At 68.5% G+C, this 112649-nt stretch carries 93 protein-coding genes and 17 pseudogenes (2 of these 110 running past the window's edge); 62 read left to right on the top strand and 48 right to left on the bottom strand.

All coding sequences use genetic code 11. The annotated features are described in order from the left end of the window. The 3 genes from ABFB10_RS05815 to ABFB10_RS05805 all read left to right on the top strand — a co-directional run. Positions 1-616, top strand: the 3' portion of a protein-coding gene (locus ABFB10_RS05815) for a GNAT family N-acetyltransferase (protein ID WP_347165786.1). The gene continues 191 nt to the left of window position 1, outside the view; 616 of the gene's 807 nt are visible here — the last part of the coding sequence; its start codon lies off the left edge, out of view; it ends in the stop codon at positions 614-616. 254 nt (positions 617-870) lie between these two features. Next, a complete protein-coding gene (locus ABFB10_RS05810) occupies positions 871-1185 on the top strand; it encodes a hypothetical protein (RefSeq protein ID WP_347165785.1) in 315 nt (104 codons plus the stop codon). Positions 1186-1250: 65 nt separating this feature from the next. After that, positions 1251-2621, top strand: a complete 1371-nt coding sequence (locus ABFB10_RS05805) for a glutamate--cysteine ligase (RefSeq protein WP_347165784.1) — start codon at positions 1251-1253, stop codon at positions 2619-2621. Positions 2622-2873: 252 nt separating this feature from the next. Here ABFB10_RS05805 and ABFB10_RS05800 read toward each other — a convergent pair. From ABFB10_RS05800 to ABFB10_RS05790, 3 genes and pseudogenes are all read right to left on the bottom strand, one after another. Beyond that, a pseudogene (locus ABFB10_RS05800) lies at positions 2874-4452 on the bottom strand (gamma-glutamyltransferase family protein). 703 nt (positions 4453-5155) lie between these two features. Next, positions 5156-5569, bottom strand: a complete 414-nt coding sequence (locus tag ABFB10_RS05795) for an ATP-binding protein (protein ID WP_347165783.1) — start codon at positions 5567-5569, stop codon at positions 5156-5158. Between the two features lie 72 nt (positions 5570-5641). Then, the gene (locus ABFB10_RS05790) at positions 5642-5977 is read right to left on the bottom strand and encodes an STAS domain-containing protein (protein WP_347165782.1); all 336 of its coding nucleotides are present in this window, start codon (positions 5975-5977) and stop codon (positions 5642-5644) included. A gap of 89 nt (positions 5978-6066) precedes the next feature. Between ABFB10_RS05790 and ABFB10_RS05785 the strand changes: the two genes are divergently transcribed. The 4 genes from ABFB10_RS05785 (at position 6067) to ABFB10_RS05770 (ending at position 9091) form a co-directional block, all read left to right on the top strand. Continuing rightward, positions 6067-7239, top strand: coding sequence for a thiolase family protein (locus tag ABFB10_RS05785; protein WP_347165781.1), 1173 nt, complete (start codon positions 6067-6069; stop codon positions 7237-7239). Between the two features lie 144 nt (positions 7240-7383). Next, positions 7384-7845: a GAF domain-containing protein gene (locus ABFB10_RS05780; protein WP_347165780.1), complete on the top strand. Its 462-nt coding sequence runs from the start codon at positions 7384-7386 to the stop codon at positions 7843-7845. Positions 7846-7950: 105 nt separating this feature from the next. Further along, a complete protein-coding gene (locus ABFB10_RS05775) occupies positions 7951-8334 on the top strand; it encodes a GFA family protein (RefSeq protein WP_347165779.1) in 384 nt (127 codons plus the stop codon). 64 nt (positions 8335-8398) lie between these two features. Then, positions 8399-9091, top strand: a complete 693-nt coding sequence (locus tag ABFB10_RS05770) for an RluA family pseudouridine synthase (RefSeq protein WP_430522992.1) — start codon at positions 8399-8401, stop codon at positions 9089-9091. A gap of 205 nt (positions 9092-9296) precedes the next feature. Here the strand turns inward: ABFB10_RS05770 and ABFB10_RS05765 are convergent, their stop codons facing one another. Continuing rightward, a complete protein-coding gene (locus tag ABFB10_RS05765; RefSeq protein ID WP_347165778.1) occupies positions 9297-10736 on the bottom strand; it encodes an aldehyde dehydrogenase family protein in 1440 nt (479 codons plus the stop codon). Positions 10737-10904: 168 nt separating this feature from the next. Between ABFB10_RS05765 and ABFB10_RS05760 the strand changes: the two genes are divergently transcribed. The 6 genes from ABFB10_RS05760 (at position 10905) to ABFB10_RS05735 (ending at position 16221) form a co-directional block, all read left to right on the top strand. Beyond that, positions 10905-11558, top strand: coding sequence for a peroxiredoxin (locus ABFB10_RS05760; protein WP_347165777.1), 654 nt, complete (start codon positions 10905-10907; stop codon positions 11556-11558). Positions 11559-11909: 351 nt separating this feature from the next. After that, entirely contained in the window at positions 11910-12941 is a 1032-nt protein-coding gene (locus tag ABFB10_RS05755) for a succinylglutamate desuccinylase/aspartoacylase family protein (RefSeq protein WP_347165776.1), read from the top strand. Positions 12942-13166: 225 nt separating this feature from the next. After that, entirely contained in the window at positions 13167-13955 is a 789-nt protein-coding gene (locus ABFB10_RS05750) for an exodeoxyribonuclease III (RefSeq protein WP_347165775.1), read from the top strand. A gap of 502 nt (positions 13956-14457) precedes the next feature. Beyond that, positions 14458-15372 (top strand): thioredoxin, encoded by a 915-nt coding sequence (trxA, locus tag ABFB10_RS05745; protein ID WP_347165774.1) that lies wholly within the window; start codon positions 14458-14460, stop codon positions 15370-15372. Between the two features lie 27 nt (positions 15373-15399). After that, positions 15400-16044: an LON peptidase substrate-binding domain-containing protein gene (locus ABFB10_RS05740; RefSeq protein ID WP_347165773.1), complete on the top strand. Its 645-nt coding sequence runs from the start codon at positions 15400-15402 to the stop codon at positions 16042-16044. 21 nt (positions 16045-16065) lie between these two features. Next, the gene (locus tag ABFB10_RS05735; RefSeq protein ID WP_347165772.1) at positions 16066-16221 is read left to right on the top strand and encodes a Trm112 family protein; all 156 of its coding nucleotides are present in this window, start codon (positions 16066-16068) and stop codon (positions 16219-16221) included. A gap of 107 nt (positions 16222-16328) precedes the next feature. On the opposite strand, the gene ABFB10_RS05730 is transcribed toward ABFB10_RS05735, so the two are convergent. Continuing rightward, positions 16329-17294: a threonine ammonia-lyase gene (locus tag ABFB10_RS05730; protein ID WP_347165771.1), complete on the bottom strand. Its 966-nt coding sequence runs from the start codon at positions 17292-17294 to the stop codon at positions 16329-16331. A gap of 291 nt (positions 17295-17585) precedes the next feature. On the opposite strand from ABFB10_RS05730, the gene ABFB10_RS05725 reads away from it, so the two are divergent. From ABFB10_RS05725 to ABFB10_RS05695, 7 genes are all read left to right on the top strand, one after another. Then, positions 17586-18110 (top strand): DUF1643 domain-containing protein, encoded by a 525-nt coding sequence (locus tag ABFB10_RS05725; RefSeq protein WP_347165770.1) that lies wholly within the window; start codon positions 17586-17588, stop codon positions 18108-18110. 109 nt (positions 18111-18219) lie between these two features. After that, the gene (locus ABFB10_RS05720) at positions 18220-18501 is read left to right on the top strand and encodes a DUF5665 domain-containing protein (protein WP_347165769.1); all 282 of its coding nucleotides are present in this window, start codon (positions 18220-18222) and stop codon (positions 18499-18501) included. A gap of 131 nt (positions 18502-18632) precedes the next feature. Then, a complete protein-coding gene (locus ABFB10_RS05715) occupies positions 18633-19637 on the top strand; it encodes a calcium-binding protein (RefSeq protein ID WP_347165768.1) in 1005 nt (334 codons plus the stop codon). Positions 19638-19798: 161 nt separating this feature from the next. Next, positions 19799-20068 (top strand): 30S ribosomal protein S15, encoded by a 270-nt coding sequence (gene rpsO, locus ABFB10_RS05710; protein ID WP_147099053.1) that lies wholly within the window; start codon positions 19799-19801, stop codon positions 20066-20068. Between the two features lie 511 nt (positions 20069-20579). After that, positions 20580-21056: an SsrA-binding protein SmpB gene (smpB, locus tag ABFB10_RS05705; protein ID WP_206565721.1), complete on the top strand. Its 477-nt coding sequence runs from the start codon at positions 20580-20582 to the stop codon at positions 21054-21056. Between the two features lie 136 nt (positions 21057-21192). Then, complete coding sequence (sseA, locus tag ABFB10_RS05700) at positions 21193-22053, top strand: 3-mercaptopyruvate sulfurtransferase (protein ID WP_347165767.1); 861 nt, start codon at positions 21193-21195, stop codon at positions 22051-22053. Then, positions 22053-23237 carry an amino acid aminotransferase gene (locus ABFB10_RS05695; protein WP_347165766.1) on the top strand — a complete coding sequence of 395 codons (1185 nt, stop codon included), beginning with the start codon at positions 22053-22055 and terminating at the stop codon, positions 23235-23237. Before sseA ends, ABFB10_RS05695 begins: the two co-directional genes overlap by 1 nt. A gap of 307 nt (positions 23238-23544) precedes the next feature. Here the strand turns inward: ABFB10_RS05695 and ABFB10_RS05690 are convergent, their stop codons facing one another. Both ABFB10_RS05690 and ABFB10_RS05685 read right to left on the bottom strand, forming a co-directional pair. Then, positions 23545-23892, bottom strand: a complete 348-nt coding sequence (locus ABFB10_RS05690; protein ID WP_347165765.1) for an antibiotic biosynthesis monooxygenase family protein — start codon at positions 23890-23892, stop codon at positions 23545-23547. Positions 23893-23985: 93 nt separating this feature from the next. Continuing rightward, positions 23986-27050 (bottom strand): annotated as a pseudogene (locus ABFB10_RS05685) (error-prone DNA polymerase). Positions 27051-27529: 479 nt separating this feature from the next. Here ABFB10_RS05685 and ABFB10_RS05680 point away from each other — a divergent pair. The 4 genes from ABFB10_RS05680 to rlmH all read left to right on the top strand — a co-directional run bounded on the left by ABFB10_RS05680 (position 27530) and on the right by rlmH (position 30204). Beyond that, entirely contained in the window at positions 27530-28624 is a 1095-nt protein-coding gene (locus tag ABFB10_RS05680) for a hypothetical protein (protein WP_347165764.1), read from the top strand. A 175-nt stretch (positions 28625-28799) separates the two neighbouring features. Next, entirely contained in the window at positions 28800-29099 is a 300-nt protein-coding gene (locus tag ABFB10_RS05675; RefSeq protein WP_347165763.1) for a hypothetical protein, read from the top strand. A 259-nt stretch (positions 29100-29358) separates the two neighbouring features. Then, on the top strand, positions 29359-29724 hold the full coding sequence (rsfS, locus tag ABFB10_RS05670) for a ribosome silencing factor (protein ID WP_347165762.1): 366 nt from the start codon (positions 29359-29361) through the stop codon (positions 29722-29724). 9 nt (positions 29725-29733) lie between these two features. Beyond that, on the top strand, positions 29734-30204 hold the full coding sequence (gene rlmH / locus ABFB10_RS05665; protein WP_347165761.1) for a 23S rRNA (pseudouridine(1915)-N(3))-methyltransferase RlmH: 471 nt from the start codon (positions 29734-29736) through the stop codon (positions 30202-30204). 80 nt (positions 30205-30284) lie between these two features. Here rlmH and ABFB10_RS05660 read toward each other — a convergent pair whose 3' ends face one another. Further along, positions 30285-31088 (bottom strand): undecaprenyl-diphosphate phosphatase, encoded by an 804-nt coding sequence (locus ABFB10_RS05660; protein WP_347165760.1) that lies wholly within the window; start codon positions 31086-31088, stop codon positions 30285-30287. A 233-nt stretch (positions 31089-31321) separates the two neighbouring features. On the opposite strand from ABFB10_RS05660, the pseudogene ABFB10_RS05655 reads away from it, so the two are divergent. The 6 genes and pseudogenes from ABFB10_RS05655 (at position 31322) to fzlA (ending at position 40594) form a co-directional block, all read left to right on the top strand. Further along, positions 31322-32771: pseudogene (locus ABFB10_RS05655) on the top strand (NAD(P)-dependent oxidoreductase). A 627-nt stretch (positions 32772-33398) separates the two neighbouring features. Next, complete coding sequence (locus ABFB10_RS05650) at positions 33399-33827, top strand: GFA family protein (protein WP_347165759.1); 429 nt, start codon at positions 33399-33401, stop codon at positions 33825-33827. A gap of 51 nt (positions 33828-33878) precedes the next feature. Continuing rightward, on the top strand, positions 33879-34079 hold the full coding sequence (locus ABFB10_RS05645) for a hypothetical protein (protein ID WP_347165758.1): 201 nt from the start codon (positions 33879-33881) through the stop codon (positions 34077-34079). 107 nt (positions 34080-34186) lie between these two features. After that, positions 34187-38731 (top strand): glutamate synthase large subunit, encoded by a 4545-nt coding sequence (gene gltB / locus ABFB10_RS05640; RefSeq protein WP_347165757.1) that lies wholly within the window; start codon positions 34187-34189, stop codon positions 38729-38731. Between the two features lie 374 nt (positions 38732-39105). Further along, positions 39106-39837 carry a monofunctional biosynthetic peptidoglycan transglycosylase gene (gene mtgA, locus ABFB10_RS05635; protein ID WP_347165756.1) on the top strand — a complete coding sequence of 244 codons (732 nt, stop codon included), beginning with the start codon at positions 39106-39108 and terminating at the stop codon, positions 39835-39837. Between the two features lie 91 nt (positions 39838-39928). Beyond that, complete coding sequence (gene fzlA, locus ABFB10_RS05630; RefSeq protein ID WP_023849825.1) at positions 39929-40594, top strand: FtsZ-binding protein FzlA; 666 nt, start codon at positions 39929-39931, stop codon at positions 40592-40594. A 92-nt stretch (positions 40595-40686) separates the two neighbouring features. Here the strand turns inward: fzlA and ABFB10_RS05625 are convergent, their stop codons facing one another. Next, positions 40687-41310, bottom strand: coding sequence for a DedA family protein (locus ABFB10_RS05625; RefSeq protein WP_347165755.1), 624 nt, complete (start codon positions 41308-41310; stop codon positions 40687-40689). Positions 41311-41826: 516 nt separating this feature from the next. Continuing rightward, positions 41827-43678 (bottom strand): annotated as a pseudogene (ilvD, locus tag ABFB10_RS05620) (dihydroxy-acid dehydratase). 97 nt (positions 43679-43775) lie between these two features. Between ilvD and ABFB10_RS05615 the strand changes: the two are divergent. From ABFB10_RS05615 to ABFB10_RS05585, 6 genes and pseudogenes are all read left to right on the top strand, one after another. Further along, complete coding sequence (locus ABFB10_RS05615) at positions 43776-44702, top strand: LysR family transcriptional regulator (RefSeq protein WP_347165754.1); 927 nt, start codon at positions 43776-43778, stop codon at positions 44700-44702. Positions 44703-44948: 246 nt separating this feature from the next. Next, positions 44949-46008, top strand: a pseudogene (gene queG, locus ABFB10_RS05610) (tRNA epoxyqueuosine(34) reductase QueG). Positions 46009-46241: 233 nt separating this feature from the next. Continuing rightward, positions 46242-46691: a peptide-methionine (R)-S-oxide reductase MsrB gene (gene msrB, locus ABFB10_RS05605; protein ID WP_347165753.1), complete on the top strand. Its 450-nt coding sequence runs from the start codon at positions 46242-46244 to the stop codon at positions 46689-46691. Beyond that, positions 46688-47194 carry a peptide-methionine (S)-S-oxide reductase MsrA gene (msrA, locus tag ABFB10_RS05600; protein ID WP_347165752.1) on the top strand — a complete coding sequence of 169 codons (507 nt, stop codon included), beginning with the start codon at positions 46688-46690 and terminating at the stop codon, positions 47192-47194. The genes msrB and msrA overlap by 4 nt, the downstream gene beginning before the upstream one ends. 421 nt (positions 47195-47615) lie before the next feature. Further along, a pseudogene (locus ABFB10_RS23990) lies at positions 47616-49641 on the top strand (oxidoreductase). A 203-nt stretch (positions 49642-49844) separates the two neighbouring features. Further along, positions 49845-50388 (top strand): annotated as a pseudogene (locus ABFB10_RS05585) (type 1 glutamine amidotransferase domain-containing protein). Positions 50389-50450: 62 nt separating this feature from the next. Here ABFB10_RS05585 and ABFB10_RS05580 read toward each other — a convergent pair. After that, entirely contained in the window at positions 50451-50900 is a 450-nt protein-coding gene (locus ABFB10_RS05580; RefSeq protein WP_347165750.1) for a DUF4399 domain-containing protein, read from the bottom strand. 180 nt (positions 50901-51080) lie between these two features. Here ABFB10_RS05580 and ABFB10_RS05575 point away from each other — a divergent pair. Further along, positions 51081-51990 (top strand): annotated as a pseudogene (locus ABFB10_RS05575) (LysR family transcriptional regulator). An 85-nt stretch (positions 51991-52075) separates the two neighbouring features. Here the strand turns inward: ABFB10_RS05575 and ABFB10_RS05570 are convergent. From ABFB10_RS05570 to ABFB10_RS05545, 6 genes are all read right to left on the bottom strand, one after another. Continuing rightward, on the bottom strand, positions 52076-52471 hold the full coding sequence (locus ABFB10_RS05570; protein ID WP_347165749.1) for a J domain-containing protein: 396 nt from the start codon (positions 52469-52471) through the stop codon (positions 52076-52078). A 220-nt stretch (positions 52472-52691) separates the two neighbouring features. After that, positions 52692-53030: an OmpA family protein gene (locus ABFB10_RS05565; protein WP_347165748.1), complete on the bottom strand. Its 339-nt coding sequence runs from the start codon at positions 53028-53030 to the stop codon at positions 52692-52694. Beyond that, the gene (locus tag ABFB10_RS05560) at positions 52937-53629 is read right to left on the bottom strand and encodes a hypothetical protein (protein WP_347165747.1); all 693 of its coding nucleotides are present in this window, start codon (positions 53627-53629) and stop codon (positions 52937-52939) included. The genes ABFB10_RS05565 and ABFB10_RS05560 overlap by 94 nt, the downstream gene beginning before the upstream one ends. After that, entirely contained in the window at positions 53601-54173 is a 573-nt protein-coding gene (locus tag ABFB10_RS05555; RefSeq protein WP_206565692.1) for a peroxidase-related enzyme, read from the bottom strand. Before ABFB10_RS05555 ends, ABFB10_RS05560 begins: the two co-directional genes overlap by 29 nt. Continuing rightward, entirely contained in the window at positions 54170-54910 is a 741-nt protein-coding gene (locus ABFB10_RS05550) for a GNAT family N-acetyltransferase (protein WP_347165746.1), read from the bottom strand. The genes ABFB10_RS05555 and ABFB10_RS05550 overlap by 4 nt, the downstream gene beginning before the upstream one ends. A 64-nt stretch (positions 54911-54974) precedes the next feature. Beyond that, on the bottom strand, positions 54975-55706 hold the full coding sequence (locus ABFB10_RS05545) for a competence/damage-inducible protein A (RefSeq protein WP_347165745.1): 732 nt from the start codon (positions 55704-55706) through the stop codon (positions 54975-54977). A gap of 45 nt (positions 55707-55751) precedes the next feature. On the opposite strand from ABFB10_RS05545, the gene sfsA reads away from it, so the two are divergent. Further along, positions 55752-56456, top strand: coding sequence for a DNA/RNA nuclease SfsA (sfsA, locus tag ABFB10_RS05540; RefSeq protein ID WP_347165744.1), 705 nt, complete (start codon positions 55752-55754; stop codon positions 56454-56456). Positions 56457-56613: 157 nt separating this feature from the next. On the opposite strand, the gene ABFB10_RS05535 is transcribed toward sfsA, so the two are convergent. The 3 genes from ABFB10_RS05535 to ABFB10_RS05525 all read right to left on the bottom strand — a co-directional run bounded on the left by ABFB10_RS05535 (position 56614) and on the right by ABFB10_RS05525 (position 59849). After that, positions 56614-57534: a manganese-dependent inorganic pyrophosphatase gene (locus tag ABFB10_RS05535; protein WP_347165743.1), complete on the bottom strand. Its 921-nt coding sequence runs from the start codon at positions 57532-57534 to the stop codon at positions 56614-56616. 153 nt (positions 57535-57687) lie between these two features. Continuing rightward, positions 57688-58821 carry an alkane 1-monooxygenase gene (locus ABFB10_RS05530; protein ID WP_347167941.1) on the bottom strand — a complete coding sequence of 378 codons (1134 nt, stop codon included), beginning with the start codon at positions 58819-58821 and terminating at the stop codon, positions 57688-57690. A gap of 11 nt (positions 58822-58832) precedes the next feature. Then, positions 58833-59849 (bottom strand): A/G-specific adenine glycosylase, encoded by a 1017-nt coding sequence (locus tag ABFB10_RS05525; protein WP_347167940.1) that lies wholly within the window; start codon positions 59847-59849, stop codon positions 58833-58835. A 144-nt stretch (positions 59850-59993) separates the two neighbouring features. Between ABFB10_RS05525 and ABFB10_RS05520 the strand changes: the two genes are divergently transcribed. The 3 genes and pseudogenes from ABFB10_RS05520 (at position 59994) to ABFB10_RS05510 (ending at position 62340) form a co-directional block, all read left to right on the top strand. After that, a complete protein-coding gene (locus ABFB10_RS05520) occupies positions 59994-60506 on the top strand; it encodes a DUF721 domain-containing protein (RefSeq protein WP_347165742.1) in 513 nt (170 codons plus the stop codon). A 36-nt stretch (positions 60507-60542) separates the two neighbouring features. Further along, positions 60543-61221: pseudogene (locus ABFB10_RS05515) on the top strand (DsbA family protein). Continuing rightward, positions 61218-62340: pseudogene (locus ABFB10_RS05510) on the top strand (CaiB/BaiF CoA transferase family protein). Before ABFB10_RS05515 ends, ABFB10_RS05510 begins: the two co-directional pseudogenes overlap by 4 nt. Positions 62341-62634: 294 nt before the next feature. Here ABFB10_RS05510 and ABFB10_RS05505 read toward each other — a convergent pair. The 4 genes and pseudogenes from ABFB10_RS05505 to ABFB10_RS05485 all read right to left on the bottom strand — a co-directional run bounded on the left by ABFB10_RS05505 (position 62635) and on the right by ABFB10_RS05485 (position 66621). Then, entirely contained in the window at positions 62635-63765 is a 1131-nt protein-coding gene (locus ABFB10_RS05505) for a saccharopine dehydrogenase family protein (RefSeq protein WP_347165741.1), read from the bottom strand. Beyond that, positions 63762-64819: pseudogene (locus ABFB10_RS05500) on the bottom strand (saccharopine dehydrogenase). Before ABFB10_RS05500 ends, ABFB10_RS05505 begins: the two are co-directional and overlap by 4 nt. 100 nt (positions 64820-64919) lie before the next feature. Beyond that, positions 64920-65581: pseudogene (locus ABFB10_RS05490) on the bottom strand (histidine phosphatase family protein). Between the two features lie 140 nt (positions 65582-65721). Beyond that, positions 65722-66621, bottom strand: coding sequence for a mechanosensitive ion channel family protein (locus ABFB10_RS05485; protein ID WP_347165738.1), 900 nt, complete (start codon positions 66619-66621; stop codon positions 65722-65724). A 138-nt stretch (positions 66622-66759) separates the two neighbouring features. Here ABFB10_RS05485 and map point away from each other — a divergent pair, with 138 nt between their 5' ends. Beyond that, on the top strand, positions 66760-67566 hold the full coding sequence (map, locus tag ABFB10_RS05480) for a type I methionyl aminopeptidase (RefSeq protein ID WP_347167939.1): 807 nt from the start codon (positions 66760-66762) through the stop codon (positions 67564-67566). Positions 67567-67712: 146 nt separating this feature from the next. Here the strand turns inward: map and ABFB10_RS05475 are convergent, their stop codons facing one another. From ABFB10_RS05475 to ABFB10_RS05465, 3 genes and pseudogenes are all read right to left on the bottom strand, one after another. Beyond that, entirely contained in the window at positions 67713-68681 is a 969-nt protein-coding gene (locus ABFB10_RS05475) for an MBL fold metallo-hydrolase (protein WP_347165737.1), read from the bottom strand. Positions 68682-68858: 177 nt separating this feature from the next. Then, on the bottom strand, positions 68859-69434 hold the full coding sequence (rsmD, locus tag ABFB10_RS05470) for a 16S rRNA (guanine(966)-N(2))-methyltransferase RsmD (protein WP_347165736.1): 576 nt from the start codon (positions 69432-69434) through the stop codon (positions 68859-68861). Then, positions 69431-70640 (bottom strand): annotated as a pseudogene (locus ABFB10_RS05465) (NAD(P)/FAD-dependent oxidoreductase). The gene rsmD and the pseudogene ABFB10_RS05465 overlap by 4 nt, the downstream one beginning before the upstream one ends. 81 nt (positions 70641-70721) lie before the next feature. Between ABFB10_RS05465 and ABFB10_RS05460 the strand changes: the two are divergent. After that, positions 70722-71210 (top strand): peroxiredoxin, encoded by a 489-nt coding sequence (locus ABFB10_RS05460; protein WP_347165735.1) that lies wholly within the window; start codon positions 70722-70724, stop codon positions 71208-71210. A gap of 179 nt (positions 71211-71389) precedes the next feature. On the opposite strand, the gene ABFB10_RS05455 is transcribed toward ABFB10_RS05460, so the two are convergent. The 6 genes and pseudogenes from ABFB10_RS05455 to ABFB10_RS05430 form a co-directional block, all read right to left on the bottom strand. After that, entirely contained in the window at positions 71390-71680 is a 291-nt protein-coding gene (locus tag ABFB10_RS05455) for a 4a-hydroxytetrahydrobiopterin dehydratase (RefSeq protein ID WP_347165734.1), read from the bottom strand. Next, positions 71677-72874: pseudogene (locus ABFB10_RS05450) on the bottom strand (GNAT family N-acetyltransferase). Before ABFB10_RS05450 ends, ABFB10_RS05455 begins: the two are co-directional and overlap by 4 nt. Positions 72875-72907: 33 nt before the next feature. Further along, positions 72908-73663, bottom strand: coding sequence for a glycerophosphodiester phosphodiesterase family protein (locus tag ABFB10_RS05445; RefSeq protein ID WP_347165733.1), 756 nt, complete (start codon positions 73661-73663; stop codon positions 72908-72910). Positions 73664-73690: 27 nt separating this feature from the next. Then, complete coding sequence (locus ABFB10_RS05440) at positions 73691-74155, bottom strand: RidA family protein (RefSeq protein ID WP_347165732.1); 465 nt, start codon at positions 74153-74155, stop codon at positions 73691-73693. 189 nt (positions 74156-74344) lie between these two features. Next, a complete protein-coding gene (locus ABFB10_RS05435) occupies positions 74345-75649 on the bottom strand; it encodes an HlyD family type I secretion periplasmic adaptor subunit (protein WP_347165731.1) in 1305 nt (434 codons plus the stop codon). Continuing rightward, positions 75646-77343, bottom strand: a complete 1698-nt coding sequence (locus ABFB10_RS05430) for a type I secretion system permease/ATPase (RefSeq protein ID WP_347165730.1) — start codon at positions 77341-77343, stop codon at positions 75646-75648. The genes ABFB10_RS05435 and ABFB10_RS05430 overlap by 4 nt, the downstream gene beginning before the upstream one ends. 268 nt (positions 77344-77611) lie before the next feature. Between ABFB10_RS05430 and ABFB10_RS05425 the strand changes: the two genes are divergently transcribed. Both ABFB10_RS05425 and ABFB10_RS05420 read left to right on the top strand, forming a co-directional pair. Continuing rightward, positions 77612-78328: an MlaA family lipoprotein gene (locus ABFB10_RS05425; RefSeq protein WP_347165729.1), complete on the top strand. Its 717-nt coding sequence runs from the start codon at positions 77612-77614 to the stop codon at positions 78326-78328. Positions 78329-78345: 17 nt separating this feature from the next. Continuing rightward, entirely contained in the window at positions 78346-78933 is a 588-nt protein-coding gene (locus tag ABFB10_RS05420; protein ID WP_347165728.1) for an MlaC/ttg2D family ABC transporter substrate-binding protein, read from the top strand. A gap of 640 nt (positions 78934-79573) precedes the next feature. Here the strand turns inward: ABFB10_RS05420 and ABFB10_RS05415 are convergent. Beyond that, positions 79574-81751 carry a transglycosylase domain-containing protein gene (locus tag ABFB10_RS05415; protein WP_347165727.1) on the bottom strand — a complete coding sequence of 726 codons (2178 nt, stop codon included), beginning with the start codon at positions 81749-81751 and terminating at the stop codon, positions 79574-79576. A gap of 252 nt (positions 81752-82003) precedes the next feature. Here ABFB10_RS05415 and ABFB10_RS05410 point away from each other — a divergent pair, with 252 nt between their 5' ends. Both ABFB10_RS05410 and ABFB10_RS05405 read left to right on the top strand, forming a co-directional pair. After that, on the top strand, positions 82004-82342 hold the full coding sequence (locus ABFB10_RS05410; RefSeq protein ID WP_347165726.1) for a P-II family nitrogen regulator: 339 nt from the start codon (positions 82004-82006) through the stop codon (positions 82340-82342). 30 nt (positions 82343-82372) lie between these two features. Further along, on the top strand, positions 82373-83758 hold the full coding sequence (locus ABFB10_RS05405; protein ID WP_347165725.1) for an ammonium transporter: 1386 nt from the start codon (positions 82373-82375) through the stop codon (positions 83756-83758). Between the two features lie 810 nt (positions 83759-84568). Here ABFB10_RS05405 and ABFB10_RS05400 read toward each other — a convergent pair. The 4 genes from ABFB10_RS05400 to pgsA form a co-directional block, all read right to left on the bottom strand. Then, a complete protein-coding gene (locus tag ABFB10_RS05400; protein WP_347165724.1) occupies positions 84569-85333 on the bottom strand; it encodes an FCD domain-containing protein in 765 nt (254 codons plus the stop codon). 79 nt (positions 85334-85412) lie between these two features. Beyond that, positions 85413-85856: a molybdenum cofactor biosynthesis protein MoaE gene (locus tag ABFB10_RS05395; protein ID WP_347165723.1), complete on the bottom strand. Its 444-nt coding sequence runs from the start codon at positions 85854-85856 to the stop codon at positions 85413-85415. 1 nt (position 85857) lies between these two features. Then, entirely contained in the window at positions 85858-86103 is a 246-nt protein-coding gene (gene moaD, locus ABFB10_RS05390) for a molybdopterin converting factor subunit 1 (RefSeq protein ID WP_347165722.1), read from the bottom strand. Beyond that, positions 86103-86768 carry a CDP-diacylglycerol--glycerol-3-phosphate 3-phosphatidyltransferase gene (gene pgsA, locus ABFB10_RS05385; protein WP_347165721.1) on the bottom strand — a complete coding sequence of 222 codons (666 nt, stop codon included), beginning with the start codon at positions 86766-86768 and terminating at the stop codon, positions 86103-86105. The genes moaD and pgsA overlap by 1 nt, the downstream gene beginning before the upstream one ends. 116 nt (positions 86769-86884) lie before the next feature. Here pgsA and ABFB10_RS05380 point away from each other — a divergent pair, with 116 nt between their 5' ends. Further along, positions 86885-87265 (top strand): META domain-containing protein, encoded by a 381-nt coding sequence (locus ABFB10_RS05380; RefSeq protein ID WP_347165720.1) that lies wholly within the window; start codon positions 86885-86887, stop codon positions 87263-87265. A gap of 77 nt (positions 87266-87342) precedes the next feature. Here the strand turns inward: ABFB10_RS05380 and recO are convergent, their stop codons facing one another. Together recO and ABFB10_RS05370 are read right to left on the bottom strand one after the other, a co-directional pair. Then, positions 87343-88074, bottom strand: coding sequence for a DNA repair protein RecO (recO, locus tag ABFB10_RS05375; RefSeq protein ID WP_347165719.1), 732 nt, complete (start codon positions 88072-88074; stop codon positions 87343-87345). Positions 88075-88439: 365 nt separating this feature from the next. Next, complete coding sequence (locus tag ABFB10_RS05370) at positions 88440-89534, bottom strand: phosphatase PAP2 family protein (protein WP_347165718.1); 1095 nt, start codon at positions 89532-89534, stop codon at positions 88440-88442. Positions 89535-89702: 168 nt separating this feature from the next. Here ABFB10_RS05370 and ABFB10_RS05365 point away from each other — a divergent pair, with 168 nt between their 5' ends. Then, positions 89703-91298, top strand: a complete 1596-nt coding sequence (locus ABFB10_RS05365) for an AfsR/SARP family transcriptional regulator (protein ID WP_347165717.1) — start codon at positions 89703-89705, stop codon at positions 91296-91298. A 181-nt stretch (positions 91299-91479) separates the two neighbouring features. Here ABFB10_RS05365 and ABFB10_RS05360 read toward each other — a convergent pair whose 3' ends face one another. Further along, a complete protein-coding gene (locus ABFB10_RS05360; RefSeq protein ID WP_347165716.1) occupies positions 91480-93486 on the bottom strand; it encodes a S8 family serine peptidase in 2007 nt (668 codons plus the stop codon). A 343-nt stretch (positions 93487-93829) separates the two neighbouring features. Here ABFB10_RS05360 and ABFB10_RS05355 point away from each other — a divergent pair, with 343 nt between their 5' ends. Further along, entirely contained in the window at positions 93830-94216 is a 387-nt protein-coding gene (locus ABFB10_RS05355) for a hypothetical protein (RefSeq protein WP_347165715.1), read from the top strand. A 130-nt stretch (positions 94217-94346) separates the two neighbouring features. Next, positions 94347-95303: a hypothetical protein gene (locus tag ABFB10_RS05350; protein WP_347165714.1), complete on the top strand. Its 957-nt coding sequence runs from the start codon at positions 94347-94349 to the stop codon at positions 95301-95303. A gap of 160 nt (positions 95304-95463) precedes the next feature. On the opposite strand, the gene ABFB10_RS05345 is transcribed toward ABFB10_RS05350, so the two are convergent. Beyond that, positions 95464-96171 carry a DUF1194 domain-containing protein gene (locus tag ABFB10_RS05345; protein WP_347165713.1) on the bottom strand — a complete coding sequence of 236 codons (708 nt, stop codon included), beginning with the start codon at positions 96169-96171 and terminating at the stop codon, positions 95464-95466. A gap of 182 nt (positions 96172-96353) precedes the next feature. Here ABFB10_RS05345 and ABFB10_RS05340 point away from each other — a divergent pair, with 182 nt between their 5' ends. Beyond that, the gene (locus tag ABFB10_RS05340) at positions 96354-96566 is read left to right on the top strand and encodes a CsbD family protein (RefSeq protein WP_347165712.1); all 213 of its coding nucleotides are present in this window, start codon (positions 96354-96356) and stop codon (positions 96564-96566) included. Positions 96567-96583: 17 nt separating this feature from the next. Here ABFB10_RS05340 and ABFB10_RS05335 read toward each other — a convergent pair whose 3' ends face one another. From ABFB10_RS05335 to ABFB10_RS05325, 4 genes and pseudogenes are all read right to left on the bottom strand, one after another. Continuing rightward, a complete protein-coding gene (locus ABFB10_RS05335) occupies positions 96584-97060 on the bottom strand; it encodes a hypothetical protein (protein ID WP_347165711.1) in 477 nt (158 codons plus the stop codon). 250 nt (positions 97061-97310) lie between these two features. Next, a pseudogene (gene parE / locus ABFB10_RS05330) lies at positions 97311-99270 on the bottom strand (DNA topoisomerase IV subunit B). Between the two features lie 480 nt (positions 99271-99750). After that, positions 99751-100749 carry a YaaC family protein gene (locus ABFB10_RS23985; RefSeq protein WP_430523037.1) on the bottom strand — a complete coding sequence of 333 codons (999 nt, stop codon included), beginning with the start codon at positions 100747-100749 and terminating at the stop codon, positions 99751-99753. An 89-nt stretch (positions 100750-100838) separates the two neighbouring features. Beyond that, the gene (locus ABFB10_RS05325) at positions 100839-101312 is read right to left on the bottom strand and encodes a dihydrofolate reductase (protein WP_347165710.1); all 474 of its coding nucleotides are present in this window, start codon (positions 101310-101312) and stop codon (positions 100839-100841) included. Positions 101313-101523: 211 nt separating this feature from the next. On the opposite strand from ABFB10_RS05325, the gene ABFB10_RS05320 reads away from it, so the two are divergent. From ABFB10_RS05320 to ABFB10_RS05290, 7 genes and pseudogenes are all read left to right on the top strand, one after another. Then, positions 101524-102480 (top strand): TAXI family TRAP transporter solute-binding subunit, encoded by a 957-nt coding sequence (locus ABFB10_RS05320; RefSeq protein WP_347165709.1) that lies wholly within the window; start codon positions 101524-101526, stop codon positions 102478-102480. 66 nt (positions 102481-102546) lie between these two features. Continuing rightward, positions 102547-104623: pseudogene (locus tag ABFB10_RS05315) on the top strand (TRAP transporter permease). Next, a complete protein-coding gene (locus ABFB10_RS05310) occupies positions 104620-105012 on the top strand; it encodes a DUF1850 domain-containing protein (RefSeq protein ID WP_206565645.1) in 393 nt (130 codons plus the stop codon). Before ABFB10_RS05315 ends, ABFB10_RS05310 begins: the two are co-directional and overlap by 4 nt. A gap of 4 nt (positions 105013-105016) precedes the next feature. Continuing rightward, a complete protein-coding gene (locus ABFB10_RS05305) occupies positions 105017-105901 on the top strand; it encodes a cache domain-containing protein (RefSeq protein WP_347165708.1) in 885 nt (294 codons plus the stop codon). Continuing rightward, positions 105895-106791 carry a sensor histidine kinase gene (locus ABFB10_RS05300; protein WP_347165707.1) on the top strand — a complete coding sequence of 299 codons (897 nt, stop codon included), beginning with the start codon at positions 105895-105897 and terminating at the stop codon, positions 106789-106791. Before ABFB10_RS05305 ends, ABFB10_RS05300 begins: the two co-directional genes overlap by 7 nt. A 122-nt stretch (positions 106792-106913) precedes the next feature. Then, positions 106914-107846 carry a sigma-54-dependent transcriptional regulator gene (locus ABFB10_RS05295; RefSeq protein ID WP_347165706.1) on the top strand — a complete coding sequence of 311 codons (933 nt, stop codon included), beginning with the start codon at positions 106914-106916 and terminating at the stop codon, positions 107844-107846. A 1-nt stretch (position 107847) separates the two neighbouring features. Then, a complete protein-coding gene (locus tag ABFB10_RS05290) occupies positions 107848-108225 on the top strand; it encodes a helix-turn-helix domain-containing protein (protein ID WP_347165705.1) in 378 nt (125 codons plus the stop codon). Between the two features lie 265 nt (positions 108226-108490). Here ABFB10_RS05290 and ABFB10_RS05285 read toward each other — a convergent pair whose 3' ends face one another. Then, positions 108491-109483, bottom strand: a complete 993-nt coding sequence (locus ABFB10_RS05285; protein ID WP_347165704.1) for a TraB/GumN family protein — start codon at positions 109481-109483, stop codon at positions 108491-108493. A gap of 82 nt (positions 109484-109565) precedes the next feature. On the opposite strand from ABFB10_RS05285, the gene ABFB10_RS05280 reads away from it, so the two are divergent. Beyond that, positions 109566-110237 carry a DUF2161 domain-containing phosphodiesterase gene (locus ABFB10_RS05280; RefSeq protein WP_347165703.1) on the top strand — a complete coding sequence of 224 codons (672 nt, stop codon included), beginning with the start codon at positions 109566-109568 and terminating at the stop codon, positions 110235-110237. 55 nt (positions 110238-110292) lie between these two features. Here the strand turns inward: ABFB10_RS05280 and ABFB10_RS05275 are convergent, their stop codons facing one another. Then, positions 110293-111207: a DMT family transporter gene (locus ABFB10_RS05275; RefSeq protein WP_347165702.1), complete on the bottom strand. Its 915-nt coding sequence runs from the start codon at positions 111205-111207 to the stop codon at positions 110293-110295. Between the two features lie 586 nt (positions 111208-111793). On the opposite strand from ABFB10_RS05275, the gene ABFB10_RS05270 reads away from it, so the two are divergent. After that, a complete protein-coding gene (locus tag ABFB10_RS05270) occupies positions 111794-112105 on the top strand; it encodes a co-chaperone GroES (RefSeq protein WP_347165701.1) in 312 nt (103 codons plus the stop codon). 81 nt (positions 112106-112186) lie between these two features. Beyond that, positions 112187-112649: pseudogene (gene groL, locus ABFB10_RS05265) on the top strand (chaperonin GroEL); it runs 1182 nt beyond the window's last position.

The raw sequence follows: 112649 nt of genomic DNA, 5'->3' as shown, positions 1-112649 counted from the left end.
TGGCGGCTTCCTGATGTGCCAGATGCCGCACCTCTCGGTTCAGCAGGCGCGGTCCTGCCTGCCGCTGCTCGATGGTCTCGACCTGCGCGGCATGACCGGCGAGGCGGATCAGGTCGCGCGGTTTCTAGAGGCGCTGCCGCTGGCCGCGGAGGACTGGTCCTTGAACAGAGTCGAGCCGCTATACCGTCTGGATCTGGCAACCCTGTCCTCTGCCGATACGGTTCGGATGCCCGGGGCGGCGGACCTGCCGCTTTTGCAGACATGGTTCGCGGGATACCTTGCCGACACCCGGACCGGCACCGCCGAAGACGCGGTGTCCCGGGCGGCAGGGGCCGTGGATGCGGAACACATCCGCCTGTTGCTGCAAGACGGCGAGCCGGTGGCGATGGCGGCCGTCAACGCGCGCGCCGGCGATACCGTGCAGATCGGCGGTGTCTACGTTCCGCCGCCGCTGCGGGGCAGAGGCCTCGCGGGGCGCGTCGTCGCGGCGCAGCTGTGCGCACTGAGGGGGCGGGGATTCGCACCGCCATCCTCTTCGCGGCCTCCGACGCCGCCGCCCGGGCCTACGAGAGGATCGGCTTTGCCCGGGTTGGCGCCTATCGCGTCGCCCTGCTGAACGGGATGGTGCGGCTGAACACCGCGCTGTCGGGCGTGCTGTCATGATCCGCGACGAGGCCGGGGCCGCGCTCAACCGCTGGCGCGATGCGCTGATCGGGGTGGGGCTGATCCTGCTGGGCCTCTACTGGGGGTTCTTCACCGGCGGCGGGCTGCTGCACTGGATCGGCTACGCCGTGGTGCTGGGCGGCGCGGTGATGGTCTACACCGGCATCCAGCGCGAGTCGCTTCCACCGGGAGGAAACCGCCCCCGGTGTGGTGCAGGTGGTGGAACGGCGGATCAGCTACTTCGGCCCGCTCTCGGGCGGCATCGTCGATCTCGAGGCGCTCGAGGCGCTGTCGCTCGATCCCACCGCGCGCCCGCCGCACTGGCTGCTGCAGGCGCCGGGCCAGCCCGCGCTGGCGATCCCGCTGGGGGCCCGGGGCGCCGACCAGCTCTTCGATGCCTTCGCGACCCTGCCCGGCATCCGCACCGAACGCATGTTGCAGCAGATGCAGGCGGGCGCCCGTCAGCCGGTCGTGATATGGCGCGCAGAGCATGTGCGCAATGCAGCAAGGCGTCTGCATTGACACCCCCGGCGTTTGCGACCATGGCTTGAACCCCTAGGCGCAGGACAAGACCCGGAGTATCCCCAATGTCGATCCCTCAATCCGGCGGCGGACCCGTCGAGTCCAAGGCGCAACTGGCCGAATATCTCGCCTCGGGCATCAAGCCCAAGGACGACTGGCGCATCGGCACCGAGCACGAGAAGTTCGGCTATTGCAAGGATTCCCTGAAACCGCTGCCCTATGACGGCACCCGCTCGATCCGCGCGGTGCTGGAAGGCCTGCGCGACCGCTTCGGCTGGGACCCGGTCGAAGAGGGCGGGCATATCATCGGCCTGACCAAGGACGGCGCCAACGTGTCGCTGGAACCGGGCGGCGCGCTGGAGCTTTCGGGCGCACCGCTGGAAACCATCCACCAGACCTGCGACGAGGTGAACGAACACCTGCGCGAGGTGAAGGGCGTCGCCGACGAGATCGGCGTGGGCTTCATCGGGCTGGGGGCGGCGCCGATCTGGACGCATGACGAGATGCCGCTGATGCCCAAGGGCCGTTACAAGCTCATGGACGCCTATATGCCCAAGGTCGGCACCACCGGGCGCGAGATGATGCGGCGCACCTGCACCGTTCAGGTCAACCTCGACTTCGGGTCAGAGGCGGACATGGTGCAGAAGCTGCGCGTGGCGCTGGCGCTGTCGCCGGTCGCCACCGCGCTCTTTGCCAACTCGCCCTTCTTCGAGGGCAAACCGCTGGGCGTGCAGTCCAAGCGCATGCAGATCTGGGAAACGCTCGACGACAGCCGGACAGGCATGCTGCCCTTCGTCTTCGACGAGGGCTTCGGCTTCGAGGCCTGGGTCGATTACGCGCTGGATGTGCCGATGTACTTCGTCTACCGCGACGGGGTCTATGTCGATGCACTGGGCCAGTCGTTCCGCGACTTCATGAAGGGTGAACTGCCGGCGCTGCCGGGCGAAATCCCGACCCTCTCGGATTGGGCCGACCACCTGACCACGGTCTTCCCCGATGCGCGGGTGAAGAAATTCATCGAGATGCGCGGTGCCGACGGCGGCCCCTGGCGCAGGCTCTGCGCGCTGCCCGCCTTCTGGGTCGGGCTGATGTACGACCAGGGCGCGCTCGACGCGGTCTGGGACATCGCGAAGGGCTGGGATGCCGAAACCCGCGAAGAGCTGCGCGCAGCCTCGATCCGCGACGGCCTGCGGGCGAAGGTCGGCAAGATCGACATGCTGGCGCTCTCGCGCGAGGTGCTGGACATCGCCGAGGCCGGGCTGAAGGCGCGCGCGCGCCCCGGTTCGGGCGGTCTGGTGCCGGATGAGACCCATTTCCTGAACGCGCTGAAGGAAAGCGTCGACAGCGGCAAGACCCCCTCCGACGAACTTCTGGAACACTACCACGGCGACTGGAACGGCGACCTGAAACGCATCTACGCCGCCTATTCCTACTGAGCGCCGCGGGTGGGTTGCAGACCCACCCCCAGACCCATCCCAGACCACCCCGGCGCTCCGCCGCGCCCGATGACGGCGGCAAGACGACCGGAAAGGCGACCCCGGCACCGCCCTGTCTTCTCTGGTCCGGCAAATACCTCGGGAGGGGTCCGGGGAGGGCAGAGCCCGCCCCGGGGCCTGCGCGGCCCGAGCGCACTCTGACCTGAGCGCCGCCAGGTGCCCCTTCGGATCACATCTGCCACAGGCCCTGTGTCAGTAGCCCACCGCGCAGCCGTCCTTGCGCGGGTCCGAAGCGCCCTCCAGCACGCCGTTCTCGTGGATCACGATCGCCTGCGCACCGCCGATCGGCTTGGCCGCCTCGCGCACCACATGGCCCCGCGCCGCCAGCTCTGTCGCAACGCCCGGCGCATAGCCGCGCTCGATCTGCAGCACGCCCCCATCGGCGAAGCAGCGGGGCGCATCCAGCGCCTGCTGCGGGTCCATGCCGTAGTCGATCATATTGGTCAGCACCCGGGCGTGGCCCTTGGGCTGGTACTGCCCGCCCATCACCCCGAAGGGCATGGTCACGCGGCCCGCCTTGCGCAGCATCGCCGGGATGATCGTATGCATGGGCCGCTTGCCGCCTGCCATCTCGTTGGCGTGCCCCGCGTCCAGCGAGAAGCCCGCGCCCCGGTTCTGGAACAGCACGCCGAAGCGGTCCGAGGCCAGCCCCGAACCGAAGCTGTGGAAGATCGAACAGATCAGCGAGACCGCCATGCGGTCGCGGTCCACCACGGTGATATAGACCGTGTCGCGATGCACCGCCTCGCTGAACCGGATGGCCGAGGTCATCGCCCGCCCGGGGTCGATCAGCGCCGCCAGCGCCCGCGCCGTCTCTGGTGCGCGCAGATGGTCGAGCCGGGTCATGTGGTCGGGGTCGGCGACAAACCGGTTGCGGGCGTCATAGGCCAGCTTCGCCGCCTCGGCCTCGATATGGGCGCGGTCGGCGCCGAGGGGGTCCATGGCGCCGAGGTCGAACTCGGACAGGATGTTCAGCAGCAGCTGCGCCGTCACGCCCTGTCCGTTGGGCGGATGCTCCAGCAACTCGTGCCCCTTGTAGATCCCGTCCAGCGGCGCGCCCACCGTGCAGGCGGTGGCGGCGAAATCCTCCAGCCTGTGGCAGCCCCCCAGCGCGCGCAGGCTGTTCACCATGTCCTCGGCCACCGCGCCCTCGTAGAAGGCGCTGCGGCCCTGCGCGGCGATCCGGCGCAGCACCTCGGCCTGACCGGGCAGGCGGAAGATCTGGCCTTTTGTCAGCGCCGCATCGCCGGACAGGAAATGCCGCCGCGCCGCGCCCTGCAGCCGGTGGCCCGAGGCGGCGTAGTCGTAGGCCACGCGCGGCGCGATGGGCACGCCCTCGTCCATGGCGCGAATCGCCGGGGCGAGGCTGTCGGCCAGACCCAGCCTGCCCCATCGCTCGGACATGGTGCAGAAGGCGTCGACGGCGCCGGGTACCGTCACCGCATGGGCACTGTCCAGCGGCACGGTGTCGTGGCCTTCCGCGCGCAGGGTCGCGGCGCTGGCCCCGGCGGGCGCGCGGCCCGATCCGTTGACGGCGATCACCTCGTCGCCGCCCGCCGGAGAGACCAGTGCGAAGCAGTCGCCACCGATCCCGGTCATCGCGGGCTCTGCCAGCCCCAGCAGCACGGCGCCTGCAATGGCCGCATCCATCGCGTTGCCGCCCCGCCGCAGGATCGAGATCGCCGCCTCTGCCGCAATCGGGTGCGAGGTGGCGCAGAGGCCGTTCATTGCCGAGGACGGGGGACCGTCCGGGAAGCTGGAAATCGCGCATGTCCGGGGTCTCCTCCCTCGTCGCGCCGAGCATAGGCGCCGCTTCGGGGGCGTCAATCGCGCGTCTGTAGGGGGGCGGCGCCGCGCGCCGGATTGGCCTGTCGGGGCAGGACACCGGGACAGGCCATATGCGGCAACCGGGCAGGGGAGCGCCGCCAATCCGGGCCGATCTGTGGCGAGGCGAGCTTGTGCGGGGACGGCGGAAAGGGGCAGCGGGCAGGCGCGGCCCCATGGGCGGCTCGTAAGGTGGGAGATTTTGGGGGGAAGACCTCGACGCCGCGCACTGGGTGGGGGCTGTGAACGCGCGACGCCGAGGGAAGCCATATGCAGCTACAGGACCGAGAGTGCCCGCCAAACCGGGCGGGATTTAGACCCCAGCGGGACCATTTCTGACGCTGAGGAGTCTTCGCGTAAGGCAATACACGTTTAGCGGGAATGTCTTAGCCTGGCGCTCACCACATCGCCGCCCGGCCCGACGGTCCGGGGCGGACAGGCCGGCACATCAGGCGTGACATCCGGCGTGGCGAGGCCGGGATCAAAGACGCAGAGGCGGCGGCGCCCCGGCCCTGCGTTCCACCCGCATGCCGGTGCTGGCGCGCAGGTCGCGCAGGCATCCCGGCGCGGCCCGGGTGCCGGGACGCATCCCCCGGGGAAGGCAGGGGCCGCCGCAGCCCGGGTCCGGCGAGGCCGGGGGCGTCCGGTCGTCAGCCGTCCAGCGACCGTGGCACCGTCAGGGACAGGTGGTTGGCCCCCTCCGCGCGGCGGTAGCGCAGGTCGGTGGTCAGCGAGCGGATCAGGAACCAGCCAAATCCGCCCTCGGGCAGGGTCTCGGGCGCGCGGTCCACAGCCACCGCCCGGCCTTCCGGCGGGCATTGGCCGGGCATCGCGCACCCGTCGTCGGTGAAATCGGCAAACAGGCCGGTGGCGCGGAACGCGAGGCAGACGATAATCCTGCCCGAGGGGCGGTCGCGACAGGCGTGCTCGACGATATTGTTCAGCACCTCGGCCACCACCAGTTCCCATGGCAGCCCCTGATCGACCCCGGGCGCCTGCTGTTCGATCTCGGCCCGGATCTTGCGCAGACAGTCAGAGACGCTGTCCGGCGTGGCGTCCAGCATGCAGCGGATCAGGATGCCGTCATCCGACCGTTCGGCTCGATGTGATCATCGTCGCCCTCCCCCGCGCGGCGGTCAGGCCGGGCCGGTGGTCGCCGCCTCGGCATCGGCATGGATGGCGAAGATGCTGTCCATGCGGGTCATGCGAAAGACCTTGTCCACGGCGGGCGTCAGCCCGGCCAGTTCCAGTTTCGCCCCGGGCGGCATCAGCTTCATCGCGGCCACGATCGCGCCAAGGCCGCTTGAATCGATGAAGGTGACCCTGTGCAGGTCCATCACAAGGCGGTCTTTCGCACCGGAGAGCGCCTCGCGCATGCGGTCCTTGAACTGGATCGCGACCGCCGCGTCGATGCGGTCGGCATTGACGGTCACGACGTCCACGCCGTGTTGCCGGGTTGTGGTAAGGTCCATCTTCGCCTCGTCGGGGTTGTCTTTCGGTCGAAACTAGGCGCCAATCCTTACCATTCGGTATGCATCGGACAGGCACAGGGGGGATCGTCATGCACAGGGTCGTCATCACCGGGGCCGCCCGGACGCCCATGGGGGGCTTTCAGGGGGCGCTTTCGGCGGAAACCGCCGCCGGTCTGGGCGGGGCCGCGATCCGGGCCGCCCGCGCGCAGGCGGGCGATCCGGACATCGACGAGCTGCTGATGGGCTGTGTCCTGCCCGCGGGACAGGGGCAGGCCCCGGCGCGTCAGGCGGGTTTTGCGGCGGGGCTGGACGAGGCGGTCCCGGCCACCACGCTCAACAAGATGTGCGGCTCTGGCATGAAGGCGGCGATGGTCGGCTTCGACCGGCTGGCGCTTGGCCATGCCGCGACCATCGTCGCGGGCGGCATGGAGTCGATGACCAATGCGCCCTACCTCTTGCCGAAGATGCGCGGCGGCGCCCGGCTGGGCCATGGCGCGGTGGTCGATCACATGTTCCTCGACGGGCTCGAGGATGCCTACGACAGGGGGCGCCTGATGGGCACCTTTGCCGAGGATTGTGCCGAGGCCTTCCAGTTCACCCGCGCTGCGCAGGACGATTATGCGCTGGCCTCGCTGTCGCGCGCGCTGGAGGCGCAGAAGACCGGGGCTTTCGGCGCCGAGATCGCGCCGGTCACACTGGCCACCCGCGGCGGCGAGACGACGGTGGCCGAGGATGAACAGCCCGGCAATGCAAGGCCCGACCGCATTCCGCATCTGAAGCCCGCCTTCCGCGAGGGCGGCACCGTGACGCCCGCCAATGCCTCGTCGATCTCGGACGGCGCGGCGGCGCTGATCCTTGCGACCGAAGAGGCGGCAGAGGCCTCCGGCTGCACGCCGCGCGCCTATGTGATGGGCCATGCCAGCCACGCGCAGGCGCCCGCGCTGTTTCCCACGGCGCCCGTCCCGGCGGCCCGCAAGCTGCTGGAGCGCCCGGGCTGGGACAAGGCTGATGTCGACCTCTGGGAGGTGAACGAGGCCTTTGCCGTGGTGCCGATGGCCTTCATGCGCGAAATGGCGCTCGACCGCGAGATCGTCAACGTCAACGGCGGGGCCTGCGCGCTGGGGCACCCGATCGGGGCCTCGGGCGCCCGCATCGTGGTGACGCTTCTGCATGCGCTCGAGGCGCGCGGCCTGAAACGGGGCGTCGCCGCGATCTGCATCGGCGGCGGCGAAGGCACCGCCATCGCCATCGAACGCCCCTGACGCGCCGGGCCTCCCGGCTGGCCCCGCTGTGCCGACCACGCTGTGCCGACCACACAGGGGGGGGCGATGCCGGGACGGGCGTGGTACAGGCACCCTCGCCCGGCCGGGGAGGCGGGCGCCGACCGAGACCGAAGAAGGACCGCAATGCCTGCCGATTACCAGACCCTGTCCAGAACCGTCGCCGCGCTGACAGAGGGCGAGACGGATATCGTCGCGCTGATGGCCACCGTCACCTGTGAGGTGCACCACGCCGACGACCGGTTCGACTGGACCGGCTTCTACCGCGTCACCGAACCGGGCCTTCTGAAGATCGGCCCCTATCAGGGCGGGCACGGGTGCCTCGTGATCCCCTTCGACAGGGGCGTCTGCGGCGCCTGCGCCCGCACGGGCCGGGCGCAGCTGGTCCCGGACGTCGGGGCCTTCCCCGGGCATATCGCCTGCGCCTCTTCGACCCGGTCGGAACTGGTGCTTCCGGTGCGCGACGGCTCTGGCGCGCTGATCGCCGTCTTCGATATCGACAGCGACCGGCCCTCGGCCTTCGGCGAGGCGGACGTGCGGGCCTTGCAGGCCATCCTGGACGCGGTCTTCGCCGGCGGTGGCGGATGAGCGCGCAGCCTCCGGGCGCCCCGGCCACGGGGCTGACGCGCCGCAGCGGCCCCCCTCCAGCCACGCGCCCGGGTGTCCGGCGCGATCATCAGGAAAGGACAGTCGATGACCGACCAGACCCTCCGGGGCCACTGCCTCTGCGGCGCCGTGACCTTCCGGACCGAGGCCGCGCCAGCGGGGCCAAGTGTCTGCCATTGCAGCCAGTGCCGGCGCATGTCGGGGCATCTCTGGGCCTCTGCCTACGTGCCCCGGACCGCCCTTGTCATCGAGGGGCCGGTGCGCTGGTTCGATTCCTCCCCGGAGGCGCGGCGCGGCTTCTGCCCGACCTGCGGGTCTTTCCTGTTCTGGGAGGCCCATGCCGAAGAAACGACCAGCTTTGCCCTTGGCGCGCTCGACCGGCCCACCGGGATCACGCTGGAAAAGCACATCTTTGCCGCCGACAAGGGTGACTATTACGACATCGCGGACGGCATCCCGATCCGGTCCTGAGCCGGGCAGGGCCGCTTCGCTCCACGGCCGCCGCGTCGGTCCGCCCCCGCATCGGCCCGTGCCCTTGCGCGGGCCCCTTGCTCTGGCCCGGCCCATCTGGCAGGAGCCGGTCCATGAGCGACTATTCTCCCCCACGGGCGAGATCCCGATCCTCTACGAGGATGCGGATCTTCTGCTCGCCGACAAACCCGCCGGGCTGCTCTCCGTCCCCGGCAAGGGAGAACATCTGGCGGATTGCCTGATCGCGCGCCTGCAGCGGGCCTTCCCGACGGTCCGGCTTGTGCACCGGCTCGACAGGGATACCTCCGGGGTCATGGTCTTCGCCCTGACCGAACACGCGCAGCGCCACCTCAACCAGCAGTTCGAGAACCGCAAGACCCGCAAGACCTACCTCGCCCGGGTGGCCGGACGGCTGGAGCCCAGGACCGGAGAGGTCGACCTGCCGTTGATTGTCGACTGGCCCAACCGGCCGCGCCAGAAAGTCTGCCACGAGACCGGAAAACCGGCGCTGACCGGCTGGAAGGTCATGAAGACATCGGACGGCGAGACCCGCCTGCGCCTGTTCCCCCAGACAGGTCGAACCCATCAGTTGCGCGTCCACATGCTGGCTCTGGGCCACCCGATCCTCGGCGATCCGTTCTACGCGCCGGAGACCGCGCAGGCCTACCCGCGCATGATGCTGCATGCCGAGGAACTGCGCTTCAATCATCCCGAAAGCGGCAAGGGTCTGACGATCCGCGCCCCGGCCCCCTTCTGACAGGCATCGCCCGCCCTTCTTCTGTCCGCAAGTATCCCGGGGGAGGCCCGCAGGGCCGGGGGCAGAGCCCCCAATGCGCCCGAAGGGCGCCCGGAACTCCGGCGGATCAGGCACATGCGTCCGGTCTGAGACACCGGCGCGCCCGAAGGGCGCGCCCCCCGCCCCGCAGGGAAACGCGGGCGGCGTCAGCCGCCCGCCGAAGGCATCATTCGGCGGCCCAGCCGGATACCGCCTTGACCTCGACAAAATCGTGGATGCCATAGGCGCCGCCCTCGCGGCCGTTGCCCGACATCTTCATGCCGCCGAAGGGAGAGCCCGCGCCGCGCGACTGGCCGTTCATCTCGACCATGCCCGACCGGAGCTGGCGGGCAAGGCGCTGGCGACGGGCGTCGTCTGCGCTCTGCACGTAGTTGGTCAGGCCGTAGGGCGTGTCGTTGGCCATCTCGACCGCCTGCTCCTCGCTGTCGAACTTCAGGATCGACAGCACCGGGCCAAAGATCTCCTCGCGCGCGATGGTCATGTCCTGCGTTACATCCGCAAAGACCGTGGGGCGCACGTAGAAGCCCTTGTTCAGCCCGTCGGGCCGCCCGGGGCCGCCCGCGACCAGCCGCGCGCCCTCGTCGATGCCCTTCTGGATCAGGTCCTGGATCTTCTCCCACTGCACCTTGTTCACGACGGGGCCGATGTGGCGCCCCTCTTCCGAGGCGGGGCCCACGGTGACCTTCTGCGCAACGGCAGCCGCCTCTTCGACGGCGGCGTCATAGCGTGCGGCCTCGACGATCATCCGCGAGGGCGCGTTGCAGGACTGGCCGGTGTTGTTCATCATGTGCAGCACGCCGCGCTTCACCGCCTTCTCGTCCGCATCGGCGAAGATCAGGTTGGCGCCCTTGCCGCCCAGCTCCAGATGGACGCGCTTGAGCGTATCGGCGGCGGCCTTTGAGATCAGACGCCCGGCGCGGGTCGATCCGGTGAAGCTGACCATGTCCACATCCGCGTGCGACGACAGCTGCGAGCCAACGCCCGCGCCATCCCCGTTCACCAGGTTGAAGACGCCCGGGGGCAGGTCCGCGGCATCCATGATCTCGGCGAAGATCATTGCATCCAGCGGGCTTTCCTCGGAGGGTTTCAGCACCATGGTATTGCCGGCCACCAGCGCCGCGCCGACCTTCAGCGTGATCTGGTTCATCGGCCAGTTCCACGGCGTGATCAGGGCGCAGACGCCCACCGCCTCCATGATCAGCCGGTCGTTCGGGGCGTGATCGCCCAGCGGACGCTCCCATTCGAAGGCCTTGGCGGCGGCGATGAAATTCTTGAGGTGGCCGATGCCCGCCCCGACCTGGCTGGCGCGCGCCATCTCGATGGGCGCGCCCATCTCGGTCGACATGGCCCGGGCCAGATCCTCGGTCCGGGTCTTGTAGGCGGCATAGACACGCTCCAGCGCCGCGATGCGGTCCTCGACCGGGGTCGCCATCCAGCCGGGCAGGGCGGCCTTGGCGGCGGCGACGGCGGCATCGGTGTCGGCCTGACCGCCCAGCGAGATCACCGCGCAGGGCTCTTCGGTCGAGGGGTCGATGACCGGGTGATCCCTGCCGTCAATGGGCTCGACCCATGCGCCGTTGATGTAGAACTGCTTCTTCTCGATCATCGTATCCTCCCCGATGAGGCTGAGTGGTTCCCGACCGTTCGGTCGGTCATTGGCGACACTCTGTCACCGGGGCGCCAGAGTCGCAAGAGAGGGGTTCCATTCCCCGCGCCAGCCTATACCTAGGCAGGGAACGCGACGCTTTCATCCTCTAAACGAAAGGACATTGTCATGGCATTGCGCATCAATGACGAAATCCCCAACCTGACCGTCACCACCGACCTCGGCGAGGTCTCGCTGCACGACTGGATCGGCGACAGCTGGGCGATCCTGTTCTCGCACCCCAAGGACTTCACCCCGGTCTGCACGACCGAGTTCGGCGCCGTGGCGCAATTGGCGGACGAGTGGGAGAAGCGCGGGACCAAGGTCATGGGCATCTCGGTCGACGGCGTCGAGGACCACAAGAAGTGGAAGGGCGACATCGAAAGCACCTCGGGCGCCAAGGCCGGTTTCCCGATCATCGCCGACGATGACCTGACCGTCGCCAAGGCCTTCGACATGCTGCCCGCCGACGCCTATCTGCCGGATGGCCGCACGCCCGCAGACAGCGCCACCGTGCGCGTGGTCTTCATCATCGGGCCGGACAAGAAGCTGAAGCTGTCGATGACCTACCCGATGACCGTGGGCCGCAACTTTGCCGAAGTGCTGCGGGCGCTGGACGCGCTGCAGACCTCGGCCAAGGAGAACGTGGCGCTGCCCGCCAACTGGACGCCCGGCGAGGACGTGATTGTGCCGGTCGCGGTCTCGGACGAGGACGCCATCGCCAAGTACGGCGCCATCGACACCGTGCTGCCCTACCTGCGCAAGGCCAAGCTGAAGGCATAAGCGCTTGCGGCAAGAATGACCGGACGCCCCTGCAGGACACTGCGGGGGCGTTTTTCCTTCGGGCCCGTTTCCCGGCCGCTGCCTGTTCGGTCGCCCGGCTGGCGCCGGGCGACCGGCAGGGGCTTTGCCCCCGGACCCCCAAGGTATTTTTGGACCAAAGAAGGCGAGGCGCCTTCCCTTGTATCTTCTGTCCGGACATCCCGGGGGGCGCGCGGGGTGCGGCAGCCTTGTGTCGGTCGCGTGGCTGTTGCGGGGGCCGTGGAGGTGCTTTACCGGTGGCTGTCCGACCGGGGGCAGTTGCCATGTCCGGCGCCTTTGCCTAACCCTTTCGGAACGAAAGGAAGCGCCCGCATGAAGCCCTTTGTCCTCGGTTCCCAGACCATCGCCGCCGGAGCGCGGCGGACCGTCGACCTGCCGGTCTCGGTCCTGTCGGATCATACGCCCGTCAATCTTTCGGCCCATGTCATCCACGGCAGGAAACCCGGCCCGGCGGTCTTCGTTTCGGCCGCCATCCACGGCGATGAGGTCATCGGCGTCGAGATCGTCCGCCGCCTGCTGCGCGCCGCGCCGCTGTCGCGGCTGTCCGGCACGCTGATCGCCGTGCCCATCGTCAACAGTTTCGGCTTTCTCAACCAGTCGCGCTACCTGCCGGACCGGCGCGATCTGAACCGGTCGTTCCCCGGCCATGGCGAGGGCTCTCTGGCCGCGCGTCTTGCCGATCTCTTCATGAAGGAGATCGTGCGGCGCTGCGACGTCGGCATCGACCTGCATTCCGCCGCCGTGGGCCGCGAGAACCTGCCGCAGATCCGCCTGACCCCGGGCAGCGCCCGCCTGAAGGATCTGGGAGAGGCCTTTGCCGCGCCCGTCACGCTGACCTCGAAGGTGCGCGAGGGCTCGCTGCGGCTGGAGGCGGGGGCGGCGGGCGTCGACGTGCTGCTTTACGAGGCCGGCGAGGGGCTGCGTTTTGACGAATTCGCGGCGCGGGCCGGGGTCTCTGGCATCCTGCGGGTTCTGGCGAAGCTGGGCATGATCGCGGGACGCGGCGTGCCGAAGCCGCGCGGTGCATCGGTGTTCTGCGAGCGGTCGTCCTGGGTGCGCGCGCCCTCGGGCGGGTTGCTGCGGACGCTGAAGGCCAGCGGCGAATACGTCACCCGCGGCACGGTGCTGGGCATCGTCACCGACCCCTTCGGAGAGGCCGAGGCCGAGGTGCTGGCCGAGGTCGCGGGCATCGTCATCGGGCGCACCAACCTGCCGGTGGTGAACGAGGGCGACGCGGTCTATCACATCGGCGAGCCTGCCGAGCACAAGCTGGCCCGCGCCGCCGACGGCTTCGAGGCGCATCAGGACGCGCCGCCGCTGTTCGACGAGGACGAGATCATCTGAAGCCGTCCCGCCTCCTCTGCCCCGGGGGTGGATGGGGGCATGTCTGAGCGGGACGAGGGGTCGCGCTGCGCGCTGCGCCTGTGTCTCGCCGCTGTCCCAGCCGCGAAGACCCGGCGGGCGCCGTAGGGTCGGGCGGCGAGCCTGTGCCCCGGTGCAAAGCAGGAACCGGGTTGCGCCCCGGCGCCCGTGGGTGCAGGTTCGCGGCCACAGCAGCCGGAGACCGCCATGCCCTTCACCCTTGCCACCTGGAACATCAATTCCGTGCGTCTTCGCAAGGATTTGGTGGAGAAACTCCTGACCGAGGAGACGCCGGACGTGCTGTGCCTGCAGGAATGCAAGTCGCCGGTGGACAAGATCCCGCTGGAGGGCTTTCAGGCGCTTGGCTACAACCACATCGTCGCGCGCGGCCAGAAGGGCTACAACGGCGTCGCGATCCTGTCGAAGCTGCCGATCGAGGATGTGGGCGACCGTGATTTCGCAGCCCTCGGCCATGCCCGCCACGTCGCGGCGCGGCTGGAGAACGGCGTCACGGTGCACAATTTCTATGTCCCGGCGGGCGGCGATGTGCCGGACCGCGCGGTCAACCTGAAGTTCGGGCAGAAGCTGGACTACCTGTCCGAGATGCGCGACTGGTTCCACGGCGAACGCCCGGAAAAGGCGGTTCTCGTGGGCGACCTGAACATCGCCCCGCGCGAGGACGACGTCTGGGACCACAAGAAGATGCTGAAGGTCGTCAGCCACACCCCGGTCGAGGTCGAGGCGCTGGGGGCCACGCAGGACGCGGGCGGCTGGGTCGACATCACCCGCAAGGACCTGCCCGAGGGGCAGCTTTATTCCTGGTGGTCCTACCGCGCCAAGGACTGGGATGCCGCCGACAAGGGCCGCCGCCTGGACCACGTCTGGGCCACGCCCGATATCGCCAACGCGGGCCACTCCAGCCGCATCCTGCGCGCCGCGCGCGGCTGGGAGAAGCCTTCGGATCACGCGCCGGTCTTCGCGACCTTCGACCTGTAGGGCGGTTGCGGGAGGCGCGCCTGCGCCATGCCCGCCCTCGGGAGGGCGGTGGCGCCTGGTGCGGCCCTGCCATGAAAGTCGCCGGTCGAACCGCGCGGGGCAGATGTTGCGGGTTTCCCTCCCGGAGGGAGGTCGGGCATGGTGCATGCGCGCCGGGTGCGGAGAAGTGCGGCGCGCGTGCTGATCCTGAAGCATCGATATGCGTGCAGCGCCCCTGGCGGATCGGTCGGGGGCTTTGACCGTTCGGTCCACAGGGGCAACTCCCGCAAAGCCTGCATCCTCCTGCGTCGCTTCGGTCGGGGCTGCGCCCGTTCGGACCTCGAAGGCTCCGCCGGAGCCTTCGTCCACCTGCGGCGGATCGGCTGGGCTTACGCCCGTTCGGTCCTGACAGGCTTCCCCGGAAGCCTGTCCCACCTGCGGCGGATCGGACCTCACCCTTGCAACTGACGGCGTCGTGAGCCATCTAGCCTGTCAAGGAAACCGCAACACGGCGGAGGCGAAGATGCTGGAACTGAATGCTGCGAAGGGCCCCGAGGCGGGCGATCTCGTGAAGGATATCACCGAGGCGGAGTTCATGGCCGAGGTCGTGGACGGGTCGAAAGAGATCCCGGTGATCGTCGATTTCTGGGCGCCCTGGTGCGGGCCGTGCAAGACGCTTGGGCCGCAGCTGGAAGAGGCCGTGAAGGCCGCCAAGGGCGCGGTGAAGATGGTCAAGGTCAATGTCGACGAGGCGCAGGCGATCGCCGGTCAGATGCGCATCCAGTCGATCCCCACGGTCTATGCCTTCTATCAGGGCCAGCCGCTCGACGGCTTTCAGGGCGCGCTGCCGCAGTCCGAGATCAAGGCCTTTGTCGAGCGCGTGGTGCAGGCCGCCGGTGGCGATGCCTCGGGCGGGCTGGACGATGCCGTTGTCGCTGCCGAGGAAATGCTGGAGCAGGGGGCGGCGGTGGACGCGGCCCAGACCTTCGCCGCAATCCTCGAGGAAGACCCCGCCAATGCCAAGGCCTATGGCGGACTGGTGCGGGCGCATGTGGTGCTGGGCGAGCTGGAGCAGGCCGAGGCGATCCTGAACGGCGCGCCGGTCGAGATCTCCAAGGCGCCCGAACTGGAGGCGGCGCATGCGCAGCTGGAACTGGCCGGGCAATCGGCGGGCGTCGGCCCGGTGGCCGAGCTGACCGCGACGGTTGAGGCCGAGCCCGACAACCATCAGGCGCGTTTCGACCTTGCGCAGGCGCTTTATGCCAATGGCGATGCAGAGGGCGCGGTGGCGCAGCTGCTGGACCTGTTCCGGCGTGACCGCGAGTGGAACGACGGCGCCGCGCGGGCGCAGCTTTTCACCATCTTCGAGGCGCTGAAGCCCAACGACCCGGTGGCCCTGAACGGACGCCGGAAATTGTCGTCGATGATATTTGCCTGAGCCCCGGCGCAGGCTACCTGAGACGGCATGACACGGCTGACAGACCTGCCGGGTATGATCCCGGTCTTTCCCCTGCCCGGGGCGCTCCTGCTGCCGCGGGCGCGTCTGCCCCTTCATATCTTCGAACCGCGTTATCTGGCGATGCTCGACGACGCGCTCAAGACGCCGGAGCGGCTGATCGGCATGGTCCAGCCCGCGCCGGTCCCGGGGCGGATGGAAAAGGGGCTGCACCGGATCGGCTGCGCCGGCCGTGTCACCCAGTTCTCGGAAACCGAGGACGGGCGCTACATGATCACCCTCACCGGGATCTCGCGGTTCCGCGTGTCGCAGGAGGTCGAGGGCTTCACCCCCTACCGGCGCTGCGAGGTCTCGTGGCAGGGCTTCGACCGCGACCGCTCTGCCGGGCCCGAGGCGGATGAGTGTTTCGACCGCGACCGGTTCCTGCGGCTGCTCGACCGCTACTTCACCGCCCGCGACCTTCAGGCGGACTGGCAGACGCTGAAGGACGCCGACGACGAGCTGCTGGTGAACTCTCTGTCCATGCTTCTGGACTTCGGTCCCGAGGACAAGCAGGCGCTGCTCGAGGCGCCCTCGCTGGGCACGCGGCGCGAAACGCTGGTGACCCTGATCGAATACCGCATGCGCGGCGGCGAAGGAGACGTGATGCAATGACCCCCCGAATTCGACCGCCGCATGCTGGAGGCGCTGATCTGCCCCCAGTCGCAAGGCACGCTGGACTATGACGCAGAGCGGCAGGAGCTGATCAGCAAGCAGGCCAATCTTGCCTATCCGATCCGCGACGGCATCCCGGTCATGCTGGTCGACGAGGCGCGACGGCTGGACCCCTAGCGCCGGGCGCGGCAGCGCTCGGGCCGGAGGGGCGGGACGCCGTGTCCCGGACGCGCACCGGCGATGCGCGGCCTTCGCGAAACGCCGAAGGCACCGGAACCGCGTCGCTAGCCCGCCAGCGCCCGCGCCAGCACCGCAGCATCGACATTCCCGCCCGAGACGGTGGCGATCACCGTGTCGGCCTCCAGCGCCTCTGACCGGAACAGCGCGGCGGCCAGCGCCACCGCGCCGCCCGGCTCTGCGACGATCTTCAGGTGCCGCAGCGCAAGGGCCATGGCCTGCAAGACCTCTGCATCCGAGACCGACAGGCCCGGACCGCAGAGGCGGGCGTTGATCGGAAAGGTGATTTCTCCGGGGGTGGGCGTCAGGATGGCGTCGCAGAGGCCGCCCGCCTCCTGCGTGTTGCTCTGCCGCGTGCCGCTGGCCAGCGATCGGGCGGTGTCGTCGAAGGCCTCGGGCTCGGCGGGGCGGACGCGCAGGCCCGGGGCGCGGGCCTCCAGCGCCAGCGCGATCCCGGCGGTCAGCCCGCCCCCGCCGCAGCAGACCAGCACCTCGGCCCGGTCGATGTCCCGTTCGGCGGCTTGTTCGGCGATCTCCAGCCCGCAGGTGCCCTGTCCGGCGATGACCTCGGGTTCGTCATAGGGCCTGATCAGGGTCAGCCCGCGCGTCTCGGCCAGCCTCGCGCCGATGGCCTCGCGGCTCTCGCCGCCGCGGGTGTAAAGCACCACCTCGCCCCCCAGCGCCTTGGTGCCCTCGATCTTCGCGGCGGGGGCATCCTGCGGCATGATAATCACCGCAGGCACCCCGAACAGCTGCGCCGCCCGCGCGATGCCCTGCGCATGGTTGCCCGAGGAATAGGCGAGGATGCCGCGCGCGCGGACCTCCGGGGGCAGGGCCGAAACCGCCGCATAGGCGCCGCGGAACTTGAAGCTGCCGGTGTGCTGCAGGCATTCCGGCTTCACGAAGACCCGCCGCCCGGCGATGGCATCCAGATGCGGCGAGGACAGCAGCGGCGTCCGGCGTGCAATGCCCTTCAGGCGGGTTGCGGCGGCCTCGATTTTCTCGATGTTCATGGCGGTCCTTTCCGGGGCGGTTCGCGGCGCCATGGGGAGGCGGGCCGCCCGGAAAAGTCAAGCACTTGCGCCGCGCAGGTCACCGGGGCAGGGTCCGGTGCATGATCCGGCTGAATGCCATTCCAAACCGGCCCGTTCGACAGCGGTCAGCCGTCCGCCAGGGGCAGGCCGTGAGGCTGACCCGTGCGGCAGGGGCCGCCTTTCTCAGGGCAAGGCGGCGGCCTTGCTGCGGCGGGGGATGACTGTGCGGCGCCGGACAACCGCCCCGAGCGGCGCGCCCCGGGGCCGCCCATGATCCGCCGCACGTCGGTTCGCGCGGACGGCCAGCGCAGCGAGGCCTTCTTCTCGACCTGCGGGGTCTATCGCTATGGGCTGCGGCGGGTCTGGCGCGAGGGCGCCGACGAGGTGCTCTTCGTGATGCTCAACCCCTCGACCGCCGACGAGACGCGCAACGACCCGACCATCGAACGCTGCCAGCGCCGCGCCGAGGCGATGGGCTTCGGCGGGCTTCGGATCGCCAATCTTTTCGCGTATCGCGCCACGCATCCGCGCGACCTGAAGGCCGCGCCGGCGCCGGTCGGCCCCGGGAACGATGCCCTGCTGCGCGACTGGGCCCGGGGCGCCGCGCTGACCGTCGCCGGCTGGGGTGTACATGGCGGCCTGCTGAACCGGGGGCCGGAGGTGGCGGGCTGGCTGGGCCCCGCAAGCCACCTTGGCCTGACCCGCGACGGCCACCCGCGCCACCCGCTTTACGTGGCCTATGCCACCACCCCGACGCCCCGGCCGGAGGCGCGGCGCTACCTCCGGCCCGCCTGAAGGGGCGTTGCCGATCCGCCGCGCCCGGGGCGCCCGGTCCCGCGGGGGGATTGCCTTGGCCTGCGGTTCTGGCCTCCTGCTAGCGAAAGGACCACCGGAGAACAGCGCGATGGATAGACCGCAGGAGGATCTGGACAGGCTGCACAGGGACCTGGGTCGCCCGGCCGACGAGGTCGGCGCCTTCAATGCGCACCGGCTGGTGCGGGTTCACAACAATGTCTGGCGCCTGATGTGGTGGCAATTCCTGCGCGGACTGGCCTTCGGCCTTGGCACGGTTGTCGGGGCGACGGCGCTGGTCTCGGTGGTGGCGCTGATCCTCGGACAGATCGAGTTCATCCCGATCATCGGAGAGATCGCCCGGGCCATCATCGAGGAAATCAACGGCCCGTGACGGCCCGGGTCCGTTAACCTTTCAGGCTGAAAGCGTTTGATCGGTCAATCTCTGTCTGGGATAGTCGTGGCGGCCTGTCATGAGGACGGGAATGGGGCGGAACCATGCTGTTTCTGACTGGATTGCTTGGAATGATGGCGCTGGGATCGATCGCGATCGTCAGCACCGGCCTGCCGGAAGACGATCCCGACGCCGCGCCCGAGCGGGATGCCGAAGGGGAGGCCGAGGGGGGCACCGACCAGCCGCAGGGCGATGGCCGGGCGTGGTTCGAGGCGGGGGACGACGGGGACGGTGAGGAGGCCGGGTCGCTGCTGGCCCGGCTTGGCGTCACCACCGAGGGTGACGCGGATGACGAAACCCTCTCTGGCACGGAATTCGACGACCGCATATCCGGCGGCGCGGGCAACGACAGCCTCGACGGGCTGGGCGGCGGCGACGACCTGCTGGGCGGAGCGGGCGACGATACGCTTCAGGGCGACTGGAGCGACGACACCATCCACGGCGAAGGCGGAAACGACAGCCTCGACGGCGGCGAGGACAACGACGAACTCTACGGCCATGACGGCGACGATATCCTGATGGGCGGCCCCGGCGTCGACAGCCTTGTCGGCGGTCTGGGCAACGACCTGATGCTGGGCGACGCGGGCGCCGATGCCCTCTTGGGCCGTGAGGGCGGTGATACGCTGGAGGGCGGGGCCGGGGTGGACACGCTCTTTGGCGGCTGGGGCGACGACGTTATCGTCGGCGCCATGCCGGACGAGACGGGGGCCGATACGGACGAGGGCGACTTCCTGAACGGCGGCGACGGGGCCGATACGCTGGTGGGCGGCAATGGCGACATGCTGCAGGGCGGCGCGGGTGCGGATCGGCTGCTGCTGGGGGACTGGATCACCTCCGCCGCATCCAGCCTGCTGGACTATGACGCGGCGGAGGACCAGATCATGGTGGTCTTCGACGACAGCGACGAGGCCGCCGACCCGCAGCTGTCGCTGCGCATCAGCGCGGAGGATCCCGAGACGACGGAGATCGTGCTGGACGGCGTCGTGATTTCGACCCTGCCGACGGCGGTTGCGCCGGGGCTGGACGCCATCGTGCTGGTCGGGGAAAGCGTGGCGGGCCAGATCGCCTTTGGCTGACCGGGCCCGTGACGCCTTGCCGGGGCCGGGGCGGCTGGCCCTTCCCATCCCGAAGGGAATCGCGTAGAGAGGCACATCCGCGCGATGCGGATACTCTCCACGGGCCTTGCTGGACGACATCCCGGCTTGCGCCATAACCCTCGATCCGAAAGGAGCCCCCGATGTCGATCACGGTCGAAGAAAAAAACCGCCTGATGAAAGAATATGCCACCAAGGAAGGCGACACCGGTTCGCCCGAAGTGCAGGTGGCCATCCTGACGTCGCGCATCAGCACGCTGACCGAACACTTCAAGACCCACAAGAAGGACAACCACTCGCGTCGTGGCCTTCTGAAGCTGGTGGCTCAGCGCCGCAAGCTGCTGGACTACCTGAAGGGCAAGGAAGAAGCGCGCTACCAGGATCTCATCAAGCGCCTCGGCATTCGCCGCTAAGCCGCGACGAGCCGGATCCGCTGGTGATCCGGTCTATCCCCCGCGGCCAACGAGAAGCGACTTACCTCGTACGAGGGACAGGGCGCCCGTCTTCGGAAACGGAGGCGGGCGTTTTCCGTGCCGGGGCCTGTGCGGAGGCCCGCGGCTAGGGTGTTTCGCCTGCCTTTGGCAGGCGACCGGCTGGGGAGGCTTCGCCTCCCCAGACCCCTCCAAGGTATTTGAAGACCAAAGAAGAGGGGGCGGGGCGTTTTTGGGACAGGCTCGGTACCGATTTGCGGGATGAGGGGGGCGGGTCTGCGGCGCCTTTTGGGGCGTGCGGCTGGTTTCCTGGGGGCGCGGGGGTGCGGGCCTGCCGGGGAAGGGCCGTGGGGCGCGCGGCCCTGTGGCCGGGGGCTGGCTGGCCTGTCAGAGGGGCCAGGACGCGGTCTGATGCTGTGCGGGCGCCTGCCCGGGCAGGATTTGCATCGCACCCCGTGGACAGAAGGGCCGCGAGACCCTATCTAGGCGTGCCATGGCCAAGAAACCCGACAGCAACCCGAACTACAAGGTGATCGCCGAGAACCGGCGCGCGCGCTTCGATTATGCCATCGAAGAGGATCTCGAATGCGGGATCATCCTGACCGGCTCCGAGGTGAAGTCGCTGCGCGAGAACACCTCGAATGTCGCCGAAAGCTACGCGGCGGTCGAGGATGGCGAGTTGTGGCTGGTGAATTCCTACATCGCCCCCTACGAGCGCGCCATGTTCGGCCATGAAGAGCGGCGGCGGCGCAAGCTGCTGTGCTCCAAGCGCGAGTTGTCGCGGCTGTGGAACGAGACCCAGCGCAAGGGCATGACGCTGGTGCCGCTGGTGCTGTATTTCAACCACAAGGGCATCGCGAAGCTGAAGATCGGCATCGCCAAGGGCAAGAAAAACCACGACAAGCGCGAGACCGAGGCCAAGCGCGACTGGAGCCGCCAGAAGCAGCGTCTGCTGAAAGAGCGCGGCTGAAACCGGCGCGGCGGCGCCGGGCTGTTGCGCGCTGCCCCTTGCCGGGGGTGCCGCGAATGGCGGGGCCGGAGGCTGATGCTTGCAACGGGCCGCGTCTGTGGCTAGGCAAGGCCAAGCTGACAAGACGGGGGGCGGCATGGCTGCTGTGGACGATCCCAAGACGCTGGTCTCGACCGGCTGGCTGGAGAAACACCTGAACGATCCCGACCTGCGCATCCTCGATGCCAGCTGGTACCTGCCCGACATGGGCCGGGACGGGCGCGCCGAATATGCCGCCGCGCATATTCCCGGCGCGCGGTTCTTCGATATCGACGACGTGTCGGACGCGCGCTCGGACCTGCCGCACATGGCCCCGGCACCGGAAAAGTTCATGAGCCGCATGCGCGCCCTGGGTGTCGGTGACGGCCATCAGGTGGTGATCTACGACGGCGCCGGCCTGTTTTCGGCGGCGCGCGTCTGGTGGCTGTTCCGCCTGATGGGGCAGGACAGCGTGGCCGTGCTGGACGGCGGTTTGCCGAAGTGGCAGGCCGAGGGCCGCCCGGTCGAGGACCTGCCGCCGATGATCCGCGACCGCCACATGACGGCGCGGCGCCAGGCCCATCTGGTGCGCGACGTCACGCAGGTCTCCGCCGCGGTGAAGCTGAAGGATACCGAGGTGGTGGATGCCCGCTCTGCCCCGCGCTTCCGTGGCGAGGCGCCGGAACCGCGCGAGGGCCTGCGGCCCGGCCATATCCCCGGCTCGAAGAATGTGCCCTACCGCGCCGTTCTGGCCGAGGACGGCACGATGAAGGATGCGGAGGCGCTGCGCGGCACCTTCGAGGCGGCCGGCGTGGACTTGTCGAAGCCGGTCATCACCACATGTGGGTCGGGCGTGACCGCCGCCGTGCTCAGCCTCGCGCTCGAGGTCATGGGCAAGGGTGACCACTCGCTTTATGACGGGTCCTGGGCGGAATGGGGTGCCTTCCCGACGCTGCCCGTCGCAACCGGAGAAGACTGATGTTCGAGACGCTCAAGGAGCAACCCGCCGACAAGATCCTGCAGCTGATGCAGCTGTACAAGGAGGATCCGCGCGAGAACAAGATCGACCTTGGCGTCGGCGTCTACAAGGATGCCAGCGGCAATACCCCGATCATGCGCGCGGTGAAGGCGGCGGAAAAGCAGCTGTGGGAAGCCGAGCAGACCAAGGCCTATACCGGGCTTGCGGGCGATCCGGCCTATGGCGATGCCATGGTGTCGCTGGTGCTGGGCGATGCGGTGCCGCGGAGCGAGGTCGCGGCGGCGGCGACGCCGGGCGGCACCGGCGCGGTGCGGCAGGCCTTCGACATGATCCGCATGGCGAATCCCGCCGCACGGGTCTTCGTCAGCGATCCGACCTGGCCGAACCACCTGTCGATCCTCAAGCACATGCAGATCGAGACCGTGCCCTACCGCTATTTCGACGACGAGACGCGCGGCGTCGACTTCGACGGCATGATGGCGGATCTCGACGCGGTGAAGGCCGGTGACGTGGTGCTGGTGCATGGCTGCTGCCACAACCCGACGGGGGCCAACCTGAACATGACCCAGTGGCAGGCGCTGGTCGACCTGCTGCTGGCCAAGGGCGCGGTGCCCATGGTCGATATCGCCTACCAGGGCTTTGGCGACGGGCTCGAGGAAGACGCGCAGGCGGTGCGGCTGGTTGCATCCTCGGTGCCCGAGTGCCTGATCGCGGCCTCCTGTTCCAAGAACTTCGGCATCTACCGCGAGCGCACGGGCCTTCTGATGGCCGTGGCGCAGGACCCGGCGAAGCAAAAGCTGAACCAGGGCACGCTGAACTACCTGAACCGGCAGAACTTCTCGTTCCCGCCGGACCACGGCGCTCGGCTGGTGACCATGGTGCTGACCGACGAGGCCCTGCGCGCCGACTGGGCGGCAGAGCTGGAAGAGGTCCGCAACAGCATGCTGGGCCTGCGCGCGCAGCTGGCGAGCGAGCTGCAGCGGCTGTCGGGCTCCGACCGCTTCGGCTTCATCGCGCAGCACCGGGGCATGTTCTCGCGCATCGGCGCCACGCCCGAACAGGTGCAGAAGATGCGCGACGATTTCGGCGTCTACATGGTGGGCGATTCGCGGATGAACATCGCCGGGCTGAACCAGAGCACCGTGCCGATCCTCGCCGAGGCCATCGTCAAGGCAGGCGTCTGACGCCACGGGGGCCGGGCAGGCAGGTCCTGCCCCACCCGCCCTCGGGATCCCGGTGCGGATGCCCTCAACGGGGTGCCTGACGGACGCCGGATGCCCCGGCCCCCCTCCTGTCCTCCCCCCGCGACGCCGGGGGAGGGACCGCCTTTCGGGCCGACCCCGAAACAGGGGCGTTTCCGCTTCCGTCAGCCCTGTGGCCCGCCTTGGGCGGTCCGGGCTGGGCGTCATCGGACCCGGTCTTTGCGCGGGGCCCATGGCTGCGCGGACTCTTTCCGAAAATACCGTCTTTCCCGGACAATCGGCATTCCCTTCAGCCGCCGTGCCGCGCGCGGCTGTCCTCGGGGGCCTGCGCCCGATCCTCCTTGCCGTAATCGCGCAGCACATGCGCCACCCGCAGCCGGTATCCGGCGAACAGCCCGCCGCGCCCGGCCTCCTGCGCCGCGCGGTGCTTTTCCAGCTGGCGCCAGCGGTCGACCGCCGCCTCGTCCTCGAAGAAGCTGATCGACAGCAGCTTGTCCGGGTTCGTCAGGCTCTGGAACCGCTCGACCGAGATGAAGCCCTCCACCTGTTCCACGAGGGGCCGCATGGTGGCGGCGATGTCGAGATAGGCCTGCTTGCGTCCCTCCGCCGGGGTCACTTCGAAGATGATGGCGATCATGGTTTCCTTCCTCCGATACGCCAGAGTGATCCACCGCCCGCTCCGGCACAAGCGGCACTCAACTCCGCAGGCGACCGCCCTTGTGAGTGCCCCTCATCCGCGGGACCGGCGCGGGCCAGTCGCGCGGATGCCGCCCGTGCCCGCTGGCAAGATCGGCCCGCGCCCCCGCCGGATCGGCACCGCCCCCCGTTTCTTCTGTCCGGAAATATCCCGGGGGCTGCGCAGCAGCGGGGGCATGTTGTCTGCATGCCTTTGGCATGACGCCCCCTCCGCCCCCTCAACCGGCGTCAGTAGATGCCGCAGCAGGGCCACCGGATGCGCGCGCAGGGACAGCCGCATGGCGACGTAATCCTCCACCACCTCCTCGCCGGGGGTCATCGCGGGCAGCGCGGCCAGCGCCTCGGCAATCGCCTCGCCGTCCATGTCGCGGGCAAACAGCGGCAGGTCCGGCCCCGGCGCCAGTGCCCCGGCCTCCCACAGGGCGGCGCGCCGGGTCAGCGCCAGCGTGGCAAAGACATCGGCTTCGGCCAGCCGCGACAGCACCGCAGGCCCCAGCCCGGCCCGCCGCCAGACGTCCCGCACCGACCGGTAGCCGTTGCCGCGCGCGGCGGTCAGCCACTGCATGTCTTCTTCTGTCAGCCCGCGCACCTGCCGGAACCCCAGCCGCAGCGCCAGCGCTCCGCAGCCGTCGCGTTCGATCGTATTGTCCCAGTAGCTGGCGTTCACGTCGACGGGCAGCACCGTCACCCCGTGCTCACGCGCGTCCCGCACGATTTGCGCGGGTGCGTAGAAGCCCATGGGCTGGGCGTTCAGCAGCGCGCAGGCGAAGATCGCCGGGTGGTGGCACTTGATCCAGGCCGAGGCATAGACCAGAAGCGCGAAGCTTGCCGCATGGCTCTCGGGGAAACCATAGGATCCGAAGCCCTCGATCTGGGAAAAACAGCGCTCGGCAAACTCTGCCTCGTAGCCGTTGCGCGCCATGCCGCGCAGGAACCGTCCGCGAAACTCTGACACGCTGCCGTGTTTCTTGAAGGTCGCCAGCGAGCGCCGCAGCCGGTCCGCCTCGTCCGGCGAGAACCCCGCCCCGGTGATGGCGATCTGCATCGCCTGCTCCTGGAACAGCGGCACGCCCAGCGTCTTGCCCAGAACCCGCCCCAGCGCGTCCGAGGGGAAGGACACCTGCTCCTCGCCGTTGCGCCGCCGGATATAGGGATGCACCATGTCGCCACTGGATGGGGCCGGGCCGGATGATCGCCACCTCGATCACCAGGTCGTAGAAGCAGCGTGGCCGCATCCGGGGCAGGAAATTCATCTGCGCCCGGCTTTCCACCTGGAAGACGCCGATGCTGTCGGCGCGGCACAGCATGTCGTAGACGCGCGGATCCTCGGGCGGCAGCGTGGCCAGCGTATGCCGCTCGTTGTGCTCGGATGCGATCAGCTCGAAGGCCTTGCGGATGCAGGTCAGCATGCCAAGGCTCAGCACGTCGACCTTCAGGATCCCCAGCGCGTCGATGTCGTCCTTGTCCCAGCAGATCACCGTGCGGTCTTCCATCGCGGCGTTCTCGATCGGCACAAGCTCGTCCAGCCGCCCCTCGGTCACGATGAAGCCGCCGACGTGCTGCGACAGGTGGCGCGGAAAGCCACTGGATCTCCTGCACCAGCTCCAGCGTCTGCGCCAGCCTGCGGTCGGTCGGGTCCAGCCCGATCTCGCGCATCCGCTCCGCCTCGACCCCATGGGTCGAGAAGAACCCCCAAAGCTGCGAGGAAAGCGCCCCGATGGTGTCGCGCGACAGGCCCATGGCCGCGCCGACCTCGCGGATCGCGCGCTTGCCGCGGTAGTGGATGACAGTGGCGCAGAGGCCGGCGCGATGCCGCCCGTAGGTCCGGTAGATATGCTGGATCACCTCTTCGCGGCGCTCGTGCTCGAAATCCACGTCGATGTCGGGCGGCTCGTCGCGGGCCTCGGACACGAAGCGCTCGAAGACCATGGTGCCGATCTCGGGGCTGACAGAGGTCACGCCCAGACAGTAGCACACCACGGAATTCGCCGCCGACCCGCGCCCTCGGCAGAGGATGTCGCGGCTGCGCGCAAAGGCCACGATATCGCGCACGGTCAGGAAATAGGGCTCGTAGCGCAGCTTGGCGATCAGGGTCAGCTCATGCTCCAGCAGGGTCCGCACGCTCTCGGGCGCGCCCTGCGGGTAGCGCCAGCCCAGCCCCTCCAGCGCCAGCCGCCGCAGCCGGTCCGTGGGTGTCTCGCCCTCGGCGATCTCCGAGGGGTACTCGTAGCGCAGCGACCCAAGGTCGAAACGGCAGTCCCGGGCCAGCGCCGCCGCCCGGTCGACGGCGCCCTCATGGGCCGCGAACAGCCGCCGCATCTCATCCTCCGACCGCATCCGCCGCTCGGCATTGGGCAGGGCGTCGCGGCCAAGGTGATCCACCCGCCGCCCGGTGCGGATCGCGGTCATGACATCCGCCAGCCGCCGCCGCCGCCCGTGGTGCATCAGCGGCTCGGCACTGGCCAGCGTCTCAAGCCCCAGCCGCTCCGCCAGTGCCGCCTGCCGGTCCAGCCGGGCCCCGTCGCGCCCGTCGTAGCGCGGCGCCATGGCCAGATGCGGGCGCACCCGCAGGCGCGCCAGCAAGGCCCGGACCTCGGTCAGCCAGCCCTGCCGCACCGCGCCCGGCGGGTGCAGGATCAGCCGCAGCCCCCCGGGATCGTCCGGCAGATCCGCCAGGTGCAGCAGGCATTCCCCCTTCGCCGCCCGCTGCCGCCCGGTGCTGATCATCCGGCACAACAGCGCCCAGCCCGCGCGCGAGGCGGCCAGGGCGGTCATCTCCACCCCCTCGGCAAAGACCAGCCGCGCGGCGGGGATCAGCCGCGGCACATGGCAAATGTCCAGCGAGGGCGCAGGCAGGGCGCCTTCGGGCGCCACCGGCCCCATGGGCCCGGTGCGCGCCTCTTCCCGCGCGCGCTCGGCCACCTGGTGGCGAATCTCCCTTGCCTGCGAAAAGGCCCGCACGATGCCGGCGACGGAATTGCGGTCGGCGATGGCAATGGCCCCGATTCCGCAGAAGGCGGCCCGTTCCATGAACTCCTCGGGATGCGAGGCCCCGGTGAGAAAGGTGAAATTCGAGGTGATGCAGAGCTCGGCGAACATGCCCGGAAGCATAGTTCACTTTTTGTTCTCTTTCGAGTCCCTCCGGAACAGGCCGACGCGGCGGGCGCTGCCGGTTCTGCCGTCTTCTTTGGTCCTCAAAATACCTCGGGGGAGGCCGCAGGCCGGGGGCAGGGCCCCCCGCGACCGCTCCGCCCCCGTCCCGGGTGAAGACGAAGCGCCACGCTCCAAACCGCGCCGCGCCGGTCGGGAGGCATCAGCGACCCGCAACCGCTCAGCCCGGCGGGCCTCGGGCCGGCCGCGCTGACCGCCCTCAGGCCGGGCGGAAGGCGTCTCTCTTCCGCTCCCCGCAGGACGCCGCGCCCTGTGGCATCCCCGGCCATCGATGCGCCTCTCGCGACCGGTGCGCGTGCGGGTTTCGCGAAGCCGCCCGGATCGCAGGCGCGGTGCCGTGAACCGGCGCTTTACCCGGTCGACCGGCTGCGTTACCCAGCAGGCAAGGGCACCGGGCAGGGACAGCCGTGGGCGATTTTGCGACCTTGAGCCTTGAGGGCAGCGGGCTGGCGCGGCAACCGCGGGTGCCTCCGGACAAGCGTGCCAAGGGCTACGCGGACCGCTTCGACGCCACGACGCTGTGGCTGGACGCGGTCTGGACCGGTCACGAGGTGGTCCTTGTCTGCCCCCGGCTCAACACCCTGCGGGCCCCGGTGTCACGCGCCGCCTTTGCGCTGGACGGCAGGCCCGTGCGCGCCCGCCTGCGCCGCTACTACCGTCATACGCTGATCGCGCTGAAGGCCCCGGTCCGACCGGACAGGGTTTCCGTCCGGATCGGCGACTGGGTCGGAGAGACCGGGGTTCACGGGCCGCAGACCGCCGGTTTCGCGGGCCTGAACGTGCTGATGACCCTGTCCAAGGACAACGATCCCGCGTGGATCGAGGATTGGGCGCGGTTCCATGTGCGCCACCACGGGGCTCAGGCCTGCCTTTTCGTCGACAACGGGTCGGCGGAATACGGACCCGAGGCAATCCGCCCGGCGCTGGAGCGCGCGGGCCTTTCGCGGTCGGTGATCCTGTCGACCCCGCTGCGGTACGGGCCGCGCGGCAAGCCGCCCTTCGTCAATGCCGAGCTGTTCCTGCAGACCGGGGTGATGAACGTGCTGCGCCTGCGCTTCCTGAAGCAGGCGCGGGCGGTGCTGAACTGCGACATCGACGAGCTGGTGATGACCCCGGGCCGGACGGTCTTCGACCTCGCCGCCGGCTCGTCGCGCGGTTTCGTGCAGTTCCCGGGCCGCTGGGTGCATCCGGCGCCGGGCTCGCAGGGCTGGTCATGGCATGCCCGCCACACCCATGCGGACAGCCCGGCGCGGCCCTGCCCGTCGAAATGGTGCATCGTGCCGGAGGGTCCGCTGGGGCGGCTGCAGTGGCGCCCGCATGAACTGGAAGGGCTGCCCCTTCCGTGGCGCTTTCGCGCCGACGGCGCATGGTTCTATCACTGCCGGGCCATCACCAACGGGTGGAAGTCGCAGAGCCGCACCGAGGTCAACGAGAACACGGTGCCCGACGAGGCTCTGACCGCCGCGCTCGACGCGGCGGAAATGCCGCATCGGGCGGGTTGAAAACGCGGGCCCCGGGCGCCAGATTCCCGGTTGTCCGCCCGATCCGGGCCTCATGATCCCTGCGCCCGGCATGCTGGCCGGGCGCCGCCGCCCGTCGTCCGCCGTTCGGCGGCAGGGCGGCGATCCGGGGCAGGGCGGGATCGGTGCCAAGATGCAACACAAGGAGAGCCCCTGAATGGCCAGTCCTGCAATGGTCCTGTTCGCCCCGTCGATCGCGCTGTGGATCGGCGCGCAGTCGTGGCGGCGCAAGCGTCTGAAGCGCGCGGTAGGGGATCTTCCGACGAAGCTGCGGCGCCTGCTGGGGCCAGAGCCGGATTACCTGCCGCCCGAGGGCGGCGCCGCATCGCCCGAGATGGCGGATTACGCGAAACTGCACCGCAAGACCGGGCGTGTGGCCAATGCGGTCGGGCTGCTGGCCTGTCTCTGGCTGCTGTTTGTCGCCTATCTCGCCCTGCAGGGCCATGCCCTGCCCTGACGGCAGGGGTGAATCCCCCGCGCAGATCGCGCGTCTGGAGGGCGCATGTGGCCCGTTTCGCCGCCGCCGTGACAGCTTGGCGCGGCAGGGAGTGGTTTCTGGATCGCGGGCTGCGCCCGCTGCGTTGAGAATCCGCAGCGCAGGTGTTATATCAGAGTCACACCCGGCGCCGGGGTGTGGCACGGCGCGAGCAATATAGGAGGACTATGTCCTGTCTGCGACGGCATATGCGGCGGAAGCCGCAGCACAAGGTGCGGCGATGGGTGCCGTGACCTCCAGCAAACCCGATGGCGAAGCCCTGCTTGCCGGGGTTCTTACCCTGCTCTCCGACAACAAGGCCGAGGATATCGTGCAGATCGACCTGCGCGGCAAATCCTCTGTCTGCGATCACATGGTGATCTGCTCCGGCCGCTCGTCGCGGCAGGTTAGCGCGCTGGCGGAGAAACTGGCCGATACGCTCAAGGCGGAATACGGCATCCTCAGCCAGACCGAGGGCCGCGACACCGGCGACTGGGTGCTGATCGACGCGGGCGACGTGGTCGTCCATGTCTTCCGCCCCGAAGTGCGCGAGTTCTACCAGTTGGAAAAGATGTGGCAGCCCGTGGGGGCCGCGACCGGGGCCTGACGACGGGCCATGCGGGTGCATCTTTGCGTTGTGGGCCGGCTGAAGGCCGGTCCCGAACACGCGCTTGTTTCAGACTACATCAAGCGATTCGACCGCAGCGGGCGGGCCATGGGGCTGGGCCCGGTGACGGTGCATGAAGTGGACGACCGCAAGGGCGGTGGCATGGCCGGGGAAGCCGTGCTGCTGCGCCGCGCCCTGCCCACGGGCGCGCGGCTTTGCGTGATGGACGAGCGCGGGCGGGTGATGGGCTCCCCGGCCTTTGCCGAAAGGCTGGCGGACTGGCGCGATACCGGGACGCAGGACCTGGCCTTCGTGATCGGCGGCGCGGACGGGATCGACCCCGCCCTGCGCGCCGAGGCGGATTTCGCGCTGAGCTTCGGAGAGATGGTCTGGCCGCATATGCTGGTGCGGGTGATGCTGACGGAACAGCTGTATCGTGCCGCGTCGATCCTTGCGGGGGCGCCTTACCACCGGGCGTGATGGCCGGTTGCGGCGGGGCTGGGGGCTCTGCCCCCGGCCTGCGGCCTCCCCGAGGTATTTTCGGACCAGAGAAGGGCGGGTCAGCTGTAGGCGATCCAGAGCAGGACCGCGCCCAGGATGACCCGGTAGATCACGTAGGGCGTGAAGCTGACGGACTGCAGCAGGCGCATCATCAGCGTCAGCGCGCCGAGGGCCGCGACAAAGGCAAAGGCGGCGGCGATCGCGCCGTCGCGGGCGGCGGCGGCATCGGCGGTGGATGCGACCTCGAGGCCCAGCAGGGTGCCGGAGGCGATGATCGTCGGGATCGACATCAGCATGGCCAGCTTGGCGCCGTCCTGGCGCGTGTAGCCCAGCCGCCGCGCCGCCGTGATGGTGATGCCCGACCGCGAGGCGCCCGGGATCAGCGCCACCGCCTGCCACAGGCCCATGGTGATCGCGTCCCGCAGGTTCCAGTCCGCGTCGGTCTTGACCGTGGGGCTGCGGCTGTCCGCCCACCACAGCACCAGCCCGAAGCCCAGCATCGCCCAGCCGATCACCGCGACGGAGCGCAGGGCGTCGTCCAGCCCGGTGAGTTTCAGCGCCAGCCCCGCGAGGATCACCGGGATGGTGGCCATCAGCAGCAGGAAGGCCAGTTCGGCGCCCGGCGTGTCGCGGCGCCCGGTCAGCAGGCGCAGCGTGCCCGAGGCGGCCAGTGCCACATCGCGGCGGAAGTAGAGAATCACCGCGAAAAGCGTGCCGAGGTGCACGGCGACGTCGATCACCTGCCCCTGATCCTGCATGCCGGTCAGCGAGGGCAGGAGAATCAGGTGCCCCGAGGAGGAGACCGGCAGGAATTCCGTAACGCCCTGGATGAGCGCGAGAATCAGGAGCTGGGTGAGGGGCATTGGGGCCATCCGGTTTGGGGTCACCTGCCGGGTATAACCCCATGTTCCGGATTGGAAAGAAACGAATTAGGTATATGATCGGACCTAATTTTGGGTGCCGGGCGTGGATCGGAGGTGGGCGGGGCCGTATTTTTCTGCATATAGGTCAATAGTTGTGACTTTTAATTCAGTTTCGGCTTCTGTATCAGGAGCGGGAGCTTTGACGCACCCAATTTCTGGAAAAGGCACGTACTATGGCAAAGCAGCCGATGCTTAAGTTTGTCACGACCCAGCGGGAGATGCCCGCAAAGCGCGAGGCTGATGTCCGGAATCGGGACTTTGCCGAAATTTACGCCGAATATGCCGACCAGAAGGCCAGGGAACAGGCATCGCGGTGTTCGCAATGCGGCGTGCCCTATTGCCAGAGCCACTGCCCGCTGCACAACAACATCCCCGACTGGCTGAACCTGACCGCCACGGGCCGTCTGAAGGAGGCCTATGAGATCAGCCAGGCCACCAATACCTTCCCCGAGATCTGCGGTACGCATCTGCCCGCAGGACCGCCTGTGCGAAGGCAATTGCGTGATCGAGCAGTCGGGCCATGGCACCGTGACCATCGGCTCTGTCGAGAAATACATCACCGATACGGCCTGGGAAGAGGGCTGGGTGACGCCCGCCGCCCCCGAGATCGAGCGCAAGGAAAGCGTCGGCATCATCGGTGCCGGGCCGGGCGGCCTGGCCGCCGCCGACATGCTGCGCCGGGCCGGGGTGCAGGTGACGGTCTACGACCGCCACGACCGCTCGGGCGGGCTGCTGACCTATGGCATTCCCGGCTTCAAGCTGGAGAAAGAGGTGGTCATGCGCCGCAACCAGCAGCTTGAGGCGGGCGGCGTGCGCTTCGTCCTGAACTGCCGGGTGGGCGAGGACATGTCCTTCGATGAGATCCGCGCGCAGCATGACGCGGTCATCATCGCCACCGGCGTCTACAAGAGCCGCGATCTGGGCGGACCGGGCGCGGGGGCCAAGGGCATCGTCAAGGCCATCGACTACCTGACCGCCTCGAACCGGGTCGCCAACTTCGGCGATACCGTGGCCGAGTACGACAGCGGCGAGCTGAACGCCAAGGGCAAGAAGGTCGTGGTGATCGGCGGCGGCGACACGGCGATGGACTGCGTGCGCACCGCGATCCGGCAGGGCGCCGAGAGCGTCAAATGCCTGTACCGCCGCGACCGGGCAAACATGCCGGGATCGCAGCGCGAGGTGCAGAATGCCGAGGAAGAAGGCGTGCAGTTCGAATGGCTGACCGCGCCGGCGGGCTTCAGGTCCGGCGAGACTGACGCCGTAGGTTCGGTGATCGTGCAGAAGATGCGCCTTGGCCTGCCCGATGCCAGCGGACGCCAGTCGCCCGAGGTGATCGAGGGGGCGGATTACGACGAGCCCGCCGACCTGGTGATCAAGGCGCTGGGGTTCGAGCCCGAAGAGCTGCCGACGCTCTGGGGCTGCCCCGAGCTGGAGGTCACGCGCTGGGGCACCGTGAAGGCGCAGTTCACCAGCGGGCGCACCGCGCTGGAAGGCGTCTACGCGGTGGGCGACATCGTGCGCGGCGCATCCCCGGTGGTCTGGGCGATCCGCGACGGGCGCGACTGCGCCGAGGCGATCCTGGGCGATCTGAACAGCCGCGCCGCCGCCATCGCGGCGGAGTGACGCGACAGCCGGTCCCGGCGCGGCGGTCTGCGTGCAGGCAATCGGCGCCGGGCCCGGCCGGTGGAACGGGCAACGCAACAGGGATCGACCGGGTCGGCGGTGCCGGCCCCTGGAGGGTTTAAGGGTGAGAACGGGGAATGCCATCGCGGGTCTGGCGGGCGGTCTGACGATCGCCGCGACGGCCTGTGGCGCGGCGGCACCCGCGCGGGCCGGGGCGCTTTTCGAGCCGCCCGCGGGCTGCGCGGTCTATCTGACCACGCAGAACCGCGACAGCTGCCCCACCGTGGACCCGGATCAGCGCAGGATTCAGGGCTCGGTTCCCGGCTCGGGCGCCGGGGGCGGCCGTATCGACGGCGATGCGCGGCGGGTCGAAAGCGGCCCCGTGGCAGAGCCGGACCGGAGGCGCAGTCTGCGGCCCGATGCGGAGACCCGCGGCCCGCGCGCCTTGAACGCGGTCAGGGGGAAGGTCTGCGCCGTCATCCCGCGCAGCGGCGGCGGGATCGCCGGGCTGCCGCGCGGTTGCGACGGGATGAGCGCCGGGTTTGCGGTCGAGTCGCGCGTTGCCGGTCTTGCAGAGGTATTTGGACCAAGAAGAAACACAGGGGTGTTTGCTGTCGGAGGCGGGGCATGACCGTGCGGCGGGGGCATTGTCTTTGCGGGGCGGTCTCTTTCGAGGCGGCGCAGACGGGTGGTTTCGGTGTCTGCCACTGCGCGCAGTGCCGGCGCTGGCTGGGCTCTGCCATGTTCGCCGTCACCGTGCCCGAGGCGGCGATGCGCGTCGCGGGGGCGGAGCACATCCGCAGCCTGCGATCGTCGGACTGGGCGTCGCGTAGCTTCTGCGGGAAATGCGGCTCGGCGCTGTGGTATCGCTATGACAGGGGTGTCGACGGCGCGGGCGATTACGAGGTGCCGGTCGGGCTGCTGGACGACGCCGGGGGGCTGGTGCTGGAGCGCGAGATCTTCGCGGATCAGAAGCCGGAGTGCTGGAGGCTTGCGGGCGACCACCCGAGGCTGAGCCGGGCCGAGACGCTGGCGCTTTACGGAGGCGCGACATGAGCGTGACGGCAGGCCGATGCCTCGGCGGCGCGCTGTGCAGGCGGTGTGCAGATGGGCCTCGGGGTGTCCGGGGCGCGGGCCCGGCTGTCGGGGCCGGTGACGCGGCGCCGCTCGTCGCCGGTTGCGGCGCGGGCGTGGTGCGACGCCTGCGGGGTGTCGGTGCTGTTGCAGGATCACGGGTCGGACATGGTGGAGCTGTGTCCGGGTCTTTTCGAGAATGCCGGGGGCGCAGGTTTGATGCGCGTGGTCTAGGCAGACCGTCACCCGGAGGGATTTTGGCTGGGGGCGCGCAGGTCAGGCGCGTGTCCCGGCGTGATTACGACGCGGACAATCCGCATCTGAACGAGGAGTGCTGAGCCATGACCAAGTACGATCAAGACTGGGTTCGCCGCGAGGAAGCCAAGCGCAAGTGGATGTCGGAGAACGGCATGTACCACGAGAGCGAAGAGCATTCGTCCTGCGGCGTGGGGCTTGTGGTGTCGCTGGACGGTTCGCCGTCGCGCCGTGTTGTCGAGGCGGGGATCACCGCGCTGAAGGCGATCTGGCACCGGGGCGCGGTCGATGCGGACGGCAAGACCGGTGACGGGGCGGGCATCCACGTGCAGATCCCGGTGCCCTTCTTCTACGACCAGATCCAGCGCACTGGCCACCACCCGCGCCAGGACGAGCTGATCGCCGTGGGGCAGGTCTTCCTGCCGCGCACGGATTTCGGCGCGCAGGAGGCCTGCCGGACCATCGTCGAGACCGAGGTCCTGCGCATGGGCTACTACATCTACGGCTGGCGCCACGTGCCGGTGGATGTCTCCTGCCTTGGCGAAAAGGCCAACTCGACGCGGCCCGAGATCGAGCAGATCCTGATCTCGAACGCCAAGGGCGTGGACGAAGAGACCTTCGAGCGCGAGCTTTACGTGATCCGGCGCCGGATCGAGAAGGCGGCGGCGGCGGCGGGCATCGCCGGGGCGGGGGGGCTGTATATCGCTTCGCTGTCCTGCCGGTCGATCATCTACAAGGGCATGATGCTGGCCGAGCAGGTGGCGGAGTTCTACCCCGACCTTCAGGACGACCGCTTCGAGAGCGCCTTCGCGATCTATCACCAGCGTTACAGCACCAACACCTTCCCGCAGTGGTGGCTGGCGCAGCCCTTCCGCATGCTGGCCCACAACGGCGAGATCAACACGCTGAAGGGCAACCTGAACTGGATGAAGAGCCACGAGATCCGCATGGCCTCCTCCGCCTTCGGCGAGATGGCCGAGGACATCAAGCCGATCATCGCCAACGGGGCGTCGGATTCGGCGGCCCTGGACGGGGTGTTCGAGGTGCTGGTGCGCGCCGGGCGCTCGGCGCCCATGGCCAAGACCATGCTGGTGCCCGAGTCGTGGTCGAAGCAGGCGGTGGAACTGCCCGAGTCGTGGCGCGACATGTATTCCTACTGCAACTCGGTGATGGAGCCCCGGGACGGCCCCGCCGCCCTTGCCATGACCGATGGCCGCTGGGTCTGCGGCGGGCTGGACCGCAACGGGCTGCGCCCGATGCGCTATGTCGTGACCGGTGACGGGCTGCTGATTGCCGGGTCCGAGGTGGGCATGGTCCCGACCGACGAGGCCACGGCGCGCGAGAAGGGCGCGCTTGGGCCGGGCCAGATGATTGCCGTCGACATGAAAGAGGGCAAGCTTTACCGCGACGTCGAGATCAAGGACAAGCTGGCCGCGGCACAGCCCTTTGGCGAATGGGTCGGCAAGATCACGGAGCTGGACGAGACGCTGAACGCGGTCACCGAGAGCGCCAAGTTCGAGGGCGCGGAACTGCGCCGCCGCCAGATCGCCGCAGGCTACACCATCGAGGAACTGGAACAGACGCTGTCGCCCATGGCCGAGGACGGCAAGGAGGCGCTGGCCTCGATGGGGGATGACACGCCCTCTGCGGTGCTTTCGAAGAAATATCGCCCGTTGTCGCATTTCTTCCGGCAGAACTTCAGCCAGGTGACGAACCCGCCCATCGACAGCCTGCGCGAATTCCGGGTGATGTCGCTGAAGACGCGTTTCGGCAACCTCAAGAACGTGCTGGATGAATCGAGCGCCCAGACCGAGATCCTCGTGCTGGACACGCCCTTCGTGGGCAATGCCCAGTTCGAGGCGCTGAAGGGGCAGTTCAACGCGCCCTGCGTCGAGATCGACTGTACCTTCACCGCCGGCAAGGACGCGCTGCGCGAGGGTCTGGCCCGCATCCGGGCCGAGGCCGAGGATGCCGTGCGTTCGGGCGCCGGGCACCTGATCCTGACCGATGAGCATTGCGATGCCGACAAGATCGCGATGCCGATGATCCTCGCGACCAGCGCGGTGCACAGCTACCTGACCCGCAAGGGCCTGCGGACCTTCTGCTCGATCAACGTGCGCTCGGCAGAATGCATCGACCCGCATTACTTCGCCGTCCTGATCGCGGCGGGGGCGACCGTCGTGAACCCCTATCTTGCCGAGGACAGCCTTGCGGACCGCATCAAGCGCGGCCTCTTGGACATGACCCTGACCGAGGCGGTCTCTGCCTACCGCGAGGCCATCGACGCGGGCATGCTGAAGATCATGTCGAAGATGGGCATCTCGGTCATCTCGTCCTATCGCGGCGGGCTGAACTTCGAGGCCGTCGGGCTGTCGCGCGCCATGGTGGCGGAATACTTCCCCGGCATGATCTCCCGCATCTCGGGGATCGGCGTGAAGGGCATCCAGAAGAAGGCCGAGGAAATCCACGCCCTTGGCTTCCGGGGTGGCCGTGACGTGCTGCCCATCGGCGGCTTCTACAAGGCGCGCAAGTCGGGAGAGACCCACGCCTGGGGTGCGCAGACCATGCACCTGATGCAGGCCGCCTGCGACCGCGCCTCTTACGAGATGTGGAAGCAGTATTCCAACGCCATGCAGGCCAACCCGCCGATCCATCTGCGCGACCTTCTGGACGTGAAGCCGCTGGGCAAGCCGGTGCCGCTGGAAGAGGTCGAGAGCATCACCGCGATCCGCAAGCGTTTCGTGACGCCGGGCATGTCGCTGGGCGCGCTCTCGCCCGAGGCGCACAAGACGCTGAACGTCGCCATGAACCGGATCGGGGCCAAGTCCGACTCCGGCGAAGGTGGCGAGGATCCGGCGCACTTCGTGCCCGAACCCAACGGCGACAACCCCTCGGCCAAGATCAAGCAGGTCGCTTCGGGCCGCTTCGGTGTCACTGCCGAGTACCTGAACCACTGCGAAGAGCTTGAGATCAAGGTGGCCCAGGGCGCCAAGCCCGGCGAGGGTGGCCAGCTGCCCGGCATGAAGGTGACCGACCTGATCGCGCGGCTGCGGCATTCGACCAAGGGCGTGACGCTGATCTCGCCGCCGCCGCACCACGACATCTACTCGATCGAGGATCTGGCGCAGCTGATCTACGACCTCAAGCAGATCAACCCGCGCTGCAAGGTGACGGTGAAGCTGGTGGCCTCTTCGGGCGTCGGCACCATCGCGGCGGGCGTGGCCAAGGCCGAGGCCGACGTGATCCTGATCTCGGGTCACAACGGCGGCACCGGGGCTTCCCCGGGCACCTCGATCAAGTTCGCGGGTCTGCCGTGGGAGATGGGCCTGACCGAGGCGCATCAGGTTCTGGCGATGAACAACCTGCGCTCGCGCGTGACGCTGCGCACGGACGGCGGTCTGCGGACCGGTCGCGACATCGTCATGGCCGCCATGATGGGTGCCGAGGAATACGGCATCGGCACCGCCGCGCTGATCGCCATGGGCTGCATCATGGTGCGTCAGTGCCAGTCGAACACCTGCCCGGTGGGCGTGTGTACGCAGGACGAGGCGCTGCGCGGCAAGTTCACCGGCAACGCCGACAAGGTGGTGAACCTGATCACCTTCTACGCGCAGGAAGTCCGCGAAATCCTCGCCTCGATCGGGGCGCGCAGCCTTGACGAGGTGATCGGTCGCGCCGACCTGCTGAGCCAGGTCAGCCGGGGTGCCGAGCATCTCGACGACCTCGACCTGAACCCGCTGCTGATCCGCGTCGACGGCTCGGACGACATCGTCTACGACCGGGGCAAGCCGCGGAACCCGGTGCGCGACACGCTGGATGCCGAGATCGTGCGCGATGCCGCGCGCTTCCTAGAGGACGGCGAGAAGATGCAGCTGTCCTACGCGGTGATGAACACGCATCGCACCGTGGGCACGCGGGTCTCGTCGCATATCGTGTCGAAGTTCGGGATGCGCAACGCGCTGCAGCCCGATCACCTGCACATCAAGCTGTCGGGTTCCGCCGGTCAGTCGCTGGGCGCCTTCGCGGCTCCGGGGCTGAAGCTGGAGGTCTCGGGCGATGCCAACGACTACGTCGGCAAGGGCCTGTCGGGCGGCACCGTCGTGGTGCATCCGCCGCTGGTGTCGCCGCTGGTGGCCTCGGAGAACACCATCATCGGCAACACCGTGCTTTACGGCGCGACGGATGGCTACCTCTTCGCAGCGGGCCGCGCGGGCGAGCGTTTCGCGGTGCGGAACTCGGGTGCCGTGGTGGTGGTCGAGGGCTGCGGCTCGAACGGCTGCGAGTACATGACCGGCGGCGTGGCGGTGATCCTTGGCGGGATCGGCGCGAACTTCGGCGCGGGCATGACCGGCGGCATGGCCTATCTTTATGACCCCGAGGGCCGGGCGCAGGACATGATGAACATGGAAAGCCTCGTGACCTGCCCGGTGTCCGTCTCCGAATGGGAAGACGAGCTGAAGGGCCTGATCGAGCGGCACGTCGAAGAGACCCGCAGCCGCAAGGCGCAGGATATCCTGCAGCACTGGGACCTCGAGAAGGGCAACTTCGTGCAGGTCTGCCCGAAGGAGATGCTGAACAAGATCCCGCATCCGCTGGGCATCGAGGATCAGGTCGCGGTGCCGGCAGAGTAAGACAAGGGGGCGGCCTTCGGGCCGCCCTTTTTCATGACTCATGGGCGCGGGCCCGGCTGGCGGAAGCCGTCCTGTGGGGCGCTCCCGGCGGGGCGTGGGTGACGTTGCAAGCCGGGGCTGGCGCCGGTGATTGCGGTGGTTGCTTCGCGCAGGGCCGGAACGCCTAAGGGGGCGTCTGCCTTGGGCGAAAAGGTCCGATCTTGCCACACTCTGCACCAAGTCAGGCCCGATTGCGCCCTCAGGATGTGACTCTCTAAGGGGCAGGGCGCGATCCCGGCATGGGGGTAGCTTGGCTTTCAGTTGCGCGGGGTGCCGGTCAATGCTCGGCGCGCCCTGTCTTTCCGGGGCCGGGTGACCGGTGTAGAACGGGCGATATGGCAGGCAAGAAACAGAAGTCCACGGGCAAGACGCGGGAGAAGCCGCAGGTACGCCGGTTCCGCCCCGGTCGATGGCTGATGCGCTGGACATTGCGGTTGGGAGTGATCATGGGCGCGCTGGTGATCGGGGCGGTGGTGCTGTTCAGCGTGGTGAACCCGCCGACGACGCATACCATCTGGGCGGAACGGCAGCGTCTGGGCGCGGTGGAACACCAATGGGTCGATCTCGACGCGGTGGCGCCGGTCATGGCCCGGGCGGTGGTCGCCGCCGAGGATGCCAACTTCTGCAGGCACTGGGGCTTCGACATGGATGCGATCCGCGCGGCCATCGCCTCTGGCGCGGACCGTGGCGGCTCGACGATCAGTCAGCAGGTGGTGAAGAACGTCTACCTCTGGCAGGAAAGAAGCTATATCCGCAAGGCGCTGGAGGCGGTGCTGACACCGGCGGTGGAAACCCTCTGGTCGAAGCGCCGGATCGTCGAGGTCTACCTGAACATCGCAGAATTCGGCGAGGGCGTCTTCGGCATCGATGCGGCGGCGCGCCACTATTTCGGCGTGGCACCGGCGGATCTGTCCGCGCAGCAGGCGGCGCTTCTGGCCGCGGTGCTGCCCAGCCCCAAGACACGCAGCGCCTCGAACCCCTCGAACGCGGTCAGCCGCCGCGCGCGCGCGATCCGGGACGGGGCGGCGACGATCCGGGCGGACGGGCGGGCGGCCTGCTTCGAGTAGGCGCCGATTGGCCCATTACCGCCTCGCAGGCATTGAAACCGGGGGCCGATGACGACTAAGAGGGGCTGTTCCCGCCATCAACAGGACCATCATGGCCAAGCTGTACCACGTGCCTCTTTCCCCCTTTTGCCGCAAGGTTCGCCTGAGCCTCGCCGAGAAGAAGATCGAATGCGAGTTGGTGGAAGAACGCTACTGGGAGCAGGACCCCGACTTCCTGCGGCGCAACCCGGCGGCCAAGGTCCCGGTTCTGCGCATGGACGGCAAGACCATGGCCGAAAGCGCGGCGATCTGCGAATGGATCGAAGAGAAGTACCCCGAACCCGCGCTGATGCCGCGTGGCGCCGATGCGCGCTATGAGGTGCGGCGCATCGTCGGCTGGTTCGACGACAAGTTCCACAACGAGGTGACGTCGAAGCTGCTGTACGAGCGGGTGAACAAGAAGGTCATGAAGGCCGGGTTCCCCGACAGCGGCAACGTCAAATCGGGCGCCAAGGCGATCAAGTACCACCTCGATTACCTCGCGTGGCTGCTGGATCACCGGCGCTGGCTGGCCGGGGATTCGATGACGCTGGCGGATTTCGCCGCCGCCGCGCATCTGTCGTCGCTGGATTATATCTCGGACGTCGACTGGAACCGCTCGGCGGTGGTCAAGGACTGGTACGCCAAGATCAAGTCGCGCCCCGCCTTCCGCTCGATCCTTGCCGATCAGGTGCCCGGCTTCCCGCAGCCCGCGCATTACTCGGACCTCGATTTCTGAGACATCCCGCCTGCGGGCAGGGGCCTTCAAGGGGGCGCCGATGCCCGGCCCCGTGGGGCTGTCGAAGCAGGCCGTGTGCCCCCGTCCGGATGCTAGCCGCTGCGCGCATCCTCTTTGCGCAGGCGCCGCTTGTAGGTGGCGACACGGTAGAGGTAGAGGGCGACGATGCCCGTGACCACGGCGGTCGAGACCGGGTTCAGCCATTGCGCGACCAGATCGTATTGCGACTGTAACGCGTAGCCCGCGAAGGCCAGAAGCGCGGTCCAGAGGAGCGTGCCCAGCGTCGTATAGGCCAGGAAACGACCCATCGGCATCTTCGCGACCCCGGCGGGGACGGAGATGAAGGTGCGGACGGTGGGGATCAGGCGCCCGAGGAAGACCGCCGCGCCGCCGTGCCGCTGGAACCAGCCATTGGCCCGGTCGAGCTCATCGGGTGTGATGGTCAGCCAGCGCCCGTGCCGGTCGGCAAGGCGGCGCAGGCGCTCCATGCCGATCTTCGCGCCGATCCAGTACCACAGCAGCGCCCCCGCGATGGACCCCAGAGAGCCGAAGAGGATCACCAGCCAGAGGTTCTGTGCGCCCGTCGCGGCGTTGAACCCCGCAAGCGGCATGATGAGCTCCGAGGGGATCGGCGGAAAGACGTTCTCGATGAACATCAACAGCCCGACCCCGAAGGCGCCGATGGCGTCGATAATGCCGGTGATCCAGTCGAACATGTCTGTGGGGCCTTTGCTGGTGCGGGGGATAAACCCGTGGCGGCGGGAAAGGTTCAGGGGGCGGGAAGGGGGGCCTGCCGCCGCCTCGTCGTGCGCGATGAGCGGTCCTGTTGATATGCACAGACGCAGCCTCCTGTACCCAACTTTTGCGGACAGTGAACTTTCTACGAGAGTCTATGTGGGTGATTGCGCTCTTACGATCCACCACCGGGCGCGGAATCCAGTGCCGCAGGCCGCCGCGCCATCGCCGGGCCGTCCGGGGGCCCGGCGATTTGGCTGATGCTTGCGCGACCTGACGTGGTCGTACGGACTTTGCAGGGATAAAATGCCTTCCAGAGACTGCGGTTCGCCGAGCCACGGCCCGGCGATGGCACGGCTTGTCGTGGTGGCAGGCGTCACGGACCGCAACCTCCGAGCGCGTGGGCTGGCACGCGCATTGGTTGGCTGGCCGCGCAAACCCAACGAAAAAGCCCCCGCAGTCGCCTGCGGGGGCCTTGTCTTGCGTTCCGGCGGTGCTCAGCCCTTGGTCAGCTGGCTGACGTCGCGCACCGCGCCCTTGGCGGCGGAGGTGGTCAGCGCGGCATAGGCCTGCAGGGCCGTCGTGACCTTGCGCTTGCGCGGCTCGGCGGGCTTCCAGCCCTTCTCGTCCTGCGCGGCGCGGCGCGCGGCCAGCGTCGCGTCGTCCACCATCAGGTTGATGCTCCGGTTGGGGATGTCGATTTCGATCTTGTCGCCCTTTTCGACCAGTCCGATGGCGCCACCCTCGACCGCCTCGGGAGAGACGTGGCCGATGCTGAGGCCCGAGGTGCCGCCCGAGAAACGCCCGTCGGTCAGAAGCGCACAGGCTTTGCCGAGGCCCTTCGATTTCAGGTAGGAGGTCGGGTAGAGCATTTCCTGCATGCCCGGCCCGCCCTTCGGCCCCTCGTAGCGGATCACGACCACGTCGCCTTCCTTCACCTTGCCGGTGAGGATGTCCGAGACGGCGGCGTCCTGCGACTCGCAGACATGCGCGGTGCCGGTGAACTTCAGGATAGAGGCATCGACCCCGGCGGTCTTCACGATGCAGCCTTCCAGCGCGATGTTCCCGAACAGAACCGCCAGCCCGCCGTCCTGCGAAAAGGCGTGTTCCTTCGAGCGGATGACGCCGTTCTCGCGGTCCTTGTCGAGCTCCTTGAAGCGGTTCTCGGTGGAAAACGCCTTGGTCGTGCGCACGCCGCCCGGGGCCGCCTTGAACAGGCTTTCGGCCTCGGGGTTGTTGGCGACCTTGATGTCCCAGTGCCCGATGGCCTCGCCCATGGTGGTCGAATGCACGGTCGCGCATTCCTCATGCAGCAGCCCGGCGCGGCTGAGTTCACCGAGGATCGAGAAGATGCCGCCGGCGCGGTGCACGTCCTCCATGTGGACGTTCTCGATATTGGGCGCGACCTTGCACAGACAGGGCACCTTGCGCGACAGCCGGTCGATGTCGTCCATGGTGAACTGGACCTCGCCTTCCAGCGCGATGGCCAGAAGGTGCAGCACGGTGTTCGTGGACCCGCCCATGGCAATGTCCAGCGACATGGCGTTCTCGAAGGCCTCGAAGGTGGCGATTTCGCGCGGCAGCAGGCCGGTCTCTTCCAGCTCGTAGTGGCGACGGGTGATCTCGACGATCTTGCGGCCCGCTTCCGAGGAAGAGGTGCTTGCGGTCGGCGTGGGTGGCCAGCGTCGAGCCGTTGCCCGGCAGCGCCAGACCCAGCGCCTCGGCCAGACAGTTCATCGAGTTCGCGGTGAACATGCCCGAGCAGGACCCGCAGGTCGGGCAGGCGTTCTCCTCGATGTGCTGGACTTCCTCGTCGGTGTAGGATTCCGACGCGGCGGCGACCATGGCGTCCACGAGGTCCACCTTCTTGACGTCGAGCGAGGCGAGGTCGATCTTGCCCGCCTCCATCGGTCCGCCCGAGACGAAGATCGCCGGGATGTTCAGGCGCATGGCGGCCATCAGCATGCCGGGGGTGATCTTGTCGCAGTTCGAGATGCAGACCATGGCGTCGGCGCAATGGGCGTTGACCATGTATTCGACCGAGTCCGCGATGATCTCGCGGCTGGGAAGCGAGTAGAGCATCCCGTCGTGGCCCATGGCGATGCCGTCGTCGACCGCGATGGTGTTGAATTCCTTGGCGACGCCGCCGGCTTTCTCGACCTCGCGGGCAACCATCTGGCCAAGGTCCTGCAGGTGGACGTGGCCGGGCACGAACTGGGTGAAGCTGTTGACGATGGCGATGATCGGCTTGCCGAAATCCTCGTCGCCCATGCCGGTTGCGCGCCAGAGGCCGCGGGCCCCTGCCATGTTGCGGCCGTGGGTACTGGTTCTCGATCTGTAACGGGGCATCGGACCCTCCCTCTTTGCAGTGTCGACCGGGTATACCGCCCTGTTCCCTGCTTGTGAAATATATTATTCTGCGCCAACTAAGTCGTGAGGCATATCAATGGACACCCGGCAACTGAGACATTTCGTGGCGGTGGCCGAGGTGCTGCACTTCGGCCGCGCCGCCGCGCGTCTGGGCATGACGCAGCCGCCGCTTTCTCAGTCGATCCGCGCGCTCGAGGCCGCGCTGGGCGAGGCGCTGTTTGTCCGCACGCGGCGCTCTGTGGCGCTGTCGCCCTTCGGCGAAGCCTTCCTGCCGCATGTGCGGGCGGCGCTGGCGGCGGTCGAGGGGCTGCGCGACACGGCCGAAGCCCTGCGCGGCGGCGCGGCGGGGCGGCTGGCGCTGTCCTTCGTGTCGACGGCGGATTACTCGGTGCTGCCCGCGCTGGTACAGGGCTTCCGCGCGCGTTATCCGGGGGTCGACCTCGCCCTGACCGAGATGACCAGCGACATGCAGATCGCCGCGCTGGTCGAGGGGCAGGGCCACGCGGGCATCGTCCTGCCGCATGGCGACGACCCGCTGCCCGCATCCCTCGCCTACCGCCGCCTTCTGGCCGAGCCGCTGGTCGCGGCGGTCCCCGAAAGCTGGGTGGCTGAAGGCCGCCTGCCCGAGGGGCCGCGGCTGTCGCCGGAGGCGCTGATCGACAAGCCGCTGATCGTCTTCCCGCGCCGCGCCGCGCCGCTGTTTCACGACCTCGTCACCGGCTTCTACACGGCGCGCGGCGTGCGTCCGCAGGTGGCGCAGCACGCGATCCAGATGCAGACGATCATCAGCCTCGTCTCGGCGGGCATGGGGCTGGCGCTGGTGCCGCGTTCCCTGAAGAACCTCGCCCGGGCAGGGGTGGTCTACCGCGACCTCGACGGCACGGCCCCGGTGCTGGAAACCGGCATCGCCTGGCGCCGGGCGGACGAAACACCCACGCTGCGCAACTTCCTCGCGCTGGTCGAAGAGGGCGCGGCGGTGGCAAAGGGCGGCGCGAGCGGATAGGGGGAGAGGGGGGCGCGGCCCCCGTCCCTGCGGGACTCCCCGAGGGTATTTGGACCAAGAAGAAGCAGGGGTGGCAGAGTTGCGCAGGGGCACGGCAGGGTCAGACGAGCGGGCACCCGGGATCGCAGGGCACGCGCATAGCTCTTCTCTGGTCTTCCAAATACCTCGGGGGGCTGCGCAGCAGTGGGGGCAGAGCCCCCTCCGCCCCCAGATGCCGGGTGGCCCCGTCGTGGCAGGCGCGGCGTCATGACCCCGCTTGGTGACCGCCTGAAGGCGGAGGCCGCCGAGGCGGGTTTCGCGGCCTGCCGGATCTGTCGGCCCGGCGATGTGCCCGAGGTGATGGGGCGGCTGCGCGCCTTTCTGGACGCCGGGTATCACGGGCAGATGGGCTGGCTTGCCGATCGGGTGCACTGGCGCGGAGCGCCCGACGTGCTCTGGCCCGAGGCGCGTTCGGTCATCATGCTGGCCGAGAACTACGGCCCCGAGGCCGATCCTCTGGAGGTTCTGGAGCGCCGCGACCGCGCCGCTGTTTCGGTCTATGCGCAGGGGCGCGATTACCATGACGTGGTCAAGAAGCGGCTGAAGCGGCTGGGGCGCTGGCTGATCGCCGAGGCGGGGCCGGAGACCGAGATCAAGGTCTTCGTCGACACGGCCCCTGTGCCGGAAAAGGCGCTGGGGCAGGCGGCGGGGCTGGGCTGGCAGGGCAAGCATACCAATCTCGTCAGCCGGGACCTCGGGGTCGTGGTTCTTCCTTGGTGCGATCTTCACCACGCTGGCGCTGCCCGTCGACGGGGCCGAGACCGACCATTGCGGCGGCTGCCGGCGCTGTCTCGACATCTGTCCGACCGGGGCCTTTCCCGCGCCCTACCGTCTGGATGCCCGGCGCTGCATTTCCTACCTGACCATCGAGCACCACGGCCCGGTCCCCGAGGATCTGCGCGCCCTCATGGGCAACCGCATCTATGGCTGCGACGATTGTCTTGCGGTTTGCCCCTGGAACAAGTTCGCCCGCCGCGCGGAGGAGCAGAAGTATCATGCCCGCGACGACCTGCGCGCGCCCGCGCTGGCAGAGCTTGCGGGCCTCGACGATGCCGCCTTCCGCGCCCGTTTCTCGGGCTCGCCGATCAAGCGGATCGGGCGCAACCGCTTTCTGCGCAACGTTCTTTATGCTATCGGGAACTCTGGCCAGCCGGATCTGCGGGCCGTGGCGCAGGGGTTGACGGATGACGCGGACGCGACCGTCCGGGATGCCGCCGGATGGGCGGCGCATCGGCTGTCGAATGCGACGCGGGAGGGGAGTGAGTGACCCCCGGCCAAGGCGTCTGTCGGGCGCCAAGCTGCCATCTCGGCGCCCGGAGCGACGCTTGGCGTTTCCTGGGAGAAAGGCTTTGTCACTCATGGTTTAAATGGCAACATCGACAGGATCGCGCAACCCCCGGCCAGGCGGACGTGATCTCTGTGACAGCATGCTTGGTTTTCGCGCGGCGGGCCCCATCTTTGCCGTGACCGCCCGCAGAGCCGGCCGAGGAAGGACCCGAGATGACAAAATATGAACGAAGACCGGAAGTTATCCACAGTCTGACGCCCGAGCAGTACCGCGTCACGCAGGAGAACGGGACAGAGCGTCCGGGCACCGGCGAATTCCTGCACAACAAGCAGGCGGGGCTTTATGTGGACGTGGTGTCGGGCGAGCCGCTCTTTGCCAGCGCCGCGAAATACGAATCGGGCTGCGGCTGGCCCAGCTTCGTGAAGCCGGTGGAGCCGGACAACGTCGTCGAGCTGCGCGACATCACGCATGGCATGATCCGCACCGAGGTCCGCTCGCGCCATGGCGACAGCCACCTCGGCCATGTCTTCCCGGACGGGCCGGTGGATCGCGGCGGGCTGCGCTACTGCATCAACTCGGCCTCCCTGCGCTTCATCCCGAAGGACGAGATGGAGGCCGAGGGCTACGGCCAATACATCGACCAGGTGGAGGACATCGAATGACCAAACGTGCCGTTCTGGCCGGGGGCTGCTTCTGGGGCATGGAAGAGCTGATCCGCAAGCTGCCGGGGGTCGAGGCGACCTGCGTCGGCTATACCGGGGGCGACGTGCCCAACGCGACCTATCGCAACCACGGGACCCACGCGGAGGGGATCGAGATCCTCTACGACCCCGAGCGCATCACCTACCGCCGCCTGCTGGAGTTCTTCTTCCAGATCCACGACCCGACCACGCTGAACCGGCAGGGCAACGATCTGGGGCTGTCCTACCGCTCGGCGATCTACTACGTCGACGAAGACCAGCGGCAGGTTGCGCTGGACACGATTGCCGATGTCGAGGCCTCCGGCCTCTGGCCCGGCAAGGTGGTGACAGAGGTCGAGCCGGTGGGCGATTTCTGGCAGGCCGAGCCCGAGCATCAGGACTACCTGCAACGCTATCCGGGCGGCTATACCTGCCATTTCCCGCGCGCGGACTGGGTTCTGCCAAAGCGCGACGCGGCGGAATAGGCGCCCGCGCGGGGCGGTGCGGGCCCTGCGGGTGCGATAAGGGGGCCGCTGGCGCTGCCGGCGAGCGGGTGGCCGGTTTCCGGGCGCCGGGGCCGAGTAGCCCGGCGCTGAAATCCGGTCCGGTGCCTGCCTTCCGGCGGGCGCGCGGCTGCGAGTGTCGCGGCGCCGTTTCGGACCGTCGAAACCGGCAGGCTGCCGAAACGCTTGCCGGTGCAAGTCGGGGGACGCGGGCGATGGGATCGCCCGCCGGGCCGTCGGCCTGCTGGGCCGGGGCGGTGGGCCGCGCCCTCTGCCCGGCCTTCCCGGCGGGCCTGTCGCGGGGCCTCCTCGCCCTTGCACCGGTCAGTGACGTCACGTTTCGCGGTGACAAGCGCACCGGTGCCGTGGAAGGGTCCGCCCAGACGCGAGGGAGGCACATGACATGACCCACTATCCGCATCTTCTGGCTCCGCTGGATCTTGGTTTCACCACGCTGAAGAACCGGGTCCTGATGGGATCGATGCACACCAACCTCGAAGAGCGCGGTGACTGGAACCGCGTGGCCGAGTTCTACGCCACCCGTGCCCGTGGCGGGGTCGGCCTGATGGTGACGGGCGGCATCGCGCCGAACCGCGAGGGCGGCGTCTTTCCCGGGGCCTGCGGGCTCTATACGCCCGAGGATGTGGCCAACCACCGGATCGTCACCGACCGGGTTCACGAGGGTGGCGGCAAGATCGCCATGCAGATCCTGCACGCCGGGCGCTATGCCTACGGACCCGACTGCGTGGCGCCCTCGCCGGTGAAGTCGCCGATCTCTCCCTTCCCGCCCGTGGCCCTGGACGAAGAGGGGATCGAGAAGCAGATCGCCGATATCGCCACCGCCGCCGCCCGGGCCCGCGAGGCGGGGTATGACGGGGTCGAGGTCATGGGGTCAGAGGGCTATTTCCTGAACCAGTTCCTTGTGACCCATACCAACAAGCGCGAGGACCGCTGGGGCGGATCCTACGAGAACCGCATGCGCCTGCCGGTCGAGGTAGTGCGCCGGGTCCGCGAGGCGGTGGGCGACGATTTCATCCTGATCTACCGGCTGTCGATGATCGACCTCGTGCCCAATGGCTCGACCCACGAAGAGGTGGTGAGGCTGGCGCAGGCAGTGGAGACGGCGGGGGCCTCGATCCTCAACACCGGCATCGGCTGGCACGAGGCGCGGGTTCCGACCATCGCCACATCGGTGCCGCGCCGGGCCTTCGCATGGGTGACGCAGAAGCTGATGGGCAAGGTCGGCATCCCGCTGATCACCTCGAACCGGATCAACACGCCCGAGGTGGCAGAGCAGGTGCTGGTCGAGGGCTGCGCCGACATGGTGTCCATGGCGCGGCCCTTCCTCGCCGATCCGGACTTCGTCGCCAAGGCAGAGGCCGGGCGGCCCGACCTGATCGCCCCCTGCATCGCCTGCAACCAGGCCTGTCTGGATCACACCTTCCAGTGGCAAGATCTCGTCCTGCCTTGTGAACCCGCGGGCGGGTTTCGAGACGGAACTGGTTGTGACGCCTGCCGAGGTCTCGAAGAGTGTCGCCGTGGTGGGGGCGGGGCCTGCGGGCATGGCGGCGGCGATCACCGCTGCCGAGCGCGGGCACCGGGTGACGCTGTTCGATGCGGCGCAGGAGGTCGGCGGGCAGCTGAACATGGCCAAGGTGATCCCGGGCAAGGAAGAATTCCACGGGCTGGTGGACTGGTTCCGGGCCGCGCTGGAGGCGGCGGGCGTGACGCTTCGGCTTGGCCGCCGGGTGGAGGCCGGGGATCTGGGCGGCTTCGACGCGGTGGTGGTGGCGACCGGCGTGCTGCCGCGCGATCCGGGCATTCCGGGGCAGGATCACGGCTCTGTCCTGGGCTACGTGGATGTGCTGCGGCACGGCGCCGAGGTCGGCAAGCGGGTCGCGGTGATCGGTGCGGGGGGCATCGGCTTTGACGTGTCCGAGTACCTGGTGACCGGCGACAGCCCGACCGAGAGCCTGCCGGACTGGATGCGCGAATGGGGCGTGACCGATCCCGAAGCGGCGCGTGGCGGGCTGGCACCCGCAGGACCACAGCCGGAGGCGGCGGAGCGGGCCGTGGTCATGCTGCAGCGCAAAGCCGAGAAGCCGGGCAAGCGGCTGGGCAAGACCACCGGCTGGATCCACCGCGCGGCGCTGAAGATGAAGGCGGTCGAGATGCGGTCCGGGGTGAATTACGAGCGCATCGACGATGCCGGGCTGCACGTCAGCTATGGCGAGGCGCGCGAACGGCCCGAGGTGATCGCCTGCGATACCGTGGTGCTTTGCGCCGGGCAGGTGAGCGAACGGTCGCTGGCCGATGCGCTGGAGGCGCAGGGTGTGGCCTGTCACGTGATCGGCGGCGCCGACGTGGCCGCCGAACTGGACGCCAAGCGCGCGATCGACCAGGGCGTGCGGCTGGCCGCCGCGCTCTAGCTCCGGCGGGCGGGCGCTGTTTCGCTGGCGCGAAAGGCGCCCCGCCCACCGTCCCACAGGGCGCTTTGGCGGCGCGGTGGCGGGGCCGGCGGGCCGGGGATGCCTCCGGCGGGGATATTTCGGGACAGAAGAGGCCCGGGGGCGCGCCGGAACGCGGGCCCGGGCTTTGCCTTGATCTGGCAGGCAACCGGCTGAAGGGCGATTTGGACAAGAGCAAGATCGCCAGAGCCAGAGTCCTTTTCTTCTCGACCCATGGGGGGCGCAATCGGAACTGGAGTTTCCCCGTGACCGGCTTCGCGCGCAGGGAGCAGAGGGTCATGTCGCCACGCTGGGCGGCAAGCCCGTCAGGGGCTGGGAGGGTGACGGCTGGGGCCGTGAGGCGGAGGCCAATCCGGCCCAATACGATGCGTGGTGATCCCCGGCGGCCAGATCAACCCGGACCTGCTGCGCGTGGAAGAGCCGGTGCTGGCGCTGGTGCGGGCCTTTGCCAAGGAAGGCAGGGTCATTGCCGAGATCTGTCACGGGCCCCGGGTGCTGATCGAGGCCGGGATCCTCTCCGGGCGCGAGGTGACCTCATTCAAGTCGGTCAAGACCGATATCGTCAAGGCGGGCGGGCGCTGGATGGACGAGCCCGTGGTCTGCGACAGCGGTATCGTCACCAGCCGCAAGCCCGAAGACCTGAAACACTTCGTGTCGAAGATCGTCGAGGAAATCGAGGAAGGCCGGCACAACAGGAAGGCAGCCTGACGCGCGCCGGGTCCGGAAGGGCCGGGGGCGGCGCCCGGGACATCCCGGCGCCGCCCCTTTTGTCATTCGACGATAATGGTGATGACCTCGGACATCACCGGGGTGCTGTGCGGCACATGGCCCGCGTCGCCCAGAACCAGTTGCAGACTGTGTTCCCCGGGATCGAGCTCGACGGTGACCTCGGTCTGGCCGCCGCCGAAGTGGCGGTGATGATCGTCGGCGGGCAGGCCGTTCATCAGCTCTCCGGCGCCCTCCTCGCCTTCGCCCAGCGGCGGGCGGTCGATCAGAAGATGGTGGTGACCGGTCATCTCCTTCTCTGTCCCGGCGGGGGCGACGCCCATGCCCCTCAGGCCGAAGACGATGGTCACCGGGCTGCTGACCCTGTCGCCATCGGAGAGATTCGCGAAATAGACGCTGGCGCCCTCTGCGGACGGGGTCGGGCCGCCCTGCTGGGCCCAGACGGGCAGGGCAAGGGCCATTGCCGTGGCGGCGGCCGAGGGTCGGATCGGCATGGGGAACTCCTCCTTTGCATGGATGTCTTCATCGGTGTCGCGCAGTCTAGCACGGCGCCGGTCGTTTCCCTGTCTTAAACAGAGCGCGCAAATACCGTCGTATTGTCCGGCGCGTGCCCAACTGTGGCCCCAGTTCGGCACCATCAAGGGGATCAACGACGCGACTTGAAGGAGACCGGCATGGATCGACTGACCGAGATGGAGGCCTTTGCCACGGTGGTGGATCAGGGCGGCTTCACCGACGCTGCCAAGAAGATGGGCATTTCCAAATCCGCGGTGTCCAAGCACGTGTCCTCGCTGGAGGCGCGGCTGGGCGCCCGGCTTCTGAACCGGACGACGCGGCGGGTGTCGCCGACCGAGATCGGGCTGGCCTATTACGACCGCGCCCGGCGCGTGCTGAACGACGCCGGAGAGGCGGACGCGCTGGTGACCTCGATGCAATCGGCGCCCTCGGGGCTGCTGCGGATCTCTGTCGCCACGGATTTCGGCGTGAACCACCTGAGCCCGGTGCTGGGCGAGTTCCTCGGCCGAGTTCCCCGACATCACCGTCAACATGGTGTTGAACAACCGCTACGTCGAACTGATCAGCGAGGGCTTCGACATGGCCGTGCGCATCGGCGAGCTGGAGGACAGCACCCTGCGCGCCCGCAAGCTGACAGAGACCACGAAGCGCATGATCGCCGCGCCCTCGTACTTTCAGAAATACGGGCGGCCCGGGCGGATCGACGACCTGAACGCGCATAAGCTCTTGCACTATTCCAACCAATCCTCAGGCAACGTCTGGAAGCTGACCGCGCCCTCGGGCGAAAAGCGCCAGGTGCGCACGGCGGGCTGGCTGACGGTCAACGACGGGCAGTCGCTGCTGAACGCCTGCATCGCGGGTCTGGGAATCGCCTATCTGCCCTCTTACCTTTACGCCGAGGCGATGGAGGCCGGGCTGGTCGAGGATGCGATCCCCGATCTGCCGGTCGAGACACAGGGCATCTACGCGGTCTATCCGCCGGGCCGTTTCACCCAGCCCAAGGTGCGCGCCTTCATCGATTTCCTTGTGCATGCCTTTGCCGAGAAAGGCCCGCACAAGTGGGAATAGCCCCCGCAGTCACTGAATTCCCCCGCCCTGTTCAGGGACACCTTGACCCCCGGCCGCCGTGCCGGGGTTTCTTCTGTTTGGCTGGTCAGGCGTGGCGCAGGGTCCGGGCGCCGTCGCGGGCAAAGACGTCACGCGCGCTGGCGAAGCGGTCGAGCGCCTCGCGCGGGGCGGCCTGCTGCAAGGCCGCCAGAGAAGGGGCGCTGTCCGGGCGAGGCGGCTGCGGGTGTGGCTGCGGACGGGGCGGCGCGGCGGGCGTCCTTGTTGCGGCTTCAGGCAATGGCCGGTGCCGGCGCATGGCGTCGTAGGCGTCGTTCAGCGCCGCCAGTTCCCGCGTCGCCGCCTCTGTCCCGTCGCCATGCAGCACGCGGGGATAGAGCGCGCGGACCCGCTTCAGCCAGGTGCGGCGGATGGTGGCGAAATCGTCAAGGCGCGAGACCCCGAGGGTCCGGTATGCCTGTTCGGGAACGCTGCGCCTGCGCATCGGGGCCTCCTTGGTCCTGTCCTCGCCCGAGTGATCCGGGTTCCGCCGGTCCTTCGAAAGTGGTTCAAATCTGTCATAAACCGGATGGACAGGGTCGGTCAGGTCAAATCCTGCCACAGCGTTAACGGGGCCGCTGCCACAGCCGGGGCGCCCATGCCCGGCCCTCCCTTCGGGGGTTTTCACGGGGAAGGCCGGGCGTCATACCACGCGGCGTCACCGGCTACTCGGTGGACAGTAGCACCGCCTCGACCCGGCGGTTGGCCTCGCGCCCCTCGGGGGTGAGGTTGCTGGCGACCGGGGCCATGTAGCCCGCACCCTCTGCCGCGATCTGCGCCGGGTTGGTGCCGCGGCGCTCGCGCAGGTAGCGGACGGCGGATTGGGCGCGGCTCAGCGATACGGCGCGGTTGGCATCGAGAGAGCCGGTGGCATCGGTATGGCCCACGATCAGCACCTTGCGGTTCGGGTTCAGGGCCAGCCAGTCGGCGATCGCGTCCAGCGAGGCGATCTCTTCGGTGCCCAGTTCCGAGGACCCGAAGGCAAAGACCACGTCCGACAGCACGGCAAAGCCCTGCTGTTCCAGCTGGCCGGGGATATCGCCGGGCGTGCCCAGCGGGCGCGGCGGGCGCGGCGACAGGGGGCGGTGCCGGGGGTGGCGCTGGCCTCGGCGCCGACGCGGATGATCTGGACGTAGCTCATGGCGCTGTCGCGGCTGGCCAGGACCGAGACGGCGCGCCCGTCCGGCGCAAGGGCCGAAACGAAGTGATAGGCCGAGAGGCTGACGAACATCTCGGGCGGCGGCAGCACCAGTGTGGCAAAGCGGAAGTCGAAGCCGCCGCAGGCCCGTGCCGGACAGTCCAGCAGGATTTCAAAGCCCGAGGCCCGCAGCGTGTCGCGGATCGGCGCGGCCAGCTGGAAGGGCGTGCGCTCGGCGCCGGGGATCTGCCAGGCCTCGACGCTGACACGGCCCTCGGCGCGGCGCACCGGCAGGGCGCCGTCCGCAAAGGGCCCCGTGGGCAGGGCATAGGCGCCCGGGTCCTGCACGGTGGCAAAGCCCCGTTCCGCGCCTTCGGGCAGGGGCAGGTCCTGCGCGGCGGCGCCGCCCGCCATGACGGCGCAGAGCGCGAAGGCCCTAGCGCGCCTGCGCGTGATAGTCGTCATTCGGTCGCATATCGGTGGCCGACGCCACGCGGTTGCTCATGTTGAAGAAGCCCGCGACATTGGCGATGTCCCAGATGTCGCGCTCGGAAAAGCCCGCGTCGCGCAGGGATTCGCGGTCGTATTCGCCGATCTCCGCGCTGTTCTTCGTCATCTTCTCGGCAAAGTTCAGCATGGCGCGCTGCCGGTGTTTCAGGTCCGCGACGCGCCAGTTCATCACCAGCATCTCGCCCAGCTTCGGGTCACCCGACAATTCGCGCACGGCGGCGCCATGGGCGGTCAGGCAATAATAGCAGCGGTTCACGGAAGAGACGACAACGGCGATCATCTCGCGTTCCAGCTTGCTCAGCCCGCTGTCCGCCAGCATCAGCTCGTTGTAGAGGCCCGAGAAGGCGTTCAGCTTGTCGATGTCGAAGGCATGGGCCTTCAGGACATTGGGGACCATGCCCAGCTTGTCCTGACAGATGTCGAAGAATTTCTGCGTCGGCTCGGGCAGCGGGTCGACCATCGGCAGGTTCAGCGCGGTGGGAAGGGTGTCGTCGGTCACGGGGTCTCTCTGTCTGCGTCCTTCAGGATGCGGTAATGGTAGTGCCCGGCGCGCGCCATGTTCAAGCTGTCGTAAAGCCCCGCCGCGCGGTCGTTTGCCTGCGTTACCAAAGCGGCGATCTCGGTCGCGCCGTGGTCGCGGGCCCAAAGCGCGGCGCTGCGCATCATCCAGCCGCCCAGGCCCTTGCCGCGATGGGCGGGCGCGACCTCCAGCGCATGCACCATGGCAAGGCCGTCGTGGATGGCGCAGAATCCGGCGCCCGCGGGGCTGTCGCTGACCCGCCCGAACAGGCCGGTCTTCGGCCCCGTCACGCGGTTCATGACGCGCTGGCGGCCCTCGCCGATGCCGGCCTCCTGCCACAGCTCGCGCATGATCGCCAGCGGCTCCCAGATGGTGAAGGCGCAGACCCGGGGCAGGCGCTTGTCGCAGAGCGCCTCGATGGGGGCGATGCGGATGTCGGTGGGGTCGGTCAGGGTGTATCCGGCACTGGCAAGGGCGCTGTCCAGCGCCTCGTCGCCCGGACGGATCTGGAAAAGCGGCGGCTGGCCCATCAGCTGCATGGCCTTCTCGGCGGCGCCGAGATCGTCGGCCTGCCACGCGGCCCGGGCCGTCGCGGCAGAGACCCGCTTGCCGCCGCCTCGGCCCTCGCGCAGCGTCCACGGCCCGGCCTCGACAAGGCTGGCGGCGGGCCATGTGGCCTGTATTGCGTCGAAAAGGCGGCGGGTCTCGGCGGGCATGGTCACCGGGTCACTGGGGCGGTCCCTCCGGTTATGGGACGCCCGCGCGCCGCTGTCCATCGGGTTACGCCCGGGCGTCCGGGAAAAGCGCCGCAAGCCGTGTCATCGCGGCGTCGATGCGCGCCCCGTCGGTGCCGCGGCAGACCACGTTGGCGCCGTAGACGCCGTCCTTCTGGAACGGGTAGGAGCCGAACTGAAGATCGTCGAATTCCGCCGCCAGCGCGGACAGCGGTCCGGCGATATCGCCCTCGCCGCGCTGGATGCGCAGGGTCTGCGACAGCAGCGGCTCGCCCCCGGTCAGGGTCGGCAGGACGCTGGCCACCATGGCCTGAAAGACCGCGGGCACCCCGGCCATGACATGCACGTTGCCGATGGTGAAGCCGGGCGCGATGCTGACCGGGTTCTCGATCAGGATGGCGGTGTCGGGGATGCGCGCCATGCGCTGGCGGGCGGCGTTGAATTCGGACCCCTGCCGGTCGTAATGCGCCTGCAACAGCGCGCGGGCGTCGTCGCGGATGCCGATCGAGACGCCGAAGGCCTCGGCCACCGCGTCGGCGGTGATGTCGTCATGGGTCGGCCCGATCCCGCCCGAGGTGACGACGGTATCGTATTGCGCGCGCAGAGCGTTCAGCGCGCCCACGATGGCGGCATGGTCGTCGGACACCATGCGCGCCTCGCGCAGGTCGATCCCGTGCTTGGTGAACTCTTGCGCGAGAAAATGCATGTTGGAATCGCGGGTCCGGCCAGAGAGGATCTCGTCCCCGATGACAAGCATGGCGGCGGTCGGGTTGGGCATGGCGGCTCCTTGGCCTTGGATGCGTTACGGTATAGGGCCGGGGCCATGCGCTTTCAAACCGATCTGGTGCCCGCGCGGCTGATCCGCCGCTACAAACGCTTCCTCGCCGACTGTCTTCTGGACGACGGGCGCGAGGTCACGGCCCATGTGGCCAACCCCGGCTCCATGCTGGGGCTGAAGGACGAGGGGCAGCGCATCTGGCTGGAGCCCAACGACGACCCGAAGAAAAAGCTGAAATGGGCCTGGCGGCTGGTCGAACATCCGGGCGGGCATTTCACCGGCGTCGACACCGGCGTGCCCAATCGGATGCTGAAGGCCGCGCTGATGGCCGGAGAGGTGCCGGGCCTGCAGGGCTACGACCTGGTCCGCCCCGAGGTGAAATACGGCCGGAACAGCCGCATCGACTTCCTGCTGACGGGCGGCGGCCCCGAGGCCTATGTCGAGGTCAAATCGGTCACGCTGTCCCGCACCCCCGGCCTTGCCGAGTTTCCCGACAGCGTGACCGCGCGGGGCGCCAAGCACCTTGCGGAACTGGCGCAGGTGGCGGGGCAGGGCGCCCGCGCCGTGATGCTCTACCTCGTGCAGCGCACCGACATCACCGCCGTCACCCTCGCCGCCGACCTCGACCCCGCCTACGCGCGCGCCTTCACGCAGGCGCAGGCCGCAGGCGTCGAAGTCCTCGCCTTCGGCTGCCGGATCACGCCGCAGGGCGTCACCCTCGGCACGCCGCTGCCGTTCCGGGCGCCCTGACCCCGGGCCCCCGTTTTCCTGACCACGGGCCCCGGTTTTCTTCTGTCCCGAAATATCCCGGGGAGGCCGAAGGCCGGGGGCAGAGCCCCTCCGACGGGAACGAAAAAAAGGCGCCCCGCATCGGCAGGGCGCCCTCGTCTCACGATCCCGGAAAGGTTCAGACCTTCAGGTTCGGGATGATCTGCTTCTTGCGGCTCATGATGCCCGGCAGCACAACCGTGTCGCCGGTGACCGTGGCGCCAAAGCTCTTCTCGGCCACGCCCTTCACCAGGTCGTTCGGCACCAGCAGCGTGGCCTCTTCCTTCAGGATGTCCACGACAAACAGCAGCACCTGGTCGACGCCATCCTCGGCGGCGACGGTCTTGAAGCTCTCCATCAGGCTGTCCTTGCGGCCCAGCGGGATCTCGGGCGCGGTGGTCTCCAGCACCGAGACGCGGAACTTGGTGCCCTCGACCGCGTATTCCTTGCTGTCCATGCGGATCAGCTCGGCGTCGGAGAAGGCCGAGACGTCGGATTTGGCGGCGAACATCTCTGCGGCGAAACCCGAAAGGTCGACGCCCAGGTCCGCGGCCAGGGCCTCGGCGACGGCGCGGTCTTCCGGCGTCGTGGTGGGCGAGCGGAATTCCAGCGTGTCGGACAGGATGCAGGTCAGCATAGCGCCCTTGATGGCCCGGGGCGCCCGCGCGAGGTCGGCGCCGATCATCTTGTGCATGATGGTGGCGGTGCAGGCCAGCGGCTCGATGCGGATGTCGATGGGGCCCTTGGTTTCCAGCCCGCCGACCAGCTTGTGGTGGTCGATGATGGCGCGGATGTCGGCGCTGTTGATCGAGGCGGGCAGTTCCGCGGGGTTGTTGGTGTCGACGATCACCACCGGCGCATCCGCCTCGACGTCGCCGATGATCTCGGGCTTGTCGAGACCCCAGTGCGTCAGCATGAAGGCGGCCTCGGTGTTGGGCTCGCCCAGCAGGACGGGCTCGGCCGCCTCGCCCTTGATCTCGTTGAGATACCAGGCCCAGATGATCGGGCTGCCGGTGCTGTCGGTGTCGGGGCTCTTGTGGCCGAAAACCTGGATGGTCATGGAAAGTCCTCGTTGACGCGGAATTTGCGCGCCTTCTAACGAGGGCCGTGCGCCTTGTCACCCCGCTGCGGTGGGGTGCGACCATGCTGCAGGGGGCGGGAAAGCGGCTTCAAAGCCGCTTTCAAGGCGCTTCGAAGCGCCTTGCCCCATGCCTCAGCGGGGGCGCGGCAACTCGGCCCTTGTATAGGGCCGCCAGTCCTCGATCTCGGGGTAGTGGCGTTTGCGCCAGGCCCGCACCTTTGGGTTCATCACCCGGCGCCAGAGCGGCGGCACCATGGCCGCGACGGCCATGACCGGGTAGCCGTAGGGCAGTTGCGGCGCCTCGTCCTCGGGGTAGGTCTGCAACAGCGGAAAGCGCCGGTCGGGCTTGTAATGGTGGTCCGAGTGCCGTTGCAGGTTGATCATCAGCCAGTTTGTCGCCTTGTGTGCGGCGTTCCACGAATGGCGCGGCAGCACGTGTTCGTAGCGGCCCCCGCCCAGGTGCTTGCGGGTCAGCCCGTAGTGTTCGACGTAGTTTACCACCTCCAGCTGCCAGATCGCCACGCCGGCCTGGATCAGGAACAGCCCCAGCCCGCCCCAGCCGCCGACCAGCAGGGCCAGCGCCAGCATCCCGGCCTGAAGCCCCCAGTACAGCCAGAACGGGTTGCGCCGGTGCCACCACGGCAGGCCGCGCCGGGCCAGCAGGTCGCGTTCCGCACGGAAGGAGGACAGCAGGCTCTGGCGCAGCACGCGCGGGTAGTAGCGGTGAAAGCCCTCGTTGTAGCGCGCCGTCACCGGGTCGCGCGGCGTGCCGACATAGCGGTGATGCACCAGCAGATGCTCGGACCGGAAATGCGAATACAGCACCATGGCCAGCAAGAGGTCGCCCAGCAGCCGCTCGCGCCGGTTGCGCTGGTGCACCAGCTCGTGCGCGTAGACGATGCCCACGGTCCCGGTCATCACGCCGGTGCCGAAGAAGACGCCGAATGTCTCCCAGCCGCCAAGGTGGTCGGCGCGGGTCACGTACCAGATCAGCCCGAAGAGCGTCGCCGCCTGCAGGGGCACCCAGACCTGCGTCAGGGCGCGATACCAGAACAGCTGCGCTTCGGTGGTCTCCAGGTCGGCATTCTCGCCGTTCAGCCCTACGGCGAGGTCGATGGCGGAAAACAGATACCAGGCGCAGAGCGGCGCCAGCACCACCCACCAGCCGCCCAGAACGGCGCCCAGCCAGACCAGCGGGATCAGCACGAAGGACAGGGTGAAGGGCAGCGCGGCGGTCAGTCGGGCGACCTGTGCGGCGGGGATCATCGGCTTGTCCTTCATGCGCTCCATCCTAACGCTGCCTGCTCCAGTGCGCCTTGCGCAAGATCAAAGGCCTTGCGCATCACCGTTGGCAGATCGGCGGGGCTGAAATCGGGCGCTTCGATGAAATCTCCGCGATCCGGGGCGCGTTCCATCGGCACCAGCGCGGTCTTCACCGTCAGCCGCAGGTGGAAATGGGTGAAGGTGTGGCGCGCCTCTTCGCCCAACGCGCGCCATTCCGCCCGGATCGGCGGCGCCTCTGCCGGGTCCTCGCCCCAGTCCGACCCGGGCCAGCCCAGCATCCCGCCCAGAAGCCCCTTGTCGGGCCGCCGCTCCAAGAGCCAGGCACCATCGACGCGCCGGGCAAGGTAGGCGATGCCGTGGCGCGTGGGCTTGCGCTTCTTCGGCGCCTTCTTCGGCAATTCCGCCATGGTCCCCGCCGCCCAGGCCGCGCAGGGCGCGCGCCGAGGGCAAAGCCCGCAGGCGGGGCGCTTGGGCGTGCAGATCGTGGCGCCGAGGTCCATCACCGCCTGCGCGTAATCGCCGGGCCGGGTCGGGGGCGTCAGCGCGGCGGCATAGTCGGTCAGCAGCGGCTTGGCCTGCGGCAGGGGGGTGTGCTCGTCATGCAGCCGCGCCATGACGCGTTCGACATTGCCATCCACCACCACCTGCGGGTCGTCGAAGGCGATGGCCGCGACGGCGGCGGCGGTATAGCGGCCCACGCCCGGCAGGGTCAGCAGCGTGGCGTGATCCTGCGGAAACTGCCCGCCGTAGTCCCCGGCCACCACCCGCGCGCATTTCAGCAGGTTGCGGGCGCGGGCGTAGTAGCCAAGGCCCGCCCATGCGGCCATCACGTCCTCGTCGCGCGCCGAGGCCGGGGCGGTCACGGTCGGCCAGCGTTCGGTGAAAGCCGTGAAGTAGCTCTTCACCGCCGCGACCGTGGTCTGTTGCAGCATGATCTCGGACAGCCAGACGCGGTAGGGATCGGGCCGCACCCCCGCCGCCCGGGCGCGGGGGCCCGTGCGCCGGGGCATTTCGCGCGCGTGGCGGTCGTACCAGTCGAGCAGGTCGAGGGGGTCGGCGGATGACACGCGAAAAGGCTCCGGTTGCGGCAAGACTGGACTGGCGCGGCAGGGCGCGCGCCCACTACAATAGCGGCGACAGGAGAGATTCAAGCCATGACCCAGCGCCGCGGCACCACCTACGGCTTTGCCCGCACCTCGAAGCTGCTCGAAACCCGCGTCCGCAACGCCTCCGAGACGCGCGGCTTTGCCCAGTCCCGCGTGCTGACCCACTGGGAGGAAATCGTCGGCGCCGACCTCGCCGCCATGTCCCGCCCGGTCGAGGTCAGCTATGGCCGCGGCGGCTTTGGCGCCACGCTGACGGTGCTGACGACCGGCGCCATGGCCCCCATGGTCGAGATGCAGCGCGAACAGATCCGCGCCGGGATCAACGGCGTCTACGGCTACAACGCGATTGCCCGGGTGCGCGTCACCCAGACCGCCGCCACGGGCTTCGCCGAGGGGCAGGTGGACTTCCAGCACCGGCGCGCGAAACCCGTTCAGCCCGATCACGCGCCGGAAATTCTGCGTGAGGTGCGGGCCAGTACGGGCGAAGTGGGCGACCCGGGCCTGCGTGCGGCGCTTGAACGCCTGGGGGCAAACGTCATATCCAAGGGCAAGCGGCGTTAACGCCGACCCATGGATTTGCAAGGAACGAGGCGAGCGATGAAGAATTCCCTGACGGCGGGCGCGGTGGCGCTGACCCTGATCGGCGGCGGCGCGTGGTACATGACGCAGGGCTCCGGCACCGCCCCGGGCGCACAGATCGCCCTGCCGGGCGCCGCCTCGGCGCAGGAGGCCGGAGAGGTCGATACCTCCGCCATCGTCGAGATGACGCTGGGCGCCGAGGACGCGCCGGTCGAGGTGATCGAATACGCCTCTTACACCTGCCCGCATTGCGCCACCTTCCACACCTCGGTCTTCAAGCAGCTGAAAGAGAACTACATCGACACCGGCAAGGTGAAGTTCACCTACCGCGAGGTCTATTTCGACAAATACGGCATGTGGGCCTCGCTGATCGCGCGCTGCGGCGGCGAAGAGAAGTTCTTCGGCATCACCGATCTGGTCTACAAGGGCCAGCAGGACTGGGCGCGCGGCGGATCGGACGAGGCCATCGCGGAATCCCTGCGCAAGATCGAGCCGCCTCGCGGGCCTCGGCTCGGAAGAGCTGAACGCCTGCCTGACCGACAGCACCAAGCTGCGCAGCCTCGTGGCCTGGTATCAGGAAAACGCGACGCGCGACGACATCTCCTCGACGCCCTCGTTCATCGTCGACGGCACCAAGCATTCGAACATGAACTACGCCGACTTCTCGGCGCTTCTGGACGAACGCCTGGGCGAATGACCTCGGCACCGCGCGGCCCCCTCGAGGGGGTGAAGGTCATCGAACTGGCGCGCATCCTGGCCGGCCCCTGGGCCGGTCAGACGCTTGCCGACCTCGGCGCCGATGTGCTGAAGATCGAAAGCCCCGAGGGCGACGACACCCGCCGCTGGGGGCCGCCCTTCGTCGAGCGCGACGGGGATCGCAGCGCCGCCTATTTCCATGCGTGCAACCGGGGCAAGCGGTCGGAATGCGTGGATCTCGCGTCAGAGGCCGGGCAGGCCCGGATGCGCGAGCTGGTGGCCGATGCCGACATCCTGATCGAGAACTTTAAGGTCGGCGGGCTGGTCAAATACGGCATGGATTATGCCACGCTGTCGCAGGTCAACCCGCGGCTGATCTACTGCTCGATCACCGGCTTCGGGCAGGACGGCCCCTACGCCCACCGGGCGGGCTACGATTACATCATCCAGTGGCATGTCGGGCTTCATGTCCGTGACCGGCGATCCCGAGGGCCAGCCGCAGCGCGCGGGCGTGGCGATCACCGACCTCTTCACCGGGCTCTACTCGGTCTCGGGCATCCTCGCCGCCCTGCACCAGCGCGGGCGCACGGGCCGCGGCCAGCACATCGACATGAGCCTGATGGACTGCGCGGTCACGGCCATGGCGAACCAGTCGCTGAACTACCTCGCCACCGGCACGCCGCCGGGCCGGACGGGCAACTACCACCCGAACCTGACGCCCTACCAGGTCTTCGACTGCGCCGACGGGCATATCATCATCGCCACGGGCAATGACGCCCAGTACCGCCGCCTCTGCGGCATCCTCGGGCTGGAGGCCCTCGCAACGGACCCGGCCTACCTGACCAATGCCGACCGCATCGCCAATCGCGACACCCTGACCGCCCGCCTGACCGGGGCCACGCGAAGCCTGACCCGCGACGCGCTGCTGGCCGCCTGCGAGGCAGAGGGCGTGCCCGCCGGCCCGATCAACGACATGGCGCAGGTCTTCGCCGACCCGCAGGTGGTGGCGCGGGGTCTTCAGATCGCGCCCGAGGGCATCGCGGGCGTCCGCGCCCCCTTCCGCTTCTCTGACGCGGATCTCGTGCTGGACCGCGCCGCCCCGAAACTGCCGAAGGGCTGAAGGGGCCGGGCGGCCAGCAGCCCTCGCAGGAACCAAAGAAGCCCGGCCCAGCCAATCGCCCTGCCGATCCCTGCGGTCACGCCCCGCACCGTCTTCTCTGCAAAGATACTCAAAAGGCAGGCGCGCCGCGGGCGGGACATCCGCCAGGCACACGCGCCCCCATGCTTCTCTTTGGCCCAAATACCCCTTGACCGGGGGCGGCAGGGAACAGGCCAGCCAGCCTGGCGCATCCCCGGGCTTCTTCTTGGTCCAAATACCTCTGCGCGCCGCCCGAAAACGGCGCGCCCCTCGCGGTCAGGCGCGGTGATCGACCACCATCAGGTGCTGCGCCAGCCGCTGCACCTCCTCCAGCCAGCCCTGCACCAGCTTCGGGTCCGAGGGCGCCGCCGTGACGCCCGCAGGCACCGCCCGCGCCAGCACCGCCTCGACCGCCAGCGAGACCGGCACCGAGACCAGCCGCCCCATGGCATTGCCGCGCGCGTCGCCCCAGGCGTCCATGACGTAGGTCTTGTGCCAGACCGGAACGCCTTCGCGCTCGGCCTTCAGGTCGACGCAAAGCACCACACGGTCCGGCTCTCCGGGGCCGTAGGCATTGTCCGCCAGCAGCTGGTCGGCGATCTCGGCCAGCCGCGCGTCAGAGGCGGTGGGCGCCTCGGCGAAGATCTCCTTCCACGCTTCCGCCCAGCCGTTCAGGCGCATGGTGCCGCGCACGAAGTCCTTCACCTGCCAGTCCTCGCCAAAGCCGTATTCCGCCATGAAGGGCAGGGAATCGCGGTTCGGGTAGACCTCGAAGCTTTCCGGCACCGGCAGCGGCGCATCGAAGCGGGTCAGCGCGTCCCAGGGCCGCGAGACCTCGAGCAGCGAGAAGTTGCGGATCGACCGCGAGGGGGAGCGCAGCGCCTTCAGCACGCCCACCGGCGCCCAGGAGAACTTGTAGCGGAAGGCATTGGGCTCTTTCGGGACGCCGCCGCAATAGGACAGGAAGGACACCGCGTTGGTCTTGTCGAAGGCAGGTGAGGTCTTGTAGTCGGCCATCAGCGCATGGGCCATCAGGTGGTCGATGCCCGGGTCGAGGCCGACCTCGTTGACCAGGCGCACGTCCGCCGCCCCGGCGCGGGCGTCCAGCGCCCGCATCTCGGGCGCGATGTAGGACGACGACACGAACTGCGCACCGGCCTCGATGGCCAGTTCCGCCAGCGGCACATGCCAGTCGGCGGGCAGCATCGAGACGATGACGTCACCCGCGCGGGCCTCGGCCCGCAGGGCCTCGATGTCGAAGGCCCGGATGGCGTCGGTCAGGTCGCCCACGGCGGCCTGCGCCTTGTCCAGGGTCCGGTTCCAGACGGTGACGGGGTGGCCGGCCTCGATCAGGCGGCGCAGGCCGGGGACGGCGGACAGGCCGGTGCCGCACCAGTGGATGGTCATGTCGTTGCCTCCTTTACATGCGTGTCGAAGAGCGCCTTCGCCCGGCCCCAGACGCCCTGATCCAGCCGGTCGAGCGTTTCCAGATGGGGCAGAAGCTGCGCGGCGAAATCCAGCGAGGATCTGCGTGGCAGCAGCGAGGGCAGGTTGTCGATGGCCATGACGTCCAGCGGGGGATCCTCATGCGCGCGCAGCGCCGGTTCCGCCCAGGAGGTCGCGCGGTCATAGACCTTGATCGGGGAGAAGGCGCTGGTCGGGTCGCAGGCAATGTCGCCGATGACGCTCAGGCGGCGGTCCGCCCCGCGGGCCTCGGCGGGCACGAAGACCGGGCAGCCGGGCTGGGCGAGGATGCAGTTGAGGAAGACCTCGTGCTCCAGCACCTCGGGGAAGGGCCCGCCCGAGGCGGTCTCGGCCATGTCCCAGTCGGTGGTGCTCACGCCCATGGCGGCGCAGAGATCGCGCGCGCCGGAGCCCACGCGCCCCAGCGCGCCGATGACAATGGCGCGGGGCAGCGGCGAGGCGCCCTGAAGCGCGGCGCGCAGGTCGCGTTGCAGGGCGGCCTCGTCGGGCCAGGCACTGACAGGCGGGCAGAGCGCGCCCAGCCGCTGCGCCGCCCAGGCCAAGAGCGAGACGGCGGCACCGGCGTAGCCCGCCCAGTAGCCGAAGGCCGCGACCCGGCGGCCGTTCTCGTCCAGCAGGTATTCCAGATCGTAGAGTGTCCCGCCGCCCTCGGCGAAGCGCTTCAGCAGGCGCTGCCCGTCCGGCTGGCCCTTGTAGGCGTGGCCGAAGAGGATGTGCCGGTGGCGCAGGGCCGTGCCGTCGTCGGGCAGCTCTTTCAGGCCGAAGACCAGCGCGTCCTCCGGCGCGCCGGGCCGGAGGCCTCGGGCACGATGGTGGCGCCGGCCTCGGCATAGGGGGCGGTGGGCAGGATGCGGGTCGGGCTGTCCTCGAGCGTGACCTGCGTGCCGCGGGCGACAAGGCGCGCCACACCCTCGGGGGTGATGCCGACGCGTTCCTCGTTGGGGCGGGTCTCGGCGCGGATCCAGAGATGGGTCATGCGGGATCTCCTTTCGGTCGAGGCAGAGGGGACAGGTTGCCCGGGGCGGAGGCAAGGGCTTTCGAAAGCCCTTGCAAAATTCTTCGAAGAATTTTGCCCCTCACAGGTGGCTGCGGGCGTGCTGCCGTTCCGGCGTGTCGAGGTGCGGCAGCGCGTTGAACTGCGTCAGCGCAAGGCCCGAGGGCAGCGGCTGGATGCGGTGGACCGAGGAGTTCTCGATGGCGAGGCAGCAATGCGCCATGGCGGGCAGGTCCAGCCCCATGACGATGCGCATGGCCATGCCGATCAGCCCGCCCGAGGTCACCACCAGCGCGCGGCCCTCGCCTGCGGCGATCTCTTCCAGCACCGCGCGGGTGCGGGATCTCGAAGGCCTCGAAGGTCTCGGGCGCGCCCTCGATCCGGCTCGTCGCGCCAATGGGCGAAGAGCACGGGCAGGTGGCGGACGAAGGCCTCGCGGTCGGCGGGCATGGCGATGGCGTGCTGCTCTTCCAGCATCTGCGCCATGTGGAAATAGGTCAGCTCGTTCAGGCGTTCGTCGCGCATCGGCGCGGTCGCGCAATCGGCGGCGATGGCCTCGGCGGTCTCGACGTGGCGGCGCAGGGTGCCGGTGTAGACGCGGGCAAAGCGCTCTCCGGCCTGCCGGAAGTAGCCGCCCAGCCAGCGCCCCTGTTCCCACCCCAGCGGGCTGAGCTTGTCATAGCCCGCCTCGTCCCGGGAGGCAGAGTTGGCCTGTCCGTGGCGGACGAGGGTGATGAAGGACATGGGACCGCCTTTCGCTTCTGTGCCGGGGCGGTCTTACGGGGCGTGGCGCGGAAAGAAAAGGCGGCGCGCCGGGTGCAACGGCGCAGAGGTATTTGAGGACCGGAGAAGATCCGGGCGTGGCGCGCTCCGGCGGCCCTTGGTCACTCTGTGGCGGGAGGGCCGGCCTGCGCCCGGGTGCCGGTCCGCAGGGCGCCGTCCACATGCAGGGTGCGCGTGGGGAAGGGGATGTCCACGCCGGCGCTGTCGAGCGCCTCTTTCACGGCGCGTTTCATGTCGGCCTGGTACTGGAAGTAATCGTCGGTTGCGACCCAGGCGCGGACGAGGAAATCCACCGAGCTGTCGTTGAGTGCATTGACCTGGATGAAGGGTTCGGGCTGCGCCATCGAGCGCGGGTCGGCCATGACGGTCTCGCGGATCACCTGCTCGGCCTTTGCCAGATTGGCGCCGTAGCCCACGCCGAAGGTCCATTCGGCGCGGCGCTCGGGATAGGCGGAGTAGTTCTCGATCACATTGCCCCAGACCGCGGCGTTCGGGACGATGATCTGCACGTTGCCGAGGCTGGCCAGTTCGGTGGTGTTGAGGGTGATGTCCCTGACGGTGCCCATCTCGCCGCCGACCTCGACGAAATCGCCGATCTTGATGGGGCGGAAGACGATGATCATGACGCCCGCCGCGACATTCGACAGGGTGCCCTGAAGGGCCAGGCCCACGGCAAGACCGGCGGCGCCGAGGGCGGCGATGATCGATGTGGTCTGGACGCCGAAGGTGTTGAGGATGACCAGCGCGGCAAGGGCCAGCACGGTGTAGCGCGCGAGGTTGCCGAGGAAGTGGAAGAGGGTGACGTCCATCTTCGGATTGCTCTCGCCGATGGCGCGGATGCGCCGCCGGACCCAGCCCGCGACCATGAGGCTGACGGCCAGCAGCAGAAGCGCCGCGACCACATTCCCCAAGGCCTGCGCGAGGAATTCCAGCGTCAGAAGGTCCGATAGCGAGGTCCCGTTGACGAGTTCGGTGGTCATCAGCGCGTTCAGCCGGTCCATGGTGTTGTCCCCCTTGTTGGTCTGCGCTCCCAACCCGGGTTCGTGCAAAGGGTTCCCCGGGGCGCACGGCGGCGGTCTGGCAAAAGCGCCGCCATGGGGTTAAACGGGGGCAGGACAAAGTGGAGCGACCTTGTGAAGATGGACGAAAGCGGGCGGGTCACGCGGGACGGCATCCGCATCTACGAACCGGGCGATTTTGCCGGGATGCAGCGGGCGGGCGCGCTTGCGGCGCAGATCCTCGACGAATTGCCGGATCGGGTCTTCGTCGGCCAGACCACCGAGGCGATCGACGATTACATCCGGGGCCGGGTCGAGGAAGCTGGGGCGGTCTCTGCCACGATCGGCTACAAGGGCTACCAGCATGCCTCCTGCATCAGCGTGAACCACGTGGTCTGCCACGGCATTCCGGGCGGCAAGACCCTGAAGGACGGCGATATCCTGAACGTCGACGTGACGGTGATCGTGGACGGCTGGTACGGCGACACCAGCCGGATGTACGTGGCCGGAAAGCTGCCGCGCAAGGCCGAGCGGCTGATCCAGGTGACGCATGACGCGCTGATGGTAGGGATCGAGGCGGTGAAGCCCGGCAATACCTTCGGCGACATCGGCCATGCCATCCAGAGCTTCGTCGAGGGGCACCGCATGTCCGTGGTGCGCGATTTCTGCGGGCACGGGCTGGGGCGGGTGTTCCACGCGCCGCCCAACGTGCTGCATTATGGCCGCGCGGGCACCGGGCCGGTGCTGGAAGAGGGCATGTTCTTCACCATCGAGCCCATGGTGAACCTCAGCCGTCCCGAGACCAAGGTTCTGGCCGACGACTGGACGGCGGTGACGCGCGACAAGTCGCTGTCGGCGCAGTTCGAGCATTCGGTCGGCGTGACGGCGGAGGGCTGCGAGATCTTCACACTGTCGCCCGGCGGGCTGTTCCACCCGACCTACGGCTGATCCAGGCGCTGATCGGGCGCCCGATCCCGAGGCGCGCCTTGCGGCGCAGAGGGTCGATTTGCGTTCAGGCCACGCAGGCCCCGGGGAGGGCTCTGCCCTCCCCGACCCCCTCCCGAGGTATTTTCAGACCGAAGAAGGGCACACCGTCACCATTGCCAGAGGGCGGGGACGAATTCGTAGGCTTCGCCTCTGGTGCGCACATGGCCCACGCCCGGGAAGGGGAAGTGGTAGCCCAGCACCGCCATGCGGTCCGCCGCGGCCATGTCGAGCAGGCGCTTTCGCGTCGCCTGCGTGGTCTCGGCATCCATGTCGAAATTGTTGACCCAGTCGGGGTGGGCAAAGTTCATGTGGGCGTGGTTCATCGAATCGCCGAGCGCGATCAGTTGCTGGCCGTTCGATTCGACGATCACCGAGAGGTGGCCGGGGGTGTGGCCCGGGGTGTCGGTGACGCGCACGCCGGGGACGACCTCCTGGTCATTGGCAAGGAGCGTCCAGTCCACGCCCTCGACCTGGAAGGCATTGACCGCGCCGACGACGAATTGCTGCATTTCCGGCGGGACCCGGTTCACCAGGTCGTCCTGCATCCAGTAGTCGTGTTCGGTCTGACCGGCGAAATAGGCGGCATCGGGGAAGAGCGCGTCGTCGAAGTCGTCCCGGATGCCCCAGATGTGGTCCGGATGGGCGTGGGTGATCAGGACATGGGTGATCGCCGAGGGCTCGATGCCCGCTTTCCCGAGGTTCTCCGCCAGCCGCCCGGCGGTGGGCAGGAAGCGGCTGCCGGAGCCGGTGTCGACGAGGACCGTGGCCTCGCCGGTCTGGATGACCAGGTGGTTGGCATGGGCGTAATTGGTGTCGGTCGAGAGGAAGTAGCTTTCGAGGAAGGCGCGGACCTCTTCGGGATCGGCGTTCACGCCGAGGCTGTTGGCCGGAAGCTCGAGGTGGCCGTCGGAGACCACGGTCAGCGTCATCTCTCCCAGCGTGAATTGCATGTGCGCGGGGTTGCTGGCCGAGGGGGCGCCGAGCGCCCGGGCCTGCGCGCGCACGGGCAGGGCCAGCGTCGGGGCCGCGGCGGCCATGGACAGAAGCGCGCGGCGTGAGGGGCGGAAAAGCGGCATGTTGGACCTCCCATGTCATTCATGCATTTGAATGCGATGATACCAGAGCCTGCGCGCTTTGCCAGCCTTGCAGGTGTGGAGCTCCGTCTTGCGGGATCGGCGCGTTTCCGGGGGCCGTAGGGGGGCTAGGGATCGCGGGGTTCGTTCGGAACGGGCGGCAGGGGCTTGGCCGCTGTCCTAGGGCTGCGCGGCCCCGGTCGGGGCGTTGAGGAGGGTCACCACCGTGTCGCCGTAGGCCCGGGTTTCGAGCGCGGTGAAGCCTTCTGGCGCGGGCTGGGCTGCGCTTTCTTCCCAGACGACAAGCGCGCCGGGCGCCAGCCAGCCCGCGTTGCGGGCGGCGGTCAGGGCCCGCGCCCCGAGGCCCTTGCCGTAGGGCGGGTCGAGGAAGACCAGCGCGCAGGGCGCATCGGCGGCGGGCAGGCGGGTGGCGTCGGCGCCGATCAGGCGCACCCGGTCGGCGCATCCCAGCGTCTTGAGGTTCTCGCGGATCAGCCGCTGGCCAGTGCGGCCGTTTTCCACCAGCGTCAGGTGCGCGGCGCCGCGCGACAGCGCCTCCAGGCCCAATGCGCCGGTTCCGGCGAAGAGGTCCAGAACCCGCGTGCCGTCGAAGGGCTCGCCGAACCGCCCGCCCGCCAGCATGTTGAACAGCGCCTCGCGCACCCGGTCGGTGGTGGGGCGCAGATGCGCCCCCGGGTCGCCCTTGCCAAGCGCGGCAAGGCGGCGCCCGCGAAACTCTCCGGCGACGATCCTCACCCTTTCAGCAGGGGCTTGAGGTCGGTACGAAGGGTTGGCCACCACCGCCTTGTCCGCTGTCCGGCCCGCCTCGATCAGGCGTTTGCCGACCATATAGGCGCGGCTGTCGTTCATCGCGTCCACCGCCAGCAGCCTGTCGCCGGCGTAGTACCAGTGCGACAGCCCGCCGTCCTCGGCCCTGCGCGTCACGATCTGGTCGTAGCCTGCGTTCAGCCCGGCGATCTGCAGCTTGGTGTCGTATTGGTCCGACCAGAACCACGGTTTGGCGGCATAGGCGCGGCCCGCGCCGAGGATGTTCCCGGCCACCAGCTCGCCCATGTCGATGGCATTGCCGACGCTTTCCAGCCGCATGAGGGCCCCGGCCTGCGGGAAGGCCGCGCAGTCGCCCGCCGCCCAGATCGCCGGGTCGGAGGTCTGGCCCTGTGCGTTCACGAGGATGCCGTTGTCGATATCGAGCCCCGCCGCTTCGGCCAGACCCGTGTCGGGCGCGATTCCGACCCCGGCGATGGCGAAGTCGATTTCGAGCCGGGTGCCGTCCGAGAGTTCGGCGCCGGTGACCTGGCCGTCGCCGGTCAGTTTGACCAGTCCCGTGCCCTCGCGGATGTCGACGTCGTGGCTTTTGTGAAGCGCGCGGAAGTAGTCCGAGGTCTCGGGCGCGGCGACCCGTTGCAGGATGCGCGGCGCGGCCTCGACCAGGGTCACGGTCAGGCCCAGCTTCGCGGCCACCGCCGCCGCCTCGAGCCCGATGTAGCCGCCGCCGACGATCAGTACGCGGGCGCCCTTTTGGAACCGCGGGGCCATGGCGTCGACATCCGCAAGGGTGCGGACCGCGTAGACACCGCCGAGCGCGCCGCCGATGGCCTCGGGCAGGCGGCGGGGAAGGGCACCGGTGCAGAGCACGAGGTCGTCGTAGGAAAGGGTGTCCTGTCCGACTGTTACGGTCCGGGCGGCGCGGTCGATCCCCGTCACCCGGGAGCCGAGACGCAGGGTGACGTTCTGGGCGGCGTAGAACTCTGCGGGCCGCAGGAAGAGGCGGTCGAGATCCATCTCGCCCAGCAGGTAGGCCTTGGACAGCGGCGGGCGCTGGTAGGGCACGACGGGCTCCTCGCCGACCAGGGTGATCTGTCCCGTGTAGCCGCCACTGCGCAGTTTCGCGACCAGCGACGCCGCCGTCTGACCCGCCCCGACAACAACGACACCCGACATGATCACTCTCCCGTTTCCCTTTGCGTGCCGGAGCCTATAGTCGAGGCGCAGGAAAACGCAAACGCAGGAGTGACAGCGACAATGTCGATTTCAGTTGGGGCGACGCTGCCCGAGGCGGTTCTGGCCTACATGGGGCCGGAGGGGCCCGCAGAGGTCAAGCTTTCGGACAAGGTCAAGGGCCGCAAGGTCGTGATCTTCGCGCTGCCGGGCGCCTATACGGGCACCTGTTCCACGGCGCATGTGCCAAGCTTCATGCGCACGCTGGATGGCTTCCGGGAAAAGGGCGTCGACGAGGTGATCTGCCTGTCGGTGAACGACCCCTTCGTGATGGGCGCATGGGGCGCCGATACCGGTGCCACGGCGGCCGGCATCACCATGCTGGGCGACCCGGCGGCGGAATTCACCAAGGCGGCGGGCATGGATTTCTCGGCGCCGCCGGTGGGCCTGATCGACCGCTCGAAGCGCTATGCGCTTTATGCCGAGGACGGCGTGGTCAAGGTGCTGCACGCCGAAGAGAACCCGGGTGTCTGCGAGACCTCGGGCGGCGAGGCGATTCTCGCCGCGATCTGACGCGGAGGAGCCATCCTTTGCGTCGCAAAGGATGGGCGGGGGAAGCTTTTGTGGCGCAAAAGCTTCTTCCATTCCATACCGTTCCGGTCCGGGCGGCGGAGGTCGGGCAAGCGGGGCTCCGCCCCCGGCCTGCGGCCTCCCCCGCGGTATTTTTGGACCGAAGAAGCCGGGCCGTGGCCCTACAGGCTGTCCATCTTGCGCGCGAGCTTAACGTCCAGCTGCGACAGGCCGTCGACATCATGTGTCGACAGCGTCACCTCGACCCTGTTGTAGACGTTGAACCACTCGGGGTGGTGGTTCCATTTCTCCGCGAACATGGCGGCGCGAGTCATCCAGGCGAAGGCCTCGGTGAAGTCGCCGAACTTGTAGGTCTTGTGGATCGCATCGCGCCCCTCGACCATCTCCCAGCCGGCGGAGAACAGCGGCTCCAGCACGGTCTGGCGGGCGGTGTCCGACAGTTTCTCGGTCATTCTCTTTCCTCCTGAGTGGTCTTCCGGAACGGGCCGTAGCCGGTGAGGATCTCGATATCCTCGTCCACCGCGGCGCGTTCCGCCTTGAGAAAGCGCTCTACCGCCTCGGAAAAGCCGGGGTTGGCGATCCAGTGCAGCGAATGGGTCTGCGCGGGCAGGTAGCCGCGCGCCAGCTTGTGGTCGCCCTGGGCCCCGGCCTCTACCCGGGCCAGGCCACTGGGCGATGGCGAAGTCGATGGCCCGGTAGTAGCAGGCCTCGAAATGCAGGCAGGGGTGGTCTTCGGTGCAGCCCCAGTAGCGTCCGTAGAGGGCCTGGCGGTCGATGAAGTTCAGCGCGCCCGCCACCGGCTGGCCGTGGCGCGTGCAGAGGACCAGCGCGATATCGTCGCGCAGGGTCTCGTGCGCGATTTCGAAGAAGGCGCGGGTCAGGTAGGGGGCGCCCCATTTGCGCGCGCCGGTGTCCTGGTAGAACTGCCAGAAGGCGTCCCAGTGTTCGGGCCGGATGGCCTCGCCGGTCAGGGTCTCGATCTGGCCGCCGAAGGCCTGCGCGGTGCGGCGTTCCTTGCGGATGGTCTTGCGCTTGCGGCTGCTGAGGTCGGCGAGGAAGGCGTCGAAATCGGCGTAGTCGCGGTTGTACCAGTGGAATTGCTGCGTCACGCGCCGCAGCAGGCCCATGCGCTCGCCCGCGATGGCCTCTGCCTCGGTGCAGAAGGTGGTGTGCAGCGAGGACAGGCCGTTTTCGGCGGCGAGTTGCACGGCGCCCTGAAGCAGTGCCGACATGCCCTGCGTCTCGTGCCCCGGCTTCGTGAGGAAGCGACGCCCGGTGGCGGGAGTGAAGGGCACGGCGATCTGCAGCTTGGGGTAATAGGCGCCGCCCGCGTTTTCCAGCGCGTGCGCCCAGTTGTGGTCGAAGATGTATTCGCCCTGGCTGTGGGTCTTGCCGTACAGCGGCGCCACGGCGATCGTCTCGCCCTCGGCTTCGGCGACGAGGTAGCGCGGTTCCCACCCGGTGCCTCGCCCGACCGATCCGCTGTCTTCCAGCGCGCTGAGGAAGCGGTGGGTGGTGAAGGGATCGTAGGGCCGGCCCTCGGCGTCCTCGGGGCAGGCGCAGGCATCCCAGTCGCCCGCGGCGATCTGCGAGAGGCTTGTCAGCACGGAGACGGTGAGCGTCGGGCCGGGGCTCTGGTCGGTCATCACGGGTTCAATCTGGCGTTTCCGCCCGGGGGTTCAAGCCGTGTAGCCTTCGAAGGTGACATTCTGGGCGATGCGCCGCGCGCTGGCCTCTTCCTCGGGTGAGCGGACCGTCCAGCAGAGCACGGCCAGGCCCTGCGCCTTCAGCGCGGCGACGCGGGGCGATGAGAGGTCGCGGTGGTCGTGGCTGATGAAGCTGGCGCCGGTGCGATGGGCATCGGGGATGCCGCGCAGGGCGTCGCGGGTGGCGGCGGGCAGGGTGGGGTGGTCCTCGGCCGCGTAGGCGCAGGTGGTCAGGCCGCGCGGGTGCTGCGGCATGCGGTCGGCCAGCGCCGCGACGGAATGCGGGTTGAAGGACATCAGCGCGACCGGGCCGTCGTAGCCGTCGAGCGCGGCGGCGACGGCGTCTTCCAGCGGGCCGACCCCGGGGCCCATGGCGCCGTCCTGGTCCTTGACCTCGATCAGCAGCGGCACCGCGCCGCCGACCAGCGCCAGCACCTCGGGCAGGGTGGGGATGGTGTCGTTCCCGCCGGTGAGCGTCAGGCCGCGCAGCGCCTTGGCGCTGTGCTGCTGGATCGCGCCCCGCGTGCCGGTCAGCCGCTGCAGGTCGTAGTCGTGAAAGACCATGGCCTGCCCGTCGGCGGAGCGCTGGATGTCGATCTCGATGCCGTAGCCCGCCGCGATCGCGGCGCGGATGGCGGCGGGGCTGTTCTCGATCCGGCCCGCTGCACGGTCGTGCAGCGCACGGTGGGCAATGGGCCGGTCGAGGAAGGCGCGGGGCAGGGGCGTCATCGCGGTACCTTGGCTGCGGGTCCGGCCTCAGGCGATCTCGAAGATGCCTTCGATCTCGACCGCGACGCCGAAGGGCAGGCTGGCCGCCGACACCGCAGAGCGGGCATGGCGCCCGGCATCGCCGAGGATCTCGGCCAGCGTGTCCGAGGCGCCGTTGATCACCTTGGGCTGGTCGGTGAAATCCGGCGTGCTGTTGACGAAGCCGGTCAGCTTCACCACGCGCTTCAGGCGCGACAGGTCGCCGCCGCAGGCCGCGCGGACCTGTGCCAGCAGGCTGAGCGCGCAGGCCACGGCCGCCGCCGCGCCGTCCTCGACCGAAAGATCCTGGCCCAGCTTGCCGGTGATGAAGCCGTCGGGCCCCATGGAGACCTGCCCCGAGACGTAGAGCATGTTGCCCGAGATCACGTAGGGCACGTAGTTCGCCGCGGGGGCCGGCGCGTCGGGCAGGGTGAGGCCAAGCTCGGCCAGGCGGGTTTCGATGGGGTCGGACATTGGGGCTCTTCCTGTGCAGTGTCGGGCGGAAGCTAGTCGCGTGCGGCTGCGATGAAAAGCCCCTGTTTGGGGCGGCGGGACAGGCTTTCGAAAGCCGTTCCCTGCCGCCGGGAGCTTTCGGCAGAGGCTTGCGGGCAACGGCCTTCGAAGGCCGTTCGAAGCCGGTTCGAACCGGCTTCCCCCGCCCGATCAGGTCTCGCGGAAGGCCCGGGCGAAATAGTCGGTGAAGGGCTTCACGAGGTAGGCCAGCGGGGTGCGGTCGGCGGTGCGGATGAAGGCCTCGACCGGCATGCCGGGGATCAGCGCCGTGCCCTCGGGCAGGCGGTCGATCTGGCCCTCGCTCAGCACGATCTCGGCGCGGTAGTAGCGCACGCGGGTCGACTGGTCCTCGAAGGCATCGGCAGAGATCTGCACCACGCGGCCAAACAGCTCCGGCGTCTGGCGCTGGTCCAGCGCGGCGAAGCGCAGCGAGACCTCCTGGTTCACAAAAAGCTGGTCGATGTGGATCGTCTCGACCTGCGCCGCGATCACCAGCGGGCGGTCCTGCGGCACGAGATACAGCACCGGGTCCGCCGGGCGGATCACCGAGCGCGGGGTGAAGACCGTCATGCCGTAGACCACACCGGACACCGGCGCGGTGATCTCCATCCGGCTGAGGCGTTCGCGCAGGGCGCGGGCCTGTTCGGCCAGTTCGCGCTCGCGGAACTGCAGGTCGCGCAGGGTGGTGATGGATTCCTCGCGGCGCTGGGTCTGCAGGCTCTGGATCTGGATGTCGATCTCGGTGATCCGCCCCTCGGCCTGCGCCTTCTGGGCGATCAGCTCGCCCACGGTGCCGGTCAGCCGCGACTGTTCGCGTTGCAGCGCCAGAACCGTGCCGATCTTGGCCAGTCCGCGTTCCAGCAGCGACTGCTGGTTTTCCAGCTCCTGCCGGATCAGATCAAGCTGCTCGTCCAGCGCCACCTGCTGCGCCTCGATCCCGCGCACCTGGTCGGCGATCTGGTCCTTGCGCTTGGACAGCTGCTCGATCTCGCGGGCCGCCGACTCCAGCCGGGCGAGGAAGAGGTTGCGCTGGCCCTCGACCAGTTCGCTGACCTCTTCGTCGGCCTCGGCGCGGGTCAGCAGCGGTTCGGGAAAGGTGATGTCGGCGGCGGTATCGCGTTCCGCGTGCAGGCGGGCGCGCCGCGCCATCAGCTCGTAGAGCTGGCCCTCGGTGATCGCCAGTTCCGACTGCAACAGGGTCGGGTCCAGCCGGATCAGCGTATCGCCGACCTCGACCGTATCGCCCTCGCGCACGCGGATCTCGGCCACGACGCCGCCGTCCGGGTGCTGCACCACCTGCCGGTTCTGGTCGACCTCGATCGACCCCGAGGCGACGATCGCGCCCGAGATATTCGTCGTTGCGGCCCATGTGCCGAAGCCGCCGACGAGGATCAGCAGGGCGACGATCCCAAGGATCATCGGGCCGCGGGTGGGGAAGGGGCTGGGGCTGCTCATCGCACACCTCCGGGGCTTGCGGATCTCTGGATCTGCTGGTGGTTCTTGACCATGCTCTGCAGCACCTCGTCCTTGGGACCGAAGGCGACGCGGCTGCCGCCCTCGAGCATCAGGAGCAGGTCGCATTCCTGGATCGCGGCGGGGCGGTGGGCCATGATCAGCACCGACTTGCCTTCCGCCTTGAAGCCCCTGATCGCCTTGTTGACGGCGGTCGAGCCCTCGTTGTCGAGGTTCGAGTTCGGCTCGTCCAGCACCAGGATCACCGGATCGCCATAGAGGGCGCGGGCCAGTCCGATGCGCTGTATCTGGCCCCCGGAGAGGCGCCCGCCGGCGGCGGTGACGCGGGTGTCGTAGCCATTGGGCAGCTTCAGGATCATCTCGTGCGCGTCCGCCTTCTGCGCGGCCTCCACCACCTTCTGCGCGTCGGGTTGCGGCGACAGGCGGGCGATGTTCTCGGCGATGGTGCCGTCGAAAAGCGTCACCCGCTGCGGCAGGTAGCCGATGTGCTGGCCCAGCACCTCCGGCCCGTATTGGTCCAGAGAGGCGCCGTCGAGGCGGATCTTGCCGCCCGCCGGGCGCCAGATGCCGGTCAGGGCGCGCGCCAGCGTCGATTTGCCGGAGCCGGACGGCCCGATGACCCCCAGCGCCTGCCCCGGCATCAGGGTGAAGCTGACCAGCCGCAGGGCGGCCTGCTGCTCGCCCGGGGCGACGACGGTCAGCTGCTGCACCTCCAGCCCGGCCTCGGGGCGGGGCAGGGCGGTGCGCGGCGGTTCCTGTGGGGTCTCGGTCAGCAGCTGGGCGAGGTTGTCCCAGCCTTTGCGGGCGCGGGTCACGGCGGCCCACTGGCCGATTGCCAGTTCCACCGGCGCCAGCGCGCGGCCCATCAGGATGGACCCGGCGATCATCGCGCCGGGCGTCAGCTGGCCCTGCAGCACGAGGTAGGCGCCAAGGCCCAGCATGGCCGATTGCAGGAACAGCCGGAAGGTCTTGGTCAGCGTGGTGAAGGTGCCGGTCAGGTCGGCGGTGGCGATCTGGCCGCGCAGGGCGTCGCCGCGCGCCACCATCCAGCGCTGGAAGGCGTCGCGGCGCATCCCCAGCGCCTGCACCATCTCGGCCTCGGCACGGATCTGCTCGGAGGTCTTCTCGGCCTGCATCACGGCGGCGTTCGATTTCAGCGAGGGCGCCCGCGTCACCGCCTGGTTGACGAAGGTCACGACGATCAGCACCGCCCCGCCCGCAAGGGCGAGATACCCCAGCCAGGGGTGAAAGACGAAGATCGCGGCGATGAACAGCGGCGTCCAGGGGATGTCGAAGACCGCCATCAGCACCGGCGAGGACATCAGCCGCTGGATCGATTCGAGGTCGCGCAGCCCGGTCTGCGCCAGGTCGTCCGGCTGCACCGTCGACCGCCGCATGACCGCGTCGAAGACCCGCAGGTCCAGCGCCGCCTGGAACCGTGCCGCGACGCGGCCCATGATCCGGCCCCGGACGTAGTCGAGAATGCCCATCATGCCGTAGAGAAAGACCACCAGCACCGACAGCGCGACCAGCGTCGCCTCGGACCGCGAGCCCAGCACGCGGTCGTAGACCTGCAGCATGTAAAGCGGGCCGGTCAGCATCAGCATGTTCACGAAGAAGCTGAAGATGGCGACGAACCAGTAATACGGGCGGCTCTGGCGGCGTGCGGCGCGCAATTCGTCGCGGTACGGTGTCCCTAGTTCTCGAGGCGGTCATGGTCGTGCCTGACCCTTTCTTTTGTCAGAAGCCGGTTTCTGTGGCAGTCTGGGCCTTCGGCGAGGCTTGTCGCCAATCTGCCACAACAGGTGTGAATCCGACCACCAAAGTTGGGTCCCCTGGGAAATGAATTTAAGTAGCCTTTTAGGGGGATCGGTACGCTTTCCCAAGGCTTTTGCACAGGATGTTGCGGGAATGCGGGTTGACCGGATGATTTGGGGGGCTGCCATGACCGGCATGGTGGCCGGGTGCAGCCTTCCGGGGCCGGGCGATATCCCCGCGGACGGTGTCTACGACCCCTATGAAGCCAGCAACCGCCGCACCCATGCCTTCAACCGCGCTGTCGACGAACGCTTTCTGAAGGGCACCGGCGGTGGCTATTCCCGGACCGTGCCGGACGAGGTGCAGCAGGGGATTTCCAACTTCGCCGAGACGGTGTCGCTGCCCCAGACGGTGGTGAACCAGGTGCTGCAGGGGCGGCTGGGCGCGGCCTCGAAAAGCACGCTGCGCTTTTCCGCGAATGTCCTGATGGGCTTTGGCGGGCTTGCGGATGTGGCCACCGAGATGGGCCTGCCCGAGAACGGCACCGACTTCGGAGAGACGCTGTCGGTCTGGGGTGTGCCGGAAGGCGCCTATCTGGAACTGCCGGTTCTGGGGCCCTCCACGGAGCGCGACGCCATCGGGCGCTTCGCGGATTTGTTCCTGGATCCGGTCAGTTACCTGGTGCCTGCGCCCGAGCGTTACATCGGCACCGCGGCCCGCACGCTGGAGATGGTGGGCGACCGTGGGCAATATTCCGACACTGTCGATTCGGTGCTCTATGAAAGCGCCGACTCCTATGATCAAGTGAAGCTGATCTACATGCAGAACCGCCGGTTCGAGCTGGGTCAGGAGGCGCCGGGGAACGAAATCGACCCCACGGCCATTGATGTATCAGGATTCTGAATTTTCCCGGGGGTATCATGAATTTCTCACGACGCGGCATTCTGGCAGGCGGGTTTGCAACGGTATTGGCGGGTGTCGCCAGCCCCGGCTTCGCGCTGAGCGAGGGGCAGGCGCGCGGCCTGATCGAGGGCATGGTCTCCGAGATCAACCGGGTCATCGCCTCGGGCCGGTCCCCGGGGGCGATGTACGGCGAGTTCGAGCGCATCTTCAAGAAATACGGCGATACGCGGGTGATTGCGGCCTATGCCATGGGCGTCGACGGGCGGCGTGCCTCGGGGGCGCAGAAGAAGGCCTTTACCGATGCCTTCACCGGCTACATCGCGCGCAAATACGGCAAACGCTTCCGCGAGTTCGAGGGCGGCCGGCTGGAGGTCCAGTCGGTGGGCCGGATCAAGAACGGCTTCGAGGTGAAGTCGACGGCCTTTCTGCGCAGCATGGATCCTTTCACGGTGACCTTCCACGTGTCGGAGAACAACCGCTTCTTCAACATGTATGTCGAGGGGGTGAACATGCTGCTGACCGAACGCAGCGAGATCGGCGCCATGCTGGACCGCCGCCGCGGCGACATCGACGCCATGATCGCGGACCTGCGCAAGGCGGGGTGAGCCCCGATCCGCGCAGCTGTGGACCTGCCGGGGGCCGGTCCGAGGGCGAACGGGCGGAGTCCCGGGCCGTGAGGCAGTGCTGGTTCGCGCAACGTTCCGACCCACCGCCTGGCGCGGGATCAAGGGCGAAGCCCGCCGCGCCATCCTGCCGGAGGCATGTCTTCGACATGACGGGCTGACCGTCCCGCCAAAGGCGGGCTGATGCAGGCGGCGCACCTTCGGTGCGGATGCAGAAGGCGCACCTGGGGTATGGATGCAGGCGGCGCACCTTCGGTATGGATGTGGAAGGCGCACCTTCGGTGCGACGGTCTGGCGATTTGGCCGATGCAGGCGCAACCTGAAAAGGTCCGACGGACTTGGCCGGGGTAAACGGCCTTCCAGAGGTGTCGGTTCGCCGGACCAGGGCCCTGCGCTGGTGCGGCTCACCTGCCTGCGGGCAGTTTCTTCTAATCAGAGATGTCGCGCAGCCTGTCCGGCTTGGTCGGTGTCACGCGCCCCGCCGCCCGGGCAGCGCGGCCCGCGACCCCGCTGGCCCGCTATGCTACCGGCCCGGCACTGTCGCGGGGCCGGTGGGGATGCGCGATCCGCGTCGCCGCGATGGGGCTATGGCGAGGTGCTGCCGCCCCCGCCATTGCTCCGATCAGCCCCCGCCGAGGATGTCGCGCAGCACCTGTTCCAGCACGCTTTCCCGGCGGCGTTGCTGCTGCGGTGCCGGCTGGGGTTGCGGCTGGGGCACCGGTTCGACGTATTGCGGTTCCGGCTGCGGCGGCGCCTGCGCGGGCAGGGGCACGGGGTCGACGCCCTCGTGCACGCCCGCCATCACCGCCTGGAAGATCTCGGCGGGCAGGCCGCTGCCGGTGACGCCGGTCAGCGAGGTGTTGTCGTCGTAGCCCATCCAGACGCCGGTCACGTAATCCGCCGTGAAGCCCACGAACCAGGCATCCCGCGCCTCCCGGCTTGTGCCGGTCTTGCCCGCAACCTGCCAGCCGGGCACCTTGGCGCGGCGTACGGTGCCTTCGGACACCACCTTTTCCATCATCCAGATCAGCTGCGCCGCCGCCTCGGGGCGGATCACCCGTTCTCCGATGCCGCCGCCGGTGCCCATCAGCGGTTCCGAGTCGCCCTTCAGCCGCAGCTGGCGCAGCCCGTAGGGCGTCACCGAGGACCCGCCGTTCAGGATGCCCGCATAGGCTCCGGTCATTTCGATCAGCGTCGACTCGGAGGTGCCAAGCGCCATCGAGGGCACGTCATGCAGCTCGCGCACGATGCCGAAGTCGCGCGCCACGCGGATCACCAGATCGCGCCCGACCGATTCCGACACCTTGATGGTGGGAATGTTCAGCGACCGCTTCAGCGCCTCGACCAGCGTCACGCGCCCGTAGTTCCTGCGCGAGTAGTTCTCGGGGCACCATTGCCCCGAGCCGGGGATGTTCAGGCAGTAGGGTTCGTCCACCACGGTATCGAGCGGCGAATGCCCCAGTTCCAGCGCGGTGGCGTAGACAAAGGGCTTGAAGGCCGACCCGGTCTGGCGCACCGCCTGAAAGGCGCGGTTGAACAGGCCCGAGGCATCGGTGTCGCGCCCGCCGATCATCGCCCGCACCGCGCCGTCCGCCGACATGACCACCACGGCGACCTCGGCCTTTGACCCTTCGCGCACCTTCTCGGAGAAGATCTGGTTCACCGCGCGCGCCGCCGCCTTCTGGATGTGCTGGTCCAGCGTCGTCTCGATGATGACGTCGTCGGTTGTCTTGCGGGTGAAGAACTCTGGCCCCGACTGCATCACCCAGTCGGCAAAATAGCCGCCCGAGGTATCCTGTGCCTCCGGCGGCATCGTGGCCGGGTTGTCCTGATGGCGCTGCGCCTCTGCCGGTGTCAGGTAGCCCTGTTCCTCCATCAGGCGCAGAACCGTGGCCGCGCGGCGCTGGCTGCGTTCGAGGTTCGCGGTCGGGGCCAGCGAAGAGGGCGCGGTGAGCAGACCGGCGATCATGGCCGATTCACCGGGGTCCAGCTCTGACGCCGGTTTCGCGAAGTAGCGCCGCGCCGCGGCTTCGGCCCCGTAGGCGCCGCCGCCCATGTAGGCGCGGTTGAGGTAGATCGTCAGGATCTCGGACTTGGTGTACTTCGTCTCCATCGCGATGGCGTAGACGGCTTCCTTGATCTTGCGCGTCAGCGACCCGCGACGGCAGTCGGCGATATAGTCGGCCTCGGACTCCCATTCGCTGGGGTCGTATTCCACGCCAAGGCAGATCAGCTTGGCCGCCTGCTGGGTGATGGTGGACCCGCCGTGCCCCGAGAGCGGCCCGCGCCCTTCCGAGAGGTTGATGCGGATGGCCCCGGCGACGCCGCGCGGGCTGACCCCGAGATGGCGGTAGAAACGCTTGTCCTCGGTGGCGATGACCGCGTTGACCAGATGCTGAGAGACGGTGTCGGCAGAGACCACGCCGCCGAACTGGTCGCCGCGCATCGCGAAGGCACGCCCGTCGCGGTCCAGCAGGGTGACGGAACCGCGCGCGCGCCCGTCGGTCAGGGCCGCGACCTCGGGCAGGGTGGACGAGACGTAGTAGACAGAGGCGCCGACCACCAGCGCCAGCACCACGGTCGTGAACAGGGTGACGCGCCAGACCAGCGCCCAGAGCGCGCGGAACGGCCATGTGATCGCCCGCACCAGCCGGTTGCCCCGGGGCTTGCGCGCCGGTTTGCGGCGCGTGGGCCTGCGGCCCGAGGGCTTGCTTCCCTTCGGGCTCTTGGGTTTCCCGGTTTCGGCGGAATAGCGTCGGTCGGCCACAAGCCGCGACGGCTTTCGTCCCCTGGGTGTCATCTGCGCTGCTCGTCCGTTTTGTTTGCCCGGGACACTACCCGCAATTGGGGGGAATGTTGACTGGCTGCAAGCCCGGGGACCGTTTTACTTCAGATTAAATTTTAGGCGCAAACGTAATGGCGCATAAATTTTATGCGCTCAGTATCCTTCAGCCGCCGCTTATTCAAGCCCGCTCTTCATTTTGGACCCCGTGGCGCGCTCCTCTGCCGTTGCCACTGCGGGGTCCGCCCCGCCTGATTGAAGGGGACACAGGTGAAACTGATCATTGCAACGATCAAGCCGTTCAAGCTGGAAGAGGTCCGCGAGGCTCTGACCGGCATTGGCGTGCGCGGCATGATGGTGACCGAGATCAAGGGCTTCGGCTCGCAGTCCGGTCACACCGAAATCTACCGCGGCGCCGAATACGCCGTGAACTTCGTGCCGAAAATCAAGCTGGAGATCGTCGTTTCGGGGGCCATGACCGATGAGGTGGTGGAAACCATCCGCGCGACCGCCCAGACCGGCAAGATCGGTGACGGCAAGATCTTCGTGCTGGATGTCCAGCAGGCCGTGCGGGTGCGCACCGGCGAAACCGACGCAGACGCGCTGTAAGACGCGCCAGATTTTCACGAGGAAACGACCATGACCAAACTCAAGACCCTGGCTCCGCTCGCGCTTATGATCGCGCTGCCCGGCCTCGGCTTCGCGCAGGAGGCTGCCGAGGCCGCCGAAGCGGTGGCCGAAGCCGGACCGGTTGTCGGCACCGATGCCTCCTCCGATTCGATCTTCATCTTCAACTCGCTGCTGTTCCTCGTGGGCGGCTTCCTCGTGTTCTTCATGGCCGCGGGCTTTGCCATGCTCGAGGCGGGCCTCGTGCGGTCGAAGAACGTGACCATGCAGCTGACCAAGAACATGGGCCTCTTCGCGATCGCCGCGATCATGTACTACCTGATCGGCTACAACGTGATGTACCCGCTGGGCAGCTGGTCCATCGGCACCGATGAGACCGGCGGCTACCTCGGCGCCTTCGGCGTCGCGGTTCTGGAGGCCGTGGGCGTGACCCGCGATGCGGCGGACGACTATGGCTATGCCGCGACCGGCTCGGACTTCTTCTTCCAGCTGATGTTCTGCGCGGCCACCGCCTCGATTGTCTCCGGCACGCTGGCCGAGCGCATCAAGCTCTGGCCCTTCCTGATCTTCACCGCGGTGCTGACCGGCCTCATCTACCCGATCCAGGCCTCGTGGAAGTGGGGCGGCGGGTTCCTCGACAGCCAGTACGGCTTCCTCGACTTCGCCGGGTCGACGGTCGTGCATTCGGTCGGTGGCTGGGCGGCCCTGGCGGGTGCCCTGATCCTGGGGCCGCGCATCGGCAAATATGCCAAGGACGGTCGCGTCATTCCGATGATGGGCTCGAACCTGCCGCTGGCGACGCTGGGCACCTTCATCCTGTGGATGGGCTGGTTCGGCTTCAACGGCGCCTCGCAGCTGGCCATGGGCTCGGTGGGTGACGTGGCCGATATCAGCCGGATCTTCGCCAATACCAACATGGCGGCAGCCGGTGGCGCTTTCGCGGCGCTGATCCTGACGCAGCTTCTGTTCAAGAAGGTCGATCTGACGATGGTGCTGAACGGTGCCCTTGCCGGTCTGGTCTCGATCACCGCCGAACCGCTGACCCCGACGCTGGGTGCCGCCACCCTGATCGGTGCCGTCGGTGGCGTGATCGTGGTCTTCGCCGTGCCCTTCCTCGACAAGCTGAAGATCGACGACGTGGTCGGCGCCATCCCGGTGCACCTCTTTGCGGGTATCTGGGGCACGCTGGCCGTGGTGCTGACCAACGGCGACGCGACCATCGGCGGGCAGGTGATCTCGATCATCATCGTCGGTGTCTTCGTCTTCGTCGTCTCGTCGGTTCTGTGGCTGATCCTCCGGGCGGTCACCGGCATCCGGGTCACGGAAGAGGAAGAGATCATGGGTCTCGACATGGCCGAACTGGGGATGGAGGCCTATCCCGAATTCTCGAAGGGCTGAGTTTTTCCTTCCACTCAGTCCAGAGACCACTGGCCCGGGCGCTCGCGCCCGGGTTTTTTCATGCCGCGAAAAGCCCCGTCTTTTCGCGGCATGTGGCAAGGTCATGTCCGCGCAGCGGACGTGACAGCCACTGGGAGCCATGGCCATGTGTGCGGTCGCAGCCCCGTCTTTTCGCGGCATGTGGCAAGGTCATGTCCGCGCAGCGGACGTGACAGCCACTGGGAGCCATGGCCATGTGTGCGGTCGCGGCCCCGTCTTTTCGCGGCATGTGGCAAGGTCATGTCCGCGCAGCGGAGGTGACAGCCACTCGGTGCCATGGCCATGAGGGCGGTCGCAGCCCCGGTTTTTCGGAACGGGTGGCAAGGTCCTGTACCGCTTTTGAGAACCAACCTTCGTCACGCCCACCCGGCGCGGCATCAAGGCCGCAGGCCGCCGCGCCATCATGCCGGAGGCATGTCTCCGACATGACGGGCCGTCCCGGGGCCCGGCGATTTGGCTGCTGCCTGCGCGACCTGTCTGAGTTTATACGGGTTTGGCGGGGATAAGCTGCCTTCCAGAAACCGAAGATCGCCGGACCACGGCCCCGCGATGGCGCGGCCCATCGCGTTTTGGATAAGGGGCGAGGGTTCGAACGGACGGATGCTCTCCAAGGCTCACTCGAAAGGCGGCAGGGGAGCAGGAGGGGGCGGGTGCGACGCAGCCTTTCCCCTCCTCGCGTATTCTTCGCTGCCGTGCGATGGCTTCGGCGGGACGTCCTCAACCGCCCTCCCGCATAAATCTCACCCGCGCGATGACCCCGGCGGGACACCCTCAGCCGCCGTCCCGCATCAGCCTTTGGCGCGCGATGGCCTCGTTGCGGTCCGCCTTGCGGTCGGCAAACAGCGCGGCCTCGACAAAGCTCAGATGCGCCTCGACGGCGGCGCGGGCTGCGGCGCTGTCGCGGGCCTGCAGCGCCGCGTTGATGCTGCGGTGCTGGTCCAGCAGCGCCTCTCGCGTGGTGCGTTGCTTGAACATGACCTGCCGGTTGTAGAACACGCCCTCGCGCAGCAGCTGGTACATCGAGCGCATCATGTGCAGCATGATGACGTTGTGGCTGGCCTCGATGATCGCAAGGTGAAAGTCCGCGTCCAGCCGGGCCTCTTCCGCCGGGTTGCGCTTGCCGTGGGCCGCCTCCATCCGGGTGAAGAGCGTGTCGATGACCTTGAGGTCGCTTTCCGTGCCTGCCTCGGCGGCGCGCTCGGCGGCCAGCCCCTCCATGTCGCGCCGGAAGGACAGGTAGTCGAAGACCGCCTCGTCGTGGCTGGCGAACAGCTGCACCAGCGTGGCGGAGAAGGCAGAGCCCAGCACCTCGGTCACGAAGATGCCCGCGCCGGCGCGGGTTTCCAGCAGGCCGCGCTCGGACAGGTCGGCCACCGCCTCGCGCAGCGAGGGGCGCGAGACGCCAAGACGCTCGGACAATTCGCGTTCCGAGGGCAGGCGTTCGCCGGGGCGCAGGATGCCGCGCAGGATCAGCCGCTCGATCTGCCGGACGACGGCAAGCGACAGTTTCTCGGGCTGGACCTTTTCGAAGGGCATGACGGGGCCTCGCTGTGGTCAGATATCTTTACCAAAGCGGGTGGGATTGGGAAAGGCGGGATCGGGCGCGCGCCCCGGGTTACCAGCGGGTCAGCGCCTCTTCGTCCTCGTCCCTTGCCGCCACCCACGAGGTGCCGTCGCGCCCGTGTTCCTTCTTCCAGAAGGGGGCGCGGGACTTCAGGTAGTCCATCAGGTACTCGGCGGCCTCGAAGGCGTCCTTGCGGTGCCGGGCGGCGGTGGCGACCATCATGATCTGCTCGCCCGGTGCCATGCGCCCGAAGCGGTGGATCACCAGCGCATCGCCCAGCGACCAGCGCGCCATGGCCTCTGCCGCGATGGCCTCCAGCGCCTTTTCGGTCATGCCGGGGTAGTGCTCGATCTCCATGACGTCGAGGGCGTCCTGCCCGGTGTCGCGCACCACGCCGGTGAAAGTCACCACGGCGCCCATGTCGGTGCGCCCGGCGGCAAAGCCCGCCGCCTCTGCGCCGAAGTCGAAGGGCGCCTCCTGCACAACCACGCGCATCTCAGCCCCCGGTCATCGGCGGGAAGAAGGCGACTTCGCGGGCGCCCTCCAGCGGGGCATCGAAATCCGTCAGTTCCTGATCCACCGCCACGCGCAGGGCCGAGGTATCGGCGAAGGCGGCGGCGTAGCGTTCTTCGCGGGCCACCAGTTCGGCCACCAGATCCCTGACCGTGGCCGCCTCGGTGTCGATGCGTTCCTTTGCCAGCCCGATCCTTTCGCGGACCCAGGCGAAATACAGCACGTCCATCAGCGCTCCTCCTTCAGAAAGGGCAGGGCCTTGCGGAAGTAGTCCCCGCCGGTGATCAGCGTCAGCGCGGCGGCGACCCAGAGCAGGGCAAGCCCCGCGTGGCCCGCCCAGATCATGCCGCGGTACTTCCAGCCAAGGCCAAGCTCGTCGGGCACCTCTCCGGCCATGATACGCTCGAACAGGGCCTGATCCATGCCGAAAGCCGACATGCCGAGGTAGTGTTCGAAGACCCCCTGCGCAAAGAGCGTCGCGATGGCGACCATCTGCGCGGTGGTTTTCCACTTGGCCAGCTTGGTGACCTTCAGCGTGCCTGCCGTGTCGCCCAGATACTCGCGCAGGCCAGAGACGAAGACCTCGCGGAACAGGATCACGGTGGCGGGCAGCACCAGCCAGGGCGACATCGAGGAATAGCCGACGATCACCATCAGCGCGATCACCACCATGGCCTTGTCGGCGATGGGGTCCAGCATGGTGCCGATCTTGGTTTCCTGGTTCCACGCCCGCGCCAGCTTGCCGTCGATCCAGTCCGTCAGCGAGGCGGTGACAAACAGCAGCAGGGCGAACCAGTCGGCCAGCGGACGGTGGAAATACAGGAACATCACCGCGACGCCGGGGGCGGCAAGCAGGCGCAGGACGGTGAGGATATTGGGCAGGTTCCATTTCATGCGGGATGACTTAGCCCGGATCGCTCCGGGGGGAAGGTCCGCCGATTTCCGCCGGTCGGTGTTGCGCCTGCCCAAAGGAGTCCCATCTTGGGGGAAACGCAGATTTGGAGAATGACATGCGGTATCTGGTTCTTGTCGCTGGCCTTGCGGTCGCGGGATGCGGGGCGCAGCCCGAGACGATCCCCGGGCTTTGGCAGATCGAAACGCTGGACGGCGAGGCTTTTGCCGCGCGCGCGACGGTGGACCTGTCGGAACCCGGTCGGATTTCCGGCAAGGCGCCCTGCAACGGCTATTTCGGCAGCCGGGAAGGGACGCTTCCGGCGCTCGACCTCGGGCCGATTGCGTCGACCCAGATGGCCTGCCCGGATCTGAGCGACGAGGGGCGCTTCTTCGAGCGGCTGGAGGCCATGACCTCGGCGGTGGAAGAGGGCGGCAAGCTGGTGCTGAGCGACGGCGCGGGCGGCGGCATGGTCTTCGTCCCGGCCCCGGCAGAGTAAGGCGGGGCTTGTGGCGGGCTGCGGGCGGTGCCGCTGCGCCGCCCGGACCTGATGGCCCGCGCCGGGGGCTGCTGTGATCAGCCCCCGGCGCGGGCGCGAATGCGATCCATCAGGGCCTCGCGCGCGGCGGGCAGGGGGCGGTCGACGATCTCGGCGGCCAGGTGGTCGGTCAGGAAATGCCCCGTCACCATCAGCGCCTCGACGATCTCGCTATCCGGCGCCGCGCCCTCGCCGCGCAGCACGGGCGGCAGGGGCAGCAGGCGGTCGGCCCAGTCCCCGGCGCCCTCGCGCGTGACGGCGCGCCCGGTGCGCGGCGAGACAAGCGCCAGACCCTCCGTCGCCCCGGTGACGGCGCAGGACGACAGGTCCAGCGCAAAGCCCATCTCTTCCAGAAGCCGCATTTCCCAGCGCAGATAGGCCAGCGGCCAGAGCGCGGGCTGGCCCAGCAGGTCCAGCAATTGCTCGCTGTGCCGGTAAAGCGTCGGATGGGCCTCGCGTTCGGGCAGGGCATAGGCCAGAAGCGCGGTCACGGCGGAGAGCCCCGCCAGCGCCAGCCGGTCGGCCAGCGCGGCGGCCATGCGCGAGCGTTGAGGCTCTGCGGTGAAGGCGCCCATGTGGTCGTCGAGCCTTGCGCGCCAGGTGACGTCAAGCTGCGCCCCGGGCTGAAGCGAGGCCGCGCGCTTGCGCGATGCGCCGCCCCGCAGCACGCCGGTCTGGCGCCCGTACCCCGGCGTGAAGACGTCGAGGATCAGGGCGGTCTCGCCATGTTTGCGGGTGGTCAGAAGAATGCCGGTATCGCGCCAGTCCATCGGCGCAAAGTGGGGGCGGACGGGCCTGCTGGCAAGGGGGTTAGGTGGCGCGCGCCCGGCGCCGCCACCGGGGCGCGCCATGGCCGCTGCCGTTCTACCAGTGGCAAGGCGCCGCGCTATGGCGCCGTGTCCGACCCGGGGCCTGTGGACTGCCTTGGTGTCATGACCGCGCCAAATGCCGCAGACGACACCAAGATGAGGCGGCGCGACGGGTCCATGGCCCTGCCGCGCCGTGGTGGTTCGCCGCAGGCCTGTCGCCGGCCCGGGGGATGTCATCGCGCCAAATGCCGCAGCCGAGCCCGGGGCGGGGCCGCGGGGCGATGGCTCCGGCGCCCCGCCGCGCGGGCCGTATCAGGCCGGGCGGGTCACCACTCTTCGACGGCCTCTTGCCACATCCGGGTCAGCCAGGCGGGCAGGGCCTCGCCGGACAGCCCGACGCTGCCGGATCTGATCACCGCCGGATCGGCCAGAGAGGCCGTCAGCGTCGCAAGGGTGAAGTCGCCCGCATAGGCGGCGCCCTTGAAATGCCGCGACGGGGCCTGCGCGGCGCCGTCCAGCAGTTTCACGAAGGCTTCGGCCACCGTCACCCCCAGCACCGCGCCCGCCATGCTGTCGGTCGGGAAATGCACCCCGGCCACGGTGCGGTTCATCGCGATCCGCTCGGCGTGGCGAAAAAGCGGCGCGCCGGTGCGGATCTCTTCGACCGGATCGAAGGCGCGGTCGTGGAACAGCCGGGTCAGCAGGGTCGCCAGCGCGAAAGCCTCTGTCGCGTGCCCCGAGGGCCGAGCCCCGTGGCCCGGCGTCTGGATCAGTGGCTGGACCCCGGTGGACATGGCAATCGGACGCGCCACGTCAAAGCCGTGCTTCAGCGGCATTTCCAGCATGGAGCACAGCCGCAGCATCGCCTGGCTCAGGGCCAGCGTCCACTTGGTCGCCTCGGGGGACATGTAGCCCACCAGCGCAAAGAAGCTCTGGATGTCGCCGGTCTGCATGATGATCTCGGGCAGGCGGTCGGCGCGCAGATCGGCGTAGCCGCGCAGGTGCGGCAGCTGCTTTTCCGCCAGAAAGGCGTTCGAGGGTTTTGTCAGGCGCACAAGGGGGTTGCCCTGAATGGCGACGCTGCCCTCGCCGGCGCCGCTGCCCGGTTCCGGCGCGCTGACCGAGAACAGCGCCCCGATGGCCTGATCCATCAGGTTGCGCCGCGGCCCGGTGGCCATGGCCTTCATCGCCGCCCAGCTGTCCCGGCCCTCCTGTTTCGGCTGGCGGTCGGCGCTGCCGTCCCAGAAGCCGATGGTGCCATCCCGCGCCACCGCCAGCGCGGCGCTGGAAACCCCGCTGTCCGGGCCGCCCTGCGAATTCTCGGTCGCCTGACTGTTCTGAGAATTCTGGCTGTTCTGCGAATTCTGACTGTTTTGCGAGTTCTGGCTGTTCTGCGAGTTGAAAAGGCCAAAGACCGGCATGACGTCCCTCCGAATTTGCTGCCAGACAGTGCCCTGCCGGTTTTCGTGGCGTCAAAGAGTATTCACGCCATCCGCCTGCGTTTTGCGGAATTTTAACGTCCGTTGCCGTTGCGTCGCACCGGTGCTAGCGTTTCGTCCGGGGGTAGGGTGCAGGGCATGGACGGCCAGATGAACAGGCATATCCGGGTCGAGGTTCTGGGGCCGCTGCGTTTGCGCGGTCCGGACGGGTCCGCGCTTGTGCTGAAGGGCGCCAAGAACCAGGCGCTGCTGGCCATGCTGGCGCTCAGCCCCGAGATGAGCCGCCCGCGCCGCTGGCTGGAAGACAAGCTGTGGTCCACCTTCGGCCCGGAACAGGCCAGCGCGAACCTGCGGCAGGCGCTGTCGAAACTGCGCGCGGCGCTTGGCGAGGCCTCGGCCGTGCTGGAGGCGGACCGGACGGATGTCTGGCTTGATCCGGCGCGGGTGCGCGTCGACCTGCACGAAGAGGTGGTGCCCGACGACGACCGGATCGAGCTGTTGCAGGGGATCGACGTGCGCGATCCCGAGTTCGAGGACTGGCTGCGGCTGGAACGGGCCGAGCTTCAGTCCCGGATCGCGCGCACCGCGCCCACGGACGGGCGCGGCATCCTGATCAACTGCCGGGTCGAGACGGACGGCCCGGCGCGCGACCGCATGATGGGCGAGGTTCTGGCCAACCAGATCGGCGAGAACATCGCCGAACAGGTCCGCGCGTGGCGGCAGGCCGAAAGCGACGACCTTCCGGCGCCCGAGGCACAGGTCAGCGACATCGTCGTCAACGCGCAACTCCTGCAGAACGGCAACGAGCATGCGGTCTTCATCAAGGCGATCCACCAGCCCTCGGCGCGGATCCTCTATTCCAAGCTGCAGCACATGCCCAACCTCTCGGACATCCTGACCGGAGAGCTGGAGATCTCGCGTACCGTCTTCGAGGCGGCGGACCAGATCATCGGCAAGCTGCCGCATGTGCTGGACAAGGACCGCCCCGAAACGCGGTCGACGGCGCTGTCGCGGCTGGGCCTCTACCGGATGTTCAGCTTCGAGCAGGACGCCCTGCGCGAGGCCTACGGGCTGATGGATCAGGCCTTCAAGCGCGACGAGAACGGCGTCTACCTGGCCTGGGCCAGCATGATCCGCCTGACCCAGATGATCGAGATGCCCGAAAGCGATCAGGCGGCGCTGATGGAAGAGGCGGTCGACCTGCATTACCGCGCGATGGAGCTGGCGCCGGACAACGTGCTGGTGCACGCGATCATCTCGAAGGTGCGCGGCACCGCGCTGGGGGACAGCGCCGGGGTGCTCGACCTCGCGCAGTCGGCGGTGGAACGGAACCCGGCCAATGCCTTCGCGTGGAAGTCCCTGTCGGAAGGGCTGATGCTGTCCGGCGACCTGAACGGCGCCTTCGAAGCCTCACGGCGCGGACAGCTTCTGGCCCGGACCTCGCCGTTCCGGCACTACTGGGACACCGGGCACTGCATCATCGCGATCGGCTGCAACCGCCCGCAAGAGGCCATCGCCGCCGGGGAGGCCGCGGCCCGCTCGGCCCCGCTGTCGCGGCCCGCGCACCGGCATCTGCTGGCGCTCTACGCGCTGGAAGGCCAGTTGGACAAGGCGCAGGCGGTTGCGCAGAAGCTGGCCAAGATCGAGCCGGGCTTTACCATCGACCGCATCCTGAACGACGACAGCTACCCGGTCCGGACCCTGCGCAGCAAGGGCCTGCTGGACCCGATCCGCGCGCTTCTTTAGGCCTGCCTGCCGTTTCGTTCCGGGGTGCCGCCCGCGCGAGGGCTGCGGCCTGACCGGGGGTTGAGCTTTCCCGTTGCGTTGTCTCGAAGGTCGGGATGCCCGCCGGGCGCTTTGGCCTGACCGGTCGCGGGGCGGCCACCGGTGCGCCGGACCACCCCATTCGCGTCGTGGCACTGTCGCCTCAGCGCTTGCCGGGCAGGACAATCGCCTTGCCCAGCCGCGCATGGTCCGCCTCTTCCGTCGCGACCATGGGCACCGCATCCTCAGCGATGTCGTCTAGCGGGGTCGTCTCTGCCCTGCTGGCGTTTTCCACGATCCGCGCCGCCGACATGCCAAGCGCGCGGGTCAGCCGCCCAGCCGCCGCGCTGGTGCCGTTGAAGCTGCGCACCGTGCCCGACAGTGTTCCGGCGGCGCGGATGCCGGGCCGGAAGGATCCGGTATCGGCCACCGTGGCGGCGGTCGGCCCCGGCACCGACCAGGCGGCCCCCATGGCACTGTAGCGCGAGGGCCGGAAGTTCTCGGCGCTGCGCCGCGCCGCGACCCGCCCGGTTACCCGGACCGCGCCGCAGCTGAAGATCTGGCGCGCGGACACCGTCGCGTCGGCGCTGTGGCTGCCTTCGGGCCGGACCGGGCCATCCTCGGCGAAGCCGGTATAGGCCATCTCCTCGGCATCCCAGACCCCGCTGGTCTCGCAATCGAGGTAGGACTGGCGGCCCTGCACCATGGCGCCGCGCATGGCGTCGTCGCGCTGGACCTGCAGCACCACCTGCGCCCCCGCCGTGCCGCCGTAGCGCAGCCTCAGGGTCCAGCGCCCGGGGTCGGCAAGGGGCTCTGCCGCCTTGCGCCCGCGCGTCGGCGCCAGCGCCAGAACGTAATGCGCGGGGCTGACCACGCCGCCGCCGAAGCGGCGTTCGCGCACATGGTACAGCCGGGCCAGCGCCTTGCCGTTGCGTTCCAGCGTGCGGACCTGCCCGGGGGCCAGCGCGGCAAAGCCCGACTCCGCGCCAATGGGGCAACAGACCGAAACCTCGATATCGGTGGAGGCCGCGTTGCAGGTGCGGATCTCTAGGTAATTCGCCGTCTCGTCATCGGGCTGGGCGCGCCAGCCGATCTGCGTTTCGCGGTCCTCCTGCGCGGCCGCCGCCGGGAAGGCGTGATGCGCCACCTGACTGCCGCGATAGGTGTTGCCGAAGGCCCAGACCAGCCGCACCGGCTGGCGCTTCACCCGCTCCCACTCGGCGGCCTCGCGGGCCATTTGGTGTTCGACGAAGCGGCTGCCGTCCTTGGGGCCGGCGGTCACCCCCAGCGACAGGTTCACGATCACCGGCGCCGTGGGGGCCAGCGCATGGGCCTGGCGCAGGATCCAGCGCAGGCCCTGCACCATGTAGTTCTCGAAGCGGATGCCAGAGGTGTCGTCGATCGCCTCGGGCGGCAGTTGCACCGCCAGCAGCGGCCAGCCCCGCACCGGATCGGAGGCGTCCAGCGGATCGGCCCCCGCCGCAAGGTCAAGGACATGGCTGCCGTGGGTCGCGTTGCGCGCCGTCTCGCAGCGGGTCTGCGGGCCGTAGAGCCCGGCGTTCAGCGCCGCATAGCTGCCCTGTTCGTCCCGGCGGTCCAGCAGCGCGTTTATCGCCGCGGGGTCGAGAACCTGCCCGCAGGTGATCTGCTTGGTGTCGATGGAAAACCGCTCCAGCGATTGCAGCCAGAGCGCGCGGAACCGGGTCCGAAGGCCGTCCGTCCCGGCGGTGCAGAAGCGGGCGTTCAGGAAGCCGATGCCGTCGTCGATCAGCGCGACGACAGGCGTGTCCTCGGGCAGCTCTTCGGTGGCGGGCAGGGTGGGCTGGCCGCCTGCGGGCCGACGCGTGGCGCTGACCTCGATGCCGGTGTCGAGCACCTCGAAGAGGTCGGCATGGGCGCTGTCGGGGGTGCGCCAGCGGCGGTACAGCGCGTATTCGTCGGGCAGGCCCTCCGCCGCGCCTTCGGCCAGACGCTCGGACAACCGTGCCTCTTCGTGCGGATCCATGAACAGCGGCGAGGCGGGGTCGGACACCAGATCCAGCAGCCGCTGGCGCGATGCGGTGTCCGGGGCCAGCAGGCGCACGAAGACCGGCTCCAGCGCGGGGGCGGGTTCGGGATCGACTCGGGTGCAGGGGCGCGCGTCTGGCGGCAAGATGGCGGGTCCAGTCAAGATAGGCGTCCCGGGAGGTCCAGTCCCGCGGGTCCGTCCAGTCGCTTGGCATGCTACGCGCTCCCTTGCATCGTCCGAAGATCGGGGCGAAGTGAACGCGCTTGCCCGAGATGCGTCAAGACGCCCGGTCGCGCGCAGCCCGGTTGCTGCGAAAACGGCGGGGAAATTGCGCTGGGTTCACGCAGCGGGCAGGCCCGCCACGGCGCTGGGCATGAATTTCATGATTCCTTCACGGGAAATTTGCACAGCAATTGCGGAGCGATCACGCAGCCCGGGCAAAGTGCCGTCAACGTTTCGTCAATCGGCGCCGAAGACGGCGCGATTTGCCACCGGGGGGTTGGACATGGTCGGACAGAAGGCCAAAGCAGGGACACGCGTCGCCCTGAGGGTGATCCGGGGCGGCGCCCCGCCGCGCAGGATCGGCATCCTGCGGTCCCCGGCTCCGCATCGGCCCGGGCCGGTGGAACTGGCTGGCGAGATGGCCGAGGTCTTCGCCCTGTCGCTGCTGCGCGACCACCCGGCCAGCGCGCTTGCCGATCCGCATGTCGAAACCCGGATCGACCGCGGAACCGGGTTCACCCTGCACGAGCTTTTGTGCGAATTGCGGAACCTGCCGTGGTTCGACGCCCGCCAGATGGCCGAGGCGATGCAGCCCGCCGCCCGGCCCCCGGGGCCAGCGGGGATCCGGCCCATCGCCGCGGCCTGCACTGGAACCGCGATGGCCAGCTGACCCTGCGCACGCTGCAACGCTGTGGCGTGGCGCTGACCGAGGATGAGACCCGAGGCTTCTGCCCTGTGGCGCGAGGATCACGCCGGAGAGGCGGCGCCGCCCGCAGCGGTGCCTGGCCGGGGCCGCGCCGATGTCGGACTGGGTCGCGTGGTGCGCGGGTCAAAGCGGCGCCGGGCCGCGGGTTGCCGGGCTTTTGCCCGCACCGATGGTGCCGGAGACGCCGGGCGCGCTGGCCGATGCCTTGCCCCGGATCCCGGCGGCGCGGCCCTTCCACAACGCGGCACTGGCGGCGCTGGCGCGCGGGGCGTTGTCCGTCTCCGCACCCTCGGCCTGCGACCTCTGGACCGGGCCGCGCCTTTTCGCGGTGATGGCAGAGGCGGAACGCCACGCCCGCCGCATGGCGCAAGAGCAGGTGGCGCGGCTGGACCGGCTGTCGCGGCCCGCGGTGACGGCGGCGCGCATGACGCTGTGGCTGACCCGGGAAGAGCGCGATGCCGCCCCGGCCCATGCGGAATACCGCGCCGCCGCCGAGATGCTGGCCGAGCAGGCGCCGGGACTGCTGCACTGGGTCAGCCGTGCCAATGCGGCGCGCCGGGGTCTGCGGCGCCGGGGGCTTGCGCTGTTCCTGCCGCTGGCGGGCGTGCACAGCCTGAAGCATGGGCCCTCGGACACCGCCGCGCATGCGGTCGTGGCCGGCGCGCTGGGCACGCTGCTGAAAGCGGTTCTGTGGCATGCGCCGCAGCCGCTGCACCGGATCGGGGCCGCCGCCCCAGCGCAGGAGGTGGACCTGCTGATGCGCGACATCGCCCGGGCGCGGGTGATGACTGCGGCCTGCCTGCCCTCCGAGGCCTTTGCCGACCTGCGTCTCGGGCAGGCCATTGCGCTGAGCGTCCTGCGCGAGGCCATGGAGCGGGACAACCGCAGCGCCCGGCTGACGTTCCGCGATCTCGACGGGCGCGCGCTTGTGCTGCAGGCCCACCCGCGCCACTTCGGACGCGGCTTTGCCGAGCTGCGCGCCGAGGGCCAGCCGGTGGCATGGCCGCAGGAAAGCACACCGCCCGCCGCGCATCTGACGCAGGTGGTCTGACCCGCGCGGCCCGAGGCCCGGAGGATCTGTGTGCCCGTCTCTGGCGGCGGGGGCACCGCCCTGTGGCGGGGCCGCTGATGGCGCGGGACAGGGCCGCCGCGTCTTCTGTGCGCCGGGGGGCGCCGGTGTGTCCCGGCAAAGACGCGGGACACCGGCCCCTTCAGTCCGCCGCCGCGAATCGCCGGACCGGCGTGGTCCCGGATATCTCGAGGATCAGCTTGCGCTTCACCGCCTCGGCAAAGGCCATGCGGTTGTTGGCACTTACGACAAAGGCGCCGGGGCCGCCGATGATATGCGCCTCGTACAGCGCCTCCAGCCCGCTTCCGGCGCGGCCCGGATCGCCCGGGCGCAGGATCGGCAACCCGTTGATCGTGGCGCCCGCCGCAAGCGCGGTCTCTCGCCCCTCGGCGATGCTGGGACCAGAGAAATTGCCCATGCTGTCGCCGGAAAAGTCGATCACCCGGCGCCAGCCGTCATGGGTGTTGGTGTCCATCAGCCGCACCGCCTCGATCAGCGCGGCGCCGATGGCGTTGCGCCCGTAGGCAAGGCGCGGCGTCGCCAGCAGTTCGGCGGCGAAGGCATCGGCTGCCTCGGGGCCGTCGATCAGGCGCCAGTCCGCGACCACCGCCTGGTTCGCGGCCCATTCGACATAGGTCACTGCAATGGTCCCGTAGGCGGTGTTGCGGATCGCCGCCAGCACCTCGGGGTCGGTGATTGCCTGAGCGTAGCCCTGCCGCTGAAGCGCGATCTCGCCCGCGTCGATGCTGCCCGAGGCATCCGCCAGCAGGACCAGTTCCAGATCCGTGTCCTGCGCCACAGCCATCCCCGCGCAAAGCCCGCCCGCAAGCGCCGCTGCCAGTATCCGCATGCCTTCGCCTCCTGTTGCCGGGTCCAGCTTACCCGCGCCGGGTGACCTGGCCAGCCTTGATCCGGGTGAGGGGCGCGGCCTCTCCGGAATGTGAGCAGCCCTGCCAAGGCACCATGCAGGCGGGAACCGCCGGTCGGGGCCGGGGGTTGTCCGGGCAGACCCGAACGCGAAAGGAGTTCGCTATGAACTGGGACCAGATCCAAGGCAAATGGACGCAACTCAAGGGCAAGGCCCGCGAAGAGTGGGGTGAGCTGACCGACAACGAGATCCAGGAGGCCGTGGGCGAGCGCGAACAGATGCTCGGCCTGATCCAGGAGAAATACGGGCGCACCCGCGAAGAAGCCGAGCGCGAGCTGTCGCGCTGGCAGACCAAGCTGGGCGACGATCCGGTCTGAGGCGTCAACCACGCGTTTTAGCGGCAGATGCCCTCGGTCTGCACCCCGTCCCATGGGACGCGGATCAGCGGGCGGTCGACGATCCGATCCAGCCGCCCGATTGGCATGTGTTCCGAGATCATCAGGCGAAGGCGCTCTGTCCGGGGCGCCTTCGGATCGAGCAGGCGGCAGCAGACATATTCCTCGACGATGCTGCCCTGTTGCTCATACCCGAATTCAAGGAAATCCCGGGACTGATCGGCATCGAACAGGTAGGGGTCGCGGCTGGTCACATGCTCGTTCAGCGCCTTCAGCGGCGTGTAGCCGGTCTTGCGGCGGTTCTGCCATTGCCAGACATGGGTCGCCTCATGCGCCAGAAGCATGGCGTCGAAAAGATCGACCCGGTCCGGCCAGCCCTTCAGGAAGTCCTTCCGGTAGACGTCCTTCCGCATCAGCACCGTATCGAACAGCACCGTCGCGGCGGGCGAGACGGTCACCGTCTGCGCCTGCGTCATCGGCGGCCAGATCCGTTCCTCGGCAGGTGTCGCGCGGGCGCACCGGGATTTCGTAGGTGATGGCACCGGCGAAATGCCCGTTGGTGATGCGCATCCTGCGGGTGTCCAGCGCCTCGCCCTGAATGGCCTGCAGGTAGGCCGTCTCTGACGGGGTCAGGGCCGCCCGCAGGCGGCGAGCAAGAGAAGACACAGAAGGCCAAGCACGCGCATGGGGCGAGAGTTGCCGAGTGCGCGGGCCTTGGCAAGAGGTTCAGACGTCGAGTTCCTCGACGAAGCGCGCGTTCTCCTGAATGTACTGGAAGCGCAGCTCGGGCTTCTTGCCCATCAGACGTTCGACCAGATCGCCGGTTTCGCCCGGTTCGTCCTCGTCGATGGTGACGCGGATCAGCGTGCGCGTCGCCGGGTCCATCGTCGTTTCCTTGAGGTCCTTGGCGTCCATCTCGCCAAGGCCCTTGAACCGCTGCACGTCGATCTTGCCCTTGCCGCCCAGCCCCTTGGCCAGCAAGGCCTCTTTCGCGGCGTCGTCGGCGACGTAGACGCGCTTGGCGCCCTGGGTCAGGCGATAGAGCGGCGGACAGGCAAGGTAAAGGTGCCCGGCGTCGATCATCGGGCGCATCTGCGTGTAGAAGAAGGTCATCAGCAGGGCGGCGATATGGGCGCCGTCGACGTCGGCGTCGGTCATGATGATGATCTTGTCGTAGCGCAGGTCGTCGACGTTGAACTTCGTCGCCAGCCCGACCCCCAGCGCCTCGCAGAGATCGCGGATTTCCGCGTTCGAGGACAGCTTGTTCGAGGCCGCGCCCAGCACGTTGAGGATCTTGCCCTTCAGCGGCAGCAGCGCCTGCGTCTCGCGGTTGCGCGCGCCCTTGGCCGATCCGCTCGACCGAGTCGCCCTCGACGATGAACAGTTCGGTCCCCTCGCGGTTCTTCGCGGTGCAGTCGGTCAGCTTGCCGGGCAGGCGCAGCTTCTTGGTGGCGGATTTGCGGGCGGTTTCCTTTTCCTGCCGGCGGCGCAGCCGCTCCTCGGCGCGCAGCACGAGGAAGTCGAGGATGGCGCCCGCGGATTTGGTGTTCGAGGCCAGCCAGTTGTCGAAGTGGTCGCGGACGGCGTTTTCCACCAGCCGCTGCGCCTCTGTGGTGGCCAGCCGGTCCTTGGTCTGGCCGACGAATTCCGGCTCGCGGATAAAGCAGGAGACCAGCGCGCAGCCGCCCGCCGTCAGGTCGTCGCGGGTGATCTGCGCGGCCTTGCGGTTGTTGACCAGCTCGCCATAGGCGCGGATGCCCTTGAGGATCGCCGCCCAGAACCCGGCCTCGTGGGTGCCGCCCTCGGGGGTGGGGACGGTGTTACAGTAGCTCTGGATGAAACCGTCGCGCGCGGGCGTCCAGTTGATCGCCCATTCGACCTTGCCCGGCGTGTTGAACTTCTCGCGGAAATCGACGGTGCCGGAAAAGGGCGCCTCGGCATAGGTGCTGGAGGTGCCCAGAGTTTCGGTCAGGTAGTCCGACAGGCCGCCGGGAAAGTGGAAGGTGGCCTCGCAGGGGGTTTCGCCATCGTCGATCTCGGATTTCCAGCGGATCTCGACGCCGGAGAAGAGGTAGGCCTTCGACCGCACCATCTTGAACAGGCGGGCGGGTTTGAAGCGGTGGTGGCCGAAGATTTCCTCGTCGGCGTGGAAGGTGACAGAGGTGCCGCGGCGGTTCGGCGCCTGCCCGATCTTCTCGACGCCTCCAAGGGGAATGCCGCGCGAGAATCGCTGCTCGTAGAGTTCCTTGTTCTTGGCCACCTGCACGACCAGAGAATCCGACAGGGCGTTGACGACCGAGGCGCCGACGCCGTGCAGGCCGCCCGAGGTTTCATAGGCGTCGCCCGAGAACTTGCCGCCCGCGTGCAGGGTGCAGAGGATGACCTCGAGCGCCGATTTACCGGGGAACTTGGGGTGCGGGTCGATCGGGATGCCGCGCCCGTTGTCGCGGACCTCGATGGCGTAATCGGCGTGCAGGATGATCTCGATCCGGTTGGCGTGGCCGGCGACGGCCTCGTCCATCGAGTTGTCGAGGATCTCGGCCACCATGTGGTGCAGGGCGCGTTCGTCGGTGCCGCCGATATACATGCCGGGGCGCTTGCGGACCGGCTCCAGCCCCTCCAGCACCTCGATGGAGGAGGCGTCGTAGGTCGGTTCCTGTGCGGACTGGAGGAGGTCGTCGGCCATGTCTGGGGTCCTCGGCGTGCTCGGTTTGTTCTGATTGGTCGGGGGCCGAGTATGGCAGAGCGCGAAGCCGGGGTAAACGGGGCGCGCGGCGGGGCTAAAAGGCCTCGCGGAGGGAAAGCATTCCCGCCACGCCGACCCCATCGCGGGAGGGGAGGGAGCCGCGTTTAGATACGGCGCCAATCTCAGCTGTTCGGGCGCCGAGCCATGCCACCCGGCGCGGAATCAAGGCCGCAGGCCGCCGCGCCAGCGTCATGCCGGAGGCATGCCTCTGGCATGACCCGCCCCGCTCTCGCCGAAGGCGAGCCGAACATGACTGGCGCACCTCCGGTGCGACGGGCGGCGCTTTGGTGGGGGCCGGGTGATCCGGTGAGGTCACACGGGCTTGGCGGGGATAAACTGCCATGCCGGCCCCGATGGAGGCACCACCCCGCGGGTCGGCGCCTCTACTGGTTTCTTCAACGCTTCGTCAGCCGCTTGAGGTTACCTTACCTTGGGCGGCCAGAATTGCCTGCCCGTAATTTCGCTGGAGATTTGGTCAATGAACTGGTCCATGCTTCCATATACGAATTCTGATATTAACCAATTTGCTTGGCCATTTAAATGCGATTCTAGTCCTTTGGGATCGTACCGAGAGAGCTCACTAAGGCGGTGCATTGCTGCGAACATGAGGGACATAGTGTGTCGCGATCCAGCTTCATTTTTGTAGTGCGCTCGCTTTAAGTACCAAAGGTCTCGATTTCCTGTAATGTTTACGATTACTCGCCGTGTCTGGGCGTGATAGTTGCGTAGTCGAGTATTTGCACGGATTTTGTCGTCTGCGCTATCTTGGTTCATGCAGAAGCGACACCGCTTCTTTCGACGAACATATGTGTTGCCGTCTCTTTCAAAGTGTTCGAAAGAGGGCGGAATGTTCACAAGTTTTCGTTTATCTGTAAAGCGCGGTATGATCTGTGCTTCAAACCATACCTCTCTCGTCCCACTTTCTCGAATGTACCTAGATTGCTCCAGTGGTATGAAAAGTTCTGGGGTTGAGGTAAGGGTAAGTAGAAATGCTCGGTGGACGAAGGGGATATTCCATAATATATCTTTAAGTGAATAGCTAGTTTTTTGTGTGCTTTCACCAAGATAGCCGCAGAGGTCGGGAAGTACTCCTCCAGTTTGAAAATTTACAGTCTCCGTGGCGAGGCTGGCCCGCGCATCCTCTGGGCGTGACCCTGACACTCCGTGGTGCTTGCCTTTGCTGAGGCCTTTTTGTGTCAATAAGGCCTTTGACGCATTCAGAAACGCATAGTACATGGTCAATGGAGCTGCTTGCACATCTAGAAGCGAGCTTGCTTCTGCGAACCGACGAGCCTGTAGCCAATAAGAAAGCGCCTCGTGCTTTCTCTGACGTTTTAGCCAAAGCTCCACATATAGCCAGGGATCTCGGCTTAATACGTGCTCTGCCGAAAAGTCGGGGTCGACGATACCTTTGTGCATCCACACTCGGCGACCTTTGAGTTTTAGAGCCTCATATGCCATATTCGCAATTCAACCTTTTAAGTATACCCATCAGTCTTTGTTGCGCTTTAGAAATTTATCAACTCCAAAGCTGACGTGTGCGGAAGTGTTCCTTGAAGTTCTAGGAGGCTAGTTTTGGTCCACCCATCCCCAATCTCCGGGAACCACGTATCCGCGCCCTCGACCTCCGTATCGACCTCGGTCAGCAGCAGGCGGTGGGCCATGGGCAGCATCTCTTCGTAGATGCTCTGACCGCCGATGCCGTAGATCCGGAAATACCCTTCGGCCTGCGCAAGGGCCACGGCCTCCGCGACCGAGCCGACGACGTGCTCGGTCAGCCCTTTGTCCCGCGAGACCACGATGTTCAGGCGGTTCTTCAGGGGTTTCACCGGCAGGCTCTCCCATGTCCGGCGGCCCATCACCAGCGCGCCGCCCAGCGTCTCGCGCTTGAACATGGCGAGATCCTCGGGGATGTGCCACGGGATGTCCCCGTCCTTGCCGATGGCGCGGTTGCGGTCGTGAGCGGCGATGAGGGTGATCATGGGGGCCTCCGGCAGAATGGTCCGCACAGGCTTAGCCTTCCCGTTCCGCCTTGTCACGCAGGCGCCGCGCAAGGCGTTGCCCGGCCCGTGGCAATGGATTGCCCGGCGATTTCGCCGCCCCGGCGGGTTGTCTTTGCGCAACCGCCCGCGCCGCGTTTTGCATGGCGGCGATTGCCCCGGGAGGGGGCGGATCACTCAACGGGAGGATATCATGATCCATTTCAACACCGCCCTGCGCGGCGCTCTGCTGGCATCCGTCGTGGCCCTTGGCGCAACCGGCGCGCAGGCGCAGAACTTCGTCAACGTGTTGACCGGCGGCACCTCGGGCGTCTACTATCCGCTGGGTGTCGGCCTGTCGAACATCTATGCCGAGAACATCGACAAGGTGCGCACGCAGGTGCAATCCACCAAGGCCTCTGTCGAGAACCTCAACCTGCTGCAGGACGGCCGGGGCGAGATCGCCTTCTCGCTGGGCGACAGCGTCGCGGCGGCCTGGGCCGGCAATGCCGAGGCGGGCTTTCCCGAGAAGCTGGACAAGCTGCGCGGGATCGCGGCGATCTACCCGAACTACGTGCAGCTGGTGGCGCTGGCCGAAGCCGGTGCGACCTCGCTGAACGACCTGCCGGGCAAGGCGGTGTCGGTGGGCGCGCCCGCCTCGGGGACGGAGTTGAACGCGCGCGCGATCATGGGCGCGGCGGGCATGTCCTACGACGACCTCGGCAAGACCGAATACCTGCCCTTCGCCGAGTCGGTGGAGCTGATGAAGAACCGCCAGCTGGACGCGACGCTGCAGTCGGCGGGGCTGGGCGTGGCCTCGATCCGCGACCTCTCGACCTCGGTGGACATCACCGTGCTGGAGATCCCGGCCTCCATCGCCGAGACGCTGGGCGCGCCCTACCAGGCGGCAACCATCCCGGCGGGCACCTATGACGGGCAGGATGCGGACGTGCCGACGGTGGCGATCTCGAACTACCTGATCACGCATTCGGATGTCTCCGACGATCTGGCCTACGAGATGACCAAGCAGCTCTTCGAGAACCTCGAGACGCTGGTCTCCTCGCATCAGGCGGCGGCGCAGATCACGCTGGAGGGCGCGCTGGACGGCATGCCGATCCCGCTGCACCCGGGCGCCGAGCGCTTCTACAAGGAGCAGGGGCTGATCGACTGATCCGGCCCGGATCGCGCCGCGCTCCCGACCGGGGGCGCGGCGCTTTTGCGTTCCAAGGAGACAGATATGTCCGATATCGCCACGCCGCCGGAACCGGCGGAAAGCCATGGTGTGAGTTTTCCCGAGGGGCTTCTGGGCCGGTTCCTGTTCTGGATGGCCGTGGTCTTCTCTCTGTTCCAGATCGCCACCGCCGCGCATCTGATCGACATGGCCAGCCAGATCGTGCGCGCCATACACGTCGGGTTCCTGATGGCGCTGACCTTTCCGCTGATGGCCTACGCGCTAGCCGCGCGGGCCTGCGGTCAAGGCGCTGGCATGGGGGTTGGCGGTCGCCGCGGTGCTGGTGGCGGTCTACCAGTGGGTCGAATACAAGGACCTGATCCTGCGCGCCGGGCGGCCCACGGATCTGGATATCGTCATGGGTGTCGTGGCGCTGGTGACGGTCTTCGCCGCCGCCTACTGGATGATGGGAATCGCGCTGCCGATCATCGCGGGCGCCTTCCTGCTCTATTGCCTCTTCGGGCAGCATCTGCCCTATCCGCTGGACCATCGCGGCTATGATTTCAGCCAGGTGATCGACCATATGGCCTACGGGACCGAGGGCATCTACGGCATCCCGATCTATGTCTCCTCGACCTATATCTTCCTCTTCATCCTCTTCGGCTCCTTCCTCGAACGGGCCGGGATGATCCAGCTTTTCACCGATGTCTCCATGGGCCTCTTCGGGCACCGGCAGGGCGGCGCGGCCAAGGTGTCGGTCGTCTCTTCGGGGTTGATGGGCACGATCTCGGGCTCGGGCGTGGCCAATGTCGTCACCACCGGGCAGTTCACCATTCCGCTGATGAAGCGCTTTGGCTACCGCGCGACCTTTGCGGGCGGCGTGGAATCCACCGCCTCGATGGGCGGGCAGATCATGCCCCCGGTGATGGGCGCCGTTGCCTTCATCATGGCCGAGACGCTGGACGTGCCCTACGTCGAGGTCGTCAAGGCGGCGCTGGTGCCCGCGATCCTCTACTTCGCCTCGGCCTTCTGGATCGTGCACCTGGAAGCGGGCAAGCACGCGCTGAGCGGCCTGCCGAAGGACACGCTGCCCTCGCCGCTGGGCGCGATCCGCAAGGGCTGGATGCTGCTGGTGCCGCTGGGGGTGCTGATCTACCTGCTGTTCGGGGGCTACACGCCGCTTTTTGCCGGGACCGTGGGTCTTGGCCTGACGGTTCTCTTGATCCTTGGCGGGACCATCGTGCTGGGTCTGCCCTCGACGGTATTCCGAACGGTCTTCTGGATCGGGCTGGGCCTGGTCACGGCGGCCTTCCTGCAATTCGGCACCGACGTGCTGTTCGCCGCCATCGCGGCGCTGCTGATCTGGTGCGGCCTGTCCAAGGGCGGGCGCCAGACGCTGGGCCTGATCCGCGACAGCCTGGCCGAGGGCGCGCGCACGGCGCTGCCGGTGGGTGTGGCCTGCGCGCTGGTGGGCGTGATCATCGGGACCATGACGCTGACCGGGGCGGCCAATACCTTCGGCCAGTTCATCGTTGCCATCGGGCAGGAGAACCTCTTCCTGTCGCTGGTGCTGACCATGGTCACCTGCATCTTCCTCGGCATGGGGATCCCGACGATCCCCAACTACATCATCACCTCGTCGATCGCCGGACCGGCGCTGCTGGACCTCGGCGTGCCGCTGATCGTCAGCCACATGTTCGTCTTCTACTTCGGCATCCTCGCGGACCTGACCCCACCGGTGGCGCTGGCCTGCTTTGCCGCCGCGCCCATCGCCAAGGCGAACGGGCTGAAGATCTCGATGGAGGCGATCAAGGTTGCGGCGGCGGGCTTCGTCATCCCCTTCATGGCGGTCTATACGCCGGTGCTGATGCTGCAACCGGGCGGGCCCCTGGCCGAGGCCATCGGCTTCTGGCCGGCGGTGGCCTACGTGGTGTTCAAGACGGTCGTCTCCATCGCGCTCTGGGGCGTGGCGGTGATCGGCTGGTGCGGGCATCCGCTGGGCTGGCCGCTGCGGCTGCTGGCCATGGGCGCGGCCTTCACCCTGATCGCCTCGGTGCCGATGACGGATGAGGTGGGCTTTGCGCTGGCCGCAGCCACGGCGGGGCTGATCTGGCTGACCGGAAAGCGGGTGGCGCGGGCATGAGCGCGCTCTGCCTCGGCGCCGTGGCGATTGCCATGGCGCCGCAGTTCACCCTGTCCTGGACCCATTCGGTCGAGCGGGTGACATGGCGCGAGACATGGGCCGTCGAGGAAAACGCCCTGCGGCTGGTCGAGGGCGCGGTGCAGGGATCGGGCGCCGGGATGGAGCCGGGCGAGGGCGCGCGCCTGAAGGACGGCTGGTGGGTCTGGGAGGGCCGGGTGACCGTGCCCGCGCTTGTGCTGGCGGCCTCGGGCGCGACGGTCTCGGGCTGGACGCTTTGCGCCGGGGGCAGCTGCCGGGTGCTGGGCACCGAGGGCGCCGCGCCCCTGCGGCTGGCGCCCTGCGCGGCGCACGCGGGGAGTTCCGCAGCCGCGACAGCCGTGGCAGAGTAGCCCAATGACCGCGCGCCGCCACCGGGCCTTCTGGCCATGCCTCGTTCTTGCCGCCGTGCTGGTGGCGGGCGGGGCGGGGCTGGCCGCGTGGCAGGTCGCCAAGGCCGGGCTGGCAGAGCGGGTCGATCGCGCGCTGGTGCTGACCGCGCGCACGCTGGAGGCAGAGATAGAGCGCTACAGCTACCTGCCGCTGGTGGCGCTGGAAGATCCGCGCATCCGCGCCGCCGTGACCTATCCGCAAAGCGCCGAGCGCATCGCGACCGCCAACCGCGCGCTGGAAGTGGCGGCCCGGCAGTCCGGCGCGGACGAGCTGTACCTGCTGGACGAGACCGGAACCGCCCTCGCATCCAGCAACTGGCGCGACGACACCAGCTTCGTCGGCGAGAACTACGCCTTCCGCCCCTATTTCACCGATGCCATGGCGGGCGGCTCCGGGCGGTCTCTACGCCGTCGGCGTGACGACCGGCGAACCGGGGTATTTCATGGCCACCCGGGCCACGGTCGCCGGGCGCCCGGTGGTGGCCGTGGTCAAGATCGACCTGCGCCCGCTGCAAGAGACATGGGACGACGCGGGGGAGATGCTGACCGTCGCGGACGGCTTTGGCGTCATCATCCTGTCGGGCCAGCCGCGCTGGGTCTACCGCCCGCTTGTCTCTCTGGACGAGACGGCAAGGGCCGCCATCGCCGCGCATCGGGTCTTTGCGGCGATCCCGGTGGCCGACCGCGCGCCGCTGCTGAGCGAGGCGGGGCAGGCGGTGATGACGACGGGCGGCGAAGACCGCCTGCTGAGGCGGCAGGCGCTGCCCGGCGACGGCTGGGTGCTGCTGGGCAGCGGGTCGCTGGTGCCGGCGCTGCGGCTGGCCTCGGGGCACGGCGGCGGCGGTGCTGATCTCGGCGCTGGCGCTGGGGGCGCTGGCGCAGACATGGTGGCAGCGGCGGCAGCTGGTGGACATGCGGCTGCGGCAGGGCGCCCTGCTGGAAGCGCGGGTGGCCGAGCGGACGCAGGCGCTGGCCCGCGAGATCGAGGAGCGCCAGCGCACAGAGGACGACCTGCGCGCCACGCAGGACGCGCTTGTGCATTCCGAGAAGATGGCGGCGCTGGGGCGCATGTCGGCGGCCATCGTGCACGAGATCAGCCAGCCTCTGGCGGCGATGGAGGCGACGCTGGCCGCCACCCTGCTGTCGGGCAAGGTCACGGACGACTTCGCCGTCTCGCGGATCGAGAAGGCGCGCAGCCACATCCGCCGGATGCTGCGGACGATCCGCCACCTCAAGAGCTTCTCGCGCAAGGAGGACGGCGAGCGGCGGCCCGTGGCGGTGGACACGGTGGTGCGCTCGGCGCTGGAACTGGTCGGGCCGCGCGCGGGCGATTGCGGTGTGACGATCGGTTTTGCGCCGCAGGGCCCCGGGCCGGTGATCCTTGCGGGCGAGGTGCGGCTGGAACAGGTTCTGGTGAACCTGCTGATGAACGCGCTGGACGCCGTGGCGGACCGCCCCGCGCCCGCCGTGCGGGTCGAGCGCCGGGCAAGCGGCGGTTCGGTGCAAATCGCGGTGGTGGACAACGGTCCGGGCATCCCCTCGTCGCTGATGGCGCGGGTGACAGAACCCTTCTTCAGCACCAAGCAGACCGGCGAGAGCCTTGGCCTCGGCCTGTCGATCTCGCGCACCATCGTCGAGGAATTCGGCGGGCGGCTGGCCCTGTCCGAGGCCCCCGGCGGCGGCACGCGGGCGGTGCTGACCTTCGACACCATGGCCGGTGAACGGGTGGCGGCGGAATGACGGGGCAGGGCAGGCGCAGGCTCGGGACCAGTGGCGGAGCACGGCGGCGGGCGCCCGGGGCAGGCCGGTGATGCGGGGTCTATGGCAGGGCGGCACGGATCGCTGGCGCGGGGCGCCGGGGCATGAGCGGCGCGCGCCTCTTCGTCGTCGACGACGACCCCGACCACCTTGAAGGTCTCTGCGACCTGATCGGCGCCGTGGGCCACCGCACCGAGGGCTTCGCCGAGGCGCGGGCCGCGCTGGAGGCTGCCGTGGCCGCGCCCCCGGATCTTGTGCTGACCGACCTGCGGATGCCGGGGATGGACGGGATCGGGTTGCTGACCGCGCTGGCCGAGGCGGGCTGCGACGTGCCGGTGGTGCTGCTGACCGGCCACGGCGACGTGGTGCAGGCGGTGCGCGCGATGCAGCAGGGCGCCGAGGATTTTCTTGAAAAGCCCTATGACGCCGGGCACCTGCTGATGGTTATCGAACGGGCGCTGAAGACCGGGCGGCTGAAGGCCGAGGTGGCGCGCCTGCAGGACCGGCTGGATGCGCAGGGCGAATTCATCGGCGAAAGCCGCACCATGGCGGCCCTGCGCGCAACCCTGGCCGAGATCGCCCCGCTGGACATCGACGTGGTCGTGACCGGCGAGACCGGCACCGGCAAGGAACTGGCGGCGCGGCTGCTGCACCATCGCGGCCCGCGCCCCGAGGGACCCTTCGTCGTCGTCAATTGCGCGACCCTGCCCGACAGCGGCGCCGAGGCGGTGCTGTTCGGCGATGCGCGCGGCGCGGCAGAGGGCGCGGACCCCGGCCTGATCGCCGCCGCCGACGGCGGCACGCTGTTCCTGGACCAGATCGACGCGCTGTCCGCGACGCTGCAACCCAAGCTTCTGCGCATTCTCCAGACCCGGCAGGCGGAAGGCGACGGGCGGGCGCTGGCGTTCCGGGTCGTGGCCTCTGCCTCGCGGCTCGCTGCGCGATGTCATCGGCGAGGGCAGCTTTCGCGAGGACCTCTATTACCGCATCGCCGGGTACGAACTCGCGCTGCCCAGCCTTCGGCAGGTGCCCGCTGACGTGCCGCTGATCTTCGCGAAGTTCCTGTCGGCGGCGGCGGCGCGGCACGGACGAGAGCTGCCGGCGGTCACCTTCGAGGACCGCAAGGCGCTGCAGGCACACCACTGGCCCGGCAATGCGCACGAGCTGAAGATCATGGCGGACCGGCATGTGCTGGGCCTGAAGGGCAAGGACACGCGCCGGGCCGCCGGTATGGCGGGGGGAACGGGCCAGACCCTGCGCGACCTCGTCGCGGATTTCGAGGCGCAGGAAATCGCCCGCGTGCTGGACCAGTGCAATGGCAACACAGAGGCGGCGGCCCGCATCCTCGGCCTGCCACGGCGCACGCTGAACGACAAGATTGCCAAGCTGCCGCTGCTCGCGGGCCGCAAGCGCTAGAAAGCGCGGGGCGGGTCCGGCAGAGTGTCGGTGTCACGGGGCTGAGGCGGGGCGCTTCACAGTGTTTCAGGGGCTCGCTGAGGCCGTCTTGACGGGACTGTCCCGGGACCGCCAAGGGCGTGGCGGGATACGCGTATTACGCGCGGCCCCCGGCACTTCTTTTGCAGGCGGGCGGCACAGGCGGGCGGTGCGTGGCCGGTCAACTCAACCCGACAAACCCGCGCGGTCACCGGGGGCAGATGCCGCCCCCGGGAAGGGGACGCTCTCAGAAGGCCTGCCGTTCCAGCGTGAACCCCTCTCGTTCCAACAGGCGCAGCACGCCTTCCTCGCCCGACAGGTGACCGGCGCCGAAGGCCGCCACCACGGGGCCCTGCATGTCCTCGACGGCCTGAAGGATCACCGGCAGCCAGCGGTGATTGCGCTCTGCCAGCAGGCGGTCCTGCATCATCGCGGTGACCTCGTCGTTCTCGGCCTCGGTGATCGGCGAGATCTCGGGCGTCAGGACCTCGATCGCGACGAAGATCTCGGCGTGGTTCTCGGTGAAATAGGCATGCATCATGGTCTCGAAGAGATCCTCGGCCACCTTCGGCCCGACGAGGGTCGACCGCACCATCGACAGCTGAACCGCCATCGGCGTCTCGTTGAAGATGCGGAAGGCGGTCTCGTGCGGTTCCAGCGAGCGCACCGGCACGCCGGCCTCGACGGCAAAGGACTCCAGCCGGACGTCCATGCCGTCCTCGGTGGCGGTGGCCGGATCGAGGCAGGGCGGGATCGCCATCAGCATCGAGATCAGCCAGGGCTGCATCCCGGCGCCCACGAAGGGCGGCAGCCCCCGGGATTCCATCGCGGCGGACAGCGCCTGCCAGTCGGCCTCGGCCATCATGTCGGGCAGGCTGCCTTCGGACAGAACGACCATCTCCGGGCGGCCCTTCATCGCGGCCTCGAATTCCTGTTTCTCGGGGCTGGCCATCTCGACCAGCAGCAGGTCGGCGCCCTCGATCACCGGGCGCAGGCGCCCGGCGGGGCCGTCAAGGCGCGGGTCGGTCAGATGCATGGTGCCGATCAGATGCACCACCGCGTCGCCCTCGGTCGCGCGCCAGTGGTTGCCCTGCGGATAGGGCGTCTCTGCCAGCCGGGCATCGACCTCGGCGCGCTGTTCGGCGGTCAGGGTTTCCGTAAGCGCGGTGCCGGAACAGGCCGCAAGCGCGGGGGCGGTCAGGCTGAGCAGGGCCAGAAGGCTGGCGGCAAGGCGGTTCATCGGCGGTCCTCGGGTGCTGTGGTCGGGTGTCAGGATAGGGGGGCTCTGGACAAGGGCAAGCCCAGCGGCAAAGTTGGCGGCCATGAGGCGGGAAAGCGAATTATACGGGCCGGTGAAGGCCTTGCTGGAAGGGCAGGGCTACCGCGTCAAGGGAGAGGTCGGCGCTGCCGATCTGGTGGCGATCCGGGGCGACGAGCCGCCGGTGATCGTGGAGCTGAAGCTGCGCTTCGCGCTGGCGGTCTACACGCAGGCGGTGGCACGGCTGGCGCTGACCGACACGGTCTATATTGCCGTGGGCCGTCCCACCGGCAAGCAGGCGGCGCGGGCGGTGAAGGACAACACGGCGCTCTGTCGGCGGCTTGGGCTGGGCCTGATCACCGTGCGGGCGGACGGCCATGTCGAGGTGCATTGCGACCCCGGCCCCTACGCGCCGCGCAAGAACAAGCGGGCACAGGCGCGGCTTCTGCGCGAGTTCGACCGCCTGCGCGGCGATCCCAACGACGGCGGCGCCACGCGGCACGGGATCGTCACCGGCTACCGGCAGGACAGCCTTGCCTGCGCCGCGCATCTGGCCGAACACGGCCAGAGCCGGGGGCGCGACGTGGTGGCGGCCACCGGCGTCAGGCAGGCCACGACAATCATGCGCGACAACCACTACGGCTGGTTCGCCAAGGTGGACAAGGGGGTCTACAGCCTGACCGAAGAGGGCAGCCGCGGGCTGGCGCATTGGGCCTATAGCTGGGGCACGGATTAGGCCCCGGCCCGCCACCGCAGGGGCGCGGCTGGCAGGGACGCGGGGCCGGGACCGCTCAGGTGGCGGCGCGTTTCGCGGCAACCCGCTCGCGGTGCAGCGTATAAAGCCCCGAGGCGACGATGATCGCGCAGCCGGTCAGCGTCCACTGGTCCGGCAGGTCGGCAAAGATGATGTAGCCGTAGAAGGTGCCCCAGAGGATCATCGAATACTGCATCGGTGCAACAACCACCGCCTGCGCGATGGCCAGCGCGCGGATGACCAGCAGCTCGCCCAGACCTGCCGTGGCGGCCAGCCCCGCCGCAACGGCCCATGACCGGGCGTCCGCGGGCCAGACCCAGACGAAGGGCAGCATGGATGTCGCGACGACGGTCGCGGTCAGCGAGGTATAGGCGATGGTCGTGCCGATGCCGTCCTCGCCCGACAGCCAGCGCGACAGGATCTGGCGGAAGGCGAACATGAAGGCGGCGACGACGATGAACAGGATCGCCGGATGAAAGACGCCCATGCCGGGGCGGATCACGATCAGCATGCCGCAAAAGCCCACCGCCACGGCGATCCAGCGCCGCGGTCCGACCGGCTCGCGCAGGAAGAGCGCGCCGAAGATGGTCACGAGGAAGGGCGCGATGAAGGTCACCGCCACCGCATCGGCCAGCGGCACGTAGCTGACCCCGATGATGAAGGAGATCGCCGAGACGGTCGCCGTCAGGCCGCGTCCGATCTGCAGCAGCAGTCGGGCGCTGCGCAGGTGGTGCAGCCCGCGCAGCCCGAGAAAGACCACGACGCCGAGAAACAGGCCCATCATGCGGAACCAGACGATCTGCACCGGGTGCAGCGTGTCGGTCAGGAACTTCGCCTGTGCGTCGCAGGCGGCGAAGAAGAAGAAGCCCAGCAGCATCAGGGCGATTCCGCGCAGGTTGTCGACATGCGGGGAAGGGGGCGCCGTACGGAAGGGCGCAGAGGGCTGGGGCATGAACGGGATCCGATAGTTTCGGCGCGACAGCGCGCCCGGGCCAAGGAACCAAAGTCCGGCGCGGATTGCACGCGGAAAATGCATGTTCAGGGCATGAATTTTCGCGAAAGCCGAAAGGATGACCGTCGGGGGGCGCGGATGGGGCGGGCGCTGCGTGCATGGCGGGCGCCCGCGGTTCCGCCTGTCCCGTCGGCCTGCGTCGCGGTCCTTGCCTGCGCCGATGGGGGTGGGGTTGCCGCGATGCCGGATGCGGCTTCGGGTCTCGAAGAGGACCGTCGGGGGCCGTCTCCGTCTACGGGGCCGCCGCTGCCGGGGGCGCCGGGATGCAAGCGCGGCCCCGCCGCCCGGGAACAGGCTGCGATCCCCCGTGCCGGTTGCGTGTTCCGCGCGGCGTTCCCATGTTTCCCCTGCGCGTGCCGGGGCGGGGCCGGAGGCCATCGTCCGGCCCGAAAATTCCAGCGCCGCGCTGTTGACACGACTCACCGCGATCCCTAGCTAAAGGCCGTTAGCACTCGGAGAGCCTGAGTGCTAACGCCTCGCCCGACAGGGGAGGCGATGGAAAACTTTGAGCCAGGAGAACTCAGAGATGGCATTCAAACCGCTTCATGACCGTGTGCTGGTTCGTCGCGTTGAGTCCGACGAAAAGACGGCTGGTGGGCTGATCATTCCCGACAGCGCCAAGGAAAAGCCGGCTGAAGGCGTGGTCGTCGCGTGTGGCGAAGGCGCGCGCAAGGACAGCGGCGAGCTGATCGAGATGGCCGTGAAAGAGGGTGACAAGGTCCTCTTCGGCAAGTGGTCGGGCACCGAGGTCAACGTCGGCGGCGAAGAGCTGCTGATCATGAAAGAAAGCGACATCCTGGGCATCATCACCGATGACGCCGCGGCTGCCGCTGCCTGAAAGCCCACGGTGATCGACGGCGGGACGCCCTAGCGCCGCCGCGACCCCTTTGACACAAACGATCAGATCAGGAGAACGCAGATGTCTGCAAAAGACGTGAAGTTCGACACCGACGCCCGCAACCGCATGCTGAAAGGCGTGAACATCCTCGCCGACGCGGTGAAGGTGACCCTCGGCCCGAAAGGCCGCAACGTCGTGCTCGACAAATCCTTCGGCGCCCCGCGCATCACCAAGGACGGTGTGTCCGTGGCGAAGGAAATCGAACTGGAAGACAAGTTCGAGAACATGGGCGCGCAGATGGTGAAAGAAGTCGCTTCCCGCACCAACGACGAAGCCGGTGACGGCACCACCACCGCGACGGTTCTGGCCCAGGCCATCGTCAAGGAAGGCATGAAGGCGGTTGCCGCCGGCATGAACCCGATGGACCTCAAGCGCGGCATCGACCTCGCGACCGCCAAGGTCGTCGAATCGATCAAGAACGCGGCACGCCCCGTCGACAACTCCGACGAAGTTGCCCAGGTCGGCACCATCTCTGCCAACGGCG

This window comes from Ponticoccus litoralis (assembly GCF_039769985.1).
Lineage (GTDB): Bacteria > Pseudomonadota > Alphaproteobacteria > Rhodobacterales > Rhodobacteraceae > Ponticoccus > Ponticoccus litoralis.
Note: the sequence above shows the minus strand (reverse complement) of the source record. Positions and strands in the feature narration are given on the sequence as shown.

Excerpts from the sequence above, each read along its gene's own strand:
- ABFB10_RS05275 (WP_347165702.1), bottom strand. The coding sequence starts at position 111,207 with ATGCCCCAGCCCTCTGCGCCCTTCCGTACGGCGCCCCCTTCCCCGCAT.
- ABFB10_RS05795 (WP_347165783.1), bottom strand. The coding sequence starts at position 5,569 with ATGCTGGACGCCACGCCGGACAGCGTCTCTGACTGTCTGCGCAAGATC.
- ABFB10_RS05320 (WP_347165709.1), top strand. The coding sequence starts at position 101,524 with ATGATCCATTTCAACACCGCCCTGCGCGGCGCTCTGCTGGCATCCGTC.
- ABFB10_RS05355 (WP_347165715.1), top strand. The coding sequence starts at position 93,830 with ATGGTCGGACAGAAGGCCAAAGCAGGGACACGCGTCGCCCTGAGGGTG.
- ABFB10_RS05400 (WP_347165724.1), bottom strand. The coding sequence starts at position 85,333 with ATGCCCTTCGAAAAGGTCCAGCCCGAGAAACTGTCGCTTGCCGTCGTC.
- ABFB10_RS05445 (WP_347165733.1), bottom strand. The coding sequence starts at position 73,663 with ATGACGCCCCTGCCCCGCGCCTTCCTCGACCGGCCCATTGCCCACCGT.
- ABFB10_RS05790 (WP_347165782.1), bottom strand. The coding sequence starts at position 5,977 with ATGGACCTTACCACAACCCGGCAACACGGCGTGGACGTCGTGACCGTC.
- ABFB10_RS05425 (WP_347165729.1), top strand. The coding sequence starts at position 77,612 with ATGACCGGCATGGTGGCCGGGTGCAGCCTTCCGGGGCCGGGCGATATC.
- ABFB10_RS05735 (WP_347165772.1), top strand. The coding sequence starts at position 16,066 with ATGCTGGAGGCGCTGATCTGCCCCCAGTCGCAAGGCACGCTGGACTAT.
- ABFB10_RS05775 (WP_347165779.1), top strand. The coding sequence starts at position 7,951 with ATGACCGACCAGACCCTCCGGGGCCACTGCCTCTGCGGCGCCGTGACC.
- ABFB10_RS05530 (WP_347167941.1), bottom strand. The coding sequence starts at position 58,821 with ATGATCCCCGCCGCACAGGTCGCCCGACTGACCGCCGCGCTGCCCTTC.
- ABFB10_RS05650 (WP_347165759.1), top strand. The coding sequence starts at position 33,399 with ATGACCGTGCGGCGGGGGCATTGTCTTTGCGGGGCGGTCTCTTTCGAG.
- ABFB10_RS05455 (WP_347165734.1), bottom strand. The coding sequence starts at position 71,680 with ATGACCGAGAAACTGTCGGACACCGCCCGCCAGACCGTGCTGGAGCCG.
- ABFB10_RS05345 (WP_347165713.1), bottom strand. The coding sequence starts at position 96,171 with ATGCGGATACTGGCAGCGGCGCTTGCGGGCGGGCTTTGCGCGGGGATG.
- ABFB10_RS05780 (WP_347165780.1), top strand. The coding sequence starts at position 7,384 with ATGCCTGCCGATTACCAGACCCTGTCCAGAACCGTCGCCGCGCTGACA.
- ABFB10_RS05365 (WP_347165717.1), top strand. The coding sequence starts at position 89,703 with ATGAACAGGCATATCCGGGTCGAGGTTCTGGGGCCGCTGCGTTTGCGC.
- map (WP_347167939.1), top strand. The coding sequence starts at position 66,760 with ATGGACGAAAGCGGGCGGGTCACGCGGGACGGCATCCGCATCTACGAA.
- ABFB10_RS05785 (WP_347165781.1), top strand. The coding sequence starts at position 6,067 with ATGCACAGGGTCGTCATCACCGGGGCCGCCCGGACGCCCATGGGGGGC.
- ABFB10_RS05645 (WP_347165758.1), top strand. The coding sequence starts at position 33,879 with ATGGGCCTCGGGGTGTCCGGGGCGCGGGCCCGGCTGTCGGGGCCGGTG.
- ABFB10_RS05720 (WP_347165769.1), top strand. The coding sequence starts at position 18,220 with ATGGATAGACCGCAGGAGGATCTGGACAGGCTGCACAGGGACCTGGGT.
- ABFB10_RS05305 (WP_347165708.1), top strand. The coding sequence starts at position 105,017 with ATGACCGCGCGCCGCCACCGGGCCTTCTGGCCATGCCTCGTTCTTGCC.
- ABFB10_RS05340 (WP_347165712.1), top strand. The coding sequence starts at position 96,354 with ATGAACTGGGACCAGATCCAAGGCAAATGGACGCAACTCAAGGGCAAG.
- ABFB10_RS05380 (WP_347165720.1), top strand. The coding sequence starts at position 86,885 with ATGCGGTATCTGGTTCTTGTCGCTGGCCTTGCGGTCGCGGGATGCGGG.
- trxA (WP_347165774.1), top strand. The coding sequence starts at position 14,458 with ATGCTGGAACTGAATGCTGCGAAGGGCCCCGAGGCGGGCGATCTCGTG.
- ABFB10_RS05725 (WP_347165770.1), top strand. The coding sequence starts at position 17,586 with ATGATCCGCCGCACGTCGGTTCGCGCGGACGGCCAGCGCAGCGAGGCC.
- ABFB10_RS05285 (WP_347165704.1), bottom strand. The coding sequence starts at position 109,483 with ATGAACCGCCTTGCCGCCAGCCTTCTGGCCCTGCTCAGCCTGACCGCC.
- ABFB10_RS05395 (WP_347165723.1), bottom strand. The coding sequence starts at position 85,856 with ATGCGCGTGGTTGTGCAGGAGGCGCCCTTCGACTTCGGCGCAGAGGCG.
- ABFB10_RS05715 (WP_347165768.1), top strand. The coding sequence starts at position 18,633 with ATGATGGCGCTGGGATCGATCGCGATCGTCAGCACCGGCCTGCCGGAA.
- recO (WP_347165719.1), bottom strand. The coding sequence starts at position 88,074 with ATGGACTGGCGCGATACCGGCATTCTTCTGACCACCCGCAAACATGGC.
- ABFB10_RS05560 (WP_347165747.1), bottom strand. The coding sequence starts at position 53,629 with ATGACGACTATCACGCGCAGGCGCGCTAGGGCCTTCGCGCTCTGCGCC.
- ABFB10_RS05295 (WP_347165706.1), top strand. The coding sequence starts at position 106,914 with ATGAGCGGCGCGCGCCTCTTCGTCGTCGACGACGACCCCGACCACCTT.
- ABFB10_RS05760 (WP_347165777.1), top strand. The coding sequence starts at position 10,905 with ATGGCATTGCGCATCAATGACGAAATCCCCAACCTGACCGTCACCACC.
- rsfS (WP_347165762.1), top strand. The coding sequence starts at position 29,359 with ATGGGTGCCGTGACCTCCAGCAAACCCGATGGCGAAGCCCTGCTTGCC.
- ABFB10_RS05280 (WP_347165703.1), top strand. The coding sequence starts at position 109,566 with ATGAGGCGGGAAAGCGAATTATACGGGCCGGTGAAGGCCTTGCTGGAA.
- rpsO (WP_147099053.1), top strand. The coding sequence starts at position 19,799 with ATGTCGATCACGGTCGAAGAAAAAAACCGCCTGATGAAAGAATATGCC.
- gltB (WP_347165757.1), top strand. The coding sequence starts at position 34,187 with ATGACCAAGTACGATCAAGACTGGGTTCGCCGCGAGGAAGCCAAGCGC.
- sfsA (WP_347165744.1), top strand. The coding sequence starts at position 55,752 with ATGCGCTTTCAAACCGATCTGGTGCCCGCGCGGCTGATCCGCCGCTAC.
- mtgA (WP_347165756.1), top strand. The coding sequence starts at position 39,106 with ATGGCAGGCAAGAAACAGAAGTCCACGGGCAAGACGCGGGAGAAGCCG.
- ABFB10_RS05550 (WP_347165746.1), bottom strand. The coding sequence starts at position 54,910 with ATGCCCGCCGAGACCCGCCGCCTTTTCGACGCAATACAGGCCACATGG.
- ABFB10_RS05505 (WP_347165741.1), bottom strand. The coding sequence starts at position 63,765 with ATGACCATCCACTGGTGCGGCACCGGCCTGTCCGCCGTCCCCGGCCTG.
- ABFB10_RS05625 (WP_347165755.1), bottom strand. The coding sequence starts at position 41,310 with ATGTTCGACTGGATCACCGGCATTATCGACGCCATCGGCGCCTTCGGG.
- ABFB10_RS05675 (WP_347165763.1), top strand. The coding sequence starts at position 28,800 with ATGGCCAGTCCTGCAATGGTCCTGTTCGCCCCGTCGATCGCGCTGTGG.
- ABFB10_RS05485 (WP_347165738.1), bottom strand. The coding sequence starts at position 66,621 with ATGGACCGGCTGAACGCGCTGATGACCACCGAACTCGTCAACGGGACC.
- rlmH (WP_347165761.1), top strand. The coding sequence starts at position 29,734 with ATGCGGGTGCATCTTTGCGTTGTGGGCCGGCTGAAGGCCGGTCCCGAA.
- msrA (WP_347165752.1), top strand. The coding sequence starts at position 46,688 with ATGACCAAACGTGCCGTTCTGGCCGGGGGCTGCTTCTGGGGCATGGAA.
- ABFB10_RS23985 (WP_430523037.1), bottom strand. The coding sequence starts at position 100,749 with ATGCACAAAGGTATCGTCGACCCCGACTTTTCGGCAGAGCACGTATTA.
- ABFB10_RS05570 (WP_347165749.1), bottom strand. The coding sequence starts at position 52,471 with ATGCGCAGGCGCAGCGTTCCCGAACAGGCATACCGGACCCTCGGGGTC.
- ABFB10_RS05460 (WP_347165735.1), top strand. The coding sequence starts at position 70,722 with ATGTCGATTTCAGTTGGGGCGACGCTGCCCGAGGCGGTTCTGGCCTAC.
- ABFB10_RS05350 (WP_347165714.1), top strand. The coding sequence starts at position 94,347 with ATGTCGGACTGGGTCGCGTGGTGCGCGGGTCAAAGCGGCGCCGGGCCG.
- ABFB10_RS05755 (WP_347165776.1), top strand. The coding sequence starts at position 11,910 with ATGAAGCCCTTTGTCCTCGGTTCCCAGACCATCGCCGCCGGAGCGCGG.
- ABFB10_RS05750 (WP_347165775.1), top strand. The coding sequence starts at position 13,167 with ATGCCCTTCACCCTTGCCACCTGGAACATCAATTCCGTGCGTCTTCGC.
- msrB (WP_347165753.1), top strand. The coding sequence starts at position 46,242 with ATGACAAAATATGAACGAAGACCGGAAGTTATCCACAGTCTGACGCCC.
- ABFB10_RS05440 (WP_347165732.1), bottom strand. The coding sequence starts at position 74,155 with ATGTCCGACCCCATCGAAACCCGCCTGGCCGAGCTTGGCCTCACCCTG.
- ABFB10_RS05660 (WP_347165760.1), bottom strand. The coding sequence starts at position 31,088 with ATGCCCCTCACCCAGCTCCTGATTCTCGCGCTCATCCAGGGCGTTACG.
- ABFB10_RS05405 (WP_347165725.1), top strand. The coding sequence starts at position 82,373 with ATGACCAAACTCAAGACCCTGGCTCCGCTCGCGCTTATGATCGCGCTG.
- fzlA (WP_023849825.1), top strand. The coding sequence starts at position 39,929 with ATGGCCAAGCTGTACCACGTGCCTCTTTCCCCCTTTTGCCGCAAGGTT.
- ABFB10_RS05310 (WP_206565645.1), top strand. The coding sequence starts at position 104,620 with ATGAGCGCGCTCTGCCTCGGCGCCGTGGCGATTGCCATGGCGCCGCAG.
- smpB (WP_206565721.1), top strand. The coding sequence starts at position 20,580 with ATGGCCAAGAAACCCGACAGCAACCCGAACTACAAGGTGATCGCCGAG.
- ABFB10_RS05325 (WP_347165710.1), bottom strand. The coding sequence starts at position 101,312 with ATGATCACCCTCATCGCCGCTCACGACCGCAACCGCGCCATCGGCAAG.
- ABFB10_RS05270 (WP_347165701.1), top strand. The coding sequence starts at position 111,794 with ATGGCATTCAAACCGCTTCATGACCGTGTGCTGGTTCGTCGCGTTGAG.
- ABFB10_RS05545 (WP_347165745.1), bottom strand. The coding sequence starts at position 55,706 with ATGCCCAACCCGACCGCCGCCATGCTTGTCATCGGGGACGAGATCCTC.
- ABFB10_RS05475 (WP_347165737.1), bottom strand. The coding sequence starts at position 68,681 with ATGCCGCTTTTCCGCCCCTCACGCCGCGCGCTTCTGTCCATGGCCGCC.
- ABFB10_RS05335 (WP_347165711.1), bottom strand. The coding sequence starts at position 97,060 with ATGACGCAGGCGCAGACGGTGACCGTCTCGCCCGCCGCGACGGTGCTG.
- ABFB10_RS05730 (WP_347165771.1), bottom strand. The coding sequence starts at position 17,294 with ATGAACATCGAGAAAATCGAGGCCGCCGCAACCCGCCTGAAGGGCATT.
- ABFB10_RS05580 (WP_347165750.1), bottom strand. The coding sequence starts at position 50,900 with ATGCCGATCCGACCCTCGGCCGCCGCCACGGCAATGGCCCTTGCCCTG.
- ABFB10_RS05805 (WP_347165784.1), top strand. The coding sequence starts at position 1,251 with ATGTCGATCCCTCAATCCGGCGGCGGACCCGTCGAGTCCAAGGCGCAA.
- ABFB10_RS05415 (WP_347165727.1), bottom strand. The coding sequence starts at position 81,751 with ATGACACCCAGGGGACGAAAGCCGTCGCGGCTTGTGGCCGACCGACGC.
- ABFB10_RS05435 (WP_347165731.1), bottom strand. The coding sequence starts at position 75,649 with ATGAGCAGCCCCAGCCCCTTCCCCACCCGCGGCCCGATGATCCTTGGG.
- ABFB10_RS05370 (WP_347165718.1), bottom strand. The coding sequence starts at position 89,534 with ATGCCGGTCTTTGGCCTTTTCAACTCGCAGAACAGCCAGAACTCGCAA.
- ABFB10_RS05690 (WP_347165765.1), bottom strand. The coding sequence starts at position 23,892 with ATGATCGCCATCATCTTCGAAGTGACCCCGGCGGAGGGACGCAAGCAG.
- ABFB10_RS05695 (WP_347165766.1), top strand. The coding sequence starts at position 22,053 with ATGTTCGAGACGCTCAAGGAGCAACCCGCCGACAAGATCCTGCAGCTG.
- ABFB10_RS05420 (WP_347165728.1), top strand. The coding sequence starts at position 78,346 with ATGAATTTCTCACGACGCGGCATTCTGGCAGGCGGGTTTGCAACGGTA.
- ABFB10_RS05615 (WP_347165754.1), top strand. The coding sequence starts at position 43,776 with ATGGACACCCGGCAACTGAGACATTTCGTGGCGGTGGCCGAGGTGCTG.
- ABFB10_RS05740 (WP_347165773.1), top strand. The coding sequence starts at position 15,400 with ATGACACGGCTGACAGACCTGCCGGGTATGATCCCGGTCTTTCCCCTG.
- sseA (WP_347165767.1), top strand. The coding sequence starts at position 21,193 with ATGGCTGCTGTGGACGATCCCAAGACGCTGGTCTCGACCGGCTGGCTG.
- ABFB10_RS05765 (WP_347165778.1), bottom strand. The coding sequence starts at position 10,736 with ATGATCGAGAAGAAGCAGTTCTACATCAACGGCGCATGGGTCGAGCCC.
- ABFB10_RS05535 (WP_347165743.1), bottom strand. The coding sequence starts at position 57,534 with ATGACCATCCAGGTTTTCGGCCACAAGAGCCCCGACACCGACAGCACC.
- ABFB10_RS05525 (WP_347167940.1), bottom strand. The coding sequence starts at position 59,849 with ATGCCCCGGCGCACGGGCCCCCGCGCCCGGGCGGCGGGGGTGCGGCCC.
- ABFB10_RS05520 (WP_347165742.1), top strand. The coding sequence starts at position 59,994 with ATGACCCAGCGCCGCGGCACCACCTACGGCTTTGCCCGCACCTCGAAG.
- moaD (WP_347165722.1), bottom strand. The coding sequence starts at position 86,103 with ATGGACGTGCTGTATTTCGCCTGGGTCCGCGAAAGGATCGGGCTGGCA.
- pgsA (WP_347165721.1), bottom strand. The coding sequence starts at position 86,768 with ATGAAATGGAACCTGCCCAATATCCTCACCGTCCTGCGCCTGCTTGCC.